Origin of the sequence: Pseudomonas sp. ADAK21, assembly GCF_012935735.1 — a bacterium.
Lineage (GTDB): Bacteria > Pseudomonadota > Gammaproteobacteria > Pseudomonadales > Pseudomonadaceae > Aquipseudomonas > Aquipseudomonas proteolytica.
Genome location: NZ_CP052857.1, coordinates 3272682 through 3388024, shown reverse-complemented (window position 1 = coordinate 3388024; position 115343 = coordinate 3272682). Strand labels below are relative to the sequence as shown.

Below are 115343 nucleotides of genomic sequence, written 5' to 3'. Positions count from 1 at the left end.
CTGCACCTGGATGCCAGCGCGCGGGAATTCAACGACCTGAAAATCCCCGGTTACGCCCGCAGCCGCCACGCCCCCCAAAGCGAGAATGGCCCCGGCAAAAACGGCCGCCTGGGCAACAGCGACGGACGCCAGGACGGCGGCGCGGTGGGCGGTTCCTACACTTGGGACGACGGTTATGCCGGGCTGTCCTACAGCAACTCCGACAGCAACTACGGCTCCCCCGCCGAACAGGATGTACGCATCCGCATGCAGCAGGAGCATTACGCGTTCGCATCGGAGATTCGCAACCTGCAAGGCCCGTTTACCTCGGTCAAACTCGACGCCGGCTACACCGATTACGAACACCGCGAAATCGAAGGTGGCGAAACCGGCACCACCTTCAAGAACAAAGGCTATGAAGCACGCATCGAAGCGCGCCACCAGCCGATGGGGCCTTTCGATGGCATCGTCGGTGCCCAGGTCAGCCGTAGCGAATTCTCCGCCTTGGGCGAGGAAGCGTTCGTACCGCAGACCGATACCAATGCCGGCGCGCTGTTTATCCTCGAAGAAATGCAGGCCAGCGAACGCCTGAAACTGAGCCTGGGTGCACGCCTGGAGCACACCACCGTCGACCCGGACGGCAAAGGCAACGAGCGTTTCGCCAAGGCCAACCGCTCCAGCAGCTTCACTGCGGGCAGCCTGTCGTCGGGCGCGGTGTATACGCTGACGCCCATCTGGTCGCTGGCCGCGACCCTGGGCTACACCGAGCGCGCGCCGACTTTCTACGAGCTGTATGCCAACGGCGCCCACGTCGCCACCGGTACCTATGAAGTGGGTGATGCCAAGCTGTCGAAGGAAAAGGCCGTGGCCAGCGACCTGGCCCTGCGCTTTGACAATGGCACCCATAAGGGCAGCTTCGGTGTGTTCTACAGCCACTTCTCCAACTACATTGGCTTGCTGAACAGCGGCCGCACCTTGAATGACGAGGGCGAAGAAGACGCCGATGGCATCCCGGAATACACCTACTCCGGCGTGCGCGCGCGTTTCGTCGGCTTCGAAGCCCAGGATCACTGGAAACTCAGCGAAGGGGCCTACGGCAAGTTCGCCCTGGAACTGTCGGGCGACTACACCCGCGCCACCAACCTGGATACCGGCGAAGCCTTGCCGCGCATCGCCCCACTGCGTTTGAACAGTGGTTTGTTGTGGGAACTGGACCGCTGGCAGGCGCGCATTGATGTCGAGCACGCTGCCGGCCAGGGCCGTGTACCGCGCAACGAAAGCGGGACCGACGGCTACACCACCCTGGGCGCCAGCGCCGGTTATCGCTTCAACCTGGGCGGCAGCCAATGGCTGGCGTTCGTCAACGGCGAGAACCTGACCAACCAGACCGTACGTTATGCCAGCTCGATCCTGCGCGATATTGCGCCGGCGCCGGGGCGCAGTGTGCAGGTGGGCTTGCGCACGACCTTCTAACAGACACTGATTAACCGTGCGGGCTTGCTCGCGAAAGCGGTGTTTCAGTCAATCTATCCGGTGACTGATACACCGCTTTCGCGAGCAAGCCCGCTCCCACATGAGATATGCGGTAGTGCGTCGCACTGTTACCAAATCCGAAAGAATCCATCTTGCGATTAGCGCTTTCTCTCCCCGAGCCGGCGCTTTATCCTTGTCGGCAACAACCTGAAACGTTTCATCCGCCGCTCAAACCTGACCCGTTGGCACCCGCCAATCGCGGTTTGCGTACTAAAACCAAAAACTATTAAGACCTGCCCTTGCCTATGCCTGCTTTCCCAACACTGCGCCTGTGCGCTGCGCTGCTGCCTTTGTGCCTGATCACCTGCGCCCAGGCCGCGCCGGCCTTTGACCGTGAGTCCCCGTGGATGCTGGATGATTTCGGCGGCTCTCGGACAGCGCTGTCTCAACAGGGCTACGACTTCAAGATCGACTACACCGGTGAAATGGGCAGCAACCTGCACGGCGGCTCGGACCACGACCGCACTGCGCGCTACAGCGATCAATGGGCCTTCGGCAGCCACCTGGACCTGCAGAAGATCCTTGGCTGGCACGACGCCGAGTTCCAACTGACGATCACCGAGCGCAGTGGCAACAACATCACCAACGATCGCATCAACGATCCGCGGGTCGGCGGCTTTACCTCGTCCCAGGAAGTCTGGGGCCGTGGCCAGACCTGGCGCCTGACGCAGATGTGGTACCAGCAGAAGTTCTTCGACCAGAAGCTGGATATCAAGGCTGGGCGTTTTGGCGAAGGCGAGGACTTCAACAGCTTCCCCTGCGACTTCCAGAACCTGGCGTTCTGCGGCTCCCAAGTGGGCAACTGGGTCGGCGGCATCTGGTACAACTGGCCGGTCAGCCAATGGGCGCTGCGGGTCAAATACCACCTGACGCCCGAGTTGTACGCGCAAATCGGCGCCTATGAACAGAACCCGTCCAACCTCGAGCGTGGCAATGGCTTCAAGCTCAGCGGCAGCGGCACCCAAGGCGCCCTGCTGCCGGTGGAGTTGGTGTGGACCCCGAAGATCCACGGCCTTGCTGGTGAATACCGCGCCGGCTATTACTACAGCAGCGCCAAGGCCAGCGACGTGTACAAAGACCGCAACGACCAGCCCGCGGCCGTCAGTGGCGAGGCCTACCGCAGCGCCTCCAGCAAGCACGGCGTGTGGCTGGGCGTGCAGCAGCAAGTCAGCAGCCTGGCCAGCGACAACACCCGGGGCTTGAGCGTGTTCGCCAACGCGACGATGCACGATAAGAAAACCAACGCTGTGGATAACTATGTCCAGGCCGGGGTGGTCTACAAAGGCCCGTTCGATGCCCGTGCCAAGGACGATATCGGCTTTGCCGTGGCCCGCGTCCACGTCAACCCGGCATACCGCAAGAACGCCCAGGCCAGCAACCAGGCCCGCGCGGTCTACGACTTTGACGACGCCGCCTACCTGCCGGTGCAAGACACCGAATACAGCGCCGAACTCTATTACGGCGTGCACGTCAGCAACTGGCTGACGGTGCGCCCGAACCTGCAGTACATCCGTCATCCGGGGGCCGTCGCCCAGGTGGATGACGCGCTGGTCGGCGGGATCAAGCTGCAAGCGTCCTTCTGAATCGCAATAAACGCAATTAGCCCTGAACCAAGCCTGCGCGCAAACGTCATCTACAGTGAACAAGCGCGGGACTACCTTAAACGTCACGGAGAATCACACTATGAGCACTGATGGTGCTTCAAGTCCAAGCCGCCTGCTGCCCAGGCTGCTGGGGATCTTGCTGCTGATCATGGGCCTGGCCTTGTTGGCCGGGGGCATCAAGCTGAGCATGCTCGGCGGGTCGCTGTACTACCTGCTGGCCGGTATCGGCATCACCCTGACCGGCCTCCTGCTGCTGGCCACCCGCCGTGCGGCGCTGGGCCTGTACGCGGTGGTGCTGTTCGCCAGTACCGTGTGGGCCCTGTGGGAAGTCGGCCTGGACTGGTGGCAGTTGGTACCGCGCCTGGCCCTGCTGTTTGGCTTGGGTATCGTCATGCTCCTGCCGTGGTTCCGCCGCCCGTTGCTGCGTGGGCAACCTGCCCCGCTGGGCACGGGCGCACTGAGCGTGGCCGTGGTGCTGGCCGGTGCAACCGCCGTGGCCAGCCAGTTCACCAACCCAGGTGAAATCAAAGGCCAACTGGACCGCGACGCGGTACCAGGCATGACCAATGCCGCGCCGGCCCAGGCCGATGGCGACTGGAACTCCTATGGCCGCTCGGCTTTCGGTGACCGTTACTCGCCCCTGGCGCAGATCACCCCGGAAAATGCGCACAAGCTGGTACCCGCCTGGACTTATCGCACCGGCGACCTGCCTGGCCCTGGCGACCCCGGTGAAACCACCGCAGAAAACACCCCGCTGAAAGTCAACGGCATGCTCTACGTGTGCACGCCGCACAGCCAGGTGATCGCCCTTGACCCAGATACCGGCAAGGAAATCTGGCGTTTCGACCCTAAGCTCTCCACGCAAAAAGCCGAGAACTTCAAGGGTTGGGCACACATGACCTGCCGTGGCGTGACCTATCACGATGACGCCGCCTACGCCGCCACCGAGCAAAGCCCGGCCACCGACGCCGCTGCGCCGGCTGCCAATGCGTGCCCACGCCGGATCTTCCTGCCGACCGCCGACACCCGCCTGATCGCCCTGAACGCCGATACCGGCAAGATGTGCGAAGACTTCGGCGACAAAGGCCAGGTCGACCTGGGCGCCAACATCGGCACCTTCGCCCCAGGTGGCTACTACTCCACCTCGCCGCCAGCCGTTACCAAGAACCTGGTGGTGATTGGCGGTCACGTCACCGATAACGTCTCCACCGACGAGCCGAGCGGCGTGATCCGCGCGTTCGACGTGCACACCGGCAAGCTGGTGTGGAACTGGGACAGCGGCAACCCGGACGACACGACGCCGATTGCCGAAGGCAAGACCTACACCCGCAACTCGCCGAACATGTGGTCCATGTTCGCCGTCGACGAAAAACTCGGCATGCTCTACCTGCCGATGGGCAACCAGACCCCGGACCAGTTCGGTGGCTACCGCACGCCTGCGTCGGAACTGCACGCTGCCGGCCTCACTGCGCTGGATATCGACACCGGTAAAGTGCGCTGGCACTACCAGTTCACCCACCATGACCTGTGGGACATGGACGTGGGCGGCCAGCCAAGCCTGATCGACATCAAGACCGCCGCCGGCGTGAAACAAGCCGTGATGGCCTCGACCAAGCAAGGCAGCATCTACGTGCTGGACCGAGCGACCGGCGAGCCGGTGGTGCCCATCAACGAAATCCCTGTGCCGCAAGGCGCGGTGGCCGGTGATCACACCTCGCCAACCCAGCCCAAGTCCGACCTCAACTTCATGCCACCGCCCCTCAAGGAACGTGACATGTGGGGCGTGACCCCGTTCGACCAACTGCTGTGCCGGATCGACTTCAAGTCCCTGCGCTACGACGGCCCGTTCACTCCGCCATCGCTGCAAGGCTCGATCGTCTACCCAGGCAACTTCGGCGTGTTCGACTGGGGCGGCATCTCGGTTGACCCGGTGCGCCAGATCGCGTTCGTCAACCCGAGCTACATGGCGTTCAAGTCGACCATGATCCCGGCCGAGAAAATCGCCACCATGGGCCCGCGTGTCAGCGAGACCGAAGGCGTGCAGCCGAACAAAGGCACGCCATATGGCGTGGTCCTGGAAGCGATGCTCTCGCCAATGGGCCTGCCGTGCCAGGCTCCGGCCTGGGGTTATGTGGCCGCCGTGGACTTGACCAACAACAAGACCATCTGGATGCACAAGAACGGCACCGTGCGTGACAGCTCGCCGGTTCCCATCCCCCTGAGCATGGGCGTGCCAAGCCTGGGCGGGACCTTCACCACCGCCGGTGGCGTGTCCTTCCTCAGCGGTACCCTCGACCAGTACCTGCGTGCCTATGACGTGAAAAACGGCAAGCAACTGTGGGAAGGCCGCCTGCCTGCAGGCGCGCAAACCACCCCGATGACCTACACCGGCAAGGACGGCAAGCAGTACGTGCTGGTCGTGGCGGGCGGTCATGGTTCCCTGGGGACCAAGCAGGGTGACTATGTGATGGCGTTCAAACTGGCCGACTAAGCCAGCCAGCAACAAAAGAGCCCCGCAATTGCGGGGCTTTTTATTGGCAATACAGTCCAACTGTAGGAGCCGGCTTGCCGGCGATGGTCGTTAACGATGACGTTGGGTACCTGACACCCCAAGTTGTTCTTGCTGGCGCCATCGCTGGCAAGCCAGCTCCTACAAGGGATATAGCTGCGCAGGCCAGCGTGGTTTGACGGGGCGCCTGAGATCAAAAGCAGAGCAACAGCAAAACCAAAGTGCGGAGCTGCTTACCTGTGGGGCTGTGTTGGGACGCTCAGACAGTGCTGCGGTCGCGGCGCATCCACATCTCAAAGGCCATGGCATTCAGCGGCCGGCTGATCAGGTAGCCCTGGGCCGTGTCGCAATTCCATTGCTTGAGCAGCCTCAAGCTCGGCTCGAACTCCACCCCTTCGGCCACGACCTTGAGCCCCAGGTTGTGGCTCATCTCGATGGTCGAACGCACGATCACCGCGTCGCCGCTGGTGCTGTCGAGGTTGCGTACAAAGGACTGGTCGATCTTCAGTTCCTGCACCGGCAGGCGCTGCAATTGGGCCAGGGACGAGTAGCCCGTGCCGAAGTCGTCCACCGACAGGCTGATGCCACAGCCACGCAGTTGCTCGAGGATGCGCAAGGCCTGTTCCGGGTTGTGCATGATCGCGCTTTCGGTGATCTCGAAAATCAACTGCCCGGCCAGCACCCCGTGCAGTTCCAGCAGCTCGGTCACCCGCGGCGCCAGCCCTTCGTCGCCCAGGTCGTCGACCGAGATGTTCACCGAAAGCTGCACCTCCAGCCCGCGCACGCTCCACTCTGCCAACTGGCGGATCGCTTCTTCAATCACCCAATGAGTCAGGCTGGCCATGCTGCCGGAGCGTTCGGCCAAGGGGATGAATTCGGCGGGGGACACCAGGCCCAGGGTCGGGTGCTGCCAGCGCAACAGCGCTTCGGCCTGGCGCACGTAGCCGTGGCGCAGGTCGAGCTTGGGTTGATAACACAGGAACAATTCGTCTTCGATGGCGGCACGCCGCAGGTCGCGGATCAGGCTGATCTGGCGTTGGTGGGCGAGGTCACGGTCCTGTTGATAGATCTGCAAATAGCCGGGCAGCGCGGCGGCATCGTGGCGGGCAATGGCGGCGCGGCTGATCAGTTCTTCAACCTGCAGGCCATCTTCGGGGTAGGCAGCAATGCCCATGCTCACTTCGTGGCGCAGTTCATCGCCACCGACCCGCTGCGGCTCGGTGAGCAGGCTGTAGAGGCGGTCGGCGCGGGCCACGGCGCTGTCGAGCTTGGTGTTTTCCAGCAACACGAGAAATTCGCTGCCGGTAATGCGCGCCGCCGAATCCCCCGCCGCCAGGCTCGACAGCAGGCAGCGGCTGGCTTCACGGAGCATTTCCTCGACGCCCTGGGGGCCGAAGCCTTCGTTGATCACCCGGTAGTTTTCGATCCCCAGGTACAGCAACACCACCGGCCGCCGCGCACTGATCGCACTGCCCAGGCGCTCCATGGCCAGGGCGCGGTTGGGCAGCCCGGTCAGGGCATCGTGCAAGGCGTTATGGGCCAGTTGTCGTTCACGCACGGCGATGCCGCTCTGCATCGCGTTGAAGGCACGGGCCAGCAGGCCGAACTCATCCTTGCCACGCACCGCTACGGGCGTGCGGTAATCACCGGCGCCGATACGCTCGGCCGCCTGCACCAGGGCATCCAGCGGGCGCGATACGCGGCGCGCCATCAACAGTGCGCCCACCAGAGAAACCATCAAGGCCGCCAGGGCAATGCCGAGAAATTGCCGGTCCAGCGGCGCGAAGGATTGCAGGGCATGGTCCAGCGGGCTTTGCAGCAAAGCCATGACTTGCCCGCCATCGCCGGTGTTGGCCAGGGCCAGGACCTGGCTGAGAAAACGCTGGCCGTGCCATTCGCTCATCTGCGCCAATGGGTTGATGTTCGAGTTCTGCAGCGCCTGGATGATAGCCGGGCGGTCCGCCAACGGCTGGGTGCTGAACAAGGTGCCTGGCTGGCCGTTGTCCAGGCTCATGAACGACACTTCCAGATTGCTCAGGGAGCGGAGTTCGGCGGCGAATACCTCATCCATGGCAAACCCCATGACCACCCGGGCGATGGGCAGCGGGTCCAGGACATCTTCCTGGACCAGCAGGAACGGTTGCCCGGCCAGGGCGACGATGAGCATTTGCAGGGAGTTGCGCCGGGCATGGCGCAGCGCCTGGGCATAGGGAAAGGCCTGTTGGGCGGGCACCCCATCGAGGGTACTGACGAGGACCTGCCCATCGAGCCCCAGCACAAACACCTCGCTGCTGCGGATCCCCGTGCCGTGGCGCTGCAGGGCCGCGAGGATCTGTGCCGGCTCGCCTGCGGCAACTGCGCGGCGAAACTGCGCGTCCACCGTGAGCCAGTCCAGGCCGTATTGCAGGCGGCGCCCACGCAAGTCCAGCAAGCGCTCGAACACTCGGCTGCCGGTCTCCAATTGCACTTGGGCCTGGTTTTCCACGGCGCGGGAGGTAGCGCCCTGGACGGCGAAGTACACCGCGCCCACCACGACCAGCAGCAATAACGCCAATACCCCGGCCAGACGGGTCTGGAAGGCATGGCGCCATTTCATCCGCTTGCCTCCTGGCAGCGTGCCCGCGCCCCAGCTCAAGCGTCCTTTTGTCATACGCATCCCTCGCGACTGCAGAGCCGGTGTCAAATAAATGCCCGTTCACTGAGCACATTCGGAAAACCCAGATTAGCCGTCGCTGGGCAGAAGTAAACCTAATAAATGCGGGCGGTTGGCTGACATTATTTTGACGACAGATCACCGTCTAAATGGCCCTGACAGGCCGTAAACCACCCCTGTTTTGTACCGGCGCGACGCGACGATCCGACTGGCCCACGCCCATAGGGCTGCTGCACTGACATTCGAAAATGTCATGCAATTTGTTGCTAACAACGCGCCGCCATTGAAACCACCCCTCACCTGCCCCATCTAACCTCCATACTTCACTATGCAGGTGCCCCATGAGCGACCAGCAAGAATTCCCCGATATCGACCTCAACGACTACGCCGACCCCGAAAACGCCGAAACTCCGTCGTCCAACACCGGCCTCGCCCTGCCTGGGCAGAACCTGCCGGACAAGGTCTATATCATCCCGATCCACAACCGCCCGTTCTTCCCGGCGCAAGTGTTGCCGGTGATCGTCAATGAAGAGCCCTGGGCCGAGACCCTGGAGTTGGTGAGCAAATCCGACCATCACTCCCTGGCCCTGTTCTTCATGGACACCCCGCCCGAAGACCCACGGCATTTCGATACCTCTGCCTTGCCGCTGTACGGCACTCTGGTCAAGGTGCACCACGCCAGCCGCGAGAACGGCAAGCTGCAATTCGTCGCCCAGGGCCTGACCCGCGTGCGCATCAAGACCTGGCTCAAGCACCACCGCCCACCGTACCTGGTGGAAGTCGAATACCCGCACCAGCCCAGTGAGCCGACCGACGAGGTCAAGGCCTACGGCATGGCGCTGATCAATGCGATCAAGGAACTGCTGCCGCTCAACCCGCTGTACAGCGAAGAGCTGAAGAACTACCTCAACCGCTTCAGCCCCAACGATCCGTCGCCCCTGACTGACTTCGCCGCCGCGCTGACTTCGGCCACCGGTAACGAGTTGCAGGAAGTGCTGGACTGCGTGCCGATGCTCAAGCGCATGGAAAAAGTGCTGCCGATGCTGCGCAAAGAGGTTGAAGTCGCGCGCCTGCAAAAGGAAATTTCCGCCGAGGTAAACCGCAAGATCGGCGAGCACCAGCGCGAGTTCTTCCTCAAGGAACAGCTCAAGGTGATCCAGCAGGAACTGGGGCTGACCAAGGACGATCGCAGCGCTGACGTCGAACAGTTCGAGCAACGCCTGGAAGGCAAAGTGCTGCCGGCCCAGGCGCAGAAACGCATCGATGAAGAACTCAACAAGCTGTCGATCCTCGAGACCGGCTCGCCGGAATACGCGGTCACGCGCAACTACCTGGACTGGGCCACCTCGGTGCCGTGGGGCGTGTATGGCGAGGACAAGCTGGACCTCAAGCACGCGCGCAAAGTCCTGGATAAGCACCATGCGGGCCTGGATGACATCAAGAGCCGCATCCTCGAGTTCCTCGCCGTCGGTGCCTATAAAGGCGAAGTCGCCGGGTCCATCGTGCTGCTGGTGGGCCCGCCGGGCGTGGGCAAGACCAGCGTCGGCAAATCCATTGCCGAGTCCCTGGGGCGGCCGTTCTACCGCTTCAGCGTCGGCGGCATGCGCGACGAGGCCGAGATCAAGGGCCATCGCCGCACCTACATCGGCGCCCTGCCGGGCAAGCTGGTGCAGGCGCTCAAGGATGTGGAGGTGATGAACCCGGTGATCATGCTCGACGAGATCGACAAGATGGGCCAGAGCTTCCAGGGCGACCCCGCGTCGGCCCTGCTGGAAACCCTCGACCCGGAACAGAACGTCGAATTCCTCGACCACTACCTGGACCTGCGCCTGGACCTGTCCAAAGTGCTGTTCGTGTGTACCGCCAACACCCTGGACTCAATCCCCGGCCCGCTGCTGGACCGCATGGAAGTGATTCGCCTGTCGGGCTACATCACCGAAGAAAAAGTCGCCATCGCCAAGCGTCACCTGTGGCCAAAACAGCTGGAAAAAGCCGGCGTGGCCAAGAACAGCCTGAGCATCACCGACGGCGCCCTGCGCGCGCTGATCGACGGCTATGCCCGCGAAGCCGGGGTGCGTCAGTTGGAAAAACAGCTGGGCAAGCTGGTACGCAAAGCGGTGGTCAAGCTGCTGGATGAACCGGATTCAGTGATCAAGATCGGCAACAAGGACCTGGAAAGCTCCCTGGGGATGCCGGTGTTTCGCAACGAGCAAGTGCTGTCGGGCACCGGCGTCATCACCGGCCTGGCCTGGACCAGCATGGGTGGCGCGACCTTGCCGATCGAGGCGACGCGCATCCACACGCTCAATCGCGGCTTCAAGCTCACCGGGCAATTGGGTGAAGTGATGAAGGAATCCGCCGAAATCGCCTACAGCTACATCAGCTCCAACCTGAAGTCGTTTGGCGGTGATCCGAAGTTCTTCGATGAAGCCTTCGTGCACCTGCACGTACCGGAAGGCGCCACGCCCAAAGACGGCCCGAGTGCCGGGGTGACCATGGCCAGTGCGTTGTTGTCGCTGGCACGTAACCAGCCGCCGAAAAAAGGCGTGGCCATGACCGGCGAACTGACCCTGACCGGGCACGTGCTGCCGATTGGCGGCGTGCGTGAGAAGGTGATTGCGGCGCGGCGGCAGAAGATTCACGAGTTGATCCTGCCAGAGCCTAACCGTGGCAGCTTCGAGGAATTGCCGGAGTACCTCAAAGAGGGCATGACGGTGCACTTTGCCAAGCGGTTTGCGGATGTGGCGAAGGTGTTGTTCTGAGAAACCTTTAGCGTCTGAAAGGGCCTCATCGCGGGCAAGCCCGCTCCCACATTTGACCGAGTGCATCCTTTGGAACGCGGTCGAATGTGGGAGCGGGCTTGCCCGCGATGGCGCCAGCCGCCTCAACACAAAACCCTGCTGTAACACCTTGTCTCATCTTCGGTTATGCTCGCCCTTCGTCGCCAATAAACGGAGCCTTCATGACCGCTGCCCGCCTGCTTCTTCCGCTAAGCCTCGCCCTGCTCGCGGCTTGCGCCAGTGCACCGAAGCAAAACGTCACCGTCGAAAAACAGAGCGCCTGCCCGCTCAAGCTCAAGGCCGGGCAAAACCTGACCCTGACCTTGCCGAGCAACCCCACCACCGGTTATCGCTGGGCGATCCAGGATTCGGCCGGCGGCGTGCTGCGCAGCCTCGGCCCCGAGGTCTACAGCAATCCCGAGGACGCCGGTGTGGTCGGTGCCGCGGGGCAATCGACCTGGCGCTTCCAGGCCTTTACCGCCGGTAGTGGCCGCCTGCGCCTGACCTCCCAACAACCCTGGGCCCCGGAAGTGAATCCGGTGGACACCTTTGACTGCGCCATTACGGTGAACTGATATGCCATGGATGATTCTTGCGTTGATGGGGGCGGGTACCTTTATCTACGGCCTGAGCACGCACGCGACATTGCTCTGCCTGTTGGTCAAGCCGCTGCCGGTACTGGCGATGTTGGGTTGGCTGCATGACGCGCCACCCAGCGACTATCGACGCTGGATCAGCCTGGGGTTGATCTTCTCCCTGGTCGGCGATGTGTTGCTGGCCTGGCCCGGCGACCTGTTTATCTTCGGCCTGGGCGCATTCCTGGTCGCGCACCTGGCGTACCTCAAGGCCTACTTCAGCGACTGCCGCCGCCCGGCACTGTTGCCACTGGCACTGGCGCTGGGGGTTGGGGCGATCTTGTTGAGCATCCTGATTTCCCACGGCCTAGGCGACTTGCTGATTCCGGTGGTGGTGTATGCGCTGGTGATCAGCGCCATGCTCTGGCGTGCACTGGCTCGCCTGGGCAGCGATGTACCCAAGCGCTCGGCGCAACTGGCGGCCATTGGTGCGGCGTTGTTTGTGTTTTCCGACACGCTGATCGGCATCAACCGCTTTGTGGTGACCTTCGATGCCGCGCCGTACCTGTTGATCATTACCTATTGGTTGGGCCAGTGGGGCATCACCGCATCGGCGTTCCATCAGACAACCCGCGCATCCAGGGAGCAAGTTGGCTAAAATGCCGGCCTTTTCCCCTTCGTCGCCGGAACAGCCGTGAGCAAAGAACCCGATCGCCTATTCGCCCAGCCCTTGCCCCAGGTGCCGGACTTCGCCTTTAACGAGGACGTGGTGCGGGTGTTCCCGGACATGATCAAGCGCTCGGTGCCCGGCTACCCGACCATTGTCGAGAACCTCGGTGTGCTCGCCGCGCAGTTTGCCCAGCCCAATAGCGTGCTGTACGACCTGGGCTCGTCCCTCGGCGCCGTGACCCAGGCCCTGCGCCGCCACGTGCGCACCGACGGTTGCCGGGTGATCGCTGTGGATAACTCGGCGGCGATGGTGGAGCGCTGTCGCGAATACCTCAACGGCCAGGACTCGATGTTCCAGGAGCTGTTGCCGGTGGAGGTGATCGACGGCGATATCCTCGCCCTGCAGTTCCAGCCGGCCTCGGTGGTGGCGCTGAATTTCACCCTGCAATTTATCGCCCCCGAGGAACGCTTGGCGCTGCTTGGGCGGATCCGCCAGGCGCTGCTGCCGGGTGGCGCGCTGATTCTCTCGGAAAAACTGCGCTTCAATGATCCCCAAGAGCATGCACTGCTCACCGACCTGCATGTGGCGTTCAAGCGCGCCAACGGCTACAGCGAGCTGGAAATCGCCCAGAAGCGCAGCGCCATCGAAAACGTCATGAAGCCCGACAGCCTCGAAGAACACCGCGAACGCCTGTTGGCGGCCGGGTTCTCGAAAGTCGTGCCGTGGTTCCAGTGTCTTAACTTTGCCTCGTTGATTGCCTTGCCATGATTGATCTGTCTCCCCTCGCCCGCCATCTGGTCGGCACGCCCCTGGCCGTCTGGGCCCAAGGCCTGCAAGCACAACTCGATGCAAAAATGGAAAAGGGTCATGGCGACCTCGCGCGCTGGCAAAGTGCGCTGGACGCATTACCCAAGATCCTGCCCAGTGAAATCGACCTGCTCAACGGTCTGACCCTCGACACCGATTGCGATGACACGACCCGCACGCAGATGCATGCCGCGTTGATGGGCCTGAGCCCGTGGCGCAAGGGGCCGTTCGATCTGTTCGGGGTGCATGTGGACACCGAATGGCGCTCGGACTGGAAATGGTCGCGGGTCGCGCCGCACCTGAACCTCAAAGGCAAACGCATCCTCGATGTGGGTTGTGGCAACGGCTACTACATGTGGCGCATGCTCGGCGCCGGTGCCGACAGCGTGATTGGCGTCGATCCCAACTGGCTGTTTTTCTGCCAGTTCCAGGCGGTACAGCGTTACTTGTCGGCTCCCAACGCCTGGCACCTGCCGTTCCCGTTCGAAGACCTGCCGCCGAACATGGAAGGTTTCGACACCGTGTTTTCCATGGGCGTGTTCTACCACCGCCGCTCGCCGATCGAGCACTTGCTGGCACTCAAGGATTGCCTGGTCAAGGGCGGCGAACTGGTGCTGGAAACCTTGGTGATCGGAGGTGATCAGCAGCAGGTGCTGGTGCCGGAAGACCGCTATGCGCAGATGCGCAACGTGTGGTTTCTGCCATCCGTACCGGCACTGATGCTGTGGCTGCGCCGTGCTGGCTTCAGCGATGTGCGTTGCGTGGATGTCAGCGTGACCACGGTCGAGGAACAACGCGGGACCGAGTGGATGAAGTATCAATCCCTGAGTGACTTCCTCGACCCTGAGGATCACAGCAAAACGATTGAAGGGCTGCCGGCGCCGATGCGGGCGGTGATCATCGCCAAGAAATAGCCCATGCCTGTAGGAGCCGGTTTGCCGGCGATGCAGGCACCGCGGTGTATCAGGCAGACCGAGGTGATGCTATCGCAGGCAAGCCAGCTCCCACATAGATTGGATTGCCAAATTGGGATTTATGGTGTTTTCAGGCCGTGGGCTTGGCCCTTCTGGCCTTGAAGAACTCACTCAACACCGCGCCGCACTCCTCGGCCAACACCCCGCCTTCATACAACACCCGATGGTTCAAAAAGCCCTGGGTAAAGAACTGCCCCTGGCTCTGCACAATCCCCGCCTTGGGCTCCAGTGCGCCGTACACCACCCGGGCGATGCGCGAATGCACGATCAAACCTGCGCACATGCTGCACGGCTCCAGGGTCACATACAGGGTGCTGCCCGGCAGACGGTAGTTGCTGACGGCCTGGGCGGCCGCGCGGATGGCGACCATCTCGGCGTGGGCGCTCGGGTCGCTGCCGCTGATCGGGCAGTTGAAGCCGCGCCCGATGATTTCACCGTCCTGCACCAGCACCGCACCCACCGGTACTTCACCAAGGGCCGCGCCTTGGGCGGCGAGGGCCAGGGCTTCGCGCATAAAGTCCTGGTCACGGCTGCGGTCGATAATCGCCGTCGGGCGAATCTGGCGCATCACGCCACCTCGATGGCGGCCATCAGGCCGGTTTCCATATGGTCAATCACATGGCAATGGAACATCCACACCCCGGGGTTATCCGCCACCAACGCCACGCGGGCGCGCTCGTTCTTGCCCAGCAGGTAGGTGTCGGTGAAGTACGGCGTGACCTTGTGGCGGTTCGAGGCGATCACCTTGAAGCTCATGCCATGCAGGTGAATCGGGTGCTGGTACTGGGTCATGTTTTTCAATTCAAAAATATAGCTCTTGCCCAATTCGAGCTTGGCAATCGGCCGGTCGGCGCAAGTCTTGTCAGTGATATCCCAGGCCTGGCCGTTGATCTGCCACAGGCTCGGCGGCCTGTTCTCGACATTGACCGAGACCGAACCGACCCATTCGAAATTGAAGTTGAGTTTCTCGGCATTGGCCAGGTCCGGTTCGGCAATCGGGTTGGCCGGCAACGCGGGCGGCCACTCGCCGGGGGCGTCGGTGTTGGCCACAGAGCGGAAGGTGCCCAGGCGCACCGGGCCATTGCGGATCGACAGCTCTTCGCCGGCCGGCGGGGCCTTGATTGCCAGGCAAATACGCATGCCCGGACCCAGCCAGTACTCCTTGCCCAAGGGCCGTGGCTCGATGGGGTTACCGTCCAGGGCGTAGATCTGCGCCTCGGCGTTGGGGATATTCAGGCGATAGGTCAGGGTGTTGTCGAGGTTGAGCAGGCGCACACGGGTGATTTGCCCGGCCGGCAGGTCAATGACCGCCTGAGGCACGCCATTGATGGTCGACAGGCGCCCGGCCGTACCGCCACGCGCCGCTTCGCGAGGGATGCTGAACTCGACAAATTCACCCTGTTCGTCGATATGCCAGTTTTTCAGGCTCAGGGTGCGCTCATGCTTGAAACCGGTGGGCTCGCGCTCTTCGACAATCAACGGGCCGACCAGGCCACGGCCCAGCTCTTCGCTGCTGCTCACATGGGGGTGATACCAGTAGCTGCCGGCATCCGGCACGCGGAACTGGTAATCGAAATACTCACCGGGCAATACCGGCAGTTGCGAGACGTAGGGCACGCCGTCCATTTCCAGGGGCAGGCGGATACCGTGCCAGTGGATGGTGGTGGCGACCGGCAGGTGGTTGATAAACCGCACCCGCAGCCACTCGCCCTGACGTACGCGCAACTCGGTGCCCGGCGCCGATGGGCCGAACGCCCAGGCCTGGGTTGTGTGCCCCGGCACCAGTTCCACGTCCAGTGGCGCGGCGATCAGTTCGTAATCGCGCCCGGCACTGGCGTCCGCGACTTTCCCCAGCCAGTAGCGATAGGCGCCACCGGCACCCACGCCCACTACTGCCAGGCCGGCGAGGCCACCTAGGATTTGTCGACGGGAAAAGGATCGGGACACAACAACCTCACGTATCTGCGCGGGCGCAAGGCCCGCAAAGGGCAAATACGATACACCCCCACAGGCTAAACAGTAAGGCTTCGCATTGCCGCAGGAGACCTGTAGGAGCGAGCTTGCTCGCGAAGGTCGTTAACGATGACGCGGGGATTCTGGCCCCCCGCGCTGTTCTCGGGCTTTTCGCGAGCAAGCTCGCTCCTACAGGTTGATCCAGGGTCAGTGCTTGGCGGCGGCCAGGATCAGCGCTTTCATCTCGGCTACCGCGCCTTTGAAACCGACGAACAGCGCATGGGCGACCAGCGCGTGGCCGATGTTCAGTTCGTTGATGCCCTTGATCGCCGCCACAGCCTCAACGTTGTGGTAGTGCAGGCCATGGCCGGCATTGACGATCAAGCCTTCACGCAGGCCGCAGGCCACGCCGTCGATGATGCGTTGCAGTTCGTCGGCGACTTCGGTCGGGGTGGTGGCATCGGCGTAACGGCCTGTGTGCAGTTCGATCGCTGGGGCACCCACGCGGCGCGAGGCTTCGATCTGCCGTTGGTCGGCGTCGATAAACAGCGAGACTTCGCTGCCAATCTGCGACAGGCGTTCGACCGCGGCTTTGATCCGCGCTTCCTGGCCGGCCACATCCAGACCGCCTTCGGTGGTCAGTTCCTGACGGGTTTCCGGAACCAGGCAAATATGCGCCGGGCGGATGCGCTCGGCGAAGGCCATCATTTCTTCGGTGATGCCCATCTCGAAGTTCATGCGGGTCTGCAGCACATCCTTGAGCACCAGCACGTCGCGTTCCTGGATGTGCCGGCGGTCTTCGCGCAGGTGCACGGTGATCCCGTCGGCGCCTGCTTCTTCGGCGTCCAGCGCGGCCTTGACCGGGTCAGGGTAACGGGTGCCCCGGGCCTGGCGCAGGGTAGCAACGTGGTCGATGTTGACGCCAAGAAGAATGCGATTGCTGGTGGTCACGGAAGCGCTCCTGAAAAGGGAAAGAATCGGCGCACAGCATACACGGGGATGTCAGGGCTTTCGAAACAACTCGCGACTGACCAAGGGCCGGCCGCCCAGATGCACGGCCAGGGCCTGGCGCATCAGGCGTTTGGCGGCGGACAGGGCGCCAGGCGCGCTCCAGTCGGCCTCGGCCATCGCCAGCAACTCAGTGCCCTGGAACAGGCCCGGTTGCAGCAGGTAGACCCGCTCCAGCCCGGCATCCACTTGCAGGCGGTACATGCCGTCGCTGGCGATCGGTTCGCCGTGCAAGTCATTGCTCAAATCGAAGCCGTAGCCCAGGTCGTCAAGCAGGCGCCATTCGAATGCGCGCAACAGCGGTTCCAGCGGGCGGCCTTCGGCCAGGGCCAACAGGGTAGCGGCGTAGTGATCGAACACCGCAGGGTGCGGGTCCTCGGCGGGCAGCAGGCGGATCAGCAGTTCGTTGAGGTAGAGGCCACTGAACAGCGCCTCGCCATTGAGCCAGGCAGAAGTGCCGATGCTTTCCAGGCGCCCGACGTTTTTCAGCTCGCCCTTGCCACGAAATTCCACGTCCAGGGCCACGAATGGCCGCGCCAGCGTACCCGCCTTGCCCCGCGCACTGCGCAACACCGCGCGCAGGCGGCCTTGGGGCGTGAGGAAGTCCACCAGGGCGCTGGTCTCGCGGTAGGCGCGGCTGTGCAGCACGTAGGCGGGTTGGCTGGGAGGTGGGGATTGGGACATGAATGTCTCTTCGCAGAACTTAAGAACAGCGATAAACCAATGTGGGAGCTGGCTTGTGTGGGAGCTGGCTTGCCTGCGATGCAGACGCCTCGATGTATCAAGTAGACCGAGGCGATGCTATCGCAGGCAAGCCAGCTCCCACACAAGCCCGCTCCCACATTTTGTCCTGCGATGTGACTGGAGACTGATTACAGGTCGCCGTAGCCCAGGGAGCGCAGTGCGCGCTCGTCATCGGACCAGCCACCCTTAACCTTCACCCACAGGTTGAGCATGATTTTGGAATCGAACAGCAATTCCATGTCCTTGCGCGCTTCGGTGCCGATGCGCTTGATGCGCTCGCCCTTGTCGCCAATGATGATTTTCTTCTGGCCGTCACGTTCGACGAGGATCAGCGCATGGATATGCAGGGTCTTGCCCTGTTGCTTGAACTCTTCGATTTCCACGGTGATCTGGTACGGCAGCTCGGCGCCCATCTGGCGCATGATTTTCTCGCGTACCAGCTCGGCGGCAAGGAAACGGCTGCTGCGGTCGGTGATCTGGTCTTCCGGGAAGAAGTGCTCGTTCTCCGGCAGGTAGCCAGCGATCACCCGCTCCAGGGCTTCGAGGTTGTGCCCGTGCTGGGCCGAGATCGGCATGATCTGGGCGTTCGGCAGTTGTTCCTGCAACCAGCTCAGGTGCGGCATCAACTCGGCTTTGTCTTCGATGCGGTCGGTCTTGTTCAGCGCGACGATCAATGGCCCGGTGACGTACTGCACACGCTCCAGCACCATCTGGTCTTCATCGGTCCACTTGGTGCGGTCAACCACGAAGATCACCACGTCGACGTCTTTCAACGCCGCCGAAGCAGTCTTGTTCATGTAACGGTTCAGGGCTTTCTCGCCGCCTTTGTGCATGCCCGGGGTGTCGACATAGACCGCTTGCACGTTGCCTTCGGTCTTGATGCCCAGCATGTTGTGGCGGGTGGTCTGCGGCTTGCGCGAGGTGATCGCCAGCTTCTGCCCCAGGATATGGTTCAGCAGCGTGGACTTGCCCACGTTGGGACGGCCGACGATGGCAACATAGCCACAGCGTGTTGCGGTTGAATCAGTCATGGCCATTCTCCACGCCCAGGGCAATCAGTGCTGCAGCGGCCGCTACCTGTTCGGCAATACGACGGCTCACACCCTGACCTCGGCTTTTTTCGTTCAATAAGGTGACTTCGCATTCGACGAAGAACACACGGCAGTGCGGTTCACCCTGGATATCCACCACTTCGTAGCGTGGCAGTTCGCAGCCGCGCGACTGCAGGAATTCCTGCAGGCGGGTCTTGGGATCCTTGTTGGTATCCACCAGGGTCAGGCTGTCGATTTCCGACGCCAGCCAGGCCATGACCCGCTCCTTGGCCACTTCCATCCCGGCATCCAGGTAGATCGCACCGATCAGGGCTTCCAGGGCATCGGCCAGGATCGACTCGCGACGGAAACCGCCGCTCTTCAACTCACCGGAACCCAAGCGCAGGTACTCGCCCAGGTCAAAACCACGGGCCAGCACGGCCAGGGTCTCGCCCTTCACCAGGCGCGCGCGCAGGCGCGACAGCTGGCCTTCACGGGCCAGGGGGAAGCGGTTGAACAAGGCTTCGCCAGCGGCGAAGTTGAGAATGGCATCACCCAAAAATTCCAGGCGTTCGTTGTTGCGCCCGGCAAAACTGCGGTGTGTGAGGGCAAGGACCATCAATTCCTGGTCCTTGAAGGTGTAGCCGAGCTGACGCTCAAGACGACTCAAAGAAACGCTCACGGTTTACCTACTTTCAGTACGTGGCGGCAAAGGCCATCGACGATTAACGCTGTGTTCAAATTCAAATCCTGGCAATGCTGTGTGTTGCTCGAGGCCGGACCAATGTCCAAGCCCCAGAAAAGCATTCGGCGCTGTGTTCACAGCGCCGCATGGATTACTTGATCAGCCCCACCCGCGAGAAGTTCGGCAGGTGGCTGAGTTTGGGTTCCGGCCAGCTCATCCAGACCGCGAAGGCCTTGCCGACGATATTCTGGTCGGGAACCATGCCCAGCAGCTCCTTGGGAATGCTTGGATCGTCCCAGTAGCGGCTGTCATTGGAGTTGTCGCGGTTGTCGCCCATCATGAAGTAGTGCCCGGCAGGCACGGTCCACTGGTTGTCGGGCGGCGAACGGTAGCGGCTCATTTCCTTGCGGATCTGGTGCTCTACCGCCCCGAGTTTTTCCTCGTACAGCTCGGCGCTGCCCAGGGTGTTCGGCTCGGAACCGATGAGTTTCTCGGCCACCGACTCACCATTGACGAACAGGCGCTTGTCACTGGTGTAGCGGATCACGTCACCCGGCAGGCCGACCACACGCTTGATGTAGTTGACGTTCGGATCGCTTGGGTAGCGGAACACCATCACATCGCCGCGTTGCGGATCACCCACCTCGATGATTTTCTTGTCGATCACCGGCAAGCGGATCCCGTAGGAAAACTTGTTCACCAGGATGAAGTCGCCGACATCCAGGGTTGGCTTCATCGACCCCGAAGGGATCTGGAACGGCTCCACCAGAAACGAGCGCAGCACCAGCACGATGAACAACACCGGGAAGAACGACTTGCCGTATTCAACCAGCAAGGGCTCTTTGTTCAGCTTCTCGATCACCACGCCATCGGGCTGGCTGACGCTGCCCTGATAGGACGCGATGGCCGCCCGACGACGCGGGGCGAAGAACACCAGATCGAGCAGCGCCAGGAGACCACAGACGGCAACGGCGATGACCAGCAACAGCGGGAAATTTAGTGACATAGGACCTAACTATCCAACCTGAGCACCGCAAGGAAGGCTTCTTGTGGAATTTCCACGTTGCCCACTTGCTTCATGCGTTTTTTACCGGCCTTTTGCTTCTCAAGCAGCTTGCGCTTACGGCTCACGTCGCCACCGTAGCATTTGGCCAGTACGTTCTTTCTGAGTGCCTTGACGGAGGTCCGCGCAATGATCTGCCCGCCAATGGCGGCCTGGATCGCGACGTCGAACATCTGGCGCGGAATCAGTTCTTTCATCTTCTCGGTAAGCTGGCGGCCTTTGTAGTGCGCATTGTCCTTGTGGACGATGAGCGCCAGGGCATCCACCTTGTCACCGTTGATCAATACATCGAGCTTCACCAGATTGGCCGATTGGTAACGGTCGAAATGGTAATCCAGCGAAGCATAGCCGCGACTGGTGGATTTGAGACGGTCAAAGAAGTCCAGGACCACTTCGTTCATCGGCAAATCATAGGTCACTTGGACCTGGGTACCGAGGAACAGCATGTCGTGCTGCACGCCACGCTTTTCGATACACAGGGTAATGACGTTACCCAGGTGCTCTTGCGGCACAAGAATATTGGCCCGCACGATCGGTTCGCGCATGTCTTCGATGGACGACAGATCCGGCAGCTTGGACGGGTTGTCGACGTAAATCGTTTCACCGGTTTTCAGCGCCAGCTCAAAAATAACCGTCGGCGCGGTGGTGATCAGGTCCAGGTCGTACTCGCGCTCCAGGCGCTCCTGGATGATCTCCATGTGCAGCATGCCCAGGAACCCGCAGCGGAAACCGAAGCCCAGGGCGTCGGAGCTTTCCGGGGTGTACTGCAACGACGAGTCGTTGAGGGTCAGCTTCTGCAGGGCTTCGCGGAAGTCCTCGAAGTCGTCGGAGCTGACCGGGAACAGGCCGGCGTAGACCTGTGGCTGGATGCGTTTGAAACCTGGCAGCACGTCGACATCAGGCGTCGAGCTCAAGGTCAGGGTGTCACCGACCGGTGCACCGTGGATGTCCTTGATACCGGCGATGATGAAGCCTACTTCACCGGCTTTCAGGTCAACAGTGGCGGTGTGTTTCGGGTTGAATACACCGACGCTGTCCACCAGGTGGATCTTGCCGGTGGACTTGACCAGGATCTTGTCGCCCTTCTTCACCCGGCCATGGCGCACACGTACCAGGGAGACAACGCCCAGGTAGTTGTCGAACCAGGAGTCGATGATCAACGCTTGCAGCGGATCTTCGATGTTGCCGGTGGGGGCCGGAATGGTCTTGACCAGGCGCTCGAGCACTTCGTCGACGCCCAGGCCGGTCTTGGCGCTGCACTCGACGGCGTCGGTGGCGTCAATGCCGATGATTTTTTCGATTTCTTCCTTCACCCGGTCCGGATCGGCCTGTGGCAGGTCGATCTTGTTCAGCACCGGCATGACTTCCAGGCCCTGCTCGATGGCGGTGTAGCAGTTGGCCACGGACTGGGCTTCTACGCCCTGACCCGCGTCCACCACCAGCAACGCGCCTTCACAGGCCGCCAGGGAACGGCTGACTTCGTAGGTGAAGTCGACGTGGCCCGGGGTGTCAATGAAGTTCAGTTGGTACTTGATACCGTCTTTGGCGGTGTAGTACAGGGTAACGCTGTGGGCCTTGATGGTGATCCCGCGCTCGCGTTCGAGGTCCATGGAGTCCAGGACCTGGGCTTCCATTTCACGCTCGGCAAGGCCGCCGCACATCTGGATGAATCGATCGGCCAGCGTCGACTTACCATGGTCAATGTGGGCGATGATGGAGAAATTGCGGATATGACTCAAATCACTCACGGATCAACACTCAAAAAGGCTGCAGGCAGATTGCCCGCTGAAAAATAGCCGGGAATTGTACCTGATGCTCGGGCCAGACGTCATCTTTGGCGACCAATAACAAAAATGCCCCGTTCTTGCGAATGGGGCATTTTTTGTTCAACACGTGCGGATCAACCGGCCCGCCGCAGCAGCCAGAACCCGGCCAGGGCACAGATGCCGGTCGGCACCAGCACCGCAAACAGCGGCGAGAAGCCGAATACCAGGCTCGACGGCCCCAGTAGGTCCTGGGCAATGCGGAAGGTGAAACCGACCAATACCCCGGTAAATACACGCTGGCCCAGGGTTACCGAGCGCAACGGGCCGAAAATAAACGAAATCGCCATCAGCACCAGTGCGGCGGTCACCACCGGCTGCAACACCTTGACCCAAAATGCCAACCAGTAGCGGCCGTTGTTCAGGCCCTGCTCCTTGAGGTAGTGGATATAGCTCCACAAACCGGAGATCGGCAGGCTTTCCGGGATCATCACCACGGTATTGAGCAGTTCCGGCTTGAGCGCGATGTCCCAGGCCTGGGTCGGCTCGTTGATCACTTCGGTGCTGGCCTCGGTGCCTTTGCCAGGATTGCGGAAATGGGTGGTGGTGACATCGCTCAACACCCACTGGTTGTCACTGAACTGTGCCCGCTTGGCAAAGCTCGACGACAGCATGTGGCGCTCGTCATCAAAGCGATAGCGGGTGACACCCACCAACAGGCCGCCGGGTTGCACCGCGTTGATGTGAATGAATTCATCACCCTGGCGGTGCCACAGGCCCCGCTTGGAGCTCTGGGCATCGCCCGAACCCTGGGCCAGCGCACGGTTGGCCTGGGCCGTGGTTTCCGCCGGTGGCGCCACGTATTCGCCGATCAGCACGCTGGCGGCCATCAGCAGCAGCATGGGTTTCATCACGGCCCAGACGATACGGGCAATGGACACCCCGGCTGCGCGCATGATGGTCAGTTCGCTGTTGCTGGCCAGGCTGCCCAGGCCGATCAGGCAACCGATCAGCGCGGCCATCGGCATCATGTCGTAGAGCCGGCGCGGCGCGGTCAGCGCCACGTAGCTCAGTACGTCAGTGACCGTATAGGTATCGGTGACGTTGCCCACTTCATCAATGAAGGCAAACAACGACGCCAGGCCGAGGATGATGCCCAATACCGCCAGGATGGCGACCAGTACGCTGCTACCGATGTAGCGATCCAACTTACCCACGAGCCATCTCCTTCATGCCGCGACGGCTCTGCATTTTCAAACGAATCGGTTCCCAGTACAGCAGGCCCAGGCCAATCATCAGGAAGATGCCGTGGACCCACCACAACCCCAGGGTCGGCGACAGCTTGCCCTTCTCCAGGGAGCCACGGGCGGAAATCAGGATGGTCAGGTAGGCCATGTACAAAAGGATCGCCGGCAGCAACTTGAGGAAGCGGCCCTGACGCGGGTTGACCCGGGACAGTGGCACCGCCATCAAGGTGACGATAAACACCAGCAACGGCAGGGAAATACGCCATTGCAGCTCGGCAATCGAGCGCCGCTCCTGGCTGCCGATCAGGGCCTGGGTCGGGATCGCATCGCGGTCGGTGACCTCGTTGCTCACATCCGGCCGGGCCAGCATGACGCCATAGGTGTCGTACTTGATGGCGCGGTAGTCGGCCTGGCCGGGGCTGCCGTCGTAGCGATAGCCGTTTTCCAGGATCAGGTAGCGGCTGCCGTCCGGACGCACTTCCTGGCGCCCGCTATCGGCCACCAACACGGAAATGCCACGGTCTTTCTTGTCCTGGCCCAGGCGTTTCTCGGAGATGAAGACACCACCGAGGTTGGCCCGATCATCAGTCATGCGCTCGGTGTAAGTCACCCGGGTGCCGTCGTTGAGCGCCTGGAAGCGGCCCGGCTCGAGGGTATCGAACTCGGTCATGGCGTCCTGTTTGTTGAGCACCAGCTGAAATTGCATGGCGCCCTGGGGGGCCAGGCTCAGGCTCAGCCAGGCCACCACCAGCGCCACGCCGGTGGCCGGAACCATGGTCATGGCCAACAGCCGCTGCTGGCTCATGCCGGTGGCTGACAGTACGGTCATCTCGCTTTCGAGATAGAGCCGGCCATAGGCCAGCAGGATCCCGAGAAACAGACCCAGGGGCAGGATCAGTTGCAGGAAGCCTGGCAGGCGAAAGCCCATGATCAGGAACAGAGAACCCGGATCCAGGGCACCCGAGGCAGCCTGGGCCAGGTATTTGACGAAACGACCACTCATGATGATGACCAGCAATACCGCACTCACGGCACTCAGGGTCAGCAGGACTTCGCGGGACAGATAACGGAAGACGATCAAACCAGACACTCCAGGGTTGTCAGGCTAAGGCGGCCAAACAAGCAAGCATATCAAGTCGCCCCGTTGACACGGGCCGGCGAAAAAGATGGCGCATTATCCTGTGATTGTCGGCGCCTGTCACGGAGCTTGCTCACACCGGTGCACAAAGCTGGCTTCAAGGGTTGTCAGGCTCGGGCGGCGCGGTACAAACTGCGGGCTTTGTCGCGGTCACCCACAGGTGGCCCAGCCTACAGGCCGGAGTACAGACTCCAGGCTCTTTGACCTTATATAAGGGACCCGAACATGGAATTGGTTGTAAAAAGCGTTAGCCCCGAAACGTTGAAGACCGCCACCCTCGTGGTCGCCGTCGGCGAAGGCCGCAAGCTCGGCGCCGCCGCCAAACAAGTCGACGAACTGAGCGGTGGCGCCATCAGCGCCGTGCTCAAGCGTGGCGACCTGGCCGGCAAAGTCGGGCAAAGCCTGCTGCTGCAAAGCCTGCCCAACCTTAAAGCCGACCGCGTATTGCTGGTAGGTGTGGGCAAGGACGCCGAACTGGGCGACCGCCCGTTCCGCAAGATCATCAGCGGCATCCTCAGCACCCTCAAGGGCCTGGGCGGCAGCGATGCGGCACTGGCGCTGGACGAAATCGTGGTCAAGGGCCGCGACAGCTACGGCAAGACCCGCCTGCTGGCCGAAACCCTGCTGGATGGCGGCTACACCTTCGATCAGTTCAAGAGCCAGAAAGCCGAACCCCGCGCCCTGAAGAAAATCACCCTGCTGACCATCAAGGCCGCCCAGGCTGAAGTGCAGCGCGCCGCCACCCACGCCCAGGCCATCGCGGCCGGCATGGCGTTCACCCGCGACTTGGGCAATATGCCACCAAACATCTGCCACCCAACCTACCTCGGCGAACAGGCCAAGGCCCTGGGCAAAGAGTTCAAGGGCCTGAAAGTCGAGGTCCTGGACGAGAAGAAGATCAAGGACCTGGGCATGGGCTCGTTCTATGCCGTGGGCCAGGGCAGCGACCAGCCACCACGCCTGATCGTCATGCAATACAACGGCGGCAAGAAAGCCGACAAACCGTTCGCCCTGGTCGGTAAAGGCATCACGTTCGACACCGGCGGCATCAGCCTCAAGCCGGGCGCCGGCATGGACGAGATGAAATACGACATGGGCGGTGCCGCCAGTGTCTTCGGTACCCTGCGTGCCGTGCTCGAACTCAAGCTGCCGATCAACCTGGTGTGCATCCTGGCCTGTGCCGAGAACATGCCGAGCGGTGGTGCTGCCCGCCCCGGTGACATCGTGACCACCATGAGCGGCCAGACCGTGGAAATCCTCAACACCGACGCCGAAGGCCGCCTGGTGCTGTGCGATGCCCTGACCTACGCCGAGCGCTTCAAGCCGCAAGCGGTGATCGACATTGCTACCTTGACCGGCGCCTGCATCGTGGCCCTGGGCTCCCATACCTCGGGCCTTTTGGGCAACAACGACGAACTGGTCGAACAACTGCTCAGCGCCGGCAAGGCTGCCGACGACCGCGCCTGGCAATTGCCGCTGTTCGATGAGTACCAGGAGCAACTGGACAGCCCGTTCGCCGACATCGCCAACATTGGCGGGCCAAAGGCCGGCACCATCACCGCCGCCTGCTTCCTGTCGCGGTTTGCCAAGAACTTCAACTGGGCCCACCTGGATATCGCCGGCACTGCCTGGACCAGCGGCGGTAAGGACAAGGGCGCTACCGGTCGTCCGGTTCCGCTGCTGACCCAGTACCTGCTGGATCGCGCCAAGGCCTAAACATCACGGCCCCTGCTTGACCCTGTAGGAGCGAGCTTGCTCGCGAAAAACGTCAACGATAACGCGTACAGCCTGAATAAACGCGTTGCTCTTGAGTTCTTCGCGAGCAAGCTCGCTCCTACAGGGGAAAGCATGCAGGCCGCTGCAGGACATGTAATGACCCAAGTCGACTTCTATATATTGCCCAGCGCCGATCCGTCGGCTCGCCTGGACTTTGCCTGCAAACTCACGGAAAAGGCCTGGCGCATGGGCCACCGCATCTACCTGCATTGCAGCGACGCCGCCCAGCGTGACGACCTCGATGCCCGCCTGTGGCGCTTCAAGGGTGAGAGCTTCGTGCCCCACGGCCCCGCAGAATCTGAGCCCGAAGGGCTGGTGGTGCTGGGTTTGGGCGACAGTTGTGGTGATCACCATGACCTATTGGTCAACCTGGACCTGAAAGTACCGGCCTTTGCCAAGGGTTTCGCCCGCGTGGCGGAAGTGGTGGTGGAAGACCCGGCTATTCGTCAGGCCGCACGGGAGAGTTTCCGTTTCTACCGCGAACAGGGCTATTCTCTGCAAGATCACCGATTACAGCGACTCTGAGCACATGATGGACACTTCCAACCCGCTAAAACCCTCCGACCACCTGCTGGACGACCTTGAGTCGATCCGCCAGTTGCTGGGTGATGACAACCTGCAACCGCCGCTGCTGACCGATACCGTCGCAGAAGAGGTGCAGATCCCCCTGCTGTTCGACCTGGTCAACGCCAAGCCCGCCGCTGTCGAGCCTGTGGAGCCGCCCGTCGTCCAGGCAGAGCCCGCCGCCGAAAAAGCCCCCGATGCCCTGCTGCTGCACCTGGACAACGAACTGCGCGCCGCAGCGCAATTGATCATGCAGGACGTGATCGACGACTTTGCCCCGCATATCGAAACCGAGATCAAGCGCCGGATGGATGCGCGCATGGAGCGGTTGCTCAGCCAGTACCAGTCCTAAGCCACATAGATATCCCCTGTAGGAGCGGGCTTGCCCGCGATGGCGGTGGATCAGTCGATTTGTCGATGACTGACACACCGCTATCGCGGGCAAGCCCGTTCCCACATTTGCCCCGCGCCAGCCTTGGCCCCTCTCTTCGTCTCGCCCTCTCCCCTATCCCCCGTTATACTTGTCGGCTTTCCTGAATAAATGCCAACTAGGGTCCCGCCGCGCATGGATAAGACCTACCAGCCGCACGCCATTGAAACTTCCTGGTACAACACCTGGGAATCCGAGAATTACTTCGCCCCTCAAGGCGCGGGTGATTCCTACACGATCATGATCCCGCCGCCGAACGTCACCGGCAGCCTGCACATGGGTCACGGTTTCAACAACGCGATCATGGACGCCCTGATCCGTTTCCGCCGCATGCAGGGTCGCAACACCCTGTGGCAGCCGGGCACCGACCATGCCGGCATCGCCACCCAGATGCTGGTGGAACGCCAACTGGAAGCCACCGGCCAGAGCCGTCACGACCTGGGCCGCGAGAAATTCCTGGAGAAAATCTGGGAGTGGAAGGATCAGTCCGGCGGCAATATCAGCCGTCAGATCCGTCGCCTCGGTTCGTCCGTAGACTGGAGCCGCGAGCGCTTCACCATGGACGATGGCCTGTCGGAAGCGGTCAAGGAAGCCTTCGTGCGCCTGCATGAAGATGGCCTGATCTACCGCGGCAAGCGCCTGGTCAACTGGGACACCAAGCTGCACACCGCTATTTCCGACCTTGAAGTGGAAAACCACGACGAGAAAGGTTTCCTGTGGAACCTCAAGTACCCGCTGGCCGACGGCGCCAAGACCGCCGAGGGCAATGACTACCTGATCGTCGCCACCACCCGTCCGGAAACCATGCTCGGCGATTCTGCCGTGGCCGTTAACCCGAACGATGAGCGCTACCAGGCACTGATCGGCAAATTCGTCGAGCTGCCACTGGTTGGCCGTCGCATCCCGATCATCGCCGATGATTACTGCGACCCTGAATTCGGCACCGGCTGTGTGAAAATCACCCCGGCCCACGATTTCAACGACTATGAAGTCGGCAAGCGCCACAACCTGCCGCTGCTGAACATCTTCGACAAGAACGCCGCCATTCTGCCGGCCTGCCAGGTGTTCAACCTCGACGGCACGCTGAACGACAGCATCGACGGCAAGATCCCGGCCGAATACGCCGGCCTCGACCGCTTCGAAGCGCGCAAGCAGATCGTTGCCGCCTTCGATGCCGCAGGCTTGCTGGTCAGCGTGGATGACCACGCCCTGAAAGTGCCGAAAGGCGACCGCTCCGGCACCGTGATCGAGCCGTGGCTGACCGACCAGTGGTACGTGTCCACCAAACCGCTGGCAGAACCTGCGATTGCTGCCGTGGAAGATGGCCGCATCCAGTTCGTGCCCAAACAGTACGAAAATATGTACTTCTCGTGGATGCGTGATATCCAGGATTGGTGCATCAGCCGTCAACTGTGGTGGGGCCACCGCATTCCGGCCTGGTACGACGAGTCGGGCAAAGTCTATGTAGGGCGTGACGAAGCCGAAGTGCGGGCCAAGCACAACCTCGGCCCGGACGTGGCGCTGCAACAGGACAACGACGTACTGGACACCTGGTTCAGCTCTGGCCTGTGGACGTTCTCCACCCTGGGCTGGCCGCAGCAGACTGAATTCCTGAAGAAATTCCACTCCACCGACGTGCTGGTCACCGGCTTCGATATCATTTTCTTCTGGGTTGCCCGGATGATCATGCTCACCATGCACTTGGTGAAGAACGAGGACGGCACCCCGCAGGTACCATTCAAGACCGTGTACGTGCACGGCCTGGTGCGTGATGGCCAGGGCCAGAAGATGTCCAAGTCCAAGGGCAACGTCCTTGACCCGCTGGACATCATCGACGGCATCGACCTCGAAACCCTGGTGCAAAAGCGCACCTCGGGCCTGATGCAGCCGAAACTGGCGAAGAAGATCGAGAAGCAGACCCGCGACGAGTTTGCCGACGGCATCGCCAGCTACGGCACCGACGCCCTGCGCTTCACCTTCTGCTCGCTGGCGTCCACCGGTCGCGACATCAAGTTCGACATGGGCCGCGTCGAAGGCTACCGCAACTTCTGCAACAAGATCTGGAACGCAGCGCGCTACGTGCTGGACAAGGGCGAAGACTGCGGCCAGAACGGCGAAGCTTTCGAACTGAGCCTGGCGGATCGCTGGATCATCTCGCAGTTGCAGCGCACCGAAGCCGAAGTGACCCGCCAGCTCGACCAGTTCCGTTTCGACCTGGCCGCGCAGGCGCTGTACGAGTTCATCTGGAACCAGTATTGCGACTGGTACCTGGAACTGTCCAAGCCCGTGCTGTGGGACGAGAACGCGCCGATCGAGCGTCAGCGCGGCACCCGCCGCACCCTGGTGCGCGTGCTGGAAGTGGCGCTGCGCCTGGCGCACCCGTTCATGCCGTTCATCACCGAAGAAATCTGGCAGCGCCTGGCGCCGCTGGCCGGTATCGAAGGCAAGACCATCATGCTGCAACCTTGGCCAGTGGCCAATGAAGCACGCATCGACGAGGCTGCCGAAAGCGATATCGAATGGCTCAAGGCCCTGATGCTTGGCACACGCAACATCCGCGCCGAGATGAACATCGGCCCGGGCAAGCCATTGGCGGTGTTCGTGAAGAACGCCAGCGCCGAAGACCAGCGCCGTCTCACCGAGAACGACGCGCTGCTCAAGAAGCTGGCCAAGCTGGAGTCGATCACCGTATTGGCGGCTGGCGCCGAAGCACCGCTGTCCGCTACCGCACTGGTGGGCGAGATGGAAGTGCTGGTGCCGATGGCCGGCCTGATCGACAAAGGCGCCGAACTGGCGCGCCTGGACAAGGAAATCCTGCGTCTGCAAGGCGAAGTGCAGCGCGTGGGCGGCAAGCTGTCCAACGCCGCCTTCGTGGACAAGGCCCCGGCCGAAGTCATCGACAAGGAACGCGCCAAACTGGCCGAAGCCGAACAGGCGTTGGGCAAGCTGGCGGAGCAACATGCGCGGATTTCCAGCCTGTAAGGGCCGGCCTGCGTTAAAAAAGAGACCTTCGGGTCTCTTTTTTTTGGTGTTGAAACCCAATCAATGTGGGAGCTGGCTTGCCTGCGATGCAAGCGACTCGGTCTATCAGGCAGATCGAGGTGATGCTATCGCAGGCAAGCCAGCTCCCACATTTGCCCGGGTTGGGCTCAGGATGTGTGACAATGGCCGCCACTTTGAGCCAACACCAGAATCATCATGACCGCCCCCAGCACACCCAAACCGCCCCGCAAGAAGCCGAAAACCGCCGCCACGGCCAAGCCTGTCGTGCCGCGCAAGGAAGCGACCCTGCATCCGCGCAACCGCCACCAGGGCCGCTACGACTTCCCCGCGCTGATCAAGACCACGCCAGAACTGGCCCAGTTTGTGATCATCAACCCCTACGGCAAGGAAAGCATCGACTTTGCCAGCCCGGACGCGGTGCGGGTGTTCAACCGGGCGCTGCTCAAGGCGTTCTATGGCGTGCAGCACTGGGACATCCCCGCAGACTACCTGTGCCCACCGGTGCCGGGCCGTGCCGATTACGTGCACTTCCTCGCCGACCTGCTGGCCAGCGTCAACGACGGCAAGATTCCCCGTGGCTCGATCGTCAAGGTGCTGGACATCGGCATGGGCGCCAACTGTGTCTATCCGCTGATCGGCTACATGGACTACCGCTGGAACTTCCTCGGCTCCGAGATTGATCCGACAGCGGTCGCGGCGGCCAAGGCCATTGTGCAGTCCAATGACCTGAGCAAGGTTATCCAACTGCGCCAGCAAACCAATCCCAAGCATATTCTGCTGGGCCTGCTGGAGCCGGGTGAACGGTTTGACCTGACCATGTGCAACCCGCCGTTCCATGCCTCCATGGACGAAGCGACCAAAGGCAGCGAGCGTAAATGGCGCGCCCTGGGCAAGGCCGATCCCAAGCGCAAATTGCCGGTGCTGAACTTCGGCGGCCAATCGGCAGAGTTGTGGTGTGAAGGCGGTGAGGCGCGGTTTGTCACGCAATTGATCGCCGAAAGCGCGCATTTCGCCCATAAAGTGCTGTGGTTCAGCACCCTGGTGTCAAAAGCGTCCAACCTGCCTGCCATCGAGACCGCCCTGAAAAAAGCCGGTGTCCTGGAAAGCCAGGTGGTGGAGATGTCCCAGGGCCAGAAACAAAGCCGTTTTGTGGCCTGGACCTTCCAGACCAAGAACGAGCAGCAGATCTGGCGCCAGCGCTGGGTGCGCTGACCCTGCGTCTGTAGGAGCGAGCTTGCTCGCGAAGAACGTCAACGCGCACGTGTTCATTCTGGATGAACGCGTCGTTCTCAGGTTCTTCGCGAGCAAGCTCGCTCCTACAGATAAAGCAAAAAACGCAGGCAACAAAAAACCGTGCCCGGATCGCTCCGGTGCACGGTTTTTTTTACTGCGTCTTACTTGTTGATCGAGTCGGTCAGGCCTTTGGCCACAACCAGCTTGATCACTTTCTTGGCAGCGATTTCGATGGCAGCGCCAGTCGAAGGGTTACGGCCGGTACGGGCTGGACGCTCGGTCACTTTCAGCTTGCCAACACCTGGCAGAGTGATTTCGCCACCGTTTTCCAGCTGGTCAGCAACAACTTGGCTCAGTTGGTCCAGCAGAGCGCGCACGGTAGTTTTCGGTGCGTCTACTGCTTCAGCCAGGTCAGCGATCAGTTGGTCTTTAGTAATAGCCATTGTGGTGTTCCTTCCCTATCAAATTCATTTGGATTGCAGAGTGCAGTGTCAGCCATCGAGCCCGACCGTCATGGCCTGGCACCCCTGGCCATAACCGCGAGAGATCGGGGTTATAGATGCTTGAAACGGGGTTTGGTTCGACCTGACAAATGCTGAATGCACGCTTAACGCCGAGACATCGCGTAAGACGGGGCAAAACTAGCACAGAGACGGGGAAATATCCGCTTCTACCTACCCATTTGGTCAGCTTTATCGCTCTAAACCGTGAAAAAAAGGCATATGGGTCGTCAGAGGCCTCCCGAAACCGCTTCAAACGACGCCGCGACCAACGGGTGCGGTACACTGGCGACTTTTTCCGGGAGGCCAACCGCTCCCGCTCAACCAGCCGAGAAGCCCATGCCGATCCGTCATTGCATCGTCCACCTGATCGACAAAAAACCCGACGGCACGCCCGCAGTTCTCCATGCCCGTGACTCTGAATTGGCCGAGTCCGCTGCCATCGAGAACATGCTCGCCGACCTCAACGAGAGCTATAACGCCAAACAAGGCAAGGCCTGGGGTTTCTTCCATGCCGAGTCCGGCGCGCACCCGTTCAGCGGCTGGTTGAAGGAATACTTCGATGGCGGCAAGGATTTCACCGCCTTCAGCCGAATTGCCGTGGAACACCTGCAAAAGCTGATGGAGGAGTCCAACCTCTCCGTCGGCGGCCATGTGCTGTTTGCCCACTATCAACAAGGCATGACCGACTACCTGGCCATTGCCCTGCTGCACCACAGCGAAGGTGTGGCGGTGACCGACGAGCTGGACGTGACGCCCTCGCGCCACCTGGACCTGGGGCAACTGCACCTGGCAGCACGCATCAACGTGTCCGAATGGCAGAACAACAAGCAGTCCAAGCAGTACATCTCGTTTATCAAGGGTAAGAACGGCAAGAAGGTCTCGGAGTACTTCCGCGACTTTATCGGCTGCCAGGAAGGTGTCGATGGGCCGGGCGAGACCCGCACCTTGCTCAAGGCCTTCAGTGATTTCGTCGAGAGCGAAGACCTGCCGGACGAGTCGGCCCGCGAGAAAACCAAGACCCTGGTGGACTACGCCAGCAGCCAGGCCAAGCTCGGCGAGCCCATGGGCCTGGAAGAGCTGTCGGGGTTGATCGATGAAGATCGGCCAAAAGCGTTCTACGATCATATCCGCAACAAGGATTACGGCCTGTCGCCGGAAATTCCCGCAGATAAGCGCACCCTCAACCAGTTCCGTCGCTTCACCGGGCGCGCCGAAGGGTTGTCGATCAGCTTTGAAGCGCACTTGCTGGGCGACAAGATCGAGTATGACGAAGCCGCCGGCACCTTGATCATCAAGGGCCTGCCGACCCAGCTCACCGACCAGCTCAAGCGTCGTAACTGATGCTTGGCGGGGTGCTGAAGAAAGTCCTGCTGGTGTTGCTGGTGGTGGTGGCGATCCAGAACTGGGGCAAGATCGAGCGGCTGTTCAACCCCTCGCAGGTGGTCCCGGAGCAAACCCGAGCGTCAGCGCGGGTGGTGCTGTATGCCACCGACTGGTGTGGCTACTGCAAGCAGATCCAGCGATTCCTGGATCAGAAGGGCATTCCCTACAAAAACGTGGATATCGACAAGGATCCCGAAGGCCGCAAGGCCTATCAGGCGCTGGGCGGCGGCGGGATTCCGTTTGTGGATGTGAACGGCACGCTGATTCGCGAATACAACCCGGACGCGATCCTGTCCGCCCTCAAATAACTGTGGCGAGGGGGCTTGTCCCCCGCGGGGCTGCGTAGCAGCCCCAAAACCTGCCACCTCGGTGTATCTGATAAACCTTGGCGGGTCTTATTGGGGCTGCTGCGCAGCCCAACGGGGGACAAGCCCCCTCGCCACTGAAATATCCAACCTGCACCACAGATACACCTAATCCAACCTACAGCTGCTGGATACCGAACCCCAATCGCGGGAAATGCACATGCACGGTGCCGGCGCGCTCATCTTCGCGGCGCAGGATCAGTTCTTCGCGACCGGCAAATATCAACTCGCCTACCACCGGGTCGACGCCATAGTCGGTCGCAGCGATGCTCACTGGCTGGCCCACCTTGAACCCGTTGGGATCTTCAAACACCTCATCCGGCAACGCCGCAGGCGCGCTATCACGGGCGATTTCCAGTGCCTGGCGGGCACTCATCTCGCTGGCGGTGCCATGCCCAAAGCCCAGCACCCGAGCAAGCCAGGCGCCGACAACCGGATAGTTATCCACCAGCGGCGACGTCACCGACGAGCCCTTGAGGAACCACAACGGATGGGCCATGGAGAAGTCGGCAATCGACGGCTCGCCAAACAGGAAATCCCCCGACTGACGCTGCAACTGTTGCTCCAGCCGCGCAATGATGGCCGGCCACTGGTGCAGGGCCACGTCCAGTTGCACGCGGGTGGCGGTACCGTCGCCGAACATCTTGCTGCGGTCAGCAACCAGCACCTGCAGCAAATGCGGCGGCACCTTGGCAAATTTCACGGCCAGGGATTCGGGCTGGAATACCAGGGCCACGGCGTGGGAAAACACCACCGAATCGGCCCAGGCCGCAAAGCTCTGGCTGACCAGCTCCTGACCTTCGGGAAACAGCGGGGGCGTGGCCTTTTCCTGCTCCAGGCGGCGGGCGATCAGCGCAGTGTCGCAATAGATATCCGCACCGACCTGCAGCACCGGGGTTTTACGGTAGCCGCCGGTCAGGGCCGTCAGGTCGGGCTTGGGCATCACCGGGGGAATGGTCACCGATTGCCAGGACAGCCCTTTGAAGCCCAGGAGCAGGCGGGCTTTTTCCGCGAAGGGGGATTGAGGGTAGTGGTGCAGGATCAACTCAGACATTCCGGACTCCGCCAGATGAAGGAACCGCCAGCTTATCGTGCAAAAACGCAGTGGCCTACCCATTGTCCTGATGGGAACCGATCAATCAGATTGATAAGCCCGCGCCAGGCACTCCTTGGCGCTTTTCTTGAGCTTTTTTATCAAGCGTTCCTGGCGCAAGGCCTCGCCCTTGCTTGCGCAGGCCTCGGTATACACCAGCGCCACCGCCGGGCTGGAAAGAAAGAACCGCGCGCCTTTGCCGCTTTGATGGGTCGCAAAGCGGCGCACCGGATCATTGCTGATGCCGCAATAGAGCGAGCCATTGGCGGCACGGACCAGGTACACAAACCAGGGTTTCGGCACGGCGGGTTCAGGCGAACTGTTCACAAAGTATTCTGGCCAGTGAAAAGAGCACCAATCTTATCAACGACCGGCCTGGAACGCTTTCAAGCCTTTCAAGGCCTGTGCCCGCACGGCGTTGCGTACCAGTGGCGTCCAGCCCAGCAACAGGCCCTTGGTACCGAGCGCCTGGCGCGACCAGCGCCACAGGTCAAAGTGATCGTGGTGCTCGCAGATCTTGCCATCGCGGAACACAAAGCGTGCCTGGATATCGTTGACAACGGTGTTGCCGGTTTGGCTGAACAGGTACGTCGCCACCCAATGGGCGCTGCCGCTGGTGTCGTCGCTGCGCACCTGGTCAAAGGTCAGGGAAAAATCCTTGGCCCGGGTGGTGAGCATGCGCCACATGTCGCCGGCATCGCGCCCACGCAGTTCACCAAATGCAGGATCGCTGAACAGCACATCGTCGGTGTAGCAGGCGCTCATGGCTTCAGCGTCCAGACGCTCAAAGGCACGATAGAACTCGACGATCAGGGCGTTATGGGCATCACTCATGGGCAGCTTCCAAAAGTAGGTAGTCAAGCCAAGCACTGTACCCGTGTCGAGCGCGCCGTGGCGAGCGGGCTTGTCGTGGCGAGCGGGCTTGCCCCGCGCTGGACTGCGCAGCAGGCCCAAAACCAGCCAACTCGGTTTGCCTGAAGAACCTCGGTGGGTTGGGGTTGGGGTTTGGGGCTGCTGCGCAGCCCAGCGGGGGACAAGCCCCCTCGCCACAAAAAAACTGCCCCCTTGCCAAGATCCACCTAAGGCACCATCCCGCAATTACGCGCATAGGCGAACAAATCCACATCGGTGGAAATGCACAGGCGTTGCATCGCGGTACTTTTCTGTTTGCTGATCGTGGAAATACTGCGATTGACCCGTGCGGCGATCTGGCTGACGGTCAAGCCGCTGGCCAGCATCCGCACCACTTCCCGCTCTTTGCCCGACAACTGCGGCAGTTGTGACTGGTCCCCCGTCCCGGCTTCCACCAGTTGCACCCGCAGGCACTCGCTGGCAAAGGTCTGGCCGCCGATCACGGCGTTGATGGCCTGTGGCAACTCCCTGGCCGAAGCGCTCTTGGCAACGATGGCGCGAGCGCCATGGGCGAGGGAGGCCCGCAGGGTGGCGACATTGGCGAACATGGTCACCAGGATGACCGGCAAGTTGGGATACTGCCGAGCCAGCAGGCTCAACAAACCATAACCATCTGCCTGCTGCCCTCCAGGCATGGCGAAGTCGGTGACCAGGACATCGCACGGCGTGGTACTCAATAACCTGAGCAGCGCGTCGGGGCCATCGGCCTCCCCCACCACTTTGCAGCGACCATTCGCCTCGATCACCACTCTCTGCCCGATACGCACAATGGGATGATCGTCAGCAATAATTACTCGAAGCATAGATACCCACGGATGATGGCAACTTGAATCCGCGCAAAATAACCCCGCTGGCGATCCTCAACAACCGTCCAGGATAAGCCCCACAAGGCGGCGCCCCCTGTTTGGTAGTTACCAGTTCTTACCCTACATAACAAAAGGAAACCCCCTACAGCCAAAAACCAGACAGCCAGATTGCCAAATGCATCTCGACACAAGTCACTCCGTCCACTGCGCTTACACACTGCGCAAATATTCCAGACACCGCCGCAAGTCCGCCCGGAATGCCTGCAACGCCGGAGCGTGGGCCAATACGCCATTGGCGTGAACCAGCTCAATCAACTTCACCCCTCTTAACTCAAGGTCCGTCCCGCCCAAAAACGCCAGGCTGCCTACCAGGCGATGCAAGCGCTGCGCGGTCAATAAAGTACTCAGGGTGCAACAGGCTTGTTCCAGGATCGCGAAGTCTTCCCAGGCTTCGTCCAGCAGGCCGGGGAGCATCTGGTCGACGACCTGCTCATTGCCAAAGGTTTGCACAAGCTGCGCACGCGTCGGCCATGTCCCGGCAGAGGGCCGGCCCCATGCCGAAAAAGTACCCGGCAGCCAGCGCACCAACACCGCATGCAATTGCTCCAGCGCCAGCGGCTTGAGCAACCAGGCATCCATGCCGGCGTCGCGGCAACGTTGTGGGTCGTCGTTTTGCAGATTGGCGGTCAAGGCAATGATCGGCACGCGCTTGAGCCCCCTGCGCCGTTCATGCTGGCGAATGGCGCGAGCCATGCGGTAACCGTCCATCTCCGGCATTTGGCAGTCGCTGATAATCAGGTCCGAAGGCCGGTTGATAACGGCCAACAGGCCCTGGCGGCCATCGGCCACGGACTGATGGGCAACACCCAATTTTTGCAGGAAGCAGCCCAGCATCGCGCGATAGGCTGAATGATCATCCACGACCAGTACGTTCAGGTGCGGTGCGGGGGGTGGCTGCGACGCTCGGCCCTCGCCGGTGGTTGAACGTACCACAGAGCCCATGGGCACCCCTTGTGCGCGATCGGACTGGAGGCAGGCAGCCCCGAGTCACCTCCGGCAGCGCTGGCGTAATAGTCAGGAGGGCACTGTGCAGCGCCTTAAGTGACACCGGTGACTATCATCGCGGCAAAAATATATCCTTTTGGATACTCCGACGCCGATACAACAACTACGAAAAACAACTTTCCTACGTCACTGAAAACCTATTCTTACGGACTTGCCGCGGATTTCCGTACGACCGCCCATTGTCGTATTTTTTGTATTTGCCCCCCGCCCTGCCCTCGCTAAATTGCGCCCCACCCCAGAGAGGGACGGCTCGCCACTCGGCGTGCCAGCCACAACAAACAACGCCTCGCACACTGCCAGCCCATTGGGGGCCAGGCATTGCCGTGCATCTTTTTTATCGATCAGCCTTGCAATGGACAATTGAAATGAACGCCTCCCGACACCTGATGAGCACCACCCCCCAAGCCTTCCCAACAGCCGCAAATCAGGTCCTGTAACCATGAAAAACTTTGCCTCGCGCCTCATGCTCACCCTGCTGTTCACGCCTTCGGTATTTGCCGCAAGCTCCATCGAACTGGCCGTCAGAGGGACTATCACCCCAAGTGCCTGCACACCCGCATTCGCCGGTGGCAACGTCGTCGAGCACGGCAAAATATCGGCCAAGGATCTAGTACAGAACGGCTCTACACACCTGCCTAAAGCCACCATGCAATTGTCGATCACTTGCGAAGCCAGCACGCTTTTCGCGATCAAGCCCATCGACAATCGTAGCGGTACCTCCACCAGTTCCAGCGATTTCGGCCTGGGATTTGTCAACGGCAACAAAAGACTCGGCGAGTTCTATCTGACCGCCCAGAACATGCTTGCCGACGGCGTCAGTGCACAGCCAATCGCTTCGATGGACGGGGGTAGTAACTGGCATGCCGACATGTCATGGGAATTGGGAACCCTGTGGGGCGCTGGAGCCATGGACGACGCGACCACCCTGCTGCCGTCCAGACTGCTGGTAATCGACCTTGACGTCGGTACCACCATCGCCCGCGCCGATCAATTTGACTTGAGCGATGAGGTTGCCATCGACGGCTCCGGCACCCTGGAAGTGCTGTACCTGTAGTTCCCGTTTCACCCACAAGGAAGGTCCATCGAATGAAACTCTCCAGCGCAGTACCTCTGGTTGCACTGTTGTACGCCACCGCCTCAGTGGCGTTGGCCGCCAGTGACACAGAGCTGGCCATCAAGGGCTCGATCACCCCCAGCGCTTGTGAGCCGCTGGTCTCCAGTGATGGGATGGTCGACTTCGGAAAAATATCTGCCAAGCAACTCAACGGCAGTTCTTACACCTCCCTGCCCGATGAAAGGCTGCTGTTGAATGTGCACTGCGATGGGCCGACCTTTTTTACGCTCAACAGCATTGATAACCGCTCGGGCTCCTCGGCTCACCACGACATGTATCACGGCCTGGGTATGACCCCCGACGGTGAAAAGCTGGGGGGCACAGGTTTTGGTTTCTACGAACTGATGGCCGACGGCGTAAGCCGGCACTCGATTATTTCAACCGACGGCGGCGTGACCTGGAAACCCGCCGCCGTGATAAGCCCGATGTCGCTGACGGCCGTCGCAGCAGGCCACGATTGGGTCCCCATTGCCGTGCAGAATCTGGACGCGAAATTGACGCTTTACACCCACATCGCCCCCGCCGACGGCCTGACGCTTATTGACGAAGTCCCTCTGGATGGCCACGTCACCGTGCAAGTCAATTACCTCTGATGGCTTGAACAGGCCCATTTAAAAGGAGCTCCTCCGATGAAAACCCTACTGACCACGCTTGCCACCAGCGCCCTGCTGCTGGGTAGCGCCACCGCCTTTGCCGCCTCGACCGTCGACCTGGTCGTCAGGGGCAAGATTATTCCTGCGGCCTGCGTTCCCGACCTGTCCAGTAGCGGGGTGATCGATCACGGCAAGATTTCCGCCAAGGACTTGCGAGCGGACAACCCAACGCTGATCGGCACGCACCTGCTGAACATGACGGTCAACTGCGACGCCCCCGTGTTGTTTGCCCTGCATGCCATCGACAACCGCGCCGCCTCGGCAGCGATGCCCAGTGACTACGGCCTGGGCTTTATCAACGATAACCAGAAACTCGGCTGGTACACCCTGAGCCTGCTCAACCCGGTGGCTGAAGACGGCGTGGTGGTGCAACCGATTGCCTCCGGCGATCAGGGCAAGACCTGGTACCGGGAAAGTGCCTGGGAGCCGAGCCTGTACATGTCGGTCGCCTCGATGGACGACGACACCCAGCCGCTGCCGGTCAAGGAGCTGCGGGTAGGCCTGGAAGTACGCACATCGATCGCCCGCACCGACTCCCTGGACTTGAGCAATGAGGTGACCATCGACGGCTCGGCCACCCTCGAAGTGAAGTACCTGTAACCATGGCCGCCCATGCCCAGAACGCTTGCGGGCATGGGCTGCGCGTACCTGCGCCAGTGATCGCCCACGTTGCAGCCGTGCTGCTGTGTATGGCAATCACGACACAGGCCAATGCGCTGTCCCATGTCGACCTCACGGTGACCGGTCGCTTGACGCCGGATGCCTGCCATATCGAGCTGTCCGACCTAGGCACCATCGAGCATGGAGAGATCCCGACCCACCAGCTCAATACCCACGAACCCACGGTACTGCCCAGCCAGAAGCTGGACCTGACGGTGATCTGCGAAAGGCCGATGCTGTTTGCGCTGGTGGGCATCGACAACCGCCAGGACTCCGCGCCGGCCCCCGACACGTTCGGCCTGGGCGTCAACATTTATGCCCCGGACCAGATGCTGGGGGCCGTGAAGCTGTCCTATCGCGCAGCCCTCGGCGATTTACAGCCGATGCAGGTGCTGGCCTCCAGCGACAACGGCGAAACCTGGACACCCCAGGCTGGCGCCCATCCCCACGCGTACATGGGCTTTGCCCCGCCGGGCGACCGCCAGCCGGATTTCATCAGCCAGCTGTTCACCCAGTTGTGGGTCGACACCTCCATCAATGCCGCACGCCTCCTGACCCTGGATCAGGAAGTGCCGCTGGATGGCTCCATCGTCCTGGATCTGCGCTACCTCTGATTCGCGCCCTTTTTGTTGCACCAACGGAACCTGCTGTCATGACCACGACCTTCTCAACAACCGCTGTCGGTCTCATTGCCTTGCTGCTTGTACTCGGCAATCACGTCAAAGCCGACGGCATGGTGCCCGACACCTCGGTGGTGATCGTTCACGAAGCCGATGGCGAAGTCGCCGTGTCGGTGACCAATACCGACAGCAAGCTGGCGCTGCTGCACGTCACCTTGCAAGACATCCCCGAAGACACCGAGCCATTGCTGGTAGTGACACCGCCGTTATCGCGGGTGGAAGCGTCCAAGTCGCAGCTGGTGCGTTTCATCCTGCAAAACCAGACACCGCTGCTCACCCAACGGCTCAAGCGCGCGGTGTTCGAAGGCATGCCCCAGGGCCGCGCCGCCCCTGCTGCCGGGCACGCCCGCGTCGGCGTGACCGTGCGCCAGAACCTGCCGGTGATCGTGCATCCCAAGGGCCTGCCACTCAACCGCACGCCCTGGACCGACCTGACCTGGACCCTGCGCGACGGCAGGTTGCACGTGCGCAATGACACCCCCTATGTGGTGCGCCTGGCCCAGGATCTGCGGCTGCTGCCCGGCGACGGCAAGGCGATGCTGCCGCGCACCTATGTGTTGCCGGGCGAAAACCTGAGCGTCCCGGCCACTGGCGGCCCGGCCACTAAAGTCAGGTTGCAACCGGCCACGGTGTACGGCTTTGCCGTCAAGGCCTACGAAGCACCTCTGAGCCTCTGATTGGTCACCTGCAGGCGCCTGCCACGAAGCGGCGCCTGGCTTAAGCAAGTGACGGCGCATCGACCGTCACCGCAATGCCCGCAAGCACCGGAACAACCGGGCCGGGACGTTGAACATTTGAGTGCCTTGCGTGAAAACAGTATTGAATTACCGTGACGGCGTAGCCGTGCCCGCAGCACCTGCAATGGCGTTGCTGCTGTGGGGGCTACTGCCGAGTCAAACCTGGGCCAGTGGCTTCGACGCCCAGACCCTGCATCAGCGTGGCATTGATCCGCAGTTGGCCAGCCTGCTGCTGGACGCCCCGCGTTTTGCCGCCGGGCAACATGCAGTCAGCCTGCGGGTCAACGGCCAGGGGCGTGGCCGGCTGGAGGTCAGTTTCGATCAACAGGGCAACCTGTGCTTCGACCGGGCCTTGCTCGACGCCGCAAACCTGAGAATCCCGGACGACGCCGAGCGCTGCCACGCCTTCCTCGCGCAATTTCCCCAGACCGTGGTGGAACCGGACCCGGCCACACTCAGCGTGGCGCTGGTGGTGCCCACCGAAGCCTTGCGTCCGATGCTGCAAGACATATCAGGCTATGAAACCGGCGGCTTCGCCGGCTTGCTCAACTACGACCTCACGGGCTTCTACAACCGCTATGGCGATGACGCCAGCCGTTTTGGCTCGGCCAACACCGAAGTGGGATTCAACGCCGGCGACTGGATCGTACGCAGCCGCCAAGTGCAGACCTGGCAGGAGGGCCAGTCCCGCAGCACGCACCTGGAAGCCTACGCCCAACGCACGTTCGCCAGCCATCAGGCGGTGCTCCAGGCCGGGCAGATCAGCCTGTACAACCCAGTGTTATCCGGGGCGCAGATCACCGGGGTCCAGGTCCTCACCGAGCACGCCCTTCAAGAGCAAGGCCAGAGCGCCGTGATCGAAGGTATCGCCAACAGCCCGGCGCAAGTGGAGGTGCGGCAGAACGGCGTGCTGATTCATTCCACCGTAGTGCCCGCCGGGCCTTTTTCGCTGAACGATGTGCGCCGTCTCAATACCCGTTCGGACGTTGAGGTCACGGTCAAAGAAAGCGTCGGTGGCGAGCGGCGCTTCAACGTGCCCGCGGCCATGCTCGGCCTCGGGTTGCCGGCGCCGGGCTACTCGGTGGCCGCCGGGCGGGTCCGCAATGTCGGCGATGCCCAGGGTGACGACCCGTGGGTGGTGAGCGCCGGCTGGACAGCGGCCGTGCATCCGCAACTGACCCTGGGCAGCGGCGTCTTGACTGCCAGCGAGTACCGCTCCGCAGGCGTGAGCCTGGGCTGGCTACCGTGGCTCGACAGCCAGGTCCAGCTGTCGACGCAACTGTCCAATACCAATGGGCGGGAAAAGGTGTCCGGGGTGCAGACGGATCTTGCCTGGGCCCAGCGCCTGAATGACCAGTGGTCCTTCAGCACCAGTAACTCCTGGCGCAGCGCAGGCTATCGCGAGCTGGAAGAAAGCACCTACGCGCGCAACCAGCACTCGCAACGCTCACGCTATCGCGATCAACAAAGCGTCAACCTGGGCTGGTCCCATCCCTGGCTGGGCGCATTCAGCGCCGGGCTGTCGCGCTCGGCCAACTTTGCCGGGGACAGCAGCAGCCGGGCCCTGATGTCCTGGGGCAGCAACATCGGCGCAGTGTCGTTATCGGCCAGTGCCGAATGGCAAATGGGCGGGGCCCAGCAACAAGACAACGCGGTGTACCTGAACATCAGCGCACCGCTGGGCGAGCAGCGCCGGGTGCGCGGCTGGGTACGCCACAGCGCTGGCGAAAACCGCACCGGCCTGGGGCTGACCGAACAGATCGACGAGCAACTCAGCTACCGGGTCAGCGCCGAGCGCGACTCGCGCGATCGTCAGGTCGAAACCAGCGTGGGCCTCTCGGCATTGCCGCGCTACAGCCAGTTGGATTTGAGCTACAGCCGCTCCGATGCACAGCGTTCCAGCTACCAGGGCGGCGCGCGCGGTGGGGTGGTGATGCATGACGGTGGCGTCACGTTTTCCCCGTATCCGGTGCGCGATACCTTCGCCCTGGTGACGGTGGGCCAGATGAGCGGCATCCGCATCAGTACCCCCAGCGGCCCGGTATGGACCGACTGGCAAGGCCAGGCCGTGGTGCCGCAAGTCAGCGCCTATGGCCGCAGCCCTGTGGAAGTCCAGACCCGCTCGTTGCCGCGCAACGCCGACATCAGTAACGGCCTGGCGATGATCCAGGCCGGGCGCGGCGCAGTGGATCGGGTGGACTTTGGCGTCAGCCTGACCCGCCGCGTCTTGCTGACCGTCAGCACTGACCACGGCGCGCCACTGCCCTCGGGCGCGTCAGTGAGTACTGCCGAGGGCGAGTTCGTCACCCTGGTCCAGGAAGGCAGCCAAGTATTCCTGCCCAATGTGCTCGATCAACCGCCCCTGTGGATAACCTCGCCGGGAGGTCAACGCTGCCTTTTGCGCTACACGCTGGCGCAAAAGGCCGACCCCTCGGTGTACTTCGAAACTGCCCCGGCCCGTTGCCACGCGCCTTGAGGACGACTGCCATGCCCCTTCCCCGCTTGCACCACCTGAGTTTATGGCTATTGATCGGCATTGCCGGCACCGCCCATGGGCTGGAGGAATGCCAACTCAACCTCAGCGAACCCACGGTGGATTTTGGCTTGATGAGCCGCCTGGCCCAAAACGACAGCGCGCCCGAACGCCTGCTGGGCGAGCGGCGGCTGAACTTGACGTTCAGTTGCCCCCAGGCCGACGACTTGAGCCTGTTCTACCGTGCCCTGGCGGCCTCCGCTGAACGCCTGCAGTTTACCGAGCACGGCAGCTACGAAATCGAGGTCAGTCACGGCGTACTCGACGGACAGGCAGTGGAGCTGGGGCTGATTGCTGCCATGGGCCAGCCGCCAGTGAGTAGCGCCAGCACGCTCACCTGGCGCACCGGGCATGGCATCGCGCCGATAGAACACGGTGCCGTGCGCATGGGCAAAACCCTGTCGCTGCAATTGACCTTGCGCGCCTGGGCCGACCCCGAAGCCACCCGGGTGCGCGATGCCACCACCTGGGAAGTCCCCGGCATGCTCTACAGCGCCAGTCATGGGCGCTACCGCGAGATGACGCTGCGTGCGCACTTTGCCCCCGTCGCCTGCCAGCCGGCGTTGTCAGACCAGGGAGTAGTGGACTACGGCACCCTGTTTGCCAAGAACCTCAACCCCACCACCGAAACGCCATTGCCCATCCGCACCCTGCGCTTGAGCGTCACCTGCGATGCACAGACGCGCTTCGCCCTGCGTATGCATGACAACCGCGACGGCTCGGCCACCGGCGGCACCGATGAAACCGCCTATGGCCTGGACCTGGACGCCAGCCATAACAAAATCGGGCGTTTTTACCTGACTATCGACCCCGCCGAGTTCAGCGCCGATACCCTGCGCACCTTGTACCGGACCGACTCCACCAGCAACGGCGCCGCCTGGAGCAACTCTAGCGCACGCCAGATCCCGATGGCGGCCAACAGCTACATGGGCTTTACCGACAAAAGCGGCCTGAGTAGCGGCCCAGTGGCTATCCAGACCCTGGCCGGCACTGTGCGGATCAAGACTTACCTGGCTCCCATGCAGTCGCTGGACCTGCGCCAGGTGGTCCATATCAACGGCTCCGGCACCATCGAAATCATCTACCTGTGACTTGCCCCTGCGAGGTACGCGCCATGAAAACCGTTGCCCTTTCCAGCCTGCTGTTTCTGACCTGCGCTCAATCGGCGGTGGCCGTGTCGATGGTCGACCTGAGCGTCCAGGGCCAGATCATTCCCCGCGCCTGTACGCCGCAGTTATCCGGCAGTGGCCTGATCGACTACGGCAAGATTTCCCGCCAAGACTTGAATCTGGAGCAAGGCACGCGTCTGCCGCTCAAAACCCTGCAGGTCAGCATCGACTGCAACGGGCCCAGCCGCTATGCCTTGCGCATGCGCGACAACCGCGACGGGTCGGCCACGGTCAACAGCGAAATCTACTACGGGCTGGGATTCGACACGGCGGGCAATCGGCTCGGCCTCTACTCCATGAGCTTCGACCCGCGCCAGACCCAGGCGGACAGCAGCGCGCAGATCTACGGCACCGAGTCCACCACCGGCGGCCTGGGCTGGCGCACGGCCAACCTGAACCCTGTCGACATCGGCGCCACCAGCTACCTGGGTTTCACCGACACCGAGGGCAGTACCGCCGGGCCGACGGCAATCGCCACCCTCAACACCACCGTGCAGATCCGCACGGTTATCAATGCCCGGCAGAACCTGGACTTGAGCGTTGAAACCGACCTCGATGGCTCGGCGACTCTGGAAGTGGTGTACCTCTAGAGTCTCTCGCTGGCGACGTGAACATAACGGGCGCGCCCGGCACCGAGGCCAGCGATGATCGCCCCCACACCCAGCAGCGCGAAGATCCAGCCGGTTGCCGCCCAGCCACCGGTCCAGTCGTGTACCAGACCAACCGCCAGCGGGCCGAGGGACGCCAGGGTGTAGCCGACGCCCTGGGCCATGCTCGACAGGTTGGCGGCCACATGGGCATCCCGTGAGCGCAGCACGATCAGGGTCAGCGCCAGGCTGAACGTACCGCCCTGCCCCAGGCCCAAGACAATCGCCCAGCCCCACAGGCCGTCGAGCGGCGCATACAGGCAACCGAACAGGCCGCCGAGGGTCAGCAGCATCACCACCACAATGGCCAGGCGCTGATCCTTGCCGCGGGTGGCCAGCCACGGTGCCGCAAGGGAACTGGCCAGTTGCACGATCACCGATCCCGACAGCACCAGCCCGGCCTGGGTCGCGCTCAAGCCACGGTCGATCAGGATCGACGGCAGCCAGCCAAACACGATGTAGGCCAGGGAGGATTGCAAGCCCATGTACAACGTCACTTGCCAGGCCAGGGGATCACGCAGCAAACCGCGCACCCGATAGGCCACTTGATGGGTTCCCTGTTTCTGTCCGACCTGAGGCAACCAACACAGCGCCGCCAGCAGTGCCGGCACCATCCAGAAGCCCAGGCCGATTTTCCAGCTGTCGCCAAAATGCTGGCTCAACGGCACCGTAGCCCCGGCGGCGAGCGCCGCGCCCAGGCACAGGGCCATGGTGTAGACACCGGTCATGACCCCTGCATGCCGGGCGAAATCACGCTTGACGATCCCGGGCAACAGCACGCCGATGATGCCGATGCTGGCCCCCGCCAGCAGGCTACCGGCGAACAGCCCGACAGCGCCCAACGAACTGCGCAGGATGATCCCCGCCGCCAGTGTCAGCAAAATCCCCAGCACCACCCGTTCGGCGCCGAAGCGCCGGGCCAGGAACGGCGCCAGCGGCGCAAACAGGCCCAGGCACAGGACCGGCAGCGTCGTCAGCAACCCAGCCCTGGCCGCCGAGAGGCCGAGGCTTTCGGACACATCGTTGAGCAACGGCGCCATGCTCGACAATGCCGGGCGCAGGTTCAACGCCACCAGCACCAACCCCAGCAGCAACAGCCAGGCCCGGTTGACGACCGGCTGACTGTGCTGCACCTGGTCATCATCGGCTTCGGCGTCGATCAGCAATTCTTCAAGTGCGTTTTCTGGGCGGGGCATGGTGCTCTCGGGTTCAAGGCGGGATTGTGCGCGAGAGAGCCATGGTAATGCCCTGCACTACCTTGTGGCGAGCGGGCTCGCCACAGTGGGGGGTGGGTTAATGCAGGATCTGGCTCAGGAACAACCGGGTCCGCTCGTTCTGCGGGTTGTCGAAGAAATCGTTCGGCGCCGCCTGTTCGACGATTTCGCCCTTGTCCATGAAGATCACGCGGTTGGCCACGGTGCGCGCAAAGCCCATCTCGTGGGTCACGCAGAGCATGGTCATGCCGTCTTCGGCCAGGCCGATCATGGTGTCGAGGACTTCCTTGACCATCTCCGGGTCGAGGGCCGAGGTCGGCTCATCGAACAGCATGATCTTGGGCTTCATGCACAACGCCCGGGCAATCGCCACGCGCTGTTGCTGGCCGCCGGACAATTGCCCCGGAAACTTGTGGGCCTGCTCCGGGATGCGCACGCGCTCCAGGTAGTGCATGGCAATTTCCTCGGCCTTGCGCTTGGGCATCTTGCGCACCCACATCGGCGCCAACGTGCAGTTCTGCAGGATGGTCAGGTGTGGGAACAGGTTGAAGTGCTGGAACACCATCCCCACTTCGCGGCGCACGGTTTCGATCTGCTTGAGGTCGTTGGTCAGCTCCACGCCATCGACCACAATGCGCCCCTGCTGGTGCTCTTCCAGGCGGTTGAGGCAGCGGATGGTGGTGGACTTGCCCGAACCCGACGGGCCGCACAACACGATGCGCTCGCCCTGCTTGACGTTGAGGTTGACGTCTTTCAGTACATGGAACTGGCCGTACCACTTGTTGACGCCCTGCATCTGGATAATGCCTTCAGGGCTCACCGGCTGTTTGATCGCTTCGCTCATAACAACAACTCCTAACGCTTGTGGCCAGTGTCGAGCTTGTGTTCCAAATGAATGGAATAGCGCGACATGCCAAAACAGAAAATCCAGAACACCAGGGCCGCGAACACATAGCCTTCAGTAGCCATGCCCAGCCATTTCGGGTCGGCGGCGGCTTGCTTGACGCTGTTGAGCAGGTCGAACAGACCGATGATGATCACCAGGCTCGTATCCTTGAACAGCGCGATAAAGGTGTTGACGATGCCCGGTATCACCAGCTTCAACGCTTGCGGCAGGATCACCAGGCCCATGCTGCGCCAGTAACCCAGGCCCATCGCCGCCGCGGCTTCGTACTGGCCTTTGGGAATGGCCTGCAAGCCACCACGCACCACTTCTGCCACGTAGGCCGACTGGAACAGGATCACGCCGATCAACGCCCGCAACAGCTTGTCGAAGTTCATACCTTCAGGCAGGAACAGCGGCAGCATCACCGACGCCATGAACAGCACCGTGATCAACGGCACGCCGCGCCAGAACTCAATGAAGGTCACGCAGATCACGCGAATCGCCGGCATATTGGAGCGCCGCCCCAACGCCAGCACGATACCCAGCGGCAAGGCGCCTGCGATACCGACGGTGGCGATCACCAAGGTGAGCATCAGGCCGCCCCATTGGCTGGTCGCGACGTTGGTCAGGCCAAAGATCCCGCCGTGCAGCAGGAAGAAGGCAATGATCGGGTACAACACCAGAAAGCCCAGGCCATAGATCGCCTTGGGTTTAAAACGCGAGATGAACAACGGCGCAACGCCGACGATCGCCAGCCACACGGTCAGGTCTACGCGCCAGCGCAGGTCGCCGGGGTAATAGCCGTACATGAATTGCCCGAAGCGCTGCTGGACAAACACCCAGCAGGCGCCCTCCTTGGTGCAATCGGCCTGGGTGGTGCCGACCCAGTTGGCGTCGAGGATCGCCCAATGCAAAATCGGCGGCACCACCAGATAGACCAGGTAGATCGCCAGCAACGTCAGCAGGGTGTTGAACCAACTGGAGAACAGGTTGGCGCGCATCCACGCCATCGGCCCGAACACTTTGTTCGGTGGCGGCATGTCAGGTTTGAAAATATGGGAAGTCATGCAGGTTTCCTCACCGCTCGATCAGCGCAATGCGCTTGTTGTACCAGTTCATCAACAGGGAAATGCTGATGCTGATCGCCAGGTACACGCTCATGGTGATGGCAATGACCTCAATGGCCTGGCCGGTCTGGTTGAGCACCGTGCCGGCAAACAGCGAGACCATTTCCGGGTAGCCGATGCCGGCGGCCAGGGATGAGTTTTTCGCCAGGTTCAGGTATTGGCTGGTCAGCGGCGGGATGATCACCCGCAGCGCTTGCGGGATGATGACCTTGCGCAGCGTAGGCCCCGGACGCAGGCCCAGGGAGCGCGCGGCTTCGGTCTGGCCGTGGCTCACAGACTCAATGCCCGAGCGCACGATCTCGGCAATAAACGCGGCGGTGTAGACGGTAAGCGCCAGGGTCAGTGCCAGCAGTTCGGGGATCAATACCCAGCCACCGACAAAGTTGAAACCCGCAAGCCTTGGCATTTCCCAATGCAGCGGCACACCGAAGATCAAGACGCACAACGCCGGAATCACGATGAACAGCGCCAGGCCCGCCCAGAACTTGTGGAACGGTACGCCGGTGGCTTCAAAGCGCTTGTTGGCCCAACGCGCCATCAGCACGATTGCCACGATGGCCGCCCCGACACTGGCCACAAACGGCCAGAAACCGTCAGCCGCCAGCGCCGCCGGCATATTCAGGCCCCGGGCGCTCATAAAGAATGTATCGCCCAAGTTGTGGCTGTTGCGCGGCAACGGCATGGTCAGGAAGACCGCGAAGTACCAGAACAGGATCTGCAACAACGGCGGAATATTGCGGAACACTTCCACATACACCGTCGCCAGTTTGTTGATCATCCAGTTCGGTGACAGACGCGCCACCCCAATGATGAAACCGAGCAGTGTCGCCAGGACCACACCGATCACGGTCACCAGCAACGTGTTGAGCAGGCCGATCACAAAGACCCGGGCATAGCTGTCCGATTCGGTGTAGTCGATCAAATGCTGAGCGATGCCAAACCCGGCACTGCGCTCCAGGAAGTCAAAGCCGGAGGTAATGCCCCGGTGCTGAAGATTGGTTTGCGTGTTGTTGAACAGATACCAGCCCAACGAAACCACCGCGACGATGGTGATGATCTGAAATAGCCACGCGCGCACTTTGGGATCGCTGAAGCTGAGCTTCTGCTTGGGTGCGCCGATTTGAGTTTGCATTGAGTGCCCCAGAAATAATGGAACAGAACATCACCCAGCGGTTGGCCCACCGGGTGATAGAACCATCAGCGATCAGCGCACAGGGGGTGCGTATTGAATGCCACCGTTGTTCCACAGCGCGTTCAGGCCACGGTCGATTTCCAGGGGAGTGCTCTTGCCCAGGTTGCGCTCGAACACTTCGCCGTAGTTACCGACCTGCTTGACGATCTGTACGACCCAATCCTTCTTCACTTTCAGGTCTTTGCCGTATTCGCCGTCAGCACCGAGCAGACGCGCGACGTCCGGGTTCTTGGTGGCCTTGGCTTCGGCTTCAACGTTTTTCGAGGTGATACCGGCTTCTTCAGCGTTGAGCATGGCGTAGCCTACCCAGCGCACGATGGCCAGCCACTCGTCGTCGCCATTACGCACGACCGGGCCCAGGGGCTCCTTGGAGATGGTTTCCGGCAGCACCACGTAGTCCTTCGGCGCGGCCAGCTTGCTGCGCTGGGCGAACAGTTGCGACTTGTCGGAGGTCAGCACGTCGCAGCGCCCGGACTCCAGGGACTTGGCGCTTTCATCGGAGGTGTCGAAGGTGATCGGGGTGTACTTGAGGTTGTTGCCACGGAAGTAGTCGGAAACGTTCAGCTCGGTGGTGGTACCGGCCTGGATGCAGATGGTTGCACCGTCCAGTTCCTTGGCACTTTTTACGCCCAGCTTGCTGTTGACCAGAAAGCCGATGCCGTCGTAGTAGGTGATAAAGCCCGGGAATTTCAGGCCCATGCCCGCATCGCGGGAGCTGGTCATGGTGGTGTTGCGCGACAGGATGTCGACTTCGCCCGATTGCAGCGCGGTGAAACGCTCCTTGGCATTCAACTGGCTGAACTTGACCTTGGTCGCATCGCCAAACACGGCTGCGGCCACGGCGCGGCAGTAGTCAGCGTCGATCCCGAGGATCTTGCCGCTGGCATCCGGCACCGAGAAACCCGGCAGGCCGTCGCTGACGCCACATTGCACAAAACCTTTCTTCTGCACTGCATCCAGGGTGGCGCCGGCCTGGGCCAGGCCGCTGATCCCTAATACGGTCGCCGCGGTCACGATGGCCAGGGTGGACTTCAATACCTTCATTCAAACCTCCAGTTGCTCTTGTTGTGTCGGAGCTCGAACCCCTGCCCACCCTTATGAGGCGATATCGACCCGTGTTGGCTTTTTTTGGGGTCAAGCAGCAGAGGCTGTCGCTGTCATTGCAGCGGCTATCCCAGAGGCGGCAGTCACTGATAGTGTTACCGTCCCGGATAGTTCTGACATCGACCTACACATAGCAAGCGCCGTACCAGAGTGTCGGCTGAGCCGTTTGCGCCCAGGATCTGTCGCAAAACAGTCAACCATGCGACATCCTGTTAACTGATCCACCGTCCACGCACTGCCCCGACGCCTCCCATCGGCGCGCACGCACATTTTTGGAGCACACATGACCGACCCCTTGATTCTTCAGCCCGCCAAGCCCGCAGATGCCTGCGTCATCTGGTTGCATGGCCTGGGTGCCGATCGCTACGACTTCCTGCCGGTGGCCGAAGTGCTGCAGGAAACCTTGCTGTCCACACGCTTCGTATTGCCCCAGGCACCGACCCGCGCGGTGACCATTAATGGGGGCTACGAGATGCCAAGCTGGTACGACATATTGGCCATGAGCCCGGCGCGGGCCATCAGCCGTGAGCAGCTGGATGAATCGGCCAAAATGGTCATCGATTTGATCGAGCAACAAAAAGCCAGCGGGATAGACGCCTCGCGAATTTTCCTCGCCGGTTTTTCCCAGGGTGGCGCCGTGGTCCTGCACGCCGCGTTTGTGAAATGGCAAGGGGCCCTGGGTGGCGTGCTTGCCCTCTCCACCTATGCACCCACTTTCAGCGATGAGCTGGAACTGTCCGCCAGCCAACAGCGCATTCCGGCCCTGTGCCTGCACGGCCAGCACGATGAAGTGGTGCTCAACGCCATGGGCCGCAGCGCCTATGAGCATTTAAAGCAGCGTGGTATCACCGTGACATGGCAGGAATACCCAATGGGTCACGAAGTGTTACCCGAAGAAATCCGCGACATCGGCACCTGGTTGGCCGGCCGCCTGGGCTGAAAACCGACCATTGTGTAGCCGCATGACCAACGCACTACGCCGCGCCCGATTCTTGCATTACACTGGCCGGCGTACATTCCTTAACCAATTGATGAGATGACCGTGCTCAAAGCACTCAAGAAGATGTTCGGTAAAAGCGAGGCTGAACCACTCGCCCCTGTTCCCAGCGCCCCTGTCCAGACCTCAGGCAGCCGCAACGACGGTAAACAGCCTGGCCGAACAGCGCCTGTTGCCTCGCCAAAACCGCCGCCCGTAAAGCCTGCTGTCCCGGCACCCGTCGCCGCCCAGCCCGCAGAAGAATCCGCGCGTGCGGAAAAGCCGCGCCGCGAACGCGCGCCAAAACCGGTGGCAAAGCCGTGGAAGCTGGAAGACTTCGTGGTCGAGCCCCAAGAGGGCAAGACGCGCTTTCACGACTTCAAGCTGGCCCCGGAACTGATGCACGCCATCCAGGACCTGGGCTTCCCGTACTGCACGCCGATCCAGGCACAGGTATTGGGCTTCACCCTGGCCGGCAAAGACGCCATCGGCCGCGCCCAGACCGGTACCGGCAAGACCGCTGCGTTCCTGATCTCGATCATCACCCAACTGCTGCAGACCCCGCCGCCCAAAGAGCGCTACATGGGTGAACCTCGGGCCCTGATCATCGCCCCGACCCGAGAGCTGGTGGTACAGATCGCCAAGGACGCCGCCGACCTGACCAAGTACACCGGCCTCAACGTCATGACGTTCGTGGGCGGCATGGACTTCGACAAACAGCTCAAGCACCTGGAAGCGCGACACTGCGACATCCTGGTCGCCACCCCGGGCCGTTTGCTGGACTTCAACCAGCGCGGCGACGTGCACCTGGACATGGTCGAGGTGATGGTGCTGGACGAAGCCGACCGCATGCTCGACATGGGTTTTATCCCGCAAGTGCGCCAGATCATTCGCCAGACCCCACCGAAAAACGAGCGCCAGACCCTGCTGTTCTCCGCGACCTTCACCGAAGACGTGATGAACCTCGCCAAGCAGTGGACCACCGACCCGTCCATCGTCGAGATCGAAGCGCTGAACGTCGCCAGCGAAAACGTCGAACAGCATATCTATGCCGTGGCCGGTGCCGACAAATACAAGCTGCTCTACAACCTGGTCAACGATAACGGCTGGGAGCGGGTCATGGTGTTTGCCAACCGCAAGGACGAAGTGCGGCGCATTGAAGAACGCCTGGTGCGCGATGGCGTCAATGCTGCGCAGTTGTCCGGTGATGTGCCGCAGCACAAGCGGATCAAGACCCTGGAAGGCTTTCGCGAAGGCAAGATCCGCGTGCTGGTGGCCACCGATGTGGCAGGCCGTGGGATTCATATCGACGGCATCAGCCACGTCATCAACTTCACCCTGCCGGAAGTACCGGACGATTACGTGCACCGGATCGGCCGTACCGGGCGTGCCGGCGCTGCGGGTGTGTCGATCAGCTTTGCCGGGGAAGATGACTCGTACCAGTTGCCATCGATCGAGACGCTGCTGGGCCGCAAGATCAGTTGCGAAACGCCGCCGACGCACCTGTTGCGGGCCGTGGAGCGCAAACGCCCTTAAAACGGGTGCAGGAGCGGGCTTATGTGGGAGCGGGCTTGCCCGCGATAGCGGTGTGACAATCACTGAAGTGATTGACTGACACACCGCATTCGCGAGCAAGCCCGCTCCCACATTTGCCTTCAGCGCTTTCAAATTCAAGGAGGACCACATGAACCAGGCTGATTACCTCATCATCGGCGGCGGCATTGCCGGTGCCAGCGCCGGTTACTGGCTGTCCCGACACGCCCGCGTCATCGTGCTGGAGCGTGAGTCCATGCCGGGCTATCACTCCACTGGCCGCTCCGCCGCCCTCTATATCGCCGCCTATGGCACGCCACAAGTGCGCGCCCTGACCCTGGGCAGCCGCGACTTCTTCGATCACCCACCTGCAGGTTTTACCGAGCACCCTTTGCTCACGCCCCGTGGCGAAGTGCTGGTGGACCTGCTTGGCGACCCGGAAGAGCTGCAGCGCCAATACCTGAGCGCCAAGGCGCTGGTACCCGAAACACGCCTGCTGGACACCGAAGAAGCGCTGCAGATGCTGCCGATCCTGCGCCGGGAAAAAGTCCATGGCGCGATCTACGACCCGACCGTCTGCGATATCGACACCGATGCGTTGTACCAGGGCTATTTGCGCGGCATTCGGCGTAACGGCGGGGCTATTCATACCGACAGTGAAGTGCAAAAGCTCAACCGTGACAGTCAGGGCCAGTGGCAAGTGCGCACCTCACAACAGCGCTACAGTGCGCCAGTGATCATCAACGCCGCCGGGGCCTGGGCCGATACCATCGGCGAGCTGGCCGGTGCACAAAAAATCGGCCTGCAGCCCAAGCGCCGCAGTGCCTTTGTGTTCGCCCCGCCTGCCGAAATGAATATCCATGGATGGCCGGAGTTGGCCGCCCTCGACGGTTCGTTCTATATGAAGCCCGACGCGGGGATGTTCCTCGGCTCACCGGCCAACGCCGACCCAGTCGAGCCCCACGACGTGCAGCCCGAAGAGCTGGATATCGCCACGGGCATCTATCACATTGAAGAGGCCACGACCCTGACCGTCCGCCGCCCAGCCCGGACCTGGGCGGGGCTGCGCAGTTTTGTCAGCGACGGCGATCTGGTCTGTGGCTTTGATCCGCAGGTAGAGGGTTTTTTCTGGATCGCGGCCCAGGGCGGCTACGGGATCCAGACCTCGCCGGCGATGGGTCAGGCCAGCGCGGCGCTGGTGCGTGGGCTCGGATTGCCCGAGCCTTTGCAGCGCGCCGGGCTGACCGAGGCGATGTTATCGCCTGGTCGCCTGGGTTGATCGTGCTGCTGGACTCGTCCAGACGATAGGGTGTGACGGGCACACGGAGGGCCACTCACGCCTTCCAGCGATCAGCCGCCCTATGATCACTGGCCCGCCCTTCCACCCAGCGCGCCCCTTCGCTGGTGTTTTCCTTCTTCCAGAACGGCGCTCGGGTCTTCAGGTAGTCCATCACAAACGCACAAGCATCAAACGCGGCCTGGCGATGGGCACTGGCGGCAGCGACGAACACAATAGGTTCGCCGGGCTCCAGGGCGCCGATGCGGTGCAACACCTCGAGCTTGAGCAGCGGCCAGCGTTGCTCGGCCTCAACCGCGATCTTGGCCAGGGCCTTTTCGGTCATGCCGGGGTAGTGCTCAAGGAACATTCCCGCCACGTCGAGGCCATCGTTGAAGTCGCGCACATAGCCAACAAAACTCACGACGGCGCCCACACCCACATTGGCGGCGTGCATGGCGTTGACTTCGGCGCCGGGATCGAACGGTTGGGTTTGTACACGAATGGCCACGGTCAGCCTCCGGTCACGGGCGGGAAAAATGCCACTTCGTCGCCGGCCTGCAGAGGCTCGTCGAGGCCACACAGTTCCTGGTTGCGCGCGCACATCAGGCTGGTCTCGTTGAGCACCGCAAAGTCTGGGTCACTGGCCAGCGCCAGGCGTACGGCGTCGACCGTGGCGAAGTCGCCTTCGACCTCCAGGGAATCGAGGCCCACCGCTTCGCTGTAACGGGCAAAAAACAAAACGTTGATACTCATGCCTGGTCCGCCTTGAAATGCCCGCTCTTGCCACCGAGTTTTTCCAGCAGGCGAATGTTTTCGATGGTCATGCCACGGTCCACCGCTTTGCACATATCGTAGATGGTCAGCGCGGCGACACTGGCCGCCGTCAACGCTTCCATCTCCACGCCGGTCTGCCCGGACAGCTTGCAGCGCGCAACGATATGCACGGTATTTTCCCCTTCGGCGGCCAGCTCGACCTTGACCCCGGTCAGCATCAGCGGATGGCACAGGGGGATCAGATCACTGGTCTTTTTCGCGGCCTGGATCCCGGCAATGCGGGCCACGGCGAACACGTCGCCCTTGGGGTGGGCGCCGTCGACGATCATTTGCAGGGTCTGGGGCAGCATGCGCACCCGCGCTTCGGCCACGGCTTCACGGAACGTCACGCTTTTGTCGGTGACGTCGACCATATGGGCACGGCCCTGGGAATCGAGATGAGTCAGCACGGGGATACTCCTGATCAGAAGCCCCGATTGTAAACCCAACGCCGATCAAAATGTGGGGGCTGGCTTGCCTGCGATAGCGCTGTGTCAATCAACCTATCATCGACTGAACCACCACTATCGCGGGCAAGCCCGCTCCCACACTGAACGCGGTTACAGATGGGATTCGGCGTATTCGGCCAGAATCGAGCGTGGTACCCCTTGCAGCGCAATGTGCACGCCGTTCGGGAAGTCCTTGAAGCGTTCCGTCAGGTAGGTCAGCCCGGAGCTGGTCGCGGACAGGTAAGGGGTGTCGATCTGTGCCAGGTTGCCCAGGCACACCACTTTGGAACCGGCACCGGCACGGGTGATGATGGTTTTCATCTGGTGCGGTGTGAGGTTCTGGCATTCATCGATCAAAATCAGGCTCTGCTGGAAGCTGCGACCTCGGATGTAGTTGAGGGATTTGAACTGCAACGGCACTTTGCTGAGGATGTAGTCGACGCTGCCATGGGTGTTTTCGTCATCCATATGCAGGGCTTCGAGGTTGTCGGTGATCGCCCCCAGCCACGGCTCCATTTTTTCTGCTTCGGTGCCGGGCAAAAAGCCGATTTCCTGGTCCAGGCCCTGCACACTGCGGGTGGCAATGATGCGGCGATAGCGCTTGGTGACCATGGTCTGCTCGATGGCAGCCGCCAGGGCGAGGATGGTTTTCCCCGAGCCGGCAGCCCCCGTCAGGTTGACCAGGTGGATGTCCGGGTCGAGCAGCGCGTACAGCGCCAGGCTCTGGTAGATATCACGCGGTTTCAGGCCCCAGGCTTCCTGGTGCAGCAGGGGTTCCTGATGCAGGTCGAGGATCAGCAGCTTGTCGACCTGGATCTCTTTGATCCAGCCCACAAAGCCCTGTTCGTCGATGATGAATTCGTTGATGTGCACGGCCGGCAGGTTGTCGGTCAGCTGCACCTGGTGCCAGGTGCGGCCATGGTCCTGGCGGGTTTCGACCTTGCTGACGCGGTCCCAGAACGAGCCGGTCATGGTGTGATAACCACGGGACAGCATCGACACGTCGTCGACCAGTTGGTCGGTACTGTAGTCCTCGGCAGCGATCCCACACGCTCGTGCCTTGAGGCGCATATTGATGTCTTTGGTCACCAGCACCAGGCGCAGGTCCTTGTCGCGCGCATGCAGGTCGATCAATTGGTTGATGATCTTGTTGTCGTTGAGGTTTTCCGGCAGCAGGCTGTTGGGTTCGCTGCGCTTGCTCATCAGGATCGACAGCAAGCCCTTGGGCCCGCTCTTGCCACGCTGGATCGGTACGCCGACCTCAACATCCTCGGGCGAGGCTTCACCCAGGGTCTTGTCGATCAGGCGGATCGCCTGGCGGCATTCGGCGGCGACGCTGTGGTGCCCACTTTTGAGTTTGTCGAGTTCCTCAAGCACGATCATCGGGATGGCGACGTGGTGTTCTTCGAAATTGAGCAACGCGTTTGGATCGTGGATCAAAACATTGGTATCAAGCACATAAAGGATTGGCTGGTCGGAAGAAGGGGTACGTCCATGATCATCCATACTCGGTCACCTTTGTGGGAGCCAGTCGACGCAATACCACAACAGTGCTGCGCCTCGATTCGACCACCGAATGCACCTGAGGGACGTCAAGTGCATTGCCCACCTGAGGAGTCTGGGAAGACGCCACCTGTGGTACAGGTTTCGGCGATCTGTCTTCGTAATACCGCAAAACCCATGACAGGAAAAAGCACTTTGACGCTTTTTTGAAGTTTATTTTTCAGGATGACGAATAGCACTGGCGGGGCGCCACGCACACCGCTAAAGTCGGAAGTCCGCCTGCATCGAAATGTCGCAGCAAATCACCCCGAAAAACCCTCATCCCCAGCAGGGCCGGGCACTTCAGCGAAATGCCTCGCGACACTCCTGCCAACCCAAGCCACTCTGCGCCGTTGCCTGCAACAACATCGGCAATGCCACCCGCGCCTTGTCCTGGGTGTCGTGGAACACAATCACCCCTTTGCGCCACAACAACATCAGCGTCAGCACCCGCTGGGCCGACTCGTCGGCCTTGAGCTGGCCGGGCTCATCCTGGGAGTCGATATCCCACAGCGCCACTTGCAGGCCCTGGGCCTGGAAGAAGCCCTGGCTGTCGGCCCGGCGCTGGCCATAGGGCGGACGGAACAGCGGCACATAGTTTTCCGGCAGCAGGTTCTGGGTCAGTGATGCACTGCGGGTGATCGAACTCTGCCAGTCGACCCAATGGCTGTGGGAGCGGTACTGCCAGCCCTGGATGCCCACGCACTGGCCTTGATACAACGCCTGCACATCAGCAGCCGACGTCTTCTCCAGGCGGGTTTGCAGGCTGTTGCCCAGGGCAAAGAAGGTGGCCGTCATTTTCTGCTTGCGCAGGTAATCGGCCAGCCAGTCGGTTTGGCCGTTAAGTGGCGCCGGGCCGCCATCGAAGGTCAATAGAAACAGGCGGTCGTTGAGTTCATCGCCATTGCGCTCGAAATCACCAAACCGTGCGACTTCGCTGCTGATCTGCGGGAACAGAGCCGCCTTGCGCAGCAACTCGTCCAGATAGCGCTGGTGAAAGGTGCGGCTAGGGCCGGCCCAGCCTATGTAGAAGGATTGGTCGCTGACCTCGAATTTGCCGGCCTGCTCGCGCAGGTCGTCCATGTTGTCCACCAGGTAGCAGAACGAGGCGTCCTGTTCGCAGCTTTGCTGGGCAAATCCGTAGTTCTCCAGCAACCGTTGCCAGAGGTGGCGACGCAGGTCGTCGATGGCGCCCTGGTTGATGATCTTCAGCCCCAGGCGTTGCTTGAGGGCCGCCTCATCCAAGGCCTCGCTGGCCAGCAGCGTGTGGGCGAACATGAGGATTTCGGCGCGTGACGCCACATCGAACAGCGCCGGGCTGCTGAGTTTTTCCGGCCAGGTGCCACGGTCGAGGCTCGCGACATCTACCGGGGCGGCGTGGACATTCAGGCACAACAGGCAAACCGATAATAAAAGCGTTATTCGCACGCGGGGTCTTCCTCTGCAGAATTACCGGCCATGATAGCGGACTGTCACCGTTGCCGTTGTCCTGGCTTGGAATCGCTTCGTTAAACACATTGGCCGAACTCAAGCGCATTGCTGATTTATAACGACGCCGCAAAAGTATCAAAGGCGTGTTCCGTCATACACCTACCTAGCCGAACGGACAGTTGTGCAGTCTGTGCTGCCTATGCAACAAATAAATACGATGTATTTATCGCAACCCGAACAAAATAAAAGAATAGCAAGCACAGACCCAAAGAACGCGAGACAGGTGTCAAGGGGAATTAATGAATATAAGTAAAATAGAATCCTACTTAACAAGCGCAGAGATAGAATCAGCCCACAGATGTGCTACGAGGCTAATTTTATCACTGCCGAATAAAGTGAAAATGAATAACAATCGAGTACTCCTTGGCTATGGTGGAGGAAAAGACAGCAGCTACACTGTAGCCTGGGTCAGGTATATACAACATATCACGCTGACGGCATCTCTAACCCCCTGCACACCGATAATATATTACGCGACGGGAGCGGCTCAGGACTTGCCGTCACCGCAGTCAAACACCAACTAAGTTGTGTCGTTTTCCTACAAGAATGCACTCAAGGCGGCAGGCTGTGTATCCATCAAAAAACATGGGACCCGTCTCATGAGCGTTTTAAAGTTAAAGGGGAACTGGGGTATCGTGAGGATGTGATCAGCGGCAGCAATGCCTGTGACTACTCCCCTCGGCGAGGCGATATCTACGTATTCAATCCCAATCACTACCACCAAATCCTTGCTGTTTCAGGTACGACCCATATCACAATGGGGTTTTTCCTAGGCATCGTTGATGACGATATGAAAAAAGCTATTGCGTGGAGTTAGGCAGCAGGTACTTACGGCCACCCTGCAGTACTGAGGAAGTCAACATGTTCATTAAGGATATTTTTTTAGCGATCAGCGTAATGCTCATTTGGGGGCTGAATTTTGTTGTAATCAAAATAGGCCTAAACCATATGTCACCCTTTTTTTTGGCCGGTTTGAGATTTGCGCTTGTCGTATTCCCGGCTGTTTTCTTCATACCGATGCCCAGAGCCCCCCTCAAATGGCTAATCATTTATGGGGTAACGATCAGCTTTGGCCAGTTTGCGTTACTATTTTTAGCAGTCCAGTTAGGCATGTCTGTTGGCGTAGCATCACTGGTGATACAGAGCCAAGCATTTTTTACAATGTTTCTCGGTGTTTTATTGTTATCTGAGAAACCAGGAAAGAGCCAGATGATCGGTGCGTTGGTTGCGTGCATGGGTATAGCATGTCTGGCCAAAGACGCCGTGGGCGGTGATTTTCGAGTTGGAAACGGCTCTCTAGTGACATTATTTTTAACGCTTGGCGCAGCGGCGTGTTGGGCAATGGGAAATATCGCCAACAAGATAATTCTACGCCGATGGCAAGTGCCCACTCTTTCGTTAGTAGTGTGGAGTGCATGGGTGCCTATTATTCCATTTTTTGTCTGTTCATGGATGTTCGAAGGGGATATTTCTATGCTGACTCGCGTAATGGAAATAAATACTCAGACGATTCTGTCACTGATCTACTTATCTTTTTTTGCGACGATCATTGGCTATGGTATCTGGGGAGGGCTGCTCAAGCGTTATGAAACTTGGCGCGTTGCACCCTTTTCACTATTGGTCCCAGTGGTCGGCCTGACGAGTGCGTCGTTGATATTGAAGGAAGTGCTATCGGCAACCCAGATGCTCGGAGTGGCAATTGTCGTGATCGGCCTACTCATCAATACTTTTGGTGGATATTTACATATAAGTAAAAAATCTTAACCAACTAGCGAGACCTCATAAACTTTTTACGACATCTGCCCCCCCAACTAAAGCTTCAGGTATTAACATGTTAATCCCCAGCTGCATGTCCTCTTGGCTACCGAACTGAGCTTTGAAAAGGTCCGTCAGCTAGTAGGGCAGAACCTGATCGGAGAGATGACCTGACCCTCCTTTTGCCGACGCCTGATGTGGAAACTCTTGGCGCTTTCGAATTGATCCAAATTCCGTCGGCTCGAACGCCGCTATCGCAGCATAAATACACGCCACAAGAGCTGGCGAGGTTTGCAAAAGAGGCCATCGGCTGGGTAGCCAGCCGGTGACTCAAAGATGCGTAGATACCTATGGCTACACAGGCAAGCCAGCCATATCAATCCGTGTCACGCCAGTTTTGGTGCCTATCGCCATCATAGGTGGAGTCAAACCGCCCTACCCCCTAGAATCCCCCGACGATTACAGGAGACGACTTCATGCTGATGGTGATTTCCCCCGCCAAAACCCTCGATTTCGAGACTGCGCCTGCGACCCAGCGCTTTACCCAGCCGCAATACCTCGACCACTCCCAGGAATTGATCGAGCAGTTGCGCGAACTGAGCCCGGCGCAGATCAGTGAACTGATGCATGTTTCCGACAAGATCGGCGGCCTCAACGCCGCACGTTTCGGCAGCTGGAGCCCGGCCTTCACCCCCGCCAATGCCAAGCAGGCCCTGCTGGCGTTCAAGGGCGACGTGTACACCGGCCTGAATGCCGAAACCTTCAGCGATGCCGACTTCAGTTACGCCCAGGACCACCTGCGCATGCTCTCCGGCCTGTACGGCCTGCTGCGCCCGCTGGACCTGATGATGCCGTACCGCCTGGAGATGGGCACCAAGTTGGCCAACGCCCGTGGCAAGGACTTGTACGCATTCTGGGGCACACGGATCAGCGAGTGGCTCAATGAAGCCCTGGCTGAGCAAGGCGATGATGTACTGCTCAACCTGGCGTCCAACGAGTACTTCTCCGCGGTCAAGCGCCCGGCCCTCAACGCGCGGATCATCAACACCGAGTTCAAGGACCTGAAGAACGGCCAGTACAAGATCATCAGTTTCTACGCCAAAAAGGCCCGGGGCATGATGAGCCGCTTCGTGATCGAAGAACGCATCAACGACCCGGCCCAGCTCAAGCAATTCGATGTGCAGGGCTATCGCTTCAATGCCGAGCAGTCCAAGCCGGATAACCTGGTGTTTTTGCGCGATCACGCACCGGAATAGGTCGACAGCACAACGCAAGTCCCATGTAGGAGCTGGCTTGCCTGCGATAGCGGTGGGTCAGCTGCACATTCAGCAACTGGCAGACCGCTATCGCAGGCAAGCCAGCTCCCACATTTTTATCCGCATTCCCCCAATGAAATCGTCATTATTTTGGCGCCAAAAATATTTCTTCAGAATTCATAACGTTTCTTTCACTCGACATCCGTCAGTTTTTTTCGTAGTGGCACCACTTTTTTCAAACAGTAGTGGCATAAAACTATATCCCCGCGCCAACTCCCTATATCCACTAGCCCAATCCGCAAGTGCTATCAATATAGTACTAGTGCCATCTTTGCTTATATTTCAAGAAATTTCGAGAAACAGGATGAGCGGCCAGGAACTATGTCTGCGAGTGCCGCTCATACCACCGGTAACGATTATCTCTGTTCTTGTGCGATATGACTTACACAGCGGCCAACGGAAGTAGCAAAGTTGTCATATATAACTTTGACTGCTCGGTCTAATTACCAACTGTTTAGTTGAGGGCGGGCGATCAGGTTGCATGACCATCCCCTACAAGGCCAGGGCTAAAGCCTACCTAAATGGGTCAGTGAGACAACCCAAGGCATTGATAGATAAAGGCTAAATGCCAATATCAAGGCTTTGTGGCACTGACGCCAGACCCTTCTCACAGAAGACTGGCTGCATTTCAGGGCAAGCCCCAACAACAAGGCCAAGTTGCGCACAACTTGAGTGCATTAGTTAGTCACTCGACTTTTAACATGCCTGTACATGGCAATGCAGTGTCTATTCACGGCATTTCCTAGTGCATGAGTGACGCTTGAAAACATGAACTCCGGCCATTTAATGGCGTGATAAAGATAGAGGTAAATGCGATGCGCATCAGCATATTTGGTTTGGGTTACGTGGGCGCAGTATGTGCCGGTTGCCTGTCTGCACGAGGCCATGAAGTGGTCGGTGTAGACATTTCCAAGGATAAGATCGACCTGATCAATGCGGGCAAATCCCCCATCGTTGAACCGGGCCTGGGCGAACTATTGAGCCAGGGCATTGCCAGCGGCCGGTTGCGCGGCACCACCAACTTCGCCGACGCCATCCGCGATACCGACCTGTCGATGATTTGCGTCGGCACGCCCAGCAAGAAAAACGGCGACCTGGAACTCAACTACATCGAAGCGGTGTGCCGCGAAATCGGTTTTGTCCTGCGTGACAAGACCACCCGCCACACCATCGTGGTGCGCAGCACCGTGCTGCCCGGCACTGTGGCCAACGTGGTAATCCCGATCCTGGAAGACTGCTCCGGCAAAAAAGCCGGCGTCGACTTCGGTGTCGCGGTCAACCCGGAGTTCCTGCGCGAATCCACCGCCATCGCCGACTACGACCTGCCACCGATGACCGTAATCGGTGAACTGGACAAAGCCTCGGGCGACGTCCTGCAGTCGCTGTACGAAGAACTCGACGCCCCGATCATCCGCAAGGACATCGCCGTTGCCGAGATGATCAAGTACACCTGCAACGTGTGGCACGCCACCAAAGTCACCTTCGCCAACGAAATCGGCAACATCGCCAAGGCCGTGGGCGTCGATGGTCGCGAAGTGATGGAAGTGGTCTGCCAGGACAAGACCCTCAACCTGTCCCAGTACTACATGCGTCCGGGCTTTGCCTTCGGCGGCTCGTGCCTGCCCAAGGACGTGCGCGCCCTGACCTACCGCGCCAGCTCCCTGGATGTGGAAGCACCGCTGCTCAACTCGCTGATGCGCAGCAACGAATCCCAGGTGCAGAACGCCTTCGACATCGTCTCCGGTCACGACAAACGCAAGGTCGCCCTGCTGGGCCTGAGCTTCAAGGCCGGCACTGATGACCTGCGCGAAAGCCCACTGGTGGAGCTGGCGGAAATGCTGATCGGCAAGGGCTTCGACCTGAGCATCTACGACAGCAACGTCGAATACGCCCGTGTGCATGGGGCAAACAAGGATTACATCGAAGGCAAGATCCCCCATGTGTCGTCCCTGCTCAACTCGGACTTCGACGATGTAATCAACAACAGCGACGTGATCATCCTCGGCAACCGTGACGAGAAATTCCGCGCCCTGGCGCAGAACGCCCCGCACGGCAAGCAAGTGATCGACCTGGTGGGCTTCATGTCCCAGGCCACCAGTGTCAATGGCCGTACCGAAGGCATTTGCTGGTAACCGCGCTGATCGCCGGCAAGCCGGCTCCTACAGGTCGCGCATGTCATGTAGGAGCCGGCTCGCCGGCGATGGCGCCCCACTGTAAGCCTGCCACAACCCCATCGGGCCACCCCACAGGCTCGCCCGAGACTCCAGACGGATGCAGATTATGCACAGGCTAAAGCACGGCCTCCTTCAGGCCGCCGGTTGGCTGTTGTTTTTAAGCGTGTTGATGTGCCTGGCCCTGGCGTTGCCGGCGAGCACATTCGACTCGCAGTCGAGAAATTTCATCTTCCTGATTGGCGCCGTCGGTATCTGGCGCTACTCCATGGGCGCCACGCACTTTGTACGCGGCATGCTGTTCCTGTACGTGGTCTACCCGCACCTGCGGCGCAAAGTGCGCAAGCTGGGCAAGGCGGCGGACCCCTCCCACGTATTCCTGATGGTCACCAGTTTTCGGATCGACGCGCTGACCACCGCCCAGGTCTACAGCTCGGTGATTCGCGAGGCCATCGAGTGCGGCTTCCCTACCACCGTGGTCTGCTCCCTGGTGGAAATGTCCGATGAGCTGCTGGTCAAGAGCCTCTGGGAAAAGATGAACCCACCGGACCACGTCAAGCTCGACTTCGTGCGCATCGCCGGCACCGGCAAGCGCGATGGCCTGGCCTTCGGCTTTCGTGCGATCTCCCGCCACCTGCCGGACGACCGCGCCGTGGTTGCGGTAATCGACGGCGACACCGTGCTGGCCGAGGGCGTGGTGCGCAAGACCGTGCCGTGGTTCCAGCTGTTCGGCAATGTCGGCGGCCTGACCACCAACGAGTTTTGCGAAGTGCGCGGCGGCTACATCATGAGCGAGTGGCACAAACTGCGCTTCGCCCAGCGCCACATCAACATGTGCTCCATGGCCTTGTCCAAGCGCGTGCTGACCATGACCGGGCGCATGTCGGTGTTCCGGGCCAGCGTCGTCACCGACCCCGGCTTTATCGCCGACGTGGAAAGCGACTCGCTGCAACACTGGCGCCTGGGCCGCTTCAAGTTCCTGACCGGGGACGACAAGTCCAGTTGGTTCAGCCTGATGCGCCTGGGCTACGACACCTTCTACGTGCCCGATGCAGCGATCAACACCGTGGAACACCCCCCTGAAAAGAGCTTCATCAAGGCCAGCCGCAAGCTGATGTTCCGCTGGTACGGCAACAACCTGCGCCAGAACTCCCGAGCCCTGGGCCTGGGTATGCAGCGCCTGGGCCTGTTCACCAGCGTGGTGCTGTTCGACCAGCGTGTGTCGATGTGGACTTCGCTGCTGGGCCTGACCGTGGCGATCCTCGCCACCTTCAAGTACGGCGGTGCGTTCATCCTCGCTTACCTGCTGTGGATTGGTATCACGCGCCTGATCCTGACCCTGTTGCTGTCGTGCTCAGGCCACAAGATCGGCCCCGCCTACCCGGTGATTCTCTATTACAACCAGATCATGGGCGCGCTGGTGAAGATCTACGTGTTCTTCCGCCTCGATCAACAGTCCTGGACCCGCCAGGACACCAAACTGACCCGCGATTTGGCCAGCTTTCAACGTTGGTTCAACACCTGGTCGTCTCGGACCATGACCTTCTCCGCCGGCAGCATTTTCGTCGCCGTGTTGCTGATGATGGTCTGACCCTGCCAAGCCTGAATTAACCTAGGAATTAGTACGCCATGAACAGCCAAGTAAACGCCAACGTTGTCCACGAATCCGAAGCCCAGCGCCAACACGCCCGGGTCAAAATCCCGGCCAAGCTGCGCTTTTTCGGCGCCGACCGCACGCCCATGGAAGTGCGGGTCATCGACCTGTCAGCCGGCGGCCTGGCCTTCAATGCCGCCCAACAACCGTTGAAAGTCGGTGATGTGCACAAGGCGCGCCTGCAATTTGTGATCGACAATCTGGGCCTGGCGATGGACGTGGAGCTGTTGATCCGCTCCCACGACCGCCAGACCGGCCGCACCGGTTGCCAGTTCCAGAACCTGGATGCCCAGGATATTTCCACACTGCGTCACCTGATCACCTCGCACCTGTCCGGCGACATCGTGACCATGGGTGACGTGCTGGCCACCTTGCAGCGCGACAACTTCACCAAGGCGCGCAAGGTCAAGGACAGCGGCAGCGGCATGAGTGCCTTTGGCCGCCTGCGCGCCGTGACCTTCAGCCTGGCGATCTTTCTGGTGGGCCTGGCGGCGTTCGGGTTTGTGTTCAAGTCGGTGTACGGCATGTACTTCGTCAGCCACGCCCAGGCCGGCCTGGTCAGCGTGCCGGGGATGAACGTCACGATGCCCCGCGACGGCACCGTGCAAAGCCTGATCAAAGACAACGGCGTTGCCGCCAAAGGCGCGCCACTGGCGACCTTCAGCACCAGCATGCTCGATGTGCTCAAGGGCCACCTGGACGAAGACCAACTGCAACCGGCCAAGGTCGAAGAGCTGTTCGGCAAGCAAATGACCGGCACCCTGACCTCGCCTTGCGACTGCATCGTCGCCCAGCAGTTGGTGGCTGACGGTCAATACGCGAGCAAGGGTGATGTGATCTTCCAACTGGTGCCGCGCGGCAGCCAGGCCAACGTCGAGGCGCGTTTCTCCTATCGCCAGTTCGGTGATGTGCGCCCAGGCACGCCGGTGAGCTTCCAGGTCGCCGATGAAGAACAGACCCGCACCGGCACCATCGTCAGCAGCACCAGCCTCAACAGCGCCGACCTGTCTTCGGATATCCGTGTGCAGATCAAGCCCGACGCCCCCCTGGACAGCGCCTACGCCGGCCGCCCGGTGGAAGTAACCAGCGACCGTGGCCCGTCCCTGAACTGGCTGATCGATAAAGCCATGGCTGCTGGTTTGTAAGCGAGGACATGCCTGTGAACCCTATTTCAAGAACAACACAATCCCTGTGGGAACCGCCTGTTGTGGGAGCCGGGCTTGCCCGCGATGCAGGCGACGCGATGCATCAGACAAACCGCGACGATGCCATCGCAGGCAAGCCAGCTCCCACAAAAGCGCGCTCCCACATCCGCCCTGTGGCGCTGCTGGCATTGGCGGTCAGCCTGGCCGGTTGCGCCGGCCTGCCCGACCAGCGCCTGGCCAATGAAGCGCTCAAGCGTGGCGACACCGCCACCGCTGCGCAGAACTATCAGCAACTGGCAGACCTGGGTTACAGCGAGGCCCAAGTCGGCCTCGCGGATATCCAGGTCGGCAGCCGCGACCCAGCGCAGATCAAGCAGGCCGAGGCCACCTATCGCGCGGCGGCCGATGTATCGCCACGCGCCCAGGCCCGCCTCGGTCGCCTGCTGGTGGCCAAGCCCGGTGCCACCGAGGCCGAGCACCGCGAAGCCGAAAGCCTGTTGAAAAAAGCCTTTGCCAATGGCGAGGGCAACACCTTGATCCCGCTGGCGATGCTGTACCTGCAATACCCCCACGATTTCCCCAGCGTCAACGCACAGCAGCAGATCGATACCTGGCGCACTGCCGGCTACCCCGAAGCGGGCCTGGCGCAGGTGCTGCTGTATCGCACCCAGGGCACTTACGACCAGCACCTGGATGACATCGAGAAAATCTGCAAGGCCGCGCTCAGCAGCACCGATATCTGCTACGTCGAGCTGGCCACCGTCTACCAGAAGCGCGAGCAACCGGAGCAACAGGCCGAACTGCTCAAGCAGATGGAGGCCGGCTACAGCCGTGGCACCGTCACCGCCCAGCGGGTCGACAGTGTGGCCCGTGTGCTGGGCGATGCCTCCCTGGGCAAGACTGATGAAAAAACCGCCCAGGCCCTGCTGGAAAAAATCGCCCCGGGCTACCCGGCGTCCTGGGTCAGCCTCGCGCAGTTGCTCTACGACTTCCCGGAACTGGGCGACGTCGAGCAGATGATGAAGTATCTGGACAACGGCCGTGCCGCCGACCAGCCCCGCGCCGAATTGTTGCTGGGCAAGCTGTACTACGAAGGCAAGTGGGTGCCGGCCGATGCCAAGGCCGCCGAAGCGCACTTCCAGAAAGCCCAGGGCCAGGAAGTGGCTGCCGATTACTACCTCGGCCAGATCTACCGCCGGGGCTACCTGGGCCAGGTCTACTCGCAAAAGGCCCTGGACCATTTGCTGACCGCGGCGCGCAACGGCCAGAACAGTGCCGACTTCGCGATCGCTCAATTGTTTTCCCAGGGTAAGGGCACCCGGCCCGACCCGCTCAACGCCTATGTGTTCAGCCAACTGGCAAAGATCCAGGACACCCCGCAGGCCAATGAGCTGGCCGCGCAACTTGAACAACAACTGCCGCCCGCCCAGCGCGCCGAGGGCCAGCGCCTGCTGCAACAAGAGCTGGCCGCCCGTGGCGCCTTGAGCCAAAGCACGCTGCAACTGCACGCCCTGCAAGAAGAAGACGGCGAGGAATCCCTATGAAACTCAATCCATTCGTCAAGGCCGGCATTGGCCTGACCTTCGCCCTGCTGTGGTCGTGCCCGACCCTGGCCGCGCTGACCGAAGACAAGAACTTTGGCCTGGAAGTGAAAGTCACCGGCCAGTCCGAAGATGACCGCGACCTGGGCACGCAAAAAGGCGGCGACGTCAACGGCATCGGCCTGGATGTGCGCCCGTGGATCTACGGCGAAAGCGGCGCCTGGAGCGCCTACGCCATGGGCCAGGCGGTGGCATCCAGCGACATCATCGAGACCGACACCCTGCAACAGTCCGATGGCGACACCACCGAGCAGTCGAGCAACAACGACCGCAAGACCAAGAAGAACTACCTGGCCCTGCGCGAGTTCTGGGTCGGCTACAGCGGTTTCACGCCCTACCCTGGCGAGATCCTCAAGCTCGGCCGCCAGCGCCTGCGCAATAACGATGGGCAATGGCGCGACACCAATATCGAAGCGCTGAACTGGACCTTCGACACCACCCTGCTCAAGGCCAATGTCGGCGCTGCCGAACGCTTCAGCGAGTACCGCACCGACCTCAAGGAACTGTCTCCCGAAGACAAGGACCGCCAGCACCTCTATGCCGATGCGGCCTACCAGTGGACTCCCGGCCATTGGGTCGGCGTGCGCGGGCATCACACCCACGACGACGGCAAGCTCGACTACCCGCAACCGGGCGTGGCTGCCGACCCACTGGACAAGCGCCAGAACGGCGACCTGACCTGGCTCGGCCTGGAAGCCAACAGTGACGCCTACAACTGGCGCAACACCAATACCGTCAACTACTGGGCCAGCGTCACCGGTATGCAGGGCGAGCGCAGCAACGTCAACGCGTTGAACGCCGACGGTAGTCGCCCCACCAACGCCAAGCGCAACACCGATGTAGACGGCTGGGCCACTGACCTCGGCGTGCGCCTGCGCCTCGACCCGCAGTGGCAAGTGGGCGCGGCCTATGCCCGCGCCAGCGCCGACTACGAACAGAACGGCCTGCAAAGCAACCGCTCGAACTTCACCGGCACCCAGTCGCGGGTGCATCGTTTTGGCGAGGCGTTTCGCGGCGAGATGAACAATATGCAGTCCATGAGCCTGTTCGGTTCCTGGCAGCTGCGCGACGACTACGACGCCAGCCTGGTCTACCACAAGTTCTGGCGCGTGGACGGCAACAAGCCGGTGGGCAGCAACGGCATCAATGCCGTGCAGAACAACTACGACGATGTCACCGGTGCCGTGTTGTCCAGCGCATCCCTGCCGCTGGTAGACGGCAACAAGGACCTAGGCCAGGAGATGGACCTGGTGGTCACCAAGTACTTCAAGAATGGCCTGCTGCCCGCAGCCCTCAGCCAGTCGATCGACGAACCGTCGGCCCTGGTGCGCTTTCGTGGCGGCGTGTTCAAACCGGGCGATGCCTATGGCAAGCAAGTCGACTCGTACATGCACCGCGCCTTTGTCGACGTAGTCTGGCGCTTCTGATGGGAGCCTGCGCAATGAATCCTCACGCCCTCAAAGGCTCGGCCCTGCTCGCTGCGGCAATGCTGCTGGCGTGCGCCCCGGCCTTTGCCAATGTCGAGCCGCAGGTCAAGGCGCCCACCATCGCCAAGGAACTGCAACAGGCCAAGACCTACACCATCACCAGCCCGCCCACCGCGCCGCTGGAGATGCCCAAGCCGGCGCTGCCGGACCTCTCGGGCTATACCGCACAAGCCGTGGCGAAGAAAATCGTGCGCAGCAAGGCCGGCAAGGTCAGCGTGCGCCGGATGATGCAGGAAAACGCCCTCAAGGACTTTATCGGCGGCGACAACAAGATGGCCGAATGGGTGGTGCGCCAGCATGGCATCCCCCAGGCGATCTTTATCGACGACGGCTACATGAACCTCAAGGACCTGCTCAAGAAGGTGCCCAAGCAATACCTGAGCGAAACCTCGCCCGGGGTATTCCTGGCCAGGCTGCCGATTGTGGTCGGCGAAAAAGGCATCCTCGAAATCGATAACCAGACCCAGGAATTGCGCCTGTCCCAGGAGGCCGGTTCGTTCCTGGTCAACGACGGCCAGCTGTTTGTGCGCGACACCAAGATCACCGGCTGGCGCGAGAAGAGCAACGGCCCGGCGACCTTCCGCTCGCCCAAGGAATTTCGCCCGTTCCTGCTGGCCTGGGGCGGCACCCAGACCTATATCGTCAACAGCAAGATGGCCAGCTTCGGCTACGCCAACAGTAAGTCCTATGGCGTGAGTATTTCCCAGTACACACCGAACATGGCCAAGGTCCTCAAGCGCCCGGAACCCACCGGCTGGATTGTCGATTCCGAGTTCTCCGACATGTGGTACGGCTTCTACTGCTACGAGACCACCGGCTTTGTGATCAAGGGCAGCACCTACAAAGACAACATCGTCTACGGCATCGACCCCCACGACCGTTCCCACGGCCTGATCATTGCCGACAACACCGTCTACGGCACCAAGAAAAAGCACGGGATCATTATTTCCCGTGAGGTCAACGACAGCTTCATCTTCAACAACCGCAGCTACGACAACAAGCTCTCGGGCCTGGTGATCGACCGTAACAGCGTGAACAACCTGATCGCCGATAACGAGATTTACCGCAACCACACCGACGGCATCACCCTCTATGAGAGCGGCGACAACCTGCTGTGGGGCAACAAGGTGATCAGCAACCGTCGCCACGGCATTCGGATCCGTAACAGCGTGAATATCCGCCTCTACGAGAACCTCGCCATGGCCAACGGCCTGACCGGCGTCTACGGCCATATCAAGGACCTGACCGACACCGACCGCGACATTGAGCTCGACCCGTTCGACACCAAAGTCTCGCTGATCGTGGTCGGCGGCGAACTGGCGGCCAATGGCAGCGGGCCGCTGTCCATCGACTCGCCGTTGAGCATCGAGCTGTACCGCGTGTCGATGCTCGCGCCGACCAAATCCAGTGGCATCAGCTTCTCCGGCGTTCTTGGTGAGCGCCAGGAAGAGATTCTCGACTTGCTGGTACGCCAGAAAAAAGCCGTGCTGATCGACCCTGTCGAACGCCAGACCCAATTGCAGGACTGAGGATGACCTTTATGCACCCACACATGATCAAGCTGCTCAGCCTCTCGGGTTTGACCCTCGGCATCCTGGCCGCCAGCTGCGGCGTGCGCGCCGATGAAGCCAAGGCGCCGAGCTTTACCGCCGAGCCGTGCTGCAACCTGTGCCCCGAGGCTCACGACGCAAAGAACTACACCACTCGCTACCAGCAGAACTTCACCACCCTGGTACAGGCCCAGGGCGACTGGCTGTTCCGTACCCAGGAAGACCTGCGCACCGAATTCGACACCACCCCGGCCGGCTACAAGCGCATGCAGCAACTGCACGATGCGTTCAAGAGCAAGGGCGTGGAGTTGGTGGTGGTCTACCAGCCGACCCGTGGCCTGGTAAACCGCAACAAGCTCAACCCGGCAGAGAAAGCGCGCTTTGATTTCGACAAGGCCCTGGGCAACTACAAAACCATGCTTGGGCGTTTTGCCAAGATGGGCTACGTGGTGCCGGACCTGTCGCCGCTGACCAATGAACAACTGCCGGACGAACTGCCGGCCCACGACTTCTACTTCCGCGGCGACCAGCACTGGACCCCCTATGGCGCCCAGCGCACCGCGAAAATCGTCGGGGCCAAGGTGCGCGCCATGCCTGAATTCGCCGGGATCCCCCAGCGTGAATTCGAGACCAAGAAATCCGGACGCATGGGCAAGACCGGCACCCTGCACAACATGGCCGGGCAGTTGTGCGGTACCAGCTACGCGATCCAATACATGGATCAGTTCAGCACCGAGCCCAAGGGCGAGGCTGCGGACGGCGACCTGTTCGGCGATTCCGGCAACCCGCAGATCACCCTGGTGGGCACCAGCCACAGCGGCAAGAACTACAACTTCGCCGGCTTCCTGGAACAGGAAATCGGCGCCGACATCCTTAACGTCGCCTTCCCCGGCGGTGGCCTGGAAGGCTCGATGATCCAGTACCTGGGCAGCGAAGAATTCCAGAAAAGCCCACCGAAGATTCTGATCTGGGAGTTCTCGCCGCTGTATCGCCTCGACCAGGAAACCATCTACCGCCAGATGATGGCCCTGCTCGACAACGGCTGCGAAGGCAAGCCGGCGCAGATGAGCGCCAGCACCACCCTCAAGCCCGGCAAGAACGAGCTGATGGTTAACAGCAAGAACATGGACCTGCGCAATAGCCGCCATCAGGTCGACATTCGCTTCGCCGATCCTTCGGTGAAAACCCTGCAAGCCACCCTCTGGTACATGAACGGTCGCCACGAGGACATCAAGATCGACAAACCCGAAACATCCGAGACAGACGGGCGTTTCGCCTTTGAACTGCGCACCGATGAAGACTGGGCCTCGCAGAACCTGCTGGCCGTGGAAGTGCAGGGCCCCGAAGCGGGCGCTGCCGCGCAGAAAGTCGAAGCGAAAATTTGCACACGCAACGTGTTCCCGAGCGGCGGTCAGCAGACCGCGCAACTTGGGCAATGAGGTTACCTATGCACAAGTTACTGATTCCAACGCTGCTGGGCCTGGCGATGTTTGCAGGCCAAGTCAACGCCGCCGCGCCGCTGCGCCCGCCCCAGGGCTATTTCGCGCCGATTGAAGCGTTCAAGACCGGCGACTTCAAGAACGACTGCGACGCCATGCCGACGCCCTACACCGGCTCACTGCAGTTTCGCAGCAAATACGAAGGCTCCGATAAAGCCCGTTCGACCCTGAACGTGCAGTCGGAAAAAGCCTTTCGCGACAGCACCGCCGATATCACCAAACTGGAAAAAGACACCAGCAAGCGGGTGATGCAGTTCATGCGCGACGGTCGCCCGGAGCAATTGCAATGTACCCTGAACTGGCTGGTGAGCTGGGCCAAGGCCGATGCGCTGATGTCCAAGGACTTCAACCACACCGGCAAGTCCATGCGCAAATGGGCCTTGGGCAGCATGGCCTCGGCCTATGTGCGCCTGAAGTTCTCCGAGTCGCAACCGCTGGCCAAGTACCCGCAGGAGTCGCAACTGATCGAAGCCTGGTTCAACAAACTGGCCGAGCAAGTGGTCAGCGACTGGGACAACCTGCCCCTGGAAAAAACCAACAACCACTCGTACTGGGCCGCCTGGTCGGTGATGGCCACGTCCGTCGCCACCAATCGTCGCGACCTGTTCGATTGGGCCGTCAAGGAATACAAGGTCGGCGCCAATCAGGTCGACGCCCAGGGCTACCTGCCCAACGAATTGAAGCGCCAGCAACGGGCCTTGGCCTACCACAACTACGCCCTGCCGCCGCTGGCGATGATCGCCAGTTTTGCTCTGGTCAATGGCGTGGATGTGCGCGGTGAGAACAACGGCGCGCTCAAGCGCCTGGGCGACAAGGTGCTGGCCGGGGTGAAGGATCCGGACATCTTCGAGCAGAAGAACGGCAAGGAGCAGGACATGCATGACCTGGAGCAGGACTCCAAATTCGCCTGGCTCGAACCCTTCTGCACCCTCTACACCTGCGCCCCGGAAGTGATCGAACGCAAGCACGACATGCAACCGTTCAAGACCTTCCGCCTGGGCGGCGACCTGACCAAGGTCTACGACCCGGCGCACGAAAAAGGCCGTTGATGGAACGGGTTCCCAATGTGGGAGCGGGCTTGCTCGCGAAAGCGGTCTGACATTCAGCATTGATGTCACCTGACACACCGTTATCGCAGGCAAGCCAGCTCCCACATTTCGAGCCGGTTTCGACAGTGAAAAAGTAGTACCGCCCTCCCCGGTTTTGCGTGGGGGGTTTGGGGGGGCCGTTGGCCCTTGACTGTTGGTTAAACATGGAGAGATCGGGATGGTTTTCTCGTCCAATGTGTTCCTGTTTCTGTTCTTGCCGATCTTTCTCGGCTTGTACTATTTGAGCGGGCAACGCTATCGCAATCTGCTGCTGCTGATTGCCAGCTACGTGTTCTACGCCTGGTGGCGGGTGGACTTCCTGGCGCTGTTCGCCGCCGTGACCCTGTGGAACTACTGGATCGGCCTCAAGGTCGGTGCAGCAGGCGTGCGCACCAAGCCGGCGCAGCGCTGGCTGCTGCTCGGGGTGGCGGTCGACCTGTGCATCCTGGGCTACTTCAAGTACGCCAACTTCGGCGTCGACAGCATCAACCTGATGATGAAATCGGCGGGGTTGGAGCCGTTTATCCTGACCCACGTGCTGTTGCCGATCGGGATCTCGTTCTACATCTTCGAGTCCATCAGCTACATCATCGACGTGTACCGCGGCGACACTCCGGCGACCCGCAACCTCATCGACTTTGCGGCGTTCGTGGCGATCTTCCCGCACCTGATCGCCGGCCCCGTGCTGCGCTTTCGCGACCTGGCCGACCAGTTCAACAACCGCACCCACACCCTGGATAAATTCTCCGAGGGCTGCACGCGGTTCATGCAGGGCTTTATCAAGAAGGTGTTTATCGCCGACACCCTGGCGGTGGTGGCCGACCATTGCTTCGCCCTGCAAAACCCCACCACGGGCGATGCCTGGCTCGGCGCACTGGCGTATACCGCGCAGCTGTATTTCGACTTCTCCGGCTACAGCGACATGGCCATCGGCCTGGGCTTGATGATGGGTTTCCGCTTCATGGAAAACTTCAAGCAGCCGTATATCAGCCAGTCGATCACCGAGTTCTGGCGGCGCTGGCATATCAGCCTGTCTACCTGGTTGCGCGACTACCTGTACATCACCCTGGGTGGCAACCGCAAAGGCACGCTGACCACCTACCGCAACCTGTTCCTGACCATGTTGCTCGGCGGCCTGTGGCACGGCGCGAACATCACCTACATCGTATGGGGCGCCTGGCACGGCATGTGGCTGGCGATTGAAAAAGCCATCGGCCTGAACACCTCGCCACGCAGCTTCAACCCGGTGCGCTGGGCCTTCACCTTCCTGCTGGTGGTGATGGGTTGGGTGATCTTCCGCGCCGAAAACCTGCACGTTGCCGGGCGCATGTACGGCGCGATGTTCAGCTTTGGCGAGTGGTCGCTGTCGGAACTCAACCGCGCCAACCTCACCGGCCTGCAAGTGGCAACCATGGTGGTGGCCTACGCCACGCTGGCGTTCTTCGGCCTGCGCGACTTCTACAGCAATCGCCCGACCGACAAGGCCAAGCCGGCTGACCCGAGCCTGATCAAGGCGGTGCCTGGCGATACCCCCGGCAGCATCCAGGAACCCGGCTTCAGCGTCGGCAGCAACGCCGCCGTGCAACCGGCCTACTGGACTGCCGACTGGCCACGCTATGCCATGCGCGCGGTGATCTTGCTGCTGTTCGTGGCTTCGATTCTGAAACTCTCGGCGCAAAGCTTCTCGCCGTTCCTTTACTTCCAATTCTGAGGGAGCCGACCATGACCCGTTCATTCCGCATCCTCTATGCCGCGCTGTTCATGGCCCTGCTGCTGGCCCTGGGCGCGTGGTCGGTGCGCAGTTTCTTCGGTTTCAATACCAACGCCGACGCCACCGTGCTCAACGGGCGCTGGGCCAAGGCGGTCGAAACCCATTACGACGATGAGTTCCCGATCAAGCGCCTGGGCACCAACCTCTGGGCGGCCCTGGACTACAAGCTGTTCAACGAAGGCCGTCCCGGCGTGGTGCTGGGTCGCGATCACTGGCTGTACAGCGACGAAGAGTTCAACCCCGCCGTCAACGAAGAGCAGAACCTGCAAGACAACTACGCCCTGGTCGAAGGCGTGCGCCAGACCCTCAAGGCCAAGGGCGTGCAATTGGTCATGGCAATTGTCCCGGCCAAGGTGCGCCTGTACCCCGAGCACCTGGGTGAAGTGCAACCAGCGAGTATTCATGCCGGGCTCTACCAGGACTTCCATGCCCGGGTGGCCGCCGACAAGATCATCGCCCCCGACCTGCTGGGCCCGCTGCAACAGGCCAAGCTCCACGGCCAGCAAGTGTTCCTGCGCACCGACACCCACTGGACCCCGGATGGCGCCGAAGTCGCCGCCAAGCAACTGGCCAGCGTGATCAACGCCAAGACCCTGCTCAGCGGCGAGCCCCAGCGGTTTGTCACCGACGCCGAAAGCATCGCCCCCCACAGCGGTGACCTGCGCCTGTTCCTGCCCCTGGACCCGCTGTTCGAAAACCTGATGCCGCCCAAGGAACCCCTGCAAAAACGCGTGACCCACGCGGTGCAGGCCCAGGCAGCGGGCGATGATGCGTTGTTTGCCGACAGCGAAATGCCGGTGGCCCTGGTGGGCACCAGCTACAGCGCCAACCCCAACTGGAACTTCGTCGGTGCCCTCAAGCAAGCCCTGGGCAGTGAAGTGGTGAACTACTCCGAGGACGGCCACGGCCCGATCCTGCCGATGCTCAGCTACCTGAAAAGCGATGACTTCAAGAACAGCCCGCCGCAGGTGCTGATCTGGGAGTTCCCGGAACGCTATCTGCCGGTGAACAACGAAATCGGCGACGCCGACCCCAAGTGGGTTGCGCAACTCAAGCAAGCCGGTACACGCCAACAGAACATGGCAATCAACACACCCGTTAAAACCCAGAAATCCGAGACGCCCGACCGGGCGCAAAACTGAAAGAGAGGTAACTCACATGACTTTCACTACTACTCCTCGTCGTCTCGCCAAGACCCTGGCCCTGGCCGCCGGCATGAGCTTCGTGTCGATGTCCGCCTTCGCCGGCGACGCCGCCCTCTACGGGCCCATCGCGCCGAAAGGCTCGAGCTTCGTGCGCCTGTTCAACGCCAGCAACCAGGAAGTCAGCGCCAGCGTCGGCAACACCGCGTTGAGCGATGTGGCGCCACTGGCCAGCAGCGACTTCAGCTTCCTGCCGGGCGGTGACTACAGCGCCAAGGTCGGCAGCCAGAACGTCACGGTCAAGCTGGCCGCCGATCACTATTACACCCTGGTCAACAGCGGCACCGGCCAGCCGCAACTGATCGAAGAACCACCGTTCAAGAACAAGCAGAAATCCCTGGTGCGCGTGCAGAACCTCAGCGACAAGGCCCTGACCCTGAAGACCGCCGACGGCAAGACCGACGTGGTCAAGGCCGTGGCCGCCAAGGGCCGTGGCGAGCGCGAGATCAACCCGGTGAAGGTCAGCCTGGCGCTGTATGACGGCGATAAAAAAGTCGGCGACGTGAAGCCGGTGGCGCTGGAGCGTGGTGAGGCGGCGGTGCTGTATGTCACCGGTTCCGGTTCGAGCCTGTCGCCAGTGTGGGTCAAGCGCCCCGTGTCGACCCGCTAATTATTTCCTGAACTGACGGCTACCCACTGTAGGAGCGAGCTTGCTCGCGAAAATCGCCAACGATAACGCGAGCATTCTGAATGAACGCGGTGTCTGGAAGTGCTTCGCGAGCAAGCTCGCTCCTACAGGGGATCAAGGCGTCAGTTCGGACCGAGACAAAAACAAGAGTGAAACGACTGAATTTCGTTGCTCTAACCCATACAGATTCAAGGAGAAACCCATGATCCCAGTAATTCTTTCCGGTGGTAGCGGCTCACGTCTTTGGCCGCTTTCGCGTAAACAGTTCCCTAAGCAGTTCCTGGCCCTGACCGGCGAGCACACGCTGTTCCAGCAAACCCTGGAGCGCCTGGTGTTCGAAGGCATGGACAGCCCGATCATTGTCTGCAACAAAGACCACCGCTTCATCGTCAACGAGCAGTTGAGCGCCCGCAAGCTGGAAAGCCAGCGCATCCTGATGGAGCCATTTGGCCGCAACACCGCGCCGGCCGTGGCCCTGACCGCGATGATGCTGGTCAATGAAGGCCGTGACGAGCTGATGCTGGTGCTGCCCGCCGACCATGTACTGGACGACCAGAAAGCCCTGCAACGCGCCCTGGCCCTGGCCACCGTGGCCGCCGAGCGTGGCGAGATGGTGCTGTTCGGCGTACCGGCCACCCGCCCGGAAACCGGCTACGGCTACATCAAGTCCACCAACGACTCACTGCTGCCCGAAGGCGTCAGCCGCGTGCAGCAGTTCGTCGAGAAGCCGGATGAAAAACGTGCGGTGGAGTTCGTCAAAAGCGGTGGTTATTTCTGGAACAGCGGCATGTTCCTGTTCCGCGCCAGCCGCTTCCTCGAAGAGCTGAAAAAACACGACCCGGACATCTACGATACTTGCGTGCTGACCCTCGAGCGCAGCGAGCATACCGCTGATACCGTGACCTTCGACGAAGCCACCTTCGCCTGCTGCCCGGACAATTCCATCGACTACGCGGTGATGGAAAAAACCCAGCGCGCCTGCGTGGTGCCGCTCAGTGCCGGCTGGAGCGACGTGGGCTGCTGGGCCTCGCTGTGGGCGGTCAATGACAAAGACGCCAACGGCAACGTGACCAAGGGCGACGTGGTGATCCAGGACAGCAAGAACTGCATGATCCACGGCAACGGCAAGCTGGTGTCGGTGATCGGCCTGGAAAACATCGTGGTGGTGGAAACCAAGGACGCGATGATGATTGCCCACAAGGACAAGGTCCAGGGCGTCAAGCAGATGGTCAACACCCTCAACGAACAAGGGCGCAGCGAGACCCAGAACCACTGCGAAGTCTACCGCCCGTGGGGCTCCTACGACTCGGTGGACATGGGCGGGCGCTTCCAGGTCAAACACATCTCGGTCAAGCCGGGCGCGTGCCTGTCGCTGCAGATGCACCATCACCGCGCCGAACACTGGATCGTGGTCAGTGGTACCGCTGAAGTGACGTGCGACGAGAACGTGTTCCTGCTGTGCGAGAACCAGTCGACCTACATCCCGATTGCCTCGGTGCATCGCCTGCGCAACCCGGGCAAGATCCCCTTGGAGATTATCGAAGTGCAATCGGGCAGCTATCTGGGCGAGGATGATATCGAGCGGTTTGAAGATATCTACGGGCGCTCGACGCCGGTTGAGCGTGGCGTGTCGGTGAAAACTATCGCGCAGTAGACCCCGCAAAAAACAGCCGCCTATCACCCTCTGCGTCCCCTATCCGCAGCGAGTGATGGGCGGTTTGTCTATTGGCGGTCAAGCGGTGTACGGCGTCTCGCCGCGAGAAATGACGCGACTCACCAGTTCACCGCTGGCGCCATCCCTGTATTGCAACGGAATGGAGAAAGGGGTATCCACATAAAAAATATGTGGATGTCCGGGGACTTCCACCAACTTCAGACCGGTGGTGTTTATCTCAAAGTAATCGGTCATCTTATTCAGCGTTTTGCCATATTTGTTACGCCCGAAAATCATCTGGGATATGACCTCCGTAGGCTTATCTTCAGGCGCCAGATCGGTGAAGTAATGCCTGCCCTGCCCTCTAGGCAGCGGGCCACCTTTTAAATCGGTAGAGGACGGTGAAAAAGAGCGGTCAGCGACGAAAGCGGAATGACGACTTCGGTTGTTGTATTTGTAGAAGACGTTCTTTCCTTTGATGGGAGGTTCCAGGGTGGCTTTTTCACCGGGAAAGGCTTCAGGTAACTTGGGGCGTTTTACGGTGGATTGCCCACCGGAAGTGGATGGACCTGAAGAACGGTCTGGCTCAGCAAGGCGTTTTCGACCCGTGCTCACATCCCTATCGGTACTTTGGACCCCGCCCAGCATCCTGCTCGAACGCCATTGGCCATTAGCCACAGCGTCGACTGTCAATACAGGCTTGCCGCTCTGGGGATCGATAATCTGGACATAGTCGTTACTGAGTTTGAAATCACTCTTGATCTCATACGTGTTGGCGATACCTGTCTGGTCGGTATAACGGATAAACCAACGGTCTTTTCCCAGCTCGTCCTTGAATTGATAAATACCTTTGGCATTAACTGTACTTTTGGCAAGTAATGACTCGCCGTCCGCAACAGCGTAGATGCTGATATTGCCCGCTTGTGACGGCAGCAGGCGATTGGGTATGTCGAAACTAGCGTATTCAGGGCCGGATGCCGGCTCAAGGATTGGCGGCTCTTTTTCCGGCAGTACGAACGGATCTTCAGCTTTTGAGCCGACACCTACAGAAGAGAACAACACGTTGAGCATTCCATCGAATACCTTCGCCGCCCCGTCATGACGTTCAGCCTGAGTATCGCCCGTGATCTCTTTTTCAGTGCCCAGCGCCACTTCGGTGAGCCCCGTGATAACTGCGGCTGCGGCGATCGGAGCCGCCAGCGGGGCCAGCTTGGTCAGCAACCCTGCGCCGACCGAGATGTCATTGAGCCAAATATCACGAGTGACCTCGCTGTTGGACTTGATCGCGGTGTCTGCATCACTTTTCATGCGCTGTTGGCTTAGATGCGCCATGTGGCTGAACACATCGCCCTTGATCGCAAAGTTGGCGCGGTCGATGACCCTGCCCTCTTGATTACTGACGGTTCCTGCACCGAGGTATTCCAACGATGTATCGACGCCGTCTTTCGGACGGACTTCAGCCAGGAAGCTTAGCTGCACTATTGTGTTAAATAATACGGCCCCCGCCCCGGTTTCACTGTTCTGCCGATCAGCCAGCGAGAAGTGCGACTCCAGGGCTTTACGCAAGGAGGGCGTGCTGGCCTGATCGCTGACCCATCGATCCATTTTTTCCAACGAGTCGAATTTCAGAAAGGCTGGCTGGGCGTCAGGAATGTAGAGGATTTGCACGCCGTCCAGACGACCGTGGACGTATTTTTTGGGCAGCTTGCCAGGTAGGGTAAAACGCACAATGTCATTTGACGGGAAGCCATTGATATCGAAAGCATGGGCCTGGACAGCACCTGTTACCGGGGATGTTGCCTGCAATTGTGCAAAGGTCAGGGGCTGGTTTTCAGATACGCCCTCACCACAAACAGCCGTCATCAGCTGTTTATAGTCGCTCCTGGTGAGCTGATGCTCGGGCGGCTGCAGCGCTCGTTCAGCAGGTAACTTGGCCTCCTGGGACTTGAGTTGTTCACTTGCCTTATGGATGAACACCCCCTTCTGGACAGTCCGATAGTTATCGGCGTGGTGTTCCCAGAAGTCGTCGATTTTTTCCGACATTACCGTTTGGAAGTCGACTTTCCAAAGAGCCTTCATAAACTGGGAAGGCGCCAAGGGAATTTGGTTATGAGCGCCGTAGCCTGCTTTTTTGCTTTGTCCGGGGCCGTCTTTATACAAGCCCGCTTCCGAGTCCAGATTGCCGGGAACCCCGTCGTTTTCGGAGAAGTTCTTCAATACCGCATCGGTCAAAGTGATTGAAGAGGAAGGTTCTTCCTTCATATGCTCCCAACCGGTAGCGGTTGTAGCAGATTGCGTGCCGTTAAAACGATTCAGATACGTCTTATCGGCGTCTACATGGATGCCGGTCAACTTGAACACGATGTCTTGCGCGCACTTTTTGGCTTCTGCGCGCACATCTGGAAATGCCGCAGCCGTGCCTAAGGCAATATTGTTGAATTTGGCTTTCTCGACATTGGCCTTGGCCACTTGCTCGGTAATGACTGCATAGGCATTGGAAGTGCTTTCCGGTGCCTGTGAAGACACGATGTGCCTGAGTTGGGTGAGTTCTTCACGATTTTTCGGAATGTTCCAGCCGTTGGCTGTGATGTATTGCCATAGGCTGACTTCTATGACCGGGCCTGCATCTTTCGTATCGGGCTCCAGTTGGATCTTCGTGGTTTGCAAGACCGGAAAAATAGGCTCATTGGTTGTGCGACCCGTTGTGATGCCTTGCTCCAGGCCTACCAGTGTCTGAGTCAGCGAGTTACGGTTGTCCAGAACACTGGAGCCTGCGCCGGTGGTTGGTTGCGTATTGGATGTGGGTTTTATAGAGCTGCTCTCTTGGGTAACCTCGTATTCGTAGGCTCCGGAAGAAAGATTCTGTATCGATATACTCATGATGTTTATCCCCGACAGATACAAGAAAGCCCGCAGAACAACAGTTATCAGTCTGTGGCTGTATCTATGTAAGTGATGCGAACAACGCCATCCATTCCAGTGAAAAGGTAACGGGGGATATCTCCGGAGCGTACTCGCAACCCGATAGGCAACCGTACCCCGCCAACGGTACGATGGTTCCCCCATCCGCGAGGCTGCCTCCATGTTCTTCGGCGTTCTACTGATCATCACCTGGCTGATCCTGCTGCTGCGCTATCCCGCCAAGGCGTTGCCTGTATCCCTCGTAGCAGCAGTGGGTCTGGGTTTCGTGGCGATGTGGGTGGTATGGCTGGACAACCGCGAAGCCGCGCAACTGGCGCGCCTGGAGCTACGCATCAGCTACGCCCCCGAGCAATGCCCTGCCGATCGCCCCTTGCAGCTCAAACTCAACAATGGCAATGACGTACCCCTGACCGAATTGCGCTGGCGCGTCGCCGCCTATGCGCCGGGCGATACGGTCAACCTGGCCGACAACGTCTATGCTGCCCCACGCTATCGCGGCCCCGGCGAATTGCAGGCCGGCGCCACCTGGGAAGATTGCTTGCCGATGCCGCCGCTGCGCCCCGGCTATCGCCCGCAAACCCTGGAGTTTCGTGCCGAACGCTTGCAAGGCAGCTTCTGCGACTAATTAATAACGACAAAGGATTGAGCCATGCCCAACGTGCTTATCACCGGTTGCTCCAGCGGCATCGGCCGCGCCCTGGCCGATGCCTTCAAGGCTGCCGGCTATGACGTGTGGGCCAGCGCCCGCCGCCCCGAAGACGTCGCGACCCTGGCGGCAGCCGGCTTCAAGGCCGTGCAACTGGATGTCAACGATGGGGCGGCCCTGGCGCAACTGGCCGGGCAAGTGGGCGAGCTGGATGTGCTGATCAACAACGCCGGCTACGGCGCCATGGGCCCGTTGCTCGATGGCGGTACCGCGGCGATGCAGCGGCAATTCGAGACCAATGTGTTCTCCATCGTCGGCGTGACCCAGGCGTTGTTTCCCGCGTTGCGCCGTAACAAAGGGTTGGTGGTCAATATCGGCAGCGTGTCCGGGGTATTGGTCACCCCGTTTGCCGGCGCCTACTGCGCCTCCAAAGCCGCCGTCCATGCCCTGAGCGATGCCCTGCGCATGGAGCTGGCGCCGTTTGGCGTGCGGGTCATGGAAGTGCAGCCGGGGGCAATCAACACTAGTTTCGCCAAGAACGCCGGCACCCAGGCCGAACGGCTGATCAACGAACAATCGCCATGGTGGCCGTTGCGCGAAAGCATCCGTGCGCGCTCCCAGGCGTCCCAGGACAAGCCAACCCCAGCCAGCGTGTTTGCGGCGGATGTGCTCAAGGCCGCGCAACAACCTGAACCACCGCGCCTGTTGCGCTCAGGCAATGGCAGCCGCGCGTTGCCGTGGATGGCGGCGCTGTTGCCCAAGGCGTTGCTGGAGAAGGTGTTGAAGAAGCGGTTTGGGTTGGGTGGCCAGTTGTAGGTTTATTCCGAGACCGAGGCGCCTGTATCGCGAGCAAGCCCGCTCCCACACTTACCGAGTACATCCTTGAAGTACGGTCAACCTGTGGGGGCGGGCTTGCTCGCGATGGCGTCCCAACCAGCAACATAACCCTCCTTCATGAAATCAATAAACGCCCGCACCTTGAGCGGCAAATGCCGCGTGTCCGGATACAGCGCATACACACCTTGGGGTACGAAGCGATGATCCGGCAACAGGTGTACCAATCGCCCGGTGTCCAGATCCTCCTGTACCAGCCACTGCGGCAGGATTGCCACGCCATGGCCGCGCACGGCAAATGCCTGGAGCACAGCGGCACTGTCAACCATAAGCGCACTGGGGCCGGAGCGATATTGATGCTCGCGACCTGCCGGGTCGATCACACTCAACTCGTTCAATCGGCCGTGCCCCAGCTTGGGCAGTTGTTCAAGTTCATCCAGCGTATGGGCGCTACCAAAACCAGGCGCCGCGACGGCGAATATCGGGTACGTGGATAACTGCACCGCACGATGATTGGAATCCAGCAGGCGCCCGAGCCGAATCGCCACGTCAAAGCGTTCGGAGATCAGATCGGCATGGGTGGAGGATGTGGATAAGTGGACATTCAGATCCGGGTGCAAACGGCCAAAGGCCTCCACCGCAGGGACGACCACGGCCAGCGCATATTCCACGGTGGTGGTGATGCGTAGGGTGCCTTTGAGCTGGGTGTGCTCCGAACGCGCCTCTTCCACCGCCAACTGCGCTTCTTCGAGCATGCGTGTACAGCGCAGGTAAAACCGCTCGCCGGCATCGGTCAACGCCAATTGCCGGGTGTTGCGCGTCAGCAGGGTGACACCGAGTTCAGCCTCCAGGCGCTTGAGATTAAAGCTGACCACGGCGCGGGTCTGCCCCAGTCTATCGGCCGCGGCAGTCAGCGAGCCGGCCTCCACCACCGTCTTGAACGTCTCGAAACGATCCAGGCTGACCATGGGCCACCGCCTCCACTTGTCAAAATATTTTTGACAAACTAACAGTCAAACCAGCGTTCCCCAAGTATCCGCAGCACTCTACCCTGCCGGGATTGAATGCAGGAACGCCCCGATGACCTACCGCTCGAAAATCGCCTGGATCTTTTTGCTGGGTTTCGCCCTCGATCTGGTGAACATGTTTGTCGCCACCGTCGCCTACCCCGATATCGCCCACGAACTGCAGGCTTCGGTCACGCAATTGGCGTGGGTCAGCAATGCCTACCTGCTCGGCCTGACGCTGATCATCCCCTTGAGTGTGTGGCTGGCGGCGGTCATGGGTGAACGCCGCCTGATCACCGCCAGCCTGCTGATCTTTGCCGGCGCTTCGGTGCTGGTGGGCCAGGCGGGCTCCATCGAAACCCTGATCGGCTGGCGCGCCCTGCAAGGGCTGGGCGGCGGCTTGCTGATTCCCGTGGGCCAGGCCCTGGCCTACCGACACTGCCCAGCAGCAGAGCGCAGCCAATTGACCGCACGTGTGATGTCCGTGGCCCTGCTGGTGCCGGCGCTGTCCCCGGCGCTGGGTGGGTGGCTGGTCGATAGCCTGTCCTGGCGCTGGATATTCCACGCCAATTTGCCGTTGGCGTTAATCATCCTGCTGCTGGCGTGGCTGTGGATAAAACCGGACGCGCCTGCAACTGCGCGCCCCTCTCTGGAGATGGGCAACCTGTTCAAACAGATCGGCAACCCGATGCTGCGCATCGCGATGCTGATCTACTTGTGCGTCCCCGGTGTGTTTATCGGCACCAGCCTGATCGCCATCCTCTACCTGCGCGGCCTGGGCTATGACGCCACGCACACCGGCGCGCTGATGCTGCCCTGGGCACTGGCATCGGCGCTGGCCATCTACCTCAGCAAGACCTTGTTCAACCGCTACGGCCCCAAGCCCTTGCTGCTGGCGGGCATGGGGCTGCAATGCAGCGGTATTGTGTTGCTCAACGAGCCTTCCCTGATCATTCTCGCCTACGGCCTGATGGGCCTGGGCGGCAGCCTGTGCAGCAGCACTGCGCAGACCCTGGCCTTTCTCGATATCCCCGCCCCGCGCATGGGCCACGCCAGCGCGCTGTGGAATATCAATCGGCAGCTGAGCTTTTGCCTCGGTGCAGCGGCACTCAGCGCCGTGCTATCAGCCTCGGATTCCTTCACCATGACCTTCTTGACCGCGGCAGCCCTGACACTACTGCCGCTCTTCGCGGTGCTGAGCCTGGATACCTCCAGGGTTCGCGCACTGCTTCACCCAGCCAGCGAGCCTCAATGATGATTGATTACAGCGACTTTTTTGAAGAAGTGATCCAGACCCACATCGAGATCGAGCAATGGTTTGCCGGCGTCGCGCCGGATGGCACCTTGCAAAACCTGCTGGCGCGCTTCTCCCCGGAGTTCAGCATGATCGCCCCCGCCACCGGCGCACGGGTCAACACAGCCGGGGTCAACGCCCTGTTCACCCGCCTGGGCGGCATGCGTCCTGGGTTGAAAATCACCTTGAGCGAACTGACCGGCATTGACCGACATGCACGGGGCGCCACGGTGACCTACCGTGAACACCAGATCGATGACAGCGGCACCCAAACGGACCGCCGCGCCACCGTGGTGTTCGAGAAACAGGCAAGCGGCGCGTTGCTGTGGCGACATTTGCATGAGACCTATATCCAGGGCCAATAACTCTCCCCTGTAGGAGCCGGCTTGCCGGCGAAAATCGTCAACGCTAACGCGGAGCACCAGGCTCCCCGCGTTGCTCTCAGGTTCTTCGCCGGCAAGCCGGCTCCTACAGTAAACCGCGAACTAGCTGACATCATTCGACGGACTCAGTCTTCAGGCTCTTTCACCTCTGCCCACGGGAAGGTGAATGGATGCTCAAGGATTTCCTCAACAGCGGCGTGCCCAACGCTCATACAACCACCCGCCAGCGACTGACCAGCCTGCTGGATTTGCCAAAACTCTATCGAACCATTGATGCCAACCCTGCCATCGTCGGCGCCGGCGTGGTGCACATCGGCAGTGACTACCGGGTAACGGTGCTGCGCGAGTTTGTGCCGTTGTGCAGTCTCACGCCCAAGCGGGTGATATTGCGGGAAGTGGCGGGGGCAATGACAGCCAATCAATATGCTGAGCTGGCGACCAGTTCGCCTCGTGAGTCAAAGCTACTTGTAGAAGCAACGGGGATGACTTTCGCTTGCGCAGGAGCCGTTATCGGAATAGCCGTCGCAGCTACCGGTGTTGCATCCACGCCATTAAGTGGGGGCGCCAGTCTTGCAGTTACCCGTATCGCCTATACAGCTGCAGCCGCCAGCGGCTTGCAGTGCATCAACGGTGCCTGGAGGACTTATACAGAATTAACTAACCCCGCTGAGAATGACTATTACGATTCGCTGAGTTGGTACCAATCCATGAGCGTTGCGCTGGATGGTATTTCATTGATCGGCGCAGGTAGCACTACGTTTGTCACGGTCAGAACAGTGATGACGATCAAAAAGTCGACGGGCAGAAACCTGGCAGACATCCTGAGGAGCCTAAGCCGCCGAGAGCGTGCAAAGTTGACGGATGAAGTCCTGCGACTGAAAAACCCTCGCCATCCCCGCGAAATACTCCGGTTAAAACAGCTAGCTGGAACACTTCCAAAACGCTGTAGCAACAGCCAATTACGCCAAGACATTCTCACTCAAATAGCAGATCAGGTGGGTGCAGCTCTCGCACTCACAGGCAGCAGCATTTCCGAAAACATTAACCACATTGTCATCGCGATTTATGAAGAGTTCAGCAACCATGACCAATAACCGCAATCCCGCGCGCGCGCCGCGAACAGTGCGTAGTTACACCCACCGTTTTGCTTTCACGGTGGGCACCGCAGTATCAGTGAGCTTAGTGAGTATCTCAGGCAACCTGTCACACAGCCTGTCGTATTACGCCCGAATTAACTATCTGACTAGCGAATACGCTGTGATGGCGAGCCTGGTACTGTTGTTGGCCATGTGTATCGGGTTGGCTCTGCTGGTGGCGGGATTTCGTTCAGGCCCCGCTGTACTTGTAGGCGTCGCTGCTCTGAATGCTCTGCTTGCGACAGGCTACTTGGTTAGTCACCCCGTGACTCTGTTTGCGCTATTTCCTCTGTTTCAATCACTGATCTGCCTGATCATGCTCAATACAAAAAACCACCGCCGCTACACCAGCATGCTAAGGGTCAAACGACGGCGCAAAATCAGGGCAAGAACACCCACCGCTGTTTAGTTTTGAGCCTGGTTGACGATCACGGTGCAGGTAATCCCCGCCGCCAACAACACGCCCTCCGGCACTTCATCGATATGGATCCGCACGGGCACGCGCTGGGCCAAACGCACCCAGTTGAAGGTCGGGTTCACATCGGCGATCAGTTCGCGGCTCTCGGGGTTGTCGCGGTCGTAGATGCCACGGGAGATGCTTTCTACGTGGCCCTTTAACGTCTCGCCGCTCATCAGTTGCATATCGGCTTTGTCGCCGACTTTGACGTGGGGCAGCTTGGTTTCTTCGAAGAAGCCATACACCCAGAACGAGTGCATATCGACCACGGCCATCTTGGCTTCGCCTATACGGGCGTAGTCGCCGCGATGCACGTTGAGGTTGGTGACGTAACCATCCACCGCTGCCAGCACTTGCGTGCGTTTCAAATTCAACTCCGCCGCTTCCAACTGCGCCAGCGCGTGTTGGTAATCAGCCAGAGCGGAATCAGCAATGTTGCTCGCGTCGTCGCGGTTTTCCTTGGAGATCACCAGTGCATCAAGGTCCGCACGGCGATGGGCGTTGACCTTGCGCATTTCCCAGGTGGCTTTGCGCGAGGCCACCAATGATTGCGCCTGCTTGACTGCGATGCGGTAGTGCTCGGGGTCGATCTGCATCAGCAGGTCGCCCTTTTTCACCAACTGGTTGTCCCGCACCGGCACGTCGACCACTTCGCCGGTGACGTCGGCGGCGACGTTGATGATGTCGGCGCGTACCCGGCCATCGCGGGTCCACGGGGTTTGCATGTAATGCACCCACAACGTACGGCCAATCCAGATCGCCAGGGCCAGCACCAGTAGGGTTGCGAGCAGGCTGAAAAACTTTTTCATCGGGGCATTCTCAACGGTAGACGGTCAGCGCCATGGCGCCGAAAAGACAGGTGAACAGGCTGAGGCGCAGCAACGCCGGGTGCCAGAAAAAACGGTACAGGTCAAAGCCGGCCAGGAAGCGATCCAGGGCCCAGGCCAGTCCCGCGGCGATAAAAAACATCAGGGTCATGGTCGGCATGTAGATGCCATGGAAGGCGATTTCACGCGGCATGAACGGTTCCTTCAAGCTTGAGAGCAGCCAGGGGCGATTGCGGGTCCAGCAGGGACGTGCGGATGAAGTGCAGGTAGCTTTTGACCCGGCGCAGGGCCGAGGTATCGAAGTGCGGGGCGAAGGGTTCGTCGGTGGCCTGCACACGGCTGATGGCGTGGTCCACCGCAATCAAGGCGCGCTCAAGATTGCTCTGGCTCGGTTGCAGGAACAGCCGCACCAGCGAACGCCCCATCACCCGGATCGCCTGGCGCCACGATTGGGACTCGGCATACGCCGGATGCACCGGCAGGATCGCCTGCTCTTTGCGCAATTCAATAATGGCGTGGCCGACTTCCAGCACCACGAACATCCAGCGCAACAGGTTGCGTTGCACCTGCGGCTGGCCGGCGGCCAGGCCATAGGCCTGGTGCAGCAGGTCTCGGGTGCGGCTTTCAAACCCCGAGGCCAGGCCCTTGAGCTTGCCGCTGATGGCATACACCACTTGCTCGCGCAGGTCGCGCTCCAGGCGGCGCCACAGCCAGGGGCTGTTGGGCGGCAGGATGATCGCCCCCGCCGCTGCGCACACCAGCATGCCGATGATCATGGCGATGTAGTCGTTGATAAAGGTGTAGGGGTTGTAGATCGTCAGGTTATCCGGCACCGAACCGGTGCTGAAGAAAATCAGCAGGCCCAGGCCGACCCCAGCGTATTGCGGGCGCGAGGACAGGAACGCGCCGAGCACGATCACCGGGGCGAGCATCACACAGAGCAAAGGGAACCCGTCGATCCAGGGAAACACGAAGAACATCTCGACGAACCCCACCAGGGCGCCGATCAAGGTGCCACAGGCCATTTGAAAAGCCATGCGCTTGGGGTTCGGCGTGGCAGCCGACAGGCCAACGGTGGCCGCCGCGATCAGGGTCATGGTGGCGCCACTGGGCCAGGCGGTGGCCACCCAGTAACTGCCCAGCACCACCAGAATGAACGACGCGCGAATCCCCGACGCGGCGCAGGCCAGCCAGTTGGTTTTCGGCGTGTAGGCCTCATCCCAGTGCTCACGCGCGTGGCTGTGTTCGGCCAGGGAGGCGTGGGTCTGCGCGTAGTTGTGCAGGTCGTCGACAAAGCGGTACAGCAGCTCATAGGCGGTGTGGAAATCCAACTGCTCGGCATCGCTGGGGCTGCTCTGCTGGAACTGCGCCCGCAGGCTGCGCACCTTGGCGGGCAGGCTCTCTTTATAGGCCGTCAGTTGGCTGACCAGGCGCGTGGCATCGGGGCTGGTCAGGGCGCGCCCGCTGAAGCCATCGAGCAACTCGGCCAAGTCCTGCAGGCCGGGTTTGATCGCGGCCACCACATGGTCGGCAGCATCGCTGCGCAGGCGTTCAAGCAACTGGTGCAGGGCGTTGAAGCGCGTGGTGATGCCCATGAATTCGCTGTTCAAGCGGCTGAGCCGGCCATTGCGCCGACGCATATGCGGGTCTTCGAACACGGTGACACTGCGCAGCCCTTCAAGGCCCACGGCTTCGGCGATAAAGCGCACGTTGCTGCTTTCAAAACCTTCGCGCTGGCTGCGGCCACGCAGGCCGTCGGTAACGAACAGGGCGAAGGTGCCGAAACGCTGGTACAAGGCGTTGCGCATGGCCGCGCTGCTGGTCTGCGGGAGGATCGCGGCGCTGACCAGGGTCGCGCAGAGAATCCCCAGGGAGATTTCCAGCACCCGCCACACCGCCGCCATAAAGGCGCCGTCCGGGTGGGCCAGCGCCGGCAGGCCCACCATCGCCGCCGTGTAGCCCGCCAGTACAAAACCATAGGCGCGGAAGTTGCGGTTGCGCGTGGCACCGGCCGTGCACACGCCCACCCAGATCGCCAGCGCGCCCAAAAACAACTCGGTGTTCTGCGCAAACAGCGCGATCAACAACACCATCACCGCCGACCCCGCCAGGGTGCCGAGGAAGCGGTAGAAGCTCTTGGCAAACACCTGGCCGCTTTGCGGTTGCATCACGATAAACACGGTGATCATCGCGGTACGCGGTTGCGGCAGCTCCAAGCGCATGGCCAGCCACAGGGTGAGGAACGCGGCGATCAGCACTTTGAAGATGTAGACCCAGGTCACGCCGTCACTGCGCGCCCAGTCGAAGAAGCCACGGCGCCATTCCAGGGAATGCAGCCAACGCAGCGGTACAGGCAAGGGAGTCATGGGAAACCTGATCAGTGATCGAATACGGCCAGCGCCGCCGGGGTCTTGCTCGCGAGGGTGGTGCCTGCTGCCGGCGCATCGTTGCCCGCGCCCAGGCCGCCGCCCAGGGCAGTGACCAGTTCGGCATGGGCACTCAGGCGCGCGGCCTGGACCTGCTGCTGGACCTGTTGCTGGCGAAACAGCAAGGTCTGGGCATTGAGTACGTTGAGGTAATCGGTCAGGCCGCGCTGGTAGGCGATCATCGCGATGTCATAGGTTTTCTGCGCCGAGGCCACCGATTCGGCGGCGAAGGTCTGCTGCTTGGCCATGGACTCACGGCGGATCAGTTGGTCACTGATGCCCTTGAGCGCATTGACCAGGGTCTGGTTGTAGCGGGCCACGGCAATGTCGTAACCGGCGCTGGCTTCGCCCAATTGCGCGCGCAGGCGGCCACCGTCGAAGATCGGCAGGGTGATCGCCGGGCCGACGCTGTAGTTGAGCTTCTTGCCGGTGAGGAACTCCAGCATGCCGCCGCCGGTAGCGACGTAGCCGAGGCTGCCCACCAGGTCGACATTGGGGTAGAAACCGGCGTGGGCCACGTCGATGCCCCGGGCCTGGGCCGCCACTTGCCAGCGGCTGGCGACCACATCCGGACGCTGGCCGAGCAGTTGCGCGGGCAGTGCCGATGGCAATTTCAGGGGCGCAGCGAGGGCCAGGGTCGGTCGCTGCAAGGTTGCGCCCTCCCCCGGGCCCTTGCCGGCCAAGGCCGCCAGTTGGTTGCGGGTCAGGGCGATTTCTTCGTCGAGGGCGTCCAGTTGCCGATGGGTTTCGGGCAATGGGGTCTGGGCCTGGCTGACTTCAAAGTGGGTGCCGATGCCGCCATCCAGGCGCTTTTGCGCCAGGTCGAGGATCTGCTGTTGCTGGGCCAGGGTAGCGGCGACGATATCGCGCTGGGCGTAATGCAGCGACAGTTGGATGTAGGCGCGTACCACGTTGTTTTGCAGCTCCAACTGGGCCTGGCGCGCCTGGGCGACGCTCATATGGGCCAGGTCCACCGCGCGCTCAGTGGCGTTGCGCTCACGCCCCCACAGGTCGAGGGCGTAGCTCAGGCCCAGGGCGGCGTTGTTGTCCCAGGTCGTGGAGTTGTCCAGTTTTCCAGGGCCGTAGAACTGATCGCTCGGCCAGTTGTGGCGCTTGAGCGTGGCATCCCCGTTGATCTGCACAGCCTCGGCAGACTCGGCCAGCCCAGCCATGGCCCGCGCTTCACGTACCCGTGCGGCGGCTTCGGCCATGCTTGGGCTGCCTTGAACGGCGAGGTCGACCCAAGCATTGAGTTGCGGATCGCCGTAGGCTTGCCACCACTGGGTGGTCGGCCAACGGGCATCCCGGGCGGCGCTCTGGATCGCGTCGTCGGTGGCCAGGTTATTGGCGGCGAGGCTCTTGCCTTGGGGGGCAATTCCACCGGTTCCGATGCAGCCGCTGATTGCTAACGATAAAGCCCAAACACTGAGAGTCTTCAGCTCTCTGCTGATGCGACGCGGCACTGCTGCGAATTCCTGAGGTGGTGTTGCGGGGACGGTGCGGCAATTCTAGGGGGCGCGAGGAATGGCGATAAGGTGGGATTCCTGTGAATCTTTGTTACCGTTCAGGCGATAATCCATTGGTCGGGGTCACTCGCCCCCGTAACTTCGTGTCACAATTTGCCATCTCCCTTGAGAGCACCCCATGGACACTTTGCAAAACATGCGCGCCTTCAGTTGTGTCGCCGAAGCCGGCAGCTTCACCGCCGCCGCGGTGCAACTGGACACCACTACAGCCAACGTCTCGCGCGCGGTCTCCAATCTGGAGGCCCATCTGCAAACCCGCTTGCTCAACCGCACCACCCGCCGCATCGCCCTGACCGAGGCCGGCAAGCGCTATTTATTGCGTTGCGAGCAAATCCTGGCCTATGTCGAGGAAGCCGAAGCCGAGGCCAGCGACGCCCATGCGCGCCCCGCCGGGCAGCTCAAAGTGCATACCATGACCGGCATCGGCCAGCATTTCGTGATCGATGCGATTGCCCGCTACCGCCGCACCCACCCCGATGTGACCTTCGACCTGACCCTGGCCAACCGCGTGCCGGACCTGCTCGACGAGGGCTACGACGTGTCCATCGTGCTCGCCAGCGAGTTGCCGGATTCGGGGTTTGTGTCCCAGCGCCTGGGGATCACCTACAGCATCGTCTGTGCCTCGCCGGCCTACGTCAAAGCCAACGGCTGCGCGCAGCGGCCCAGTGATTTGCTCAACCATGCGTGCCTGCGCCTGGTCAGCCCGGTGATCCAATTGGACAAATGGGTGTTCAACGGCCCCGATGGCCAGGAAAGCGTGAGCATCAACAGTTCGCCATTTTTGGTGAACTCCGCCGACGCGATGAAGACCGCGATCATCAGCGGCATGGGCGTTGGCCTGCTGCCGGTCTACGCGGCCATCGAAGGCCTGCGCAATGGCACCCTGGTGCGGATGATGCCGACTTACCGCTCCCAGGAACTGAACCTGTACGCCATCTACCCGTCGCGCCAGTACCTGGATGCGAAGATCAAGACCTGGGTGGAATACCTGCGTGGCTCACTGCCAGAGATCCTGGCGGCGCACCAGGCGGAGCTGGCGGCGTATGAGTTAAGCGGCAGTTTGGGAGCGGTGCGCCTTACCACCTGATTTGGAACACGGCCCCAGAATATTGAAAATCCCCTGTGGGAGCGGGCTTGCCCGCGATAGCGGTGTATCAGTGCCAGATGTAATGCCTGACACACCGCCATCGCGGGCAAGCCCGCTCCCACATTGGTGATGCGGTGTCCTGACAAGTGGGTGCAGGAATGTTAGCTTGCTTGGCATTCTTCCCTGTCGATGAGCCCCACTTGCGATGAAAAAGACTGTCCTCGCCTTCAGCCGTGTCACCCCCCAGATGATCGAACGCCTGCAACAGGACTTCGAGGTCATCGTCCCCAATCCCAAGCAAGGCGATATCAACGCGCAGTTCAATGAAGCGCTGCCCCACGCCCACGGTTTGATCGGGGTGGGCCGCAAGCTGGGCCGGGCGCAGCTCGAAGGTGCGGGCAAGCTTGAGGTGGTGTCCAGCGTCTCGGTGGGCTATGACAACTACGACGTGGACTACTTCAACGAACGCGGGATCATGCTCACCAATACCCCCGATGTGTTGACCGAAAGCACCGCCGACCTGGCCTTCGCCCTGTTGATGAGCAGCGCCCGCCGCGTGGCCGAACTGGATGCGTGGACCAAGGCCGGGCAGTGGAAGGCCAGCGTCGGCGCGCCGTTGTTCGGCTGTGATGTGCACGGCAAGACCCTGGGCATCGTCGGCATGGGCAATATCGGCGCAGCCATCGCCCGCCGTGGGCGCCTGGGCTTCAATATGCCGATCCTCTACAGCGGCAACAGCCGCAAGACCGCAGTGGAACAGGAACTGGGCGCGCAGTTTCGTAGCCTGGACCAGTTGCTGGCCGAGGCGGATTTTGTGTGCCTGGTGGTGCCCTTGAGTGAAAAGACCCAGCACCTGATCAGCCATCGCGAGTTGGGCCTGATGAAACCCAGTGCGATCCTGGTGAATATCTCCCGGGGCCCTGTGGTGGACGAGCCGGCACTGATCGAGGCCCTGCAAACCCAGCGCATTCGCGGCGCCGGGCTGGATGTGTATGAGCGCGAGCCCCTGGCGGAGTCGCCGCTGTTCCAACTGAGCAATGCCGTGACCTTGCCGCATATCGGTTCGGCCACCCATGAAACCCGCGAAGCCATGGCCAACCGTGCCCTGGATAACCTGCGCAGCGCACTGTTGGGCCAACGCCCGCAGGATCTGGTGAATCCGCAAGTCTGGAAAGGCTAAGACACAACACAACCCACTGTAGGAGCGAGCTTGTCTCCGGGCGGCGTTCCGACGAAAAACATTAACGATAACGCGTCTATCCTGAATAAACGCGGCGCCCTCGGTTTTTTCGCGAGCAAGCTCGCTCCTACAGTTTTTTGGGCCAGCGTCGATAACCTGCCATAGAAGATTGTTATCGCTGATCCACAGAAGGTTTTTATGTCCACCACCAAAGCCCGCGCAGATTCACTCTCGCTTCTGCTCTTTACCTTGCGCAGCGGCAAGCTGATGGCCATCAACCTGCTGAAAGTCAGCGAAATCATTGCCTGCCCGCCGCTCACCAAGCTGCCGGAGTCCCATCCCCACGTCAAAGGCATCGCGACCCTGCGTGGCGCGGCCCTGTCGGTGATCGACCTCAGCCGTGCACTGGGCGAAATGCCCCTGAAAGACCCCGACGGCGGCTGCCTGATTGTTACCGATGTCAGCCGGTCCAAGCAGGGCCTGCACGTGCAGGCGGTGAGCCGGATCGTGCATTGCCTGACCACTGACATCCGCCCGCCACCCTTTGGCTCCGGCGGCACGCGCTCGTTTATCACCGGCGTGACCCAGGTGGACGACGTGCTGGTGCAAGTGCTGGACATCGAAAAAGTCATCCACGCCATTGCCCCCGCGCAAATCGAAGTCGCGCCCACCGACCTGACCATGGAAGAAGCCGAAGTGCTCGGCAATGCGCGCATCCTGGTGGTGGACGACAGCCAGGTGGCCCTCCAGCAATCGGTGCACACCCTGCGCAACCTCGGCCTGACCTGCCACACCGCACGCAGTGCCAAGGAAGCCATCGATGTGCTGCTGGAGCTGCAAGGCAGCGCCGGGCAGATCAATGTGGTGGTGTCTGACATCGAAATGTCGGAAATGGACGGTTACGCCCTCACCCGTACCCTGCGTGAAACCCCGGACTTCCAGGACCTCTACGTGCTGCTGCACACCTCCCTGGACAGCGCGATGAACAGCGAAAAAGCGCGCTTGGCCGGGGCCGACTCGGTGCTGACCAAGTTCTCCTCGCCCGAGCTGACCAAATGCCTGGTGGTCGCGGCCCAGACCGTGGCGCAAAAAGGCCTGTAAGTGACAGCGTATTACCAACTGCTGCGCCGCGACCTCACCAAGAGCCTGCCCGCGCCGCAGTGGCCAGCCGACACCCGTCTGGACCATTACCGCCTTGAGCTCGCCCCGGCGATCCATGCGGTGTTACGCATGACCCAGGCCCAGGGCGGCGGCCACGTGCCCAACCTGAAGACCTGGCAGCAGCAATTCATCACCGATGCGGAATTTGACCCCACGCTGTGCCTGGTAGCGAGTAATGCCGACGGTATTCTTGGCGTGGCCCATTGTTGGACCAGTGCGTTTATCAAGCATCTGTGCATCCACCCTTGCGCCCAGGGCCAGGGCCTGGGGCGCGCCTTGCTGCTACATAGCTTCCAGGTGTTCAAGCAGCGCGGCGAACCCTACGTGGACCTCAAGGTGCTGGAAAGCAATCAGCGCGCACGCCAACTGTATGAGAGCGCCGGCATGGTCTTGGTGCTGCGTGACGTGGTCAGCGAAGACTGAGCGGCGCTGGCGCATAACTTGCTTCCAGAGTCTGCGAGCGGCGGATAGAGGTAAAAACCCGTCACCGCTCAAGAGAGCCCTCTGACCTGGCCTGGTAGCAGATCCTCCATGAATACCCATTTTTCCTGCGTTGGTTGCGGCAAATGCTGCACCGACCATCATGTCCCCCTGACCCTCGACGAAGCCCGCCAGTGGGCGGCAGATGGCGGCAACGTCATCGTGCTGGTGGAAGGTTTCCTGGGCAATGGCCTGGGCCTGCCTCTGCAACAGCGCGAGCATGCCGAACGGCGTTCAGTGGTGGTGCCCAGCGGCAATACCCAGGCGTTCGTGGCAATCACCTTTGCCGCCTACAACGCCGGGCGCTGCCGGAATCTTGACGAAGACAACCGTTGCGGCATCTATGAGCGCAGGCCGCTGGTCTGTCGCATCTACCCGATGGAGATCAACCCGCATATCCCGCTGAACCCGGCCGCCAAGGATTGCCCGCCGCAATCCTGGGAACAAGGCCCGGCGCTGATCGTCGGCGGTGAACTGATGGACCACGAACTGGCCGACCTGATCCGCCGCTCGCGCCAGGCCGACCGTGACGATGTGCAGACCAAGGAGGCGGTGTGCGCCCTGCTGGGGATTCGGACCACGGCGCTCAAGGGCGATGGGTTTACCGCTTACCTGCCGGACATGGGCGCCTTTGCCCAGGCCATTGAATTGGCCGCGACCCAGCCAGCCGGGGCCAATGAATGGGTGTTCCATGTCTCCGGGATGGACATTGCCGAGCAGTTGCTGGACGCCGGGGCGCAGATCGCCACCGAAGTGCCGGCCAACTACGCGTTCATCTCCCTGCGCGCTGCCTGAGGGCCGTCAGAGGCGTAAGCCTGTCGCTGTATCGAGCACGCTTGTAGTGGCGAGCGGGCTTGTTGTGGCGAGCGGGCTTGCCCCGCGCTGGGCTGCGTAGCAGCCCCACTTCAGGCACCGCTGTTGTTTCAGATGTACCGAGCCAGCAGGTTTTGGGGCGGCTTCGCCACCCAGCGCGGGGCAAGCCCGCTCGCCACAGGGAGGGCGGCGGCACGTCGGGAGTTTGGGGGGCTGCAGCACAGTAGTTTTCTTGGACTGCAGATTTCTTGTGGCCAGCGCGCTTGTTGTGGCGAGCGGGCTTGCCCCGCGCGGGGCTGCGTAGCAGCCCCACTCCAGGCACCGCAGTTGTTTCAGACATACCGAGCCAGCAGGTTTTGGGGCGGCTTCGCCACCCAGCGCGGGGCAAGCCCGCTCGCCACAGGGAGGGCGGCGGCACGTCGGGAGTTTGGGGGGCTGCAGCACAGCAGTTTTCTTGGACTGTAGATTTCTTGCGGCGAGCGGGCTTGTTGTGGCGAGCGGGCTTGCCCCGCGCTGGGCTGCGTAGCAGCCCCACTTCAGGCACCGCAGTTGTTTCAGATGTACCGAGCCAGCAGGTTTTGGGGCGGCTTCGCCACCCAGCGCGGGGCAAGCCCGCTCGCCACAGGGAGGGCGGCGGCAGGTCGGGAGTTTGGGGGGCTGCAGCACAGCAGTTTTCTTGGACTGTAGATTTCTTGCGGCCAGCGCGCTTGTGGTGGCGAGCGGGCTTGCCCCGCGCTGGGCTGCGTAGCAGCCCCACCCCAGGCACCGCAGTTGTTTCAGACATACCGAGCCAGCAGGTTTTGGGGCGGCTTCGCCACCCAGCGCGGGGCAAGCCCGCTCGCCACTGGGAGGGCGGCGGCAGGTCGGGAGTTTGGGGGGCTGCAGCACAGTAGTTTTCTTGGACTGCAGATTTCTTGTGGCCAGCGCGCTTGTTGTGGCGAGCGGGCTTGCCCCGCGCTGGGCTGCGTAGCAGCCCCACCCCAGGCACCGCAGTTGTTTCAGACATACCGAGCCAGCAGGTTTTGGGGCGGCTTCGCCACCCAGCGCGGGGCAAGCCCGCTCGCCACTGGGAGGGCGGCGGCACGTCGGGAGTTTGGGGGGCTGCAGCACAGCAGTTTTCTTGGACTGTAGATTTCTTGCGGCGAGCGGGCTTGTTGTGGCGAGCGGGCTTGCCCCGCGCTGGGCTGCGTAGCAGCCCCACTCCAGGCACCGCAGTTGTTTCAGATGTACCGAGCCAGCAGGTTTTGGGGCGGCTTCGCCACCCAGCGCGGGGCAAGCCCGCTCGCCACAGGGAGGGCGGCGGCACGTCGGGAGTTTGGGGGGCTGCAGCACAGCAGTTTTCTTGGACTGTAGATTTCTTGCGGCGAGCGGGCTTGTTGTGGCGAGCGGGCTTGCCCCGCGCTGGGCTGCGGAGCAGCCCCACTCCAAGCACCGCAGTTGTTTCAGACATACCGAGCCAGCAGGTTTTGGGGCGGCTTCGCCACCCAGCGCGGGGCAAGCCCGCTCGCCACAGGGAGGGCGGCGGCAGGTCGGGAGTTTGGGGGGCTGCAGCACAGTAGTTTTCTTGGACTGTAGATTTCTTGCGGCCAGCGCGCTTGTGGTGGCGAGCGGGCTTGCCCCGCGCTGGGCTGCGTAGCAGCCCCACCCCAAGCACCGCAGTTGTTTCAGACATACCGAGCCAGCAGGTTTTGGGGCGGCTTCGCCACCCAGCGCGGGGCAAGCCCGCTCGCCACTGGGAGGGCGGCGGCAGGTCGGGAGTTTGGGGGGCTGCAGCACAGCAGTTTTCTTGGACTGTAGATTTCTTGCGGCCAGCGCGCTTGTGGTGGCGAGCGGGCTTGCCCCGCGCTGGGCTGCGTAGCAGCCCCACCCCAGGCACCGCAGTTGTTTCAGACATACCGAGCCAGCAGGTTTTGGGGCGGCTTCGCCACCCAGCGCGGGGCAAGCCCGCTCGCCACGACAAGCCCGCTCGCCACAGGGAGGGCGGCGGCAGGTTAGCGGCGTTTGCCCCAGAACTCTTCTGCCAAGCGCCGCAGGTCTTCCGCCAGCGCGGCGACGTCGCCCGAGCTGAGCTGGCTCTGTTGGCCGGCGCTGACGGTCGCCTCGCCCGCATTGCGGATACCGACGATATTGCGATTGATGTCCTCGCTCACCGCGCTCTGTTCTTCTACCGCCGCCGCAATCTGCACACTCATGGCCGTGATCTGGTTGACCCGCTGGCTGATGCCATCCAGGGCCGACGCGGCGCGCTGGGCATGGTCGACGCTGACTTCGACATGCTGGCTGCTTTGCTCCATGGCCATCACCGCATCACGGGCGCCGCCCTGCAAGGTGCTGATCATGCGTTGGATTTCATTGGTGGATTGCTGGGTACGTTGCGCCAGGCCGCGCACTTCGTCGGCCACCACCGCAAAGCCACGGCCCTGCTCGCCAGCCCGCGCCGCCTCGATGGCCGCGTTGAGGGCCAGCAGGTTGGTCTGTTCGGCAATTGCCCGGATCACTTCCAGTACGCTGGAGATATCCCCGCTGTGGCTTTCCAGTTGATGGATCACGGTGGTGGCCCTGGCCAGTTCCTGGGACAGGCGCAGCACCGCATCGCGGCTTTCGTCCACGCGCAGATGGCCTTCACGGGTCTCGCTGCCGGCCAGGTCTGCCGCTTTCGAGGCTTGTTGGGCGTGGCTGGCAACTTGCGCCACGCTGGCCGCCATCTGCTGGATGGCGGTCGCCACCTGATCGGTCTGGCTCTGCTGGCCCAGGGTGCTGGTGTGGCTGCTGTCCAGTTGCTGGACCAGGGCGGCGGCGTGTCCGGATAAACGCTGCGAGGCATCGCCAATCCGACCCACCACCGCGCCCGCCTGGGCTTCGAGCATTTGCATGGCAAATTCGATTTGCCCCAGCTCGTCCGCGCGCCCGGTGTAGATCGCCTGGCTGACGGGGTTGTCGGCAATCTGCCGCGCCCGCTCGCTCAATTGCCTCAGGGGCCGCAACAACAGATTGATGCCCAGCACGCCAACCGCGCCCACTGCCGCCAGGCCCAGCACTTGCAACGCCCATGAATAACTGGCCAGCCCGGTCCCCACGCCCCAGGTCAGCGCGCACGTCGCCCCAGTGACCAGCGACAACTTCATCGGCATCTCCAGCACCGGCCGCATGCGCCGGGAGCCTGCGCGCAAACGCACATAGGCGCGCTCTGCCGCTCTCACTCGGCGTGCGTCGGGCTTGGTGCGCACCGACTGGTATTCCACCGTCGCCCCGTCGCGGGTGACCGGCGAGGCATAGGCGCTGACCCAGTAGTGATCACCGTTCTTGCAGCGATTCTTCACCATGCCCATCCACGAGCGACCACTTTTGAGGGTCTGCCACATATGGGCAAACGCCGCCGACGGCATGTCGGGATGGCGTAGCAGATTATGTGGCGCGCCCAGCAGTTCCTCACGGCTGTAGCCACTGATGTCGATAAAGTCCTGGTTGGCGTAGGTAATCGAACTACCTAGGTCAGTGGTCGAGAGGATGTTGGCGTCTTGGGCAATGTCCACACTTCGACCCGTGACCGGGAGATTGATCTTCATGGAAAGCGCGCTCGGGGTTGTTGAGGGAGTCGGCAGGGGCACCGACTCTAAGCGCACCGGTTGAGCAAATACTGATCCAGCTCATGTTCCACGCATTTAGTTACCCGCTGCCCCCGTCAACGATCCGGGAGGGTCGCCGACCACGGCCACGCATTCGATCGCCACCCGTGCGCCGCGCGGCAGCCGGCGCACGGCCAGCACACTGCGGGCGGGCAGCCGGCCTTGGGCGAAGTAGCCCAGGTACACGTCGTTGACCAGCTTCAGGTCCTCCAGCTCGACCAGCATCAAGGTGCACTTGACCACGCGGTCCAGCGACGACTCATGACGTACCAATAGTTCGTGCAGCGTATTCATCAGCTGTTTCATCTGCGCGCCCGTGCCGCCCTTCACCAGGTTGAGGTTGGCATCCACCCCGGCAATGCTGGAGGTGTACAGCGTGTTACCGACCCGCACGGCCTCGGAAAACGGCAGCTCCGGGTCAGCGGGGTAAAACTGCGGCCCGAGCGGGTCCTGAGCACTGGCGGTGTCGTGTGCCTCCTGTGGATAACCCTGGAGAATGCGCTGGTACTCGCCGCTCTGCCTGAGCTGCTCCAGTGCGCGGTTCAGCTCACTGCGCAACTCGGGGTCGGACTTGCGCACGCCGATAGCCACGGCAGTGCCCATCAGTTGGCCGGCCACCGGTGGGCCGACGAAGTCAAACGCCCGGCCCTGCTCGGTGTCGAGCAACTCCTGGCGGATTTCTGCGGTGCCTTGCAGCGCCGCGTCGATATCGCCGGCTACCAGGCTGCGGATCAACTGGTCGTTGAGCCAGAAGCTCTTGATGATCACCCCGGCCGGCGCCCATTGCGCCAGGGCGAAGGCTTCACGATTACTGCCGGCCAGCACCCCGACGCGCTTGCCCTTGAGCGCACGCACGGTCGGCAGCAGCCCGGAATACTTGCGGGCCACCAACTGGGTGGTAAGGGGATAGAGGTCGTCGGTGAAATCGATCAGTTGCCGACGCTGGGGGGTGGATGCCATGCCCATGATCGCATCGAAACGCCGGCGTTCCAGGGCATCAATGCTGTGGGAAAATACCTGGTCGACCCAGGTGCAGCGCACATCGAGCTGGGCACACAGGGCATTGCCCAGTTCGATGTTCAAGCCCACCAATCGCCCTTGGGCATTGCGGCTTTCGTAGGGCGGGAACTGCGGGGAGATCGCGAAGCGGATCTCGCTGCGCGGCGCAGTGCCGGCCACCGCCCCCATAAAAAAGCCGCCCGACAGCAGCAGCCCAACGGATAACACGAAGATCTTTGCCAAAGCCATGCAGACATCCCTTTCCTGAAAGACCCACACCCTCAAACCAAACTGCTGCCAATCAGGCGCGGCGAAGGGGTATCAGGCAAGCTTTCAAGAAAAGGTCGTGGACCGACAAGACGAAAAGTCAGCAATGGCTGTAGGCACAACTGCCGTCAGCGTTTACCCATCGAGCGGCGGGTGCCTGGCGGCGCCATACCAGGGGTTTTGGTGTGGCCGTTCTTCGCGCCGTTTTTGTACCACGGCTGATTGCTGTCTTTCGCCCCGGCCAGTTCACCCGGTTTGAAGGGGAATTTGAAGGCCGGGATCACCGGCTTGGCCTCACTGTCGAGGCTGTCTGGATCAGCGAGTTCGGCGCTTTCAACAGGCGGTTGTGTCGGGCAATTCATGGAAGCTCCGGAGCGTGCAAAAAATGACGCGGGCCCGACTTGCGGGCCACACTGGCGCGCAGTATACCTGCGCGCCCTGGTTCTTTAACCACTGCCCGTACGAATGGTCGACCTTTGCTGTCAGCGCTGTCAGTTAACGGTCACTTTGCTGACCGGGTTTGCCGGCTATAAAGAGCCTTCACTCTTCCCATTCTCTGTCCGGACGCCGCGAGCCCATGCACATTCAACGCAAAACCACCTTGATTGTGCTCGCCGTCGTGGCCCTGGCGGTCGTGGCCTGGGTCGCGACCCGGCCGGCCAAGACCAAGCTGTCCGCCTCCACTGCGATCCCGGTGCGGGTGGTCAGTGTCGCCCAGCAGGACATCCCGCGGTTTGTCAGCGGCATCGGCTCGGTACTGTCGCTGCACAGTGTGGTGATTCGCCCGCAAGTCGACGGCATCCTCACCCGATTGCAGGTCAAGGAAGGGCAACTGGTCAAGGCCGGCGACCTGCTGGCGAGCATTGACGACCGGGCGATCCGCGCCAGCCTCGACCAGGCCAGGGCCCAGTTGGGCGAAAGCCAGGCGCAGTTGCAGGTGGCCCAGGTCAATCTCAAGCGCTACAAGGAGCTGAGCATCGACGACGGCGTGTCGAAGCAGACTTACGACCAGCAGCAAGCCCTGGTCAATCAGCTCAAGGCCACGGTCCAGGGCAACCAGGCGGCGATTGATGCGGCCCAGGTCCAGCTTTCCTACACGCAGATTCGCTCCCCCGTCAGCGGTCGCGTCGGGATTCGCAATGTGGATGAAGGCAACTTCCTGCGCACCAGCGACACCCAAGGCCTGTTCTCGGTGACGCAGATCGACCCGATTGCGGTGGAGTTTTCCCTGCCACAACAGATGCTGCCGACCCTGCAAGGCCTGATCGCCGCGCAACACCCGGCCAGTGTCGATGCGTTCCTGGGTGCCGACACCGAGAGCCCGGCCGCGATCCTGCTCGGCGAGGGCCGCCTGAGCCTGATCGATAACCAGATCAGCGCCACCACCGGCACCATCCGCGCCAAGGCCGAGTTCAGCAATGCCGCGCAAACGCTGTGGCCAGGGCAACTGGTCACGGTAAAGATCCAGACCGCCCTCGACAAGGCCGCCCTGGTGGTGCCACCGACCGTGGTCCAGCGCGGCATGGACTCGCACTTTGTGTACCGCCTCAATGGCGACAAAGTGGACGTGGTACCCGTGCAGGTGACCTACCAGAACAGCGACCTGACGATTGTCACCGGCGTGCAGCCCGGTGATGTGCTGGTCAGCGACGGCCAGTCACGCCTCAAGGCCGGCGCCCAGGTGGAGGTGCTCAAGGAGCCGCCGCAAGTGATCCAGACCGCCCAAGCGCAGGCCCGGCCATGAAGGGCCGTGGCTCGGTATCGGCGTGGTGTGTCGACCATCCGGTCGCCACCCTGCTGTTGACCTTTGCCCTGGTGCTGCTCGGGCTGATCGCCTTCCCGCGCCTGCCGGTCGCGCCGCTGCCGGAGGCGGAGTTCCCGACGATCCAGGTCACCGCCCAACTGCCCGGCGCCAGCCCCGATACCATGGCGTCCTCGGTGGCAACGCCCTTGGAAGTGCAATTCAGCGCCATCCCCGGCATGACCCAGATGACGTCCAGCAGCGCTCTGGGTTCCAGCCTCCTGACCCTGCAATTCACCCTCGACAAGAGCATCGATACCGCCGCCCAGGAAGTCCAGGCAGCGATCAACACCGCGGCCGGCAAGTTGCCCAGCGATATGCCCAACCTGCCGACCTGGCGCAAGGTCAACCCAGCGGACAGCCCAGTGCTGATCCTCAGTATCAGCTCCAACAACATGCCCGGCACCGAACTGAGCGACTACGTGGAAACCCTGCTGGCCCGGCAGATCAGCCAGATCGACGGGGTCGGCCAGATCAGCATCACCGGCCAGCAACGCCCGGCGATCCGCGTGCAGGCCTCGCCGGACAAGCTCGCGGCCATCGGCCTGACCCTGGCCGACATCCGCCTGGTGCTCCAGCAATCGAGCCTGAACCTGGCCAAGGGCGCGCTGTATGGGCGCGACAGCGTGTCGACGCTGTCGACCAACGATCAACTGTTCCACCCCGAGGAATACGGCGACCTGATCGTTTCCTACAAGGACGGCGCGCCGGTGCAGTTGCGCGATGTGGCGCGGGTGATCAATGGTTCGGAGAACGCCTACGTGCAGGCCTGGTCCGGCGATACGCCGGGGGTCAACCTGGTGATTTTCCGCCAGCCGGGGGCCAATATCGTCGACACCGTGGACCGCATCCAGGCCGAGTTGCCGCGCCTGCAGGCAATGCTGCCGGCGTCGGTGGACGTCAGCTCGTTGTCGGACCGCACCAAGACCATTCGCGCCTCGCTGCATGAAGTGGAAATCACCCTGTTGATCGCCGTGTTGCTGGTGGTGGCAGTGATGGCGCTGTTCCTGCGCCAATGGTCGGCAACCCTGATTGTTTCCAGCGTTCTGGGAGTATCGCTGGTGGCCACTTTTGCCTTGATGTATGTGATGGGCTTCAGCCTGAATAACCTGACCCTGGTAGCCATCGTCATCGCCGTGGGTTTTGTGGTGGACGATGCGATTGTGGTGGTGGAGAACATCCACCGCCACCTTGAGGCCGGCCTGGACAAGCGTGAAGCAGCAATCAAGGGCGCCGGCGAGATCGGGTTTACCGTGGTATCCATCAGCTTCTCGCTGGTGGCGGCGTTTATCCCGTTGCTGTTCATGGGCGGCGTGGTCGGGCGCCTGTTCAAGGAATTTGCCCTGACGGCGACCTCGACCATCCTGATTTCGGTGGTGGTGTCCCTGACCCTGGCGCCGATGCTGGCCGGGCAGTTCATGCGCGCCCCTAGCCATCATCCCCACGACAAGCCGGGCTTTGGCGAACGCCTGCTGGCCGGTTATGCGCGGAACCTGCAACGGGCACTGGCCCATCCGCGCACGATGCTCGCTGTCTTCACCGTGACCCTGGGCCTGGCGGTGGCCGGCTACGTGTTTATTCCCAAGGGGTTTTTCCCGGTACAAGACACCGGCTTTATCCTCGGCACCAGCGAGGCGGCGGCGGATGTGTCCTACCCGGATATGGTGGCCAAGCACCAGGCCCTGGCCGAGATCATCAAGGCTGACCCGGCGGTGGAAAACTTCTCTCATTCGGTGGGTGTCACCGGCAGCAACCAGACCATCGCCAACGGCCGCTTCTGGATTGCCTTGAAGGATCGGGGTGAGCGTGATGTGTCGGCCAGCCAGTTTATCGACCGGATTCGCGCCAAACTGGCCCAGGTGCCGGGGATCGTGCTGTACCTGCGCGCCGGCCAGGATATCAACCTCAGTTCCGGGCCCAGCCGCAGCCAGTACCAGTACGTGCTCAAGAGCAACGATGGCGCAACCCTGAACACCTGGACCCAGCGCCTGACCGAAAAACTGCGCGCCAACCCGGCCTTTCGCGATCTGTCCAACGACCTGCAACTGGGCGGCAGCATCACCCACATCAGCATCGACCGCCAGGCGGCCGCACGGTTTGGACTGACAGCCACCGATGTCGATCAGGCGCTGTACGATGCGTTCGGCCAACGCCAGGTCAATGAATTCCAGACCGAGACCAACCAATACCAAGTGGTGCTGGAGCTGGACAGCCAGCAACGGGGCAAGGCCGAGAGCCTGAATTATTTCTACCTGCGCTCGCCGCTCAGTGGCGAGATGGTGCCGTTGTCGGCGCTGGCCAAGGTCGACCCGCCGACGGTCGGGCCTTTGTCCATCAGCCATGACGGCATGTTCCCGGCGGCCAACCTGTCGTTCAACCTGGCACCGGGCGTGGCCCTGGGCGACGCGGTGATCATGCTCGACCAGGCGAAGAACGAAATCGGCATGCCGAGCACCATCATCGGTAACTTCCAGGGCGCGGCCCAGGCGTTCCAGAGTTCATTGGCCAGCCAGCCGTGGTTGATCCTCGCGGCGCTGGTGGCGGTCTATATCATCCTCGGCGTGCTGTATGAGAGCTTCGTGCACCCGCTGACGATCATCTCGACCTTGCCCTCGGCCGGCCTGGGCGCGCTGATCATGCTCTGGCTGCTGGGCCAGGACTTTTCCATCATGGCGTTGATCGGCCTGGTGCTGTTGATCGGCATCGTCAAGAAAAACGGCATCCTGATGATCGACTTTGCCCTGGAAGCCCAGCGCGTGCGTGGGCTGGCACCTGGCGAGGCGATTTACGAAGCCTGTGTCACGCGGTTCCGGCCGATCATCATGACCACCCTCGCCGCCCTGCTGGGCGCGGTGCCGCTGATGCTCGGCGCAGGCCCCGGCGCGGAGTTGCGCCAGCCCCTGGGGATCGCGGTGGTCGGCGGGTTGCTGGTGAGCCAGGCGCTGACGTTGTTCACCACGCCGGTCATATACTTGTACCTTGAGAAACTTTTCCACAGACCCAAACCGGCCCTCGGGTTGGCGACCACACATTGAGGCGGGGTCATGCGCGTCCTGATTATTGAAGACGAAGAAAAAACCGCCGACTACCTGCATCGCGGGCTGACGGAACAAGGCTACACCGTGGACGTGGCCCGCGACGGCATCGAGGGCCTGCACCTGGCCCTGGAAAGCGACTACGCGGTGATCGTGCTCGATGTGATGCTGCCCGGCCTCGACGGCTTTGGCGTGCTGCGCGCACTGCGGGCCCGCAAGCAGACGCCAGTGATCATGCTCACCGCCCGCGAGCGTGTGGAAGACCGCATTCGCGGCCTGCGCGAAGGCGCCGACGATTACCTGGGCAAGCCGTTTTCGTTCCTCGAACTGGTGGCGCGCCTGCAAGCCCTGACCCGGCGCAGCGGTGGGCATGAGCCGGTACAGGTGAGCATCGCCGACCTGTGGATCGACCTGATCAGCCGCAAGGCCAGCCGCGCCGGCCAGCGCCTGGACCTGACCGCCAAGGAGTTCTCGCTGCTCAGCGTCCTGGCCCGGCGCCAGGGCGAAATCCTGTCGAAGACGGCGATTGCGGAAATGGTCTGGGACATCAATTTCGACAGCGATGCCAATGTGGTCGAAGTGGCGATCAAGCGCCTGCGGGCCAAGCTCGACGGGCCATTTGAGCACAAGCTGCTGCACACCATCCGCGGCATGGGCTATGTGCTGGAGAATCGCAGTGTCGAGTAACTCGATTGCCCTGCGCCTGAGCGGCATGTTCACCCTGGTGGCGCTGGTGATTTTCCTGCTGATCGGTGGCGCGTTGTACCAGCAGGTGGACCGTGGCCTGGGCTTGTTGCCGGGGGCCGAGTTGGATGCGCGCTACAGTGTGCTGGAGTCGTCGATCACGCGTTTCGGCACGCCGGATCATTGGGTGAAGATGGCCAGCAAACTCAAGCTGCTGGGGGAAGAGGACACGCGCATTCGTTTCTGGGTGGTGAGCAGTGACCCGACTTATGAGTACGGCAAACCCGACGCACGTATCCGCGAATTCGCCGCCGGCCCCACGGGCAAGCGTGATTTGTACCTGCCGGGCCACGCCTATCCGTTCAAGGTGCTGGTCAGTCAGTTCCCGGCCAAGGACCAGCGCCCGCCGCTGCGCTTTATGATCGCCATCGACACCGCCAACTTCCGCGCCACCCAGCACCATCTGCTGATGGCGTTGATCAGCCTGTCGTTTGTCGGCGTGGTACTGGCTTCGCTGCTGGGCTTCTGGGTCGCGCGCATCGGTCTCAAACCGTTGATCAAGCTGTCGGATGAGGCGCAAAAACTGGCACCGCCCAAACTGTCGGGGCGCTTGCAGTTGTCGCCGTTGCCGCCGGAGCTCAAGCAGTTCGTCAACTCCTTCAACTCGACCCTGGAGCGGGTGGAAACCGCCTACTCACGCCTGGAGTCCTTCAATGCCGACGTGGCCCACGAACTGCGCTCGCCACTGACCAACCTGATCGGCCAGACCCAGGTGGCGCTGACCCGTGGCCGCTCCGCCGAGCATTACTTCGAAGTGCTGCAATCGAACCTGGAAGAGTTGGAGCGCCTGCGCTCGATCATCAATGACATGCTGTTCCTGGCCAGCGCCGACCAGGGCAGCAAGGCCACCAAACTGATTGAGTGCTCCCTGGCCGATGAGGTGGCGACGACCCTCGAGTACCTGGACTTTATCCTCGAAGACGCCCAGGTGCGGGTCACCGTGGTCGGCGATGCCCAGGTCCAGATCGAAAAGGCTCATTTGCGCCGGGCGCTGATCAACCTGCTGAACAATGCCGTGCAGCATACCTCGCCGGGGCAGGAGATCCAGGTACGGATTGAAACGCAGGAGCAGCAGGTGCTGATTGGCGTGACCAACCCAGGGGAGCTGATCGCCAGCGAACATCTGCCCCGCTTGTTCGAGCGCTTCTACCGCGTCGACGCCTCGCGCAGTAACAGCGGGGCCAATCATGGGTTGGGGCTGGCCATCGTCAAGGCGATTGCCTTGATGCATGGCGGGGATGTGTTCGTGCGCAGTGAACACGGTGGCAATACCTTTGGTATCACCCTGCCCATCTAATTTTTTTAAACCACTACACAATCAAAATGTGGGAGCGAGCAAGCCCGCTCCCACACAAGCCCATCCCCATAGGTAGATCGCCGTCTCGACTGTTGCGATTTGGGCAACAGTCATTATCTTGTTACACTCTGTACCGTACCGCTCGCCTGCGCCAATATGTCGCATCGACGAGCGAGACGGCAAAGACAGCCGACCCGCCCTGCTATTTCCCTCGACTTATTTCCAGGGCTCTACACTGGGAATCTGTCTTAAAGCCGCTGACTTCAGCGGCTTTTTTTTGCCGTAAAAAAGGCCAGGAACACCCCACAACATTGGCCGTTCAGACTCATCCAAAGGAGCTTCCCCGGTGAAACCCGCGCTGACATTCACCCCGTTATTCCTCGCGATTGCAGCAACTATCTCCCCTCTCGCCCATGCCGCAGATGCCCCTCCCACCGACGGATTCGTCGAAGGCTCCAGCCTCACTATCAACACCCGCAACTACTACATGAACCGCGACCGCCGCGACATCCACACTGACGACAGCAAAGAGTGGGGCCAAGGCTTCCTCGGGGTCTTCGAGTCTGGCTACACCCAAGGCACCGTGGGTTTTGGCCTGGACGCCCATGCCATGCTCGGCCTGAAACTGGACGGCGGTGGTGGCACCGACGGCTCCAGCATCCTGCCGTACGGCAGCGGCAACGGCAAAGCGCCGGGCTCGTTTTCTACCGGTGGCGGCACCCTGAAAATGCGCGCCTTCGATACCGAACTCAAAGCCGGCGACCTGTTCCTCAACAACCCGGTGATTGCCGGTGGCATGACGCGCATGCTGCCCGAGACCTTTCGTGGCGTCAGCCTGACCAACCACAGCCTTGACGGCTGGATGTTCGAAGGTGGCCAGGCCAGTTTCGCCAAGCTCTATAACCAGAGCGGCCACGGGCGTATCGGCACCAGCTACGGCGCGCTGCCCAAGGGCCAGGACAGCCAGCACATGAACTGGGCCGGCGTGGCCTGGAGCGGCCTGCCAGGGCTGACCAGCAACCTGTACGCCTCTGAACTCAAGGACGTGTGGAACCAGTACTACTACGACCTGGACTACACCTACGCGCTCAATGACCTGGTCAGCCTCAACCCCGGCCTGCACTTCTACCACACCCAAGACACCGGCCATGCCCTGCTGGGGGATATCGACAACAACACCTACAGCCTGCATTTCACCGTGGGCGTGGGCAATCACAGCGTCACGGCCGCGTACCAGCGGGTCAATGGCAACACGCCGTTCGACTACATCGCCCAGGGCGACAGCGTGTACCTGGACAACTCCCAGCAATACTCGGACTTCAACGGGCCCAACGAGCGCTCGTGGAAGCTCAAGTACGCCTACGACTTCGCAGGCCTTGGCGTGCCCGGCCTGACCTCCGCGGTGTCGTACATCAGCGGCAAGACCGACCTGACCAAGGTCGACCCCAACAGCCGCGGCTACTCGGCCTGGTACAGCGCCGAGGGCAAGAATGCCAAGCACTGGGAACGGGATATCGACCTCAAATACGTGGTACAGGGCGGCAAGGCCAAGGACTTGGCGGTGCGCCTGCAATGGGCGACCAACCGTGGCAGCAATGGCTACTCGGCGGTGGACCGTGATGTGGATGAGTACCGGGTAATCGTCGATTACCCGATCAATGTGTTCTGACGGCGAATTATCTTTTTCGCCGATTGCTTAATTTCAGGCGCGCGGAATTAAACTGCCATCATCGTCACCGCCGAAGTCAGTCCGATGAGTCAACGCCGCGCCCTTAAACTGCCTGCACGCCCGGAGCTTTTGCTGATTCTGGGCAGTGGCCTCACCGTTGTGCTGATTCTGATCATCGTCGCCGTGCTGCTGATCCGCGAGCACGCCAGCACGTTACAGACCGCCCAGCGCTCCACCAGCAATATCACCCAGTTGATCAATGCCGATGTGCTGCGCAACGTCGAGCTGTATGACTTGGCGCTGCAAGGGCTGATTGCTGCTGCAGGTCGGGATTTGTCCGGACTGCCGGGCGATGTGCGGCACCAACTGCAATTCGACCAATCCACCGCAGCGCCCTACAAAGGCGAAGTCCTGCTGTTGGACGCCCAGGGCACGGTGCTGGCCGACTCGTCGACGCAGACCCCCACCCTGCGCAACTTCGCCGACCGCGACTACTTCCAAATCCATCAGCAAAACCCCGAGACCGGCCTGTTTATCAGCCGCCCGTTCAAGATCCACTGTGACTGCGAGCAAATCTGGCGCATCGCTTTCAGCCGCCGCGTGACCGGGCCCAATGGCGAATTTACCGGGGTAGCGGTGGCGACCATGCGCCTGGCGTATTTCGACCAGTTGTTCAGCAGCCTGACCATTGGTAGCGGCAACACCATCAACCTGCTGAACAACCAGGGCATCCTGCTGGCCCAGCAGCCCCTGCTCGAACGGGACATGATCGACAAGGACCTGAGTTCGCGCCCCAACTTCAAGCGCATGCTGCAAGAGGGCAGCGGCAGCTTCCGGGCGATCTCTGCGATCAGTGGTACCCCCCGGCTTTACACCTTCACCAATGTCGGCCAGTTGCCATTGATCGTGGTGGTGGCCTTGGCCAGCGACGATGTATTCGCCGCCTGGCAACGCGCCGCATGGCTGACGGCAGGCGCCACCGGGGTGTTGTGTGTGGGCCTGTTATGGTTGAGCTGGATGTTGCGCCTGGAACTACGGCGGCGTTACCGCGCCGAGAAGGTGCTGTCAGAACTGGCAGCCACCGACGGCCTGACCGGCCTGGCCAACCGCCGTATCCTCGACCAGCGCCTGACCCTGGAATGGGACCGCGCCCGCCGCTCCGCCGAGCCCTTGGCGCTGCTGATGATCGACGTCGACCACTTCAAGGCCTTCAACGACCGCCATGGTCACCTGGGCGGCGACGAAGCGCTGCGCAGCGTGGCACAGGTGATCGGCAGCCAGATCCGCCGCCCGGCCGACCTGGCGGCACGTTATGGCGGCGAAGAGTTTGCGGTGATCCTGCCCAATACCGATGCCAGCGGTGCCCGGGCGATTGCTGAGCGTATCCGCCAGGGGATCCAGCACTTGCCGCCGGTTGCGGGTGATAGTGAGCCAGTTACGGTGAGTATCGGCTTGAGCACCTGGGACAAACGCAGCAGCGCGTCATTGGAGCAGTTGCTGCTCAGTGCTGACCGGGCGTTGTATGAGGCGAAAAATAGCGGGCGCAACCGCGTGGTCGATGCGGCCACACTGCTGGCGCCTTGAATGTAGCAGCCGGCTTGCCGGCCCCTATAGGCGGATATTTGCCAATAAAAAAAGGCCACCCGAAGGCAGCCTTTAAAAACTAAAGAAAGAGAGTTGTTACTTACACCGCCGCAACGGGACGCATGTAAGAGATCGGTGCGGTGCTGGCATCTTCGAAGGTCACGACTTCCCAAGCATCTTTCTGCTCAATCAATTTGCGCAGGAGCTGGTTGTTCAGTGCATGGCCCGACTTGAAGCCTTTGAACTCGCCTATCAGGCTATTGCCCAGCAGGTAGAGGTCACCAATTGCATCGAGGATCTTGTGCTTCACGAACTCGTCTTCATAGCGAAGGCCGTCTTCGTTCAGTACACCATCCGCGTCGACCACGATGGCGTTTTCCACGCTGCCGCCGAGTGCGAGGTTGTGCTTGCGCAGGTACTCGATGTCACTCATGAAACCAAAGGTACGGGCGCGGCTGACTTCTTTTACGAACGAAGTGCTGGAAAAATCCACGCTTGCACTTTGGGTGCGGTCACGGAATACCGGGTGATCGAAATCGATCTCAAAGCTCACTTTAAAGCCTTCGAACGGGACGAAGGTGGCGCGCTTGTCGCCGTCTTCTACTGTCACTTCCCGCAGAATGCGAATGAACTTCTTGGCTGCGTCCTGTTCTTCCAGGCCGGCAGATTGAATCAGGAATACGAAAGGTCCAGCGCTACCATCCATGATCGGGACTTCAGACGCGGAGAGCTCGACGTAGGCGTTATCGATGCCCAGGCCAGCCATGGCCGAGAGCAAGTGCTCCACCGTGTCCACTTTGACGTCACCGTTGACCAATGTGGTCGACATGGTGGTTTCGCCAACGTTTTCCGCGCGAGCAGGAATCTGCACCACAGGGTCCAGGTCGGCACGAACAAACACGATGCCGGTGTCGACAGGTGCGGGCTTGAGGGTCAGGTATACCTTCTCCCCGGAGTGCAGACCTACACCTGTGGCACGGATAATATTCTTCAGGGTGCGTTGTTTAATCATGGCTTGGACCGCTTCAGCGCAAATTGCGAACTGGTATCAACAAAGGCTGGCGATAATAACAGACCAGACCTTTGCTGAACACCAATCACCTTCATAGCCCTGATACATTCCATCAATCGGCCTGACGACGCAGGAAAGCCGGGATGTCCAGGTAATCCAGATCATCTTGCGGATTCGGGCTACGGGACGCAGCAGCACCGGCCTGAGCCTGGTTGCGCATCACGGTCGGACGATCCAGGTCACGGTAGTTCACCGACGGCATTTCCGGGCGCACAGGCGCTGGAGCGGCAGTCGAAGACGCTTGGCTGGTGTGAACGGTATTGTCGATGACCTTCACAGGCTTCTCGATTTTAGCGCCCAGGCCAGTGGCAACCACGGTCACATGCAGTTCGTCGCGCATGTCCGGATCGATAACGGTACCGACCTTGACCATCGCGTGCTCGGAAGCGAAGGCTTCGATGATGCTACCCACGTCGGAGTACTCACCCAGGGACAGGTCAGGACCGGCGGTGATGTTCACCAGGATGCCGCGTGCACCTTGCAGGTTCACGTCTTCGAGCAACGGGTTGCGGATGGCCGCTTCGGTTGCTTCACGTGCACGGTTAGGACCGCTGGCGCAGCCAGTGCCCATCATCGCCATGCCCATTTCGCTCATGACAGTGCGTACGTCGGCAAAGTCGACGTTGATCATACCCGGGCGCTTGATGATGTCGGAGATACCGCGAACGGCACCGGCCAGTACGTCATCAGCCTTGGCGAAAGCCGACAGCAGGCTTGCGTCTTTACCGAGGATGGTCAGCAGTTTCTCGTTGGGGATGGTGATCAACGAGTCAACGCTTTCAGACAGCAGACGGATACCTTCGTCGGCGATCTGCATGCGCTTGCGGCCTTCGAACGGGAACGGACGGGTCACGACAGCAACCGTCAGGATCCCCATTTCCTTGGCCACTTCGGCAATGAT

At 61.3% G+C, this 115343-nt stretch carries 95 protein-coding genes and 2 pseudogenes (2 of these 97 cut by a window edge); 58 read left to right on the top strand and 39 right to left on the bottom strand.

Features of this window, described 5'->3' with window-relative positions:
* The 3 genes from HKK57_RS15355 to HKK57_RS15345 form a co-directional block, all read left to right on the top strand.
* A protein-coding gene (locus HKK57_RS15355) for a TonB-dependent receptor (RefSeq protein WP_169390372.1) crosses the window boundary here: on the top strand, nucleotides 1–1452 show its 3' portion. The gene continues 567 nt to the left of window position 1, outside the view; only the last 1452 of its 2019 coding nucleotides appear in the window; the start codon falls outside the window, past its left edge; it ends in the stop codon at nucleotides 1450–1452.
* Between the two features lie 305 nt (nucleotides 1453–1757).
* On the top strand, nucleotides 1758–3095 hold the full coding sequence (locus HKK57_RS15350) for a carbohydrate porin (RefSeq protein WP_169391198.1): 1338 nt from the start codon (nucleotides 1758–1760) through the stop codon (nucleotides 3093–3095).
* 100 nt (nucleotides 3096–3195) lie between these two features.
* Nucleotides 3196–5607 carry a glucose/quinate/shikimate family membrane-bound PQQ-dependent dehydrogenase gene (locus tag HKK57_RS15345; protein ID WP_169390371.1) on the top strand — a complete coding sequence of 804 codons (2412 nt, stop codon included), beginning with the start codon at nucleotides 3196–3198 and terminating at the stop codon, nucleotides 5605–5607.
* Between the two features lie 277 nt (nucleotides 5608–5884).
* Here HKK57_RS15345 and HKK57_RS15340 read toward each other — a convergent pair whose 3' ends face one another.
* Nucleotides 5885–8221, bottom strand: coding sequence for a putative bifunctional diguanylate cyclase/phosphodiesterase (locus HKK57_RS15340; RefSeq protein WP_169390370.1), 2337 nt, complete (start codon nucleotides 8219–8221; stop codon nucleotides 5885–5887).
* A 398-nt stretch (nucleotides 8222–8619) separates the two neighbouring features.
* Here HKK57_RS15340 and lon point away from each other — a divergent pair, with 398 nt between their 5' ends.
* The 5 genes from lon to cmoB all read left to right on the top strand — a co-directional run bounded on the left by lon (nucleotide 8620) and on the right by cmoB (nucleotide 14024).
* On the top strand, nucleotides 8620–11040 hold the full coding sequence (gene lon, locus HKK57_RS15335; protein ID WP_029297455.1) for an endopeptidase La: 2421 nt from the start codon (nucleotides 8620–8622) through the stop codon (nucleotides 11038–11040).
* Nucleotides 11041–11240: 200 nt separating this feature from the next.
* Nucleotides 11241–11633 carry a protease inhibitor I42 family protein gene (locus HKK57_RS15330; protein WP_029297456.1) on the top strand — a complete coding sequence of 131 codons (393 nt, stop codon included), beginning with the start codon at nucleotides 11241–11243 and terminating at the stop codon, nucleotides 11631–11633.
* Between the two features lies 1 nt (nucleotide 11634).
* Nucleotides 11635–12291 carry a lysoplasmalogenase gene (locus tag HKK57_RS15325; RefSeq protein ID WP_029297459.1) on the top strand — a complete coding sequence of 219 codons (657 nt, stop codon included), beginning with the start codon at nucleotides 11635–11637 and terminating at the stop codon, nucleotides 12289–12291.
* 36 nt (nucleotides 12292–12327) lie between these two features.
* Nucleotides 12328–13071 (top strand): carboxy-S-adenosyl-L-methionine synthase CmoA, encoded by a 744-nt coding sequence (gene cmoA / locus HKK57_RS15320; protein ID WP_029297461.1) that lies wholly within the window; start codon nucleotides 12328–12330, stop codon nucleotides 13069–13071.
* Entirely contained in the window at nucleotides 13068–14024 is a 957-nt protein-coding gene (cmoB, locus tag HKK57_RS15315; protein WP_169390369.1) for a tRNA 5-methoxyuridine(34)/uridine 5-oxyacetic acid(34) synthase CmoB, read from the top strand. Before cmoA ends, cmoB begins: the two co-directional genes overlap by 4 nt.
* A 130-nt stretch (nucleotides 14025–14154) precedes the next feature.
* Here the strand turns inward: cmoB and tadA are convergent, their stop codons facing one another.
* The 10 genes from tadA to lptF all read right to left on the bottom strand — a co-directional run bounded on the left by tadA (nucleotide 14155) and on the right by lptF (nucleotide 24659).
* Nucleotides 14155–14652 (bottom strand): tRNA adenosine(34) deaminase TadA, encoded by a 498-nt coding sequence (gene tadA / locus HKK57_RS15310; RefSeq protein ID WP_029297465.1) that lies wholly within the window; start codon nucleotides 14650–14652, stop codon nucleotides 14155–14157.
* Complete coding sequence (locus tag HKK57_RS15305) at nucleotides 14652–16031, bottom strand: multicopper oxidase family protein (RefSeq protein WP_029297467.1); 1380 nt, start codon at nucleotides 16029–16031, stop codon at nucleotides 14652–14654. The genes tadA and HKK57_RS15305 overlap by 1 nt, the downstream gene beginning before the upstream one ends.
* A gap of 213 nt (nucleotides 16032–16244) precedes the next feature.
* Entirely contained in the window at nucleotides 16245–16988 is a 744-nt protein-coding gene (pdxJ, locus tag HKK57_RS15300; RefSeq protein WP_029297469.1) for a pyridoxine 5'-phosphate synthase, read from the bottom strand.
* Between the two features lie 51 nt (nucleotides 16989–17039).
* Nucleotides 17040–17729 carry a DNA repair protein RecO gene (recO, locus tag HKK57_RS15295; RefSeq protein ID WP_169390368.1) on the bottom strand — a complete coding sequence of 230 codons (690 nt, stop codon included), beginning with the start codon at nucleotides 17727–17729 and terminating at the stop codon, nucleotides 17040–17042.
* Nucleotides 17730–17917: 188 nt separating this feature from the next.
* Nucleotides 17918–18820, bottom strand: a complete 903-nt coding sequence (gene era, locus HKK57_RS15290) for a GTPase Era (protein ID WP_029297473.1) — start codon at nucleotides 18818–18820, stop codon at nucleotides 17918–17920.
* The gene (gene rnc, locus HKK57_RS15285; protein ID WP_029297476.1) at nucleotides 18813–19502 is read right to left on the bottom strand and encodes a ribonuclease III; all 690 of its coding nucleotides are present in this window, start codon (nucleotides 19500–19502) and stop codon (nucleotides 18813–18815) included. The genes era and rnc overlap by 8 nt, the downstream gene beginning before the upstream one ends.
* A 154-nt stretch (nucleotides 19503–19656) precedes the next feature.
* The gene (gene lepB, locus HKK57_RS15280) at nucleotides 19657–20511 is read right to left on the bottom strand and encodes a signal peptidase I (protein WP_029297478.1); all 855 of its coding nucleotides are present in this window, start codon (nucleotides 20509–20511) and stop codon (nucleotides 19657–19659) included.
* Nucleotides 20512–20516: 5 nt separating this feature from the next.
* Nucleotides 20517–22316, bottom strand: coding sequence for a translation elongation factor 4 (lepA, locus tag HKK57_RS15275; RefSeq protein WP_029297480.1), 1800 nt, complete (start codon nucleotides 22314–22316; stop codon nucleotides 20517–20519).
* Nucleotides 22317–22468: 152 nt separating this feature from the next.
* Nucleotides 22469–23548 carry an LPS export ABC transporter permease LptG gene (gene lptG / locus HKK57_RS15270; RefSeq protein ID WP_029297482.1) on the bottom strand — a complete coding sequence of 360 codons (1080 nt, stop codon included), beginning with the start codon at nucleotides 23546–23548 and terminating at the stop codon, nucleotides 22469–22471.
* Nucleotides 23541–24659, bottom strand: a complete 1119-nt coding sequence (lptF, locus tag HKK57_RS15265; protein ID WP_029297484.1) for an LPS export ABC transporter permease LptF — start codon at nucleotides 24657–24659, stop codon at nucleotides 23541–23543. The genes lptG and lptF overlap by 8 nt, the downstream gene beginning before the upstream one ends.
* Before the next feature lie 282 nt (nucleotides 24660–24941).
* Between lptF and HKK57_RS15260 the strand changes: the two genes are divergently transcribed.
* The 5 genes from HKK57_RS15260 to rlmF all read left to right on the top strand — a co-directional run bounded on the left by HKK57_RS15260 (nucleotide 24942) and on the right by rlmF (nucleotide 31701).
* On the top strand, nucleotides 24942–26432 hold the full coding sequence (locus tag HKK57_RS15260; RefSeq protein ID WP_029297486.1) for a leucyl aminopeptidase: 1491 nt from the start codon (nucleotides 24942–24944) through the stop codon (nucleotides 26430–26432).
* A gap of 156 nt (nucleotides 26433–26588) precedes the next feature.
* Nucleotides 26589–27017 (top strand): DNA polymerase III subunit chi, encoded by a 429-nt coding sequence (locus HKK57_RS15255; protein WP_029297488.1) that lies wholly within the window; start codon nucleotides 26589–26591, stop codon nucleotides 27015–27017.
* 7 nt (nucleotides 27018–27024) lie between these two features.
* A complete protein-coding gene (locus HKK57_RS15250) occupies nucleotides 27025–27408 on the top strand; it encodes a DNA polymerase III subunit chi (protein ID WP_070995713.1) in 384 nt (127 codons plus the stop codon).
* A gap of 213 nt (nucleotides 27409–27621) precedes the next feature.
* Nucleotides 27622–30468 (top strand): valine--tRNA ligase, encoded by a 2847-nt coding sequence (locus tag HKK57_RS15245; RefSeq protein ID WP_029297493.1) that lies wholly within the window; start codon nucleotides 27622–27624, stop codon nucleotides 30466–30468.
* 216 nt (nucleotides 30469–30684) lie between these two features.
* Nucleotides 30685–31701, top strand: coding sequence for a 23S rRNA (adenine(1618)-N(6))-methyltransferase RlmF (gene rlmF / locus HKK57_RS15240; protein ID WP_029297495.1), 1017 nt, complete (start codon nucleotides 30685–30687; stop codon nucleotides 31699–31701).
* Nucleotides 31702–31883: 182 nt separating this feature from the next.
* Here rlmF and HKK57_RS15235 read toward each other — a convergent pair whose 3' ends face one another.
* Nucleotides 31884–32165, bottom strand: a complete 282-nt coding sequence (locus tag HKK57_RS15235; RefSeq protein WP_029297497.1) for an HU family DNA-binding protein — start codon at nucleotides 32163–32165, stop codon at nucleotides 31884–31886.
* Between the two features lie 396 nt (nucleotides 32166–32561).
* On the opposite strand from HKK57_RS15235, the gene yejK reads away from it, so the two are divergent.
* Nucleotides 32562–33566, top strand: coding sequence for a nucleoid-associated protein YejK (gene yejK, locus HKK57_RS15230; RefSeq protein ID WP_029297499.1), 1005 nt, complete (start codon nucleotides 32562–32564; stop codon nucleotides 33564–33566).
* On the top strand, nucleotides 33566–33916 hold the full coding sequence (locus HKK57_RS15225) for a glutaredoxin family protein (RefSeq protein ID WP_029297501.1): 351 nt from the start codon (nucleotides 33566–33568) through the stop codon (nucleotides 33914–33916). The genes yejK and HKK57_RS15225 overlap by 1 nt, the downstream gene beginning before the upstream one ends.
* 175 nt (nucleotides 33917–34091) lie before the next feature.
* On the opposite strand, the gene HKK57_RS15220 is transcribed toward HKK57_RS15225, so the two are convergent.
* From HKK57_RS15220 to HKK57_RS15200, 5 genes are all read right to left on the bottom strand, one after another.
* Nucleotides 34092–35027 (bottom strand): glutathione S-transferase family protein, encoded by a 936-nt coding sequence (locus HKK57_RS15220; protein WP_169390367.1) that lies wholly within the window; start codon nucleotides 35025–35027, stop codon nucleotides 34092–34094.
* An 81-nt stretch (nucleotides 35028–35108) separates the two neighbouring features.
* Nucleotides 35109–35393, bottom strand: coding sequence for a GIY-YIG nuclease family protein (locus HKK57_RS15215; RefSeq protein WP_029297505.1), 285 nt, complete (start codon nucleotides 35391–35393; stop codon nucleotides 35109–35111).
* 36 nt (nucleotides 35394–35429) lie between these two features.
* Nucleotides 35430–35900: a nuclear transport factor 2 family protein gene (locus HKK57_RS15210; RefSeq protein WP_029297507.1), complete on the bottom strand. Its 471-nt coding sequence runs from the start codon at nucleotides 35898–35900 to the stop codon at nucleotides 35430–35432.
* A gap of 245 nt (nucleotides 35901–36145) precedes the next feature.
* Nucleotides 36146–36781: a response regulator transcription factor gene (locus HKK57_RS15205; protein ID WP_029297509.1), complete on the bottom strand. Its 636-nt coding sequence runs from the start codon at nucleotides 36779–36781 to the stop codon at nucleotides 36146–36148.
* A gap of 213 nt (nucleotides 36782–36994) precedes the next feature.
* A complete protein-coding gene (locus HKK57_RS15200; RefSeq protein WP_169390366.1) occupies nucleotides 36995–37786 on the bottom strand; it encodes a response regulator in 792 nt (263 codons plus the stop codon).
* 502 nt (nucleotides 37787–38288) lie between these two features.
* Here HKK57_RS15200 and HKK57_RS15195 point away from each other — a divergent pair.
* The 8 genes from HKK57_RS15195 to HKK57_RS15160 all read left to right on the top strand — a co-directional run bounded on the left by HKK57_RS15195 (nucleotide 38289) and on the right by HKK57_RS15160 (nucleotide 45985).
* The gene (locus HKK57_RS15195; RefSeq protein ID WP_070995600.1) at nucleotides 38289–38903 is read left to right on the top strand and encodes a DUF1120 domain-containing protein; all 615 of its coding nucleotides are present in this window, start codon (nucleotides 38289–38291) and stop codon (nucleotides 38901–38903) included.
* Nucleotides 38904–38935: 32 nt separating this feature from the next.
* Nucleotides 38936–39556: a DUF1120 domain-containing protein gene (locus HKK57_RS15190; protein WP_029297516.1), complete on the top strand. Its 621-nt coding sequence runs from the start codon at nucleotides 38936–38938 to the stop codon at nucleotides 39554–39556.
* A 36-nt stretch (nucleotides 39557–39592) separates the two neighbouring features.
* Nucleotides 39593–40216, top strand: coding sequence for a DUF1120 domain-containing protein (locus tag HKK57_RS15185; protein WP_154906657.1), 624 nt, complete (start codon nucleotides 39593–39595; stop codon nucleotides 40214–40216).
* Nucleotides 40217–40218: 2 nt separating this feature from the next.
* Nucleotides 40219–40890 carry a DUF1120 domain-containing protein gene (locus tag HKK57_RS15180; RefSeq protein ID WP_029297520.1) on the top strand — a complete coding sequence of 224 codons (672 nt, stop codon included), beginning with the start codon at nucleotides 40219–40221 and terminating at the stop codon, nucleotides 40888–40890.
* A 38-nt stretch (nucleotides 40891–40928) separates the two neighbouring features.
* On the top strand, nucleotides 40929–41633 hold the full coding sequence (locus tag HKK57_RS15175; RefSeq protein WP_070995603.1) for a fimbria/pilus chaperone family protein: 705 nt from the start codon (nucleotides 40929–40931) through the stop codon (nucleotides 41631–41633).
* A gap of 184 nt (nucleotides 41634–41817) precedes the next feature.
* Complete coding sequence (locus tag HKK57_RS15170) at nucleotides 41818–44169, top strand: fimbria/pilus outer membrane usher protein (protein ID WP_169391197.1); 2352 nt, start codon at nucleotides 41818–41820, stop codon at nucleotides 44167–44169.
* An 11-nt stretch (nucleotides 44170–44180) separates the two neighbouring features.
* Entirely contained in the window at nucleotides 44181–45317 is a 1137-nt protein-coding gene (locus HKK57_RS15165) for a DUF1120 domain-containing protein (protein WP_029297525.1), read from the top strand.
* Nucleotides 45318–45340: 23 nt separating this feature from the next.
* Nucleotides 45341–45985, top strand: a complete 645-nt coding sequence (locus HKK57_RS15160) for a DUF1120 domain-containing protein (RefSeq protein ID WP_154906655.1) — start codon at nucleotides 45341–45343, stop codon at nucleotides 45983–45985.
* On the opposite strand, the gene HKK57_RS15155 is transcribed toward HKK57_RS15160, so the two are convergent.
* The 5 genes from HKK57_RS15155 to HKK57_RS15135 all read right to left on the bottom strand — a co-directional run bounded on the left by HKK57_RS15155 (nucleotide 45982) and on the right by HKK57_RS15135 (nucleotide 51505).
* A complete protein-coding gene (locus tag HKK57_RS15155; RefSeq protein ID WP_104910868.1) occupies nucleotides 45982–47238 on the bottom strand; it encodes a CynX/NimT family MFS transporter in 1257 nt (418 codons plus the stop codon). The two genes, HKK57_RS15160 and HKK57_RS15155, sit on opposite strands and share 4 nt — an antisense overlap.
* A 97-nt stretch (nucleotides 47239–47335) precedes the next feature.
* Complete coding sequence (locus HKK57_RS15150) at nucleotides 47336–48100, bottom strand: amino acid ABC transporter ATP-binding protein (protein ID WP_169390365.1); 765 nt, start codon at nucleotides 48098–48100, stop codon at nucleotides 47336–47338.
* An 11-nt stretch (nucleotides 48101–48111) separates the two neighbouring features.
* On the bottom strand, nucleotides 48112–49209 hold the full coding sequence (locus HKK57_RS15145; RefSeq protein ID WP_029297939.1) for an amino acid ABC transporter permease: 1098 nt from the start codon (nucleotides 49207–49209) through the stop codon (nucleotides 48112–48114).
* A 10-nt stretch (nucleotides 49210–49219) separates the two neighbouring features.
* Entirely contained in the window at nucleotides 49220–50401 is a 1182-nt protein-coding gene (locus tag HKK57_RS15140; protein WP_029297937.1) for an amino acid ABC transporter permease, read from the bottom strand.
* 72 nt (nucleotides 50402–50473) lie between these two features.
* A complete protein-coding gene (locus HKK57_RS15135; RefSeq protein WP_029297935.1) occupies nucleotides 50474–51505 on the bottom strand; it encodes an amino acid ABC transporter substrate-binding protein in 1032 nt (343 codons plus the stop codon).
* Between the two features lie 343 nt (nucleotides 51506–51848).
* Between HKK57_RS15135 and HKK57_RS15130 the strand changes: the two genes are divergently transcribed.
* The 3 genes from HKK57_RS15130 (at nucleotide 51849) to HKK57_RS15120 (ending at nucleotide 55353) form a co-directional block, all read left to right on the top strand.
* Nucleotides 51849–52505, top strand: coding sequence for an alpha/beta hydrolase (locus HKK57_RS15130; RefSeq protein WP_169390364.1), 657 nt, complete (start codon nucleotides 51849–51851; stop codon nucleotides 52503–52505).
* 96 nt (nucleotides 52506–52601) lie between these two features.
* Nucleotides 52602–54077: an ATP-dependent RNA helicase RhlB gene (gene rhlB / locus HKK57_RS15125; RefSeq protein ID WP_169390363.1), complete on the top strand. Its 1476-nt coding sequence runs from the start codon at nucleotides 52602–52604 to the stop codon at nucleotides 54075–54077.
* Nucleotides 54078–54225: 148 nt separating this feature from the next.
* Nucleotides 54226–55353 (top strand): NAD(P)/FAD-dependent oxidoreductase, encoded by a 1128-nt coding sequence (locus tag HKK57_RS15120; protein ID WP_169390362.1) that lies wholly within the window; start codon nucleotides 54226–54228, stop codon nucleotides 55351–55353.
* A 55-nt stretch (nucleotides 55354–55408) separates the two neighbouring features.
* Here HKK57_RS15120 and moaE read toward each other — a convergent pair whose 3' ends face one another.
* From moaE to HKK57_RS15095, 5 genes are all read right to left on the bottom strand, one after another.
* On the bottom strand, nucleotides 55409–55861 hold the full coding sequence (gene moaE, locus HKK57_RS15115; protein ID WP_029297926.1) for a molybdopterin synthase catalytic subunit MoaE: 453 nt from the start codon (nucleotides 55859–55861) through the stop codon (nucleotides 55409–55411).
* 2 nt (nucleotides 55862–55863) lie between these two features.
* Nucleotides 55864–56106 (bottom strand): molybdopterin converting factor subunit 1, encoded by a 243-nt coding sequence (gene moaD, locus HKK57_RS15110; protein WP_029297924.1) that lies wholly within the window; start codon nucleotides 56104–56106, stop codon nucleotides 55864–55866.
* Nucleotides 56103–56576: a cyclic pyranopterin monophosphate synthase MoaC gene (gene moaC, locus HKK57_RS15105; RefSeq protein WP_029297921.1), complete on the bottom strand. Its 474-nt coding sequence runs from the start codon at nucleotides 56574–56576 to the stop codon at nucleotides 56103–56105. The genes moaD and moaC overlap by 4 nt, the downstream gene beginning before the upstream one ends.
* A gap of 150 nt (nucleotides 56577–56726) precedes the next feature.
* A complete protein-coding gene (locus HKK57_RS15100) occupies nucleotides 56727–58121 on the bottom strand; it encodes a PhoH family protein (protein ID WP_029297919.1) in 1395 nt (464 codons plus the stop codon).
* A 339-nt stretch (nucleotides 58122–58460) separates the two neighbouring features.
* A complete protein-coding gene (locus HKK57_RS15095; RefSeq protein WP_169390361.1) occupies nucleotides 58461–59585 on the bottom strand; it encodes a polysaccharide deacetylase family protein in 1125 nt (374 codons plus the stop codon).
* 466 nt (nucleotides 59586–60051) lie between these two features.
* On the opposite strand from HKK57_RS15095, the gene HKK57_RS27340 reads away from it, so the two are divergent.
* From HKK57_RS27340 to HKK57_RS15025, 15 genes are all read left to right on the top strand, one after another.
* Entirely contained in the window at nucleotides 60052–60465 is a 414-nt protein-coding gene (locus HKK57_RS27340; RefSeq protein ID WP_442962268.1) for a 2OG-Fe(II)-dependent halogenase WelO5 family protein, read from the top strand.
* 44 nt (nucleotides 60466–60509) lie between these two features.
* Nucleotides 60510–61412, top strand: a complete 903-nt coding sequence (locus HKK57_RS15090; RefSeq protein WP_169390360.1) for an EamA family transporter — start codon at nucleotides 60510–60512, stop codon at nucleotides 61410–61412.
* A 467-nt stretch (nucleotides 61413–61879) separates the two neighbouring features.
* The gene (gene yaaA / locus HKK57_RS15085; protein ID WP_070995615.1) at nucleotides 61880–62659 is read left to right on the top strand and encodes a peroxide stress protein YaaA; all 780 of its coding nucleotides are present in this window, start codon (nucleotides 61880–61882) and stop codon (nucleotides 62657–62659) included.
* Between the two features lie 875 nt (nucleotides 62660–63534).
* Nucleotides 63535–64851 (top strand): nucleotide sugar dehydrogenase, encoded by a 1317-nt coding sequence (locus tag HKK57_RS15080; RefSeq protein ID WP_029297911.1) that lies wholly within the window; start codon nucleotides 63535–63537, stop codon nucleotides 64849–64851.
* A 148-nt stretch (nucleotides 64852–64999) separates the two neighbouring features.
* A complete protein-coding gene (gene alg8 / locus HKK57_RS15075; RefSeq protein ID WP_371923372.1) occupies nucleotides 65000–66481 on the top strand; it encodes a mannuronan synthase in 1482 nt (493 codons plus the stop codon).
* Between the two features lie 38 nt (nucleotides 66482–66519).
* Nucleotides 66520–67689 (top strand): alginate biosynthesis protein Alg44, encoded by a 1170-nt coding sequence (locus HKK57_RS15070; RefSeq protein WP_029297907.1) that lies wholly within the window; start codon nucleotides 66520–66522, stop codon nucleotides 67687–67689.
* A 98-nt stretch (nucleotides 67690–67787) separates the two neighbouring features.
* A complete protein-coding gene (gene algK / locus HKK57_RS15065) occupies nucleotides 67788–69233 on the top strand; it encodes an alginate biosynthesis TPR repeat lipoprotein AlgK (RefSeq protein ID WP_050492962.1) in 1446 nt (481 codons plus the stop codon).
* Entirely contained in the window at nucleotides 69230–70717 is a 1488-nt protein-coding gene (locus HKK57_RS15060) for an alginate export family protein (RefSeq protein WP_169390359.1), read from the top strand. The genes algK and HKK57_RS15060 overlap by 4 nt, the downstream gene beginning before the upstream one ends.
* Nucleotides 70717–72306, top strand: coding sequence for a mannuronan 5-epimerase AlgG (gene algG / locus HKK57_RS15055; RefSeq protein WP_032867246.1), 1590 nt, complete (start codon nucleotides 70717–70719; stop codon nucleotides 72304–72306). Before HKK57_RS15060 ends, algG begins: the two co-directional genes overlap by 1 nt.
* An 11-nt stretch (nucleotides 72307–72317) precedes the next feature.
* Nucleotides 72318–73766 (top strand): alginate O-acetyltransferase, encoded by a 1449-nt coding sequence (locus HKK57_RS15050; RefSeq protein ID WP_169390358.1) that lies wholly within the window; start codon nucleotides 72318–72320, stop codon nucleotides 73764–73766.
* Between the two features lie 8 nt (nucleotides 73767–73774).
* Nucleotides 73775–74875, top strand: a complete 1101-nt coding sequence (locus HKK57_RS15045) for a mannuronate-specific alginate lyase (protein WP_070995619.1) — start codon at nucleotides 73775–73777, stop codon at nucleotides 74873–74875.
* Between the two features lie 217 nt (nucleotides 74876–75092).
* The gene (locus HKK57_RS15040; protein ID WP_169390357.1) at nucleotides 75093–76625 is read left to right on the top strand and encodes an MBOAT family O-acyltransferase; all 1533 of its coding nucleotides are present in this window, start codon (nucleotides 75093–75095) and stop codon (nucleotides 76623–76625) included.
* 11 nt (nucleotides 76626–76636) lie between these two features.
* Nucleotides 76637–77827, top strand: a complete 1191-nt coding sequence (locus tag HKK57_RS15035) for an alginate O-acetyltransferase (RefSeq protein ID WP_029297893.1) — start codon at nucleotides 76637–76639, stop codon at nucleotides 77825–77827.
* Between the two features lie 16 nt (nucleotides 77828–77843).
* Nucleotides 77844–78497, top strand: a complete 654-nt coding sequence (locus tag HKK57_RS15030) for an alginate O-acetyltransferase AlgF (RefSeq protein ID WP_029297892.1) — start codon at nucleotides 77844–77846, stop codon at nucleotides 78495–78497.
* A gap of 220 nt (nucleotides 78498–78717) precedes the next feature.
* Nucleotides 78718–80169 (top strand): mannose-1-phosphate guanylyltransferase/mannose-6-phosphate isomerase, encoded by a 1452-nt coding sequence (locus HKK57_RS15025; protein ID WP_029297891.1) that lies wholly within the window; start codon nucleotides 78718–78720, stop codon nucleotides 80167–80169.
* A gap of 78 nt (nucleotides 80170–80247) precedes the next feature.
* Here HKK57_RS15025 and HKK57_RS15020 read toward each other — a convergent pair whose 3' ends face one another.
* The gene (locus tag HKK57_RS15020) at nucleotides 80248–83049 is read right to left on the bottom strand and encodes a dermonecrotic toxin domain-containing protein (protein ID WP_154906644.1); all 2802 of its coding nucleotides are present in this window, start codon (nucleotides 83047–83049) and stop codon (nucleotides 80248–80250) included.
* 202 nt (nucleotides 83050–83251) lie between these two features.
* On the opposite strand from HKK57_RS15020, the gene HKK57_RS15015 reads away from it, so the two are divergent.
* Together HKK57_RS15015 and HKK57_RS15010 are read left to right on the top strand one after the other, a co-directional pair.
* A complete protein-coding gene (locus HKK57_RS15015) occupies nucleotides 83252–83716 on the top strand; it encodes a multidrug transporter (RefSeq protein ID WP_070995621.1) in 465 nt (154 codons plus the stop codon).
* Between the two features lie 24 nt (nucleotides 83717–83740).
* Nucleotides 83741–84553, top strand: coding sequence for an SDR family oxidoreductase (locus HKK57_RS15010; RefSeq protein WP_169390356.1), 813 nt, complete (start codon nucleotides 83741–83743; stop codon nucleotides 84551–84553).
* A 77-nt stretch (nucleotides 84554–84630) separates the two neighbouring features.
* Here HKK57_RS15010 and HKK57_RS15005 read toward each other — a convergent pair whose 3' ends face one another.
* Nucleotides 84631–85539: a LysR family transcriptional regulator gene (locus tag HKK57_RS15005; RefSeq protein ID WP_050492959.1), complete on the bottom strand. Its 909-nt coding sequence runs from the start codon at nucleotides 85537–85539 to the stop codon at nucleotides 84631–84633.
* Between the two features lie 112 nt (nucleotides 85540–85651).
* Between HKK57_RS15005 and HKK57_RS15000 the strand changes: the two genes are divergently transcribed.
* From HKK57_RS15000 to HKK57_RS14985, 4 genes are all read left to right on the top strand, one after another.
* On the top strand, nucleotides 85652–86833 hold the full coding sequence (locus tag HKK57_RS15000) for an MFS transporter (protein ID WP_169390355.1): 1182 nt from the start codon (nucleotides 85652–85654) through the stop codon (nucleotides 86831–86833).
* Complete coding sequence (locus HKK57_RS14995; protein WP_029297885.1) at nucleotides 86833–87237, top strand: hypothetical protein; 405 nt, start codon at nucleotides 86833–86835, stop codon at nucleotides 87235–87237. Before HKK57_RS15000 ends, HKK57_RS14995 begins: the two co-directional genes overlap by 1 nt.
* Before the next feature lie 188 nt (nucleotides 87238–87425).
* Entirely contained in the window at nucleotides 87426–88349 is a 924-nt protein-coding gene (locus HKK57_RS14990; RefSeq protein WP_169390354.1) for an NAD synthetase, read from the top strand.
* Complete coding sequence (locus HKK57_RS14985) at nucleotides 88339–88800, top strand: hypothetical protein (protein WP_237150388.1); 462 nt, start codon at nucleotides 88339–88341, stop codon at nucleotides 88798–88800. Before HKK57_RS14990 ends, HKK57_RS14985 begins: the two co-directional genes overlap by 11 nt.
* Here HKK57_RS14985 and HKK57_RS14980 read toward each other — a convergent pair.
* Genes HKK57_RS14980 through HKK57_RS14965 form a run of 4 tightly spaced genes read right to left on the bottom strand, consistent with a single transcriptional unit; the run spans nucleotide 88797 to nucleotide 93564 of the window.
* Entirely contained in the window at nucleotides 88797–89657 is an 861-nt protein-coding gene (locus HKK57_RS14980; RefSeq protein ID WP_029297880.1) for an efflux RND transporter periplasmic adaptor subunit, read from the bottom strand. The two genes, HKK57_RS14985 and HKK57_RS14980, sit on opposite strands and share 4 nt — an antisense overlap.
* 10 nt (nucleotides 89658–89667) lie before the next feature.
* The gene (locus HKK57_RS14975) at nucleotides 89668–89868 is read right to left on the bottom strand and encodes a DUF1656 domain-containing protein (RefSeq protein WP_029297878.1); all 201 of its coding nucleotides are present in this window, start codon (nucleotides 89866–89868) and stop codon (nucleotides 89668–89670) included.
* Nucleotides 89858–92041, bottom strand: coding sequence for an FUSC family protein (locus HKK57_RS14970; protein ID WP_169390353.1), 2184 nt, complete (start codon nucleotides 92039–92041; stop codon nucleotides 89858–89860). Before HKK57_RS14970 ends, HKK57_RS14975 begins: the two co-directional genes overlap by 11 nt.
* A gap of 11 nt (nucleotides 92042–92052) precedes the next feature.
* Nucleotides 92053–93564, bottom strand: coding sequence for an efflux transporter outer membrane subunit (locus tag HKK57_RS14965; RefSeq protein WP_169390352.1), 1512 nt, complete (start codon nucleotides 93562–93564; stop codon nucleotides 92053–92055).
* Nucleotides 93565–93745: 181 nt separating this feature from the next.
* On the opposite strand from HKK57_RS14965, the gene HKK57_RS14960 reads away from it, so the two are divergent.
* From HKK57_RS14960 to HKK57_RS14940, 5 genes are all read left to right on the top strand, one after another.
* Nucleotides 93746–94714: a LysR family transcriptional regulator gene (locus tag HKK57_RS14960; RefSeq protein WP_029297870.1), complete on the top strand. Its 969-nt coding sequence runs from the start codon at nucleotides 93746–93748 to the stop codon at nucleotides 94712–94714.
* Nucleotides 94715–94919: 205 nt separating this feature from the next.
* A complete protein-coding gene (locus tag HKK57_RS14955; protein ID WP_169390351.1) occupies nucleotides 94920–95894 on the top strand; it encodes a 2-hydroxyacid dehydrogenase in 975 nt (324 codons plus the stop codon).
* A 198-nt stretch (nucleotides 95895–96092) separates the two neighbouring features.
* Nucleotides 96093–96995: a chemotaxis protein CheV gene (locus HKK57_RS14950; RefSeq protein WP_169390350.1), complete on the top strand. Its 903-nt coding sequence runs from the start codon at nucleotides 96093–96095 to the stop codon at nucleotides 96993–96995.
* Nucleotides 96996–97478: a GNAT family N-acetyltransferase gene (locus tag HKK57_RS14945; RefSeq protein WP_169390349.1), complete on the top strand. Its 483-nt coding sequence runs from the start codon at nucleotides 96996–96998 to the stop codon at nucleotides 97476–97478.
* Nucleotides 97479–97586: 108 nt separating this feature from the next.
* Complete coding sequence (locus HKK57_RS14940; RefSeq protein ID WP_154906634.1) at nucleotides 97587–98330, top strand: YkgJ family cysteine cluster protein; 744 nt, start codon at nucleotides 97587–97589, stop codon at nucleotides 98328–98330.
* A 2009-nt stretch (nucleotides 98331–100339) separates the two neighbouring features.
* On the opposite strand, the pseudogene HKK57_RS27335 reads toward HKK57_RS14940, so the two are convergent.
* From HKK57_RS27335 to HKK57_RS14925, 4 genes and pseudogenes are all read right to left on the bottom strand, one after another.
* Nucleotides 100340–101332 (bottom strand): annotated as a pseudogene (locus HKK57_RS27335) (methyl-accepting chemotaxis protein); the annotation flags it as partial.
* A 300-nt stretch (nucleotides 101333–101632) separates the two neighbouring features.
* Nucleotides 101633–101914: pseudogene (locus tag HKK57_RS27330) on the bottom strand (PAS domain-containing protein); the annotation flags it as partial.
* 96 nt (nucleotides 101915–102010) lie between these two features.
* Nucleotides 102011–103222: a transporter substrate-binding domain-containing protein gene (locus HKK57_RS14930; protein ID WP_169390348.1), complete on the bottom strand. Its 1212-nt coding sequence runs from the start codon at nucleotides 103220–103222 to the stop codon at nucleotides 102011–102013.
* 146 nt (nucleotides 103223–103368) lie between these two features.
* Nucleotides 103369–103602: a hypothetical protein gene (locus HKK57_RS14925; protein WP_029297855.1), complete on the bottom strand. Its 234-nt coding sequence runs from the start codon at nucleotides 103600–103602 to the stop codon at nucleotides 103369–103371.
* A 215-nt stretch (nucleotides 103603–103817) separates the two neighbouring features.
* Between HKK57_RS14925 and HKK57_RS14920 the strand changes: the two genes are divergently transcribed.
* From HKK57_RS14920 to HKK57_RS14895, 6 genes are all read left to right on the top strand, one after another.
* The gene (locus HKK57_RS14920; protein WP_070994081.1) at nucleotides 103818–104984 is read left to right on the top strand and encodes an efflux RND transporter periplasmic adaptor subunit; all 1167 of its coding nucleotides are present in this window, start codon (nucleotides 103818–103820) and stop codon (nucleotides 104982–104984) included.
* Nucleotides 104981–108076, top strand: coding sequence for a multidrug efflux RND transporter permease subunit (locus HKK57_RS14915; protein WP_070994082.1), 3096 nt, complete (start codon nucleotides 104981–104983; stop codon nucleotides 108074–108076). Before HKK57_RS14920 ends, HKK57_RS14915 begins: the two co-directional genes overlap by 4 nt.
* A gap of 9 nt (nucleotides 108077–108085) precedes the next feature.
* Nucleotides 108086–108763 carry a heavy metal response regulator transcription factor gene (locus HKK57_RS14910; RefSeq protein WP_029297848.1) on the top strand — a complete coding sequence of 226 codons (678 nt, stop codon included), beginning with the start codon at nucleotides 108086–108088 and terminating at the stop codon, nucleotides 108761–108763.
* Nucleotides 108753–110117 carry a heavy metal sensor histidine kinase gene (locus HKK57_RS14905; protein ID WP_070994083.1) on the top strand — a complete coding sequence of 455 codons (1365 nt, stop codon included), beginning with the start codon at nucleotides 108753–108755 and terminating at the stop codon, nucleotides 110115–110117. The genes HKK57_RS14910 and HKK57_RS14905 overlap by 11 nt, the downstream gene beginning before the upstream one ends.
* Before the next feature lie 346 nt (nucleotides 110118–110463).
* Nucleotides 110464–111786 carry an OprD family porin gene (locus tag HKK57_RS14900; protein ID WP_070994084.1) on the top strand — a complete coding sequence of 441 codons (1323 nt, stop codon included), beginning with the start codon at nucleotides 110464–110466 and terminating at the stop codon, nucleotides 111784–111786.
* A gap of 84 nt (nucleotides 111787–111870) precedes the next feature.
* A complete protein-coding gene (locus HKK57_RS14895; RefSeq protein WP_070994085.1) occupies nucleotides 111871–113370 on the top strand; it encodes a sensor domain-containing diguanylate cyclase in 1500 nt (499 codons plus the stop codon).
* Between the two features lie 100 nt (nucleotides 113371–113470).
* On the opposite strand, the gene lpxC is transcribed toward HKK57_RS14895, so the two are convergent.
* Together lpxC and ftsZ are read right to left on the bottom strand one after the other, a co-directional pair.
* Entirely contained in the window at nucleotides 113471–114382 is a 912-nt protein-coding gene (gene lpxC / locus HKK57_RS14890; protein WP_029297841.1) for a UDP-3-O-acyl-N-acetylglucosamine deacetylase, read from the bottom strand.
* Between the two features lie 112 nt (nucleotides 114383–114494).
* Nucleotides 114495–115343: the 3' portion of a cell division protein FtsZ gene (gene ftsZ, locus HKK57_RS14885; RefSeq protein ID WP_029297839.1), read on the bottom strand. Its footprint extends 345 nt past the window's final position; 849 of the gene's 1194 nt are visible here — the last part of the coding sequence; its start codon lies off the right edge, out of view; it ends in the stop codon at nucleotides 114495–114497.

What these genes read in the sequence shown, in the direction of transcription:
- moaD (WP_029297924.1), bottom strand. Translation starts at nt 56,106, where the DNA reads ATGAGTATCAACGTTTTGTTTTTTGCCCGTTACAGCGAAGCGGTGGGC.
- HKK57_RS15350 (WP_169391198.1), top strand. Translation starts at nt 1,758, where the DNA reads ATGCCTGCTTTCCCAACACTGCGCCTGTGCGCTGCGCTGCTGCCTTTG.
- yaaA (WP_070995615.1), top strand. Translation starts at nt 61,880, where the DNA reads ATGCTGATGGTGATTTCCCCCGCCAAAACCCTCGATTTCGAGACTGCG.
- lpxC (WP_029297841.1), bottom strand. Translation starts at nt 114,382, where the DNA reads ATGATTAAACAACGCACCCTGAAGAATATTATCCGTGCCACAGGTGTA.
- HKK57_RS14970 (WP_169390353.1), bottom strand. Translation starts at nt 92,041, where the DNA reads ATGACTCCCTTGCCTGTACCGCTGCGTTGGCTGCATTCCCTGGAATGG.
- HKK57_RS15005 (WP_050492959.1), bottom strand. Translation starts at nt 85,539, where the DNA reads ATGGTCAGCCTGGATCGTTTCGAGACGTTCAAGACGGTGGTGGAGGCC.
- rhlB (WP_169390363.1), top strand. Translation starts at nt 52,602, where the DNA reads ATGACCGTGCTCAAAGCACTCAAGAAGATGTTCGGTAAAAGCGAGGCT.
- HKK57_RS15260 (WP_029297486.1), top strand. Translation starts at nt 24,942, where the DNA reads ATGGAATTGGTTGTAAAAAGCGTTAGCCCCGAAACGTTGAAGACCGCC.
- HKK57_RS14920 (WP_070994081.1), top strand. Translation starts at nt 103,818, where the DNA reads ATGCACATTCAACGCAAAACCACCTTGATTGTGCTCGCCGTCGTGGCC.
- HKK57_RS15200 (WP_169390366.1), bottom strand. Translation starts at nt 37,786, where the DNA reads ATGGGCTCTGTGGTACGTTCAACCACCGGCGAGGGCCGAGCGTCGCAG.
- lon (WP_029297455.1), top strand. Translation starts at nt 8,620, where the DNA reads ATGAGCGACCAGCAAGAATTCCCCGATATCGACCTCAACGACTACGCC.
- HKK57_RS15000 (WP_169390355.1), top strand. Translation starts at nt 85,652, where the DNA reads ATGACCTACCGCTCGAAAATCGCCTGGATCTTTTTGCTGGGTTTCGCC.
- tadA (WP_029297465.1), bottom strand. Translation starts at nt 14,652, where the DNA reads ATGCGCCAGATTCGCCCGACGGCGATTATCGACCGCAGCCGTGACCAG.
- yejK (WP_029297499.1), top strand. Translation starts at nt 32,562, where the DNA reads ATGCCGATCCGTCATTGCATCGTCCACCTGATCGACAAAAAACCCGAC.
- HKK57_RS15185 (WP_154906657.1), top strand. Translation starts at nt 39,593, where the DNA reads ATGAAAACCCTACTGACCACGCTTGCCACCAGCGCCCTGCTGCTGGGT.
- HKK57_RS14915 (WP_070994082.1), top strand. Translation starts at nt 104,981, where the DNA reads ATGAAGGGCCGTGGCTCGGTATCGGCGTGGTGTGTCGACCATCCGGTC.
- HKK57_RS15050 (WP_169390358.1), top strand. Translation starts at nt 72,318, where the DNA reads ATGCACCCACACATGATCAAGCTGCTCAGCCTCTCGGGTTTGACCCTC.
- HKK57_RS15180 (WP_029297520.1), top strand. Translation starts at nt 40,219, where the DNA reads ATGGCCGCCCATGCCCAGAACGCTTGCGGGCATGGGCTGCGCGTACCT.
- HKK57_RS15020 (WP_154906644.1), bottom strand. Translation starts at nt 83,049, where the DNA reads ATGAGTATATCGATACAGAATCTTTCTTCCGGAGCCTACGAATACGAG.
- alg8 (WP_371923372.1), top strand. Translation starts at nt 65,000, where the DNA reads ATGCACAGGCTAAAGCACGGCCTCCTTCAGGCCGCCGGTTGGCTGTTG.
- HKK57_RS14940 (WP_154906634.1), top strand. Translation starts at nt 97,587, where the DNA reads ATGAATACCCATTTTTCCTGCGTTGGTTGCGGCAAATGCTGCACCGAC.
- HKK57_RS15170 (WP_169391197.1), top strand. Translation starts at nt 41,818, where the DNA reads ATGGCGTTGCTGCTGTGGGGGCTACTGCCGAGTCAAACCTGGGCCAGT.
- HKK57_RS14990 (WP_169390354.1), top strand. Translation starts at nt 87,426, where the DNA reads ATGCTCAAGGATTTCCTCAACAGCGGCGTGCCCAACGCTCATACAACC.
- HKK57_RS15070 (WP_029297907.1), top strand. Translation starts at nt 66,520, where the DNA reads ATGAACAGCCAAGTAAACGCCAACGTTGTCCACGAATCCGAAGCCCAG.
- HKK57_RS14950 (WP_169390350.1), top strand. Translation starts at nt 96,093, where the DNA reads ATGTCCACCACCAAAGCCCGCGCAGATTCACTCTCGCTTCTGCTCTTT.
- HKK57_RS15205 (WP_029297509.1), bottom strand. Translation starts at nt 36,781, where the DNA reads ATGCTTCGAGTAATTATTGCTGACGATCATCCCATTGTGCGTATCGGG.
- cmoB (WP_169390369.1), top strand. Translation starts at nt 13,068, where the DNA reads ATGATTGATCTGTCTCCCCTCGCCCGCCATCTGGTCGGCACGCCCCTG.
- HKK57_RS14910 (WP_029297848.1), top strand. Translation starts at nt 108,086, where the DNA reads ATGCGCGTCCTGATTATTGAAGACGAAGAAAAAACCGCCGACTACCTG.
- HKK57_RS15120 (WP_169390362.1), top strand. Translation starts at nt 54,226, where the DNA reads ATGAACCAGGCTGATTACCTCATCATCGGCGGCGGCATTGCCGGTGCC.
- HKK57_RS14895 (WP_070994085.1), top strand. Translation starts at nt 111,871, where the DNA reads ATGAGTCAACGCCGCGCCCTTAAACTGCCTGCACGCCCGGAGCTTTTG.
- HKK57_RS15190 (WP_029297516.1), top strand. Translation starts at nt 38,936, where the DNA reads ATGAAACTCTCCAGCGCAGTACCTCTGGTTGCACTGTTGTACGCCACC.
- HKK57_RS15175 (WP_070995603.1), top strand. Translation starts at nt 40,929, where the DNA reads ATGACCACGACCTTCTCAACAACCGCTGTCGGTCTCATTGCCTTGCTG.
- algK (WP_050492962.1), top strand. Translation starts at nt 67,788, where the DNA reads ATGCATCAGACAAACCGCGACGATGCCATCGCAGGCAAGCCAGCTCCC.
- HKK57_RS15025 (WP_029297891.1), top strand. Translation starts at nt 78,718, where the DNA reads ATGATCCCAGTAATTCTTTCCGGTGGTAGCGGCTCACGTCTTTGGCCG.
- HKK57_RS15340 (WP_169390370.1), bottom strand. Translation starts at nt 8,221, where the DNA reads ATGAAATGGCGCCATGCCTTCCAGACCCGTCTGGCCGGGGTATTGGCG.
- HKK57_RS15245 (WP_029297493.1), top strand. Translation starts at nt 27,622, where the DNA reads ATGGATAAGACCTACCAGCCGCACGCCATTGAAACTTCCTGGTACAAC.
- lepB (WP_029297478.1), bottom strand. Translation starts at nt 20,511, where the DNA reads ATGTCACTAAATTTCCCGCTGTTGCTGGTCATCGCCGTTGCCGTCTGT.
- HKK57_RS15155 (WP_104910868.1), bottom strand. Translation starts at nt 47,238, where the DNA reads ATGCCCCGCCCAGAAAACGCACTTGAAGAATTGCTGATCGACGCCGAA.
- HKK57_RS14975 (WP_029297878.1), bottom strand. Translation starts at nt 89,868, where the DNA reads ATGCCGCGTGAAATCGCCTTCCATGGCATCTACATGCCGACCATGACC.
- HKK57_RS15060 (WP_169390359.1), top strand. Translation starts at nt 69,230, where the DNA reads ATGAAACTCAATCCATTCGTCAAGGCCGGCATTGGCCTGACCTTCGCC.
- HKK57_RS15235 (WP_029297497.1), bottom strand. Translation starts at nt 32,165, where the DNA reads ATGGCTATTACTAAAGACCAACTGATCGCTGACCTGGCTGAAGCAGTA.
- HKK57_RS15080 (WP_029297911.1), top strand. Translation starts at nt 63,535, where the DNA reads ATGCGCATCAGCATATTTGGTTTGGGTTACGTGGGCGCAGTATGTGCC.
- HKK57_RS15035 (WP_029297893.1), top strand. Translation starts at nt 76,637, where the DNA reads ATGACCCGTTCATTCCGCATCCTCTATGCCGCGCTGTTCATGGCCCTG.
- HKK57_RS15210 (WP_029297507.1), bottom strand. Translation starts at nt 35,900, where the DNA reads ATGAGTGATGCCCATAACGCCCTGATCGTCGAGTTCTATCGTGCCTTT.
- HKK57_RS14955 (WP_169390351.1), top strand. Translation starts at nt 94,920, where the DNA reads ATGAAAAAGACTGTCCTCGCCTTCAGCCGTGTCACCCCCCAGATGATC.
- HKK57_RS14930 (WP_169390348.1), bottom strand. Translation starts at nt 103,222, where the DNA reads ATGGCTTTGGCAAAGATCTTCGTGTTATCCGTTGGGCTGCTGCTGTCG.
- recO (WP_169390368.1), bottom strand. Translation starts at nt 17,729, where the DNA reads ATGTCCCAATCCCCACCTCCCAGCCAACCCGCCTACGTGCTGCACAGC.
- HKK57_RS15225 (WP_029297501.1), top strand. Translation starts at nt 33,566, where the DNA reads ATGCTTGGCGGGGTGCTGAAGAAAGTCCTGCTGGTGTTGCTGGTGGTG.
- HKK57_RS15130 (WP_169390364.1), top strand. Translation starts at nt 51,849, where the DNA reads ATGACCGACCCCTTGATTCTTCAGCCCGCCAAGCCCGCAGATGCCTGC.
- HKK57_RS14985 (WP_237150388.1), top strand. Translation starts at nt 88,339, where the DNA reads ATGACCAATAACCGCAATCCCGCGCGCGCGCCGCGAACAGTGCGTAGT.
- HKK57_RS15150 (WP_169390365.1), bottom strand. Translation starts at nt 48,100, where the DNA reads ATGAGCGAAGCGATCAAACAGCCGGTGAGCCCTGAAGGCATTATCCAG.
- algG (WP_032867246.1), top strand. Translation starts at nt 70,717, where the DNA reads ATGGGAGCCTGCGCAATGAATCCTCACGCCCTCAAAGGCTCGGCCCTG.
- HKK57_RS14995 (WP_029297885.1), top strand. Translation starts at nt 86,833, where the DNA reads ATGATTGATTACAGCGACTTTTTTGAAGAAGTGATCCAGACCCACATC.
- HKK57_RS15040 (WP_169390357.1), top strand. Translation starts at nt 75,093, where the DNA reads ATGGTTTTCTCGTCCAATGTGTTCCTGTTTCTGTTCTTGCCGATCTTT.
- HKK57_RS15325 (WP_029297459.1), top strand. Translation starts at nt 11,635, where the DNA reads ATGCCATGGATGATTCTTGCGTTGATGGGGGCGGGTACCTTTATCTAC.
- HKK57_RS14925 (WP_029297855.1), bottom strand. Translation starts at nt 103,602, where the DNA reads ATGAATTGCCCGACACAACCGCCTGTTGAAAGCGCCGAACTCGCTGAT.
- HKK57_RS15250 (WP_070995713.1), top strand. Translation starts at nt 27,025, where the DNA reads ATGGACACTTCCAACCCGCTAAAACCCTCCGACCACCTGCTGGACGAC.
- HKK57_RS15135 (WP_029297935.1), bottom strand. Translation starts at nt 51,505, where the DNA reads ATGAAGGTATTGAAGTCCACCCTGGCCATCGTGACCGCGGCGACCGTA.
- HKK57_RS15330 (WP_029297456.1), top strand. Translation starts at nt 11,241, where the DNA reads ATGACCGCTGCCCGCCTGCTTCTTCCGCTAAGCCTCGCCCTGCTCGCG.
- HKK57_RS15010 (WP_169390356.1), top strand. Translation starts at nt 83,741, where the DNA reads ATGCCCAACGTGCTTATCACCGGTTGCTCCAGCGGCATCGGCCGCGCC.
- era (WP_029297473.1), bottom strand. Translation starts at nt 18,820, where the DNA reads ATGACTGATTCAACCGCAACACGCTGTGGCTATGTTGCCATCGTCGGC.
- HKK57_RS15030 (WP_029297892.1), top strand. Translation starts at nt 77,844, where the DNA reads ATGACTTTCACTACTACTCCTCGTCGTCTCGCCAAGACCCTGGCCCTG.
- HKK57_RS15220 (WP_169390367.1), bottom strand. Translation starts at nt 35,027, where the DNA reads ATGTCTGAGTTGATCCTGCACCACTACCCTCAATCCCCCTTCGCGGAA.
- HKK57_RS15140 (WP_029297937.1), bottom strand. Translation starts at nt 50,401, where the DNA reads ATGCAAACTCAAATCGGCGCACCCAAGCAGAAGCTCAGCTTCAGCGAT.
- HKK57_RS15015 (WP_070995621.1), top strand. Translation starts at nt 83,252, where the DNA reads ATGTTCTTCGGCGTTCTACTGATCATCACCTGGCTGATCCTGCTGCTG.
- HKK57_RS15255 (WP_029297488.1), top strand. Translation starts at nt 26,589, where the DNA reads ATGACCCAAGTCGACTTCTATATATTGCCCAGCGCCGATCCGTCGGCT.
- HKK57_RS15090 (WP_169390360.1), top strand. Translation starts at nt 60,510, where the DNA reads ATGTTCATTAAGGATATTTTTTTAGCGATCAGCGTAATGCTCATTTGG.
- HKK57_RS15165 (WP_029297525.1), top strand. Translation starts at nt 44,181, where the DNA reads ATGCCCCTTCCCCGCTTGCACCACCTGAGTTTATGGCTATTGATCGGC.
- HKK57_RS14980 (WP_029297880.1), bottom strand. Translation starts at nt 89,657, where the DNA reads ATGAAAAAGTTTTTCAGCCTGCTCGCAACCCTACTGGTGCTGGCCCTG.
- HKK57_RS15100 (WP_029297919.1), bottom strand. Translation starts at nt 58,121, where the DNA reads ATGGATGATCATGGACGTACCCCTTCTTCCGACCAGCCAATCCTTTAT.
- HKK57_RS15145 (WP_029297939.1), bottom strand. Translation starts at nt 49,209, where the DNA reads ATGACTTCCCATATTTTCAAACCTGACATGCCGCCACCGAACAAAGTG.
- HKK57_RS15195 (WP_070995600.1), top strand. Translation starts at nt 38,289, where the DNA reads ATGAAAAACTTTGCCTCGCGCCTCATGCTCACCCTGCTGTTCACGCCT.
- HKK57_RS15345 (WP_169390371.1), top strand. Translation starts at nt 3,196, where the DNA reads ATGAGCACTGATGGTGCTTCAAGTCCAAGCCGCCTGCTGCCCAGGCTG.
- HKK57_RS14960 (WP_029297870.1), top strand. Translation starts at nt 93,746, where the DNA reads ATGGACACTTTGCAAAACATGCGCGCCTTCAGTTGTGTCGCCGAAGCC.
- rlmF (WP_029297495.1), top strand. Translation starts at nt 30,685, where the DNA reads ATGACCGCCCCCAGCACACCCAAACCGCCCCGCAAGAAGCCGAAAACC.
- HKK57_RS15160 (WP_154906655.1), top strand. Translation starts at nt 45,341, where the DNA reads ATGAAAACCGTTGCCCTTTCCAGCCTGCTGTTTCTGACCTGCGCTCAA.
- HKK57_RS15045 (WP_070995619.1), top strand. Translation starts at nt 73,775, where the DNA reads ATGCACAAGTTACTGATTCCAACGCTGCTGGGCCTGGCGATGTTTGCA.